Raw genomic sequence first — 81430 nt, 5'->3', positions numbered from 1 at the left:
CTATTACACTTACACAAACTCTAAATTAGGTGTATCTTCAATTGAACTTTTTTAATGCTTATCGCGTCCCGCACAGCGGGAAGGCCGCAGGTTCGAATCCTGCCACCCCGACAAAGGAGATTTCATATTTTGAAGTCTCCTTTTTTTATTACTTCAATATACTTACACTTACTCTTTAGTAAATAAATCAAAATCTAAATATTAAATTGAACTCTTTTAATGCTTATCGCGTCCCGCACAGCGGGAAGGCCGCTGGTTCGAATCCTGCCACCCCGACAAAGGAGATTTCATAATTTGAAGTCTCCTTTTTTATTTCCTTTATCACGCTTACACAAACTCTTAATTAGGTGTATCTAAATATAAATATTTCAATTGAACTCTTTTAATGCTTATCGCGTCCCGCACAGCGGGAAGGCCGCAGGTTCGAATCTTGCCACCCCGACAAAGGAGATTTCATAATTTGAAGACTCTTTTTTTTTTATTAAAACACTTCTAATTGATTAGTTAAATTTTAAATACAATAAGTTTTTTAAAATTTTGTTTAACTTTTTATGTAATATGTTAAACATTTTACTATCTTTGCTTTAGTAAAATATAAAATCACATGAAAGACCCTATAAATTTAAATGGTTTAACTACTTTATCAGTTGAAGAAATTGGTGACGAACATTTATTCACTTCAATAGAAACTCCTCTTAAAAAAGATGCTTTCGAATTATCAGATTCAGAAAAGAAAGTAAAAATAGCTTCTCTTTTTGAAGAAATTATGGATACTCTAGGCCTTGACTTATCAGACGATTCTTTAAAAGGTACGCCTGAAAGAGTTGCTAAAATGTATGTAGAAGAAATTTTTTCTGGATTAAATCCACAAAACAAACCAAAAATCGCATTATTCGATAACAAATACCAATACAATCAAATGTTGTTAGAAAAAAATATTACTTTTTATTCTAACTGTGAGCATCATTTTGTACCAATATTTGGAAAGGTTCATGTGGCTTATATTTCTTCTGGAAAAGTAATTGGATTATCCAAAATTAACAGAATTGTACAATATTATGCTAAGAGACCTCAGGTGCAAGAAAGGTTAACCATTCAAATTGCTAACGAATTAAAACAAGTTTTACAAACCGAAGACGTTGCAGTTATCATCGACGCTAAACATCTTTGTGTTTCCTCAAGAGGTATAAAAGACGAAAGCTCTGCAACTGTTACTACATATTATGATGGTGCTTTCAATAATCCTCAAAAAATAAATGAATTATTACAGCTTATTAATAATTAATTTTCTGGTTACAGATATTTATTAAAATTCTCACTTTTCCTCAAGGTGAGAATTTTTTTTACAGTATATATTTCTATCTTTGCCTAAATTAAACACACATTTATGCTTATCATTGGTATTGCTGGAGGAACAGGGAGTGGAAAAACTACTGTTGTACATCAAATTATGAACGAATTGCCTTCTACGGAAGTAGGAATTATTTCTCAAGATTCTTATTATAAAGAAACTACTAATTTGTCTTATGACGAACGCACCAAAATTAACTTCGATCATCCACGTGCCATCGATTTCGAATTACTAATTCAACATTTAAAAGATTTAAAAGCTGGAAAAGTAATTGACCAACCGATATATTCTTTTATCACACATAACAGAACCGACGATACTATTTCTACACATCCAAGAAAAGTTATGATTGTGGAAGGAATCTTAATCTTTACCAATCCTGAAATTCGCGATTTATTTGACATTAAAGTCTTTGTTCACGCCGATTCTGATGAACGATTAATTCGCCGTTTAAAACGTGATATTGCCGAACGTGGAAGGGATATGGAAGAAGTTTTAACCAGATATCAAACTACGCTTAAACCTATGCATGAGCAGTTTATCGAGCCAACAAAAGCCTACGCAGATATTATTATCCCAAACGACAAATACAACACGGTAGCTATTGATGTAGTTCGTGCGGTAATTAACCAACGTATTGAAAAATAATGTTTAAAAAGTTTCAAATAGTAGTACAAAAAATTCCTTTCCTGAGATTTTTAGGAAACAAGTACTATTTGATTCTTATTGCGTTTATCATTTGGATGTTATTTTTCGATATTTATTCGTATTTTGAGCATCGTTTTCTAAACAAGCAAATCGACGAATTAAACGACAACAAAAAATATTATCAATCGGAAATCTCCAAAGATAGCATCAAAATAAAACATTTAAAAAACGATAATATGATAGAAAAATATGCGCGTGAAAAATACTTTATGAAAAAAGATAGCGAGGATATTTACATCATAGAATTCGAAGAAGATAAAATAAAAGATAGTGTATTGGAAGCAGAACAATAGCTTTTCAATCCACCACAGTCCTGCTATCCGTTGCAATCTTTTTTTTACAACATTTGTCTTATTGAATGGCGCTTAATTACAAAAAAAAGGATTTCCACTACTATCAGGGCTACATAACAAAATTAGTTTTCAAATCAAATAACCAAAGCATGAAAACAAACTTATTCACAGATTTCGAAACCGTTTCCTCTAAACAATGGAAACAACAAATTCAATTTGAACTCAAAGGAGCTGATTATAACGAAACCTTGGTTTGGGAAAGTCCAGAAGGCATCAAAGTAAAGCCTTTTTACCATTCCGACGAAGAAATTACAACCTATACTTCCAATACTAAAGCAACAGAATTCACCATTTTGCAAAACATTTTCGTACACGATATTCAAATGTCGAACCGAAAAGCAAAAGACAGTTTAAGTCGTGGTGCAGAAAGTATACGTTTTACTATCGAATCAGATAAAATTGAAGTGGCCAAACTAATGGAAAATTTACCATTAGAAAACGTAACTTATTATTTCAATTTACCTTTTCTTTCTGTTGAATATGTAAAATTGTTAAACGATTTTGCTTCAACAAATAAGGCTACTTTCATCATTCAAATTGATCCAATCGGACAATTAGCAAAAGACGGAAACTGGTTCGAAAACCTGAATCCAGATTTCGAAAAACTAAACGAAATCGCAAAAAATACAACCAACGCCTTTTTAACCATTCAATCTGGAATTTATCAAAATGCCGGAGCAAATATGGTACAACAATTGGCGTATACATTAGCACATGTAAACGAATATTTCAACCGTATTCCATCTATCAAACAACCTATAACTATAGAAGTTGCTGTTGGTACGAATTACTTTTTTGAGATTGCTAAAATTCGTGCTTTACGCTTGTTATTCAAAACCTTAGCTATAGAATATAATCATACTTTCGATTGTCATATCGTGGCAACACCCACAAAACGTAACAAAACTTTATACGATTACAACGTAAATATGTTACGAACCACAACAGAATGTATGTCGGCCATTTTAGGAGGTGCCAATGCAGTTTCAAACTTAGCTTACGACGCCATTTATCATAAAGACAATGAGTTTGGCGACAGAATTTCGCGCAATCAATTGTTAATTTTAAAAGAAGAAAGTTATTTAGATAAAGTCAACAATCCAGCCGATGGCGCGTATTATATTGAAATGTTAACCGAACAATTAGCCGAAAAAGCGTTAGAATTGTTCAAAGAATTGGAAGTAAATGGTGGTTTCATCACGCAATTGATTGAAGGAACCATTCAAAGAAAAATTTCGGAAAGTGCTCAAAAAGAACAAGATTTATTCGATTCTGGTAAAGAAATTTTATTAGGAACAAACAAATATCCGAATCCAAACGACAAAATGAAACACGATTTAGAGTTGTTTCCTTTCGTAAAAACAAAAGATAGAAAAACGTTAATTGCACCAATTATCGAAAAAAGATTATCAGAAAAATTAGAACAAGAACGTTTAGCTCTAGAAGAATAAGCTATGAGAAAAAACATACAACATATAAAGTTAGAAGCTGGAAGCCAGATGCTGGAAGCAACAGCTATTAGCTCTTTTGAAACAGCCGAAAAAATTAACGTAAAACCAACGTACACTAAAGAAGATATTGCCGATTTAGAACATTTGGGTTTTGGAGCAGGTTTTGCACCCAACTTACGCGGACCTTATGCTACTATGTACGTGCGCCGACCTTGGACTGTTCGTCAATATGCCGGATTTTCTACTGCAGAGGAAAGTAATGCTTTCTATAGAAGAAATTTAGCAGCTGGACAAAAAGGGTTATCAGTTGCTTTCGATTTAGCAACACATCGTGGTTACGATTCTGACCATATTCGTGTACAAGGTGATGTTGGAAAAGCCGGAGTTGCCATTGATTCTGTGGAAGATATGAAAATTCTTTTCGATCAAATCCCACTAGATGAAATGTCAGTTTCTATGACGATGAACGGTGCGGTTTTACCCATTATGGCTTTCTACATCGTAGCTGCTGAAGAACAAGGCGTGGCTCCAGAGAAATTATCAGGAACGATACAAAACGATATTTTGAAGGAATTCATGGTGCGAAATACTTATATTTATCCACCAACACCTTCCATGAAAATTATTGCCGATATTTTCGAATATACTAGTAATAAAATGCCAAAATTCAACTCGATTTCCATTTCAGGCTATCACATGCAGGAAGCGGGTGCCACAGCAGATATCGAATTAGCCTACACACTTGCCGATGGTTTAGAGTATATTCGTACTGGTTTAGCAACAGGTATGAAAATTGATGAATTCGCTCCTCGCCTCTCTTTCTTTTGGGCAATTGGTATGAACCATTTCATGGAAATTGCCAAAATGCGTGCCGGTCGAATGCTTTGGGCGAAACTTTTAAAACAATTCAACCCAAAAGACGAAAAATCGTTAGCTCTAAGAACACATTGTCAAACTTCTGGTTGGAGTTTAACTGAACAAGATCCGTTTAATAACGTGGCTCGTACCGCAATTGAAGCGGCTGCGGCTGCCTTTGGAGGAACCCAATCTTTACATACAAATGCCTTAGATGAGGCGATTGCTTTACCAACAGATTTCTCAGCTCGAATTGCGCGTAATACACAAATCTTTTTACAAGAGGAAACTAAAATTTGCAAAACAGTAGATCCTTGGGCAGGAAGTTATTATGTAGAAAGTTTAACTGCTGAAATTACAGAAAAAGCTTGGGCTTTAATTGAAGAAGTAGAAGCGCTTGGTGGAATGACGAAAGCCATTGAAGCTGGAATTCCAAAATTACGAATTGAAGAAGCTGCTGCACGTAAGCAAGCACGTATTGACAGCACACAAGATATTATTGTAGGTGTCAACAAATACCGTTTAGAAAAAGAAGATCCGTTACACATTTTAGATGTAGATAACGATATGGTGCGCAAGCAACAAGTTGCACGTTTAGAAGAAATAAAAGCTAATCGTGATACTGAAAAAGCTAAGAAAAGCATAGAAGCACTTACAGAATGTGCGAAAACTGGAAACGGAAATTTATTAGCTTTAGCCGTAGAAGCTGCGAGAAATAGAGTAACTTTAGGAGAAATTAGTGATGCTTTAGAAGTAGTTTTCGGACGACATAAAGCACAAATTAAATCGATAAGTGGTGTGTATAGTCAAGCAATAAAAAACGACGAAAGTTTTGAAAAAGCCAAACAATTAGCCAACGACTTCGCCAAAAAAGAAGGTAGAAGACCAAGGATTATGATTGCTAAAATGGGTCAAGACGGACACGACCGTGGTGCAAAAGTTGTAGCCACAGGTTATGCCGATGTAGGTTTTGATGTGGATATTGGTCCGTTATTTCAAACGCCTGCCGAAGCGGCAAAACAAGCCGTGGAAAATGACGTACACATTTTAGGTGTTTCTTCCTTAGCGGCTGGACACAAAACCTTAGTGCCACAAGTCATTAAAGAACTAAAAAAATATGGCCGCGAAGACATAATGGTAATTGTAGGCGGAGTGATCCCAGCACAAGATTACCAATATTTATTCGATGCAGGTGCTGTAGCTGTTTTTGGTCCTGGAACTAAAATTAGTGAAGCCGCAATTAGTATTTTAGAAGTGCTTATTGAAGAGTAATACAGAATTATCATGCTGCCCTTAAGCTTAGGGATGTTTCAGTATCTCCTAAAAATTATAAAACACCAACATTATTTTATGTTGGTGTTTTATAATTGAACAATTTATTTTACTCTCTTACCTTTTATATAAACTTGTGTAGGTAAGGTGTATGGTACTTTTTCAATTGGCATAGTCATAATATCATCTGAAAAAATTGTAAAATCCGCCCACTTATCAACTTCTAAACTACCTTTTTCATTTTCTTCAAAATTAGCAAATGCAGCCCAAATTGTCATTCCTTTCAAAGTTTGTTCTCGACTTAATGCATTCTCGATTTGAAAACCATCATCAGGATAATTATTTAAATCCTTACGAGCTACTGCGGCATAAAATGTTAACATTGGATTTACTTCTTCAATAGGAAAATCAGTTCCTAAAGCTACTAACCCAGCTTTTTCAAGAATTTTTTTGTAAGCATATGAGTTTTTAATACGTTCTTTTCCAACCCTTTCTTCTGCCCAATACATATCTGAAGTGGCATGTGTCGGTTGAATGGAAGGTATAATTCCTTTAGTAAAATAATCGAAATCAATTTCTTTCATTATTTGTGCATGTTCAATTCTCCATCTTCGGTTGGGTTTATTTTTCAAGACTTCACTATAAATTTTCATCAATACAGTATTTGTAGAATCACCAATAGCATGAGCATTCATTTGATATTCAGAATTTGCTATTTGTTTTGCAATATCTTTAATTTCAAAAATTGGTTTTAATAAAGCACCGAATTGTTTGGGTTTATCAGAATAAGGAACGTGTAGACAGGCACCTCTTGACCCTAAAGCACCATCACCCATAAATTTAAAAGAACGAACATTCAATTTATCGGTTTTATAGATTCCTTTTTTTGTATAATATTCTAAATTTTCTTTTGTTGCTTTAACCATTGCATAAATATTTAAATTTAGAACATCTGATTTTTGCAAACTGTCGATTAACTCAATAACATCTCGTTCTAAACCTGCTTCATCTATTGTTGTAATTCCAAAATTAAACACTTCTCTTTCAGCATCTTTTAGAGCTTGAATTTTAGTTTGTCGGTTGGGTTCAGGGATAATTGAGCGAACTAAAGCCATGGCATTATCAATTAAAATGCCAGTCATTTTACCATCTATAACTTCAACTTCACCGCCTTCAATTATTGTTTCCTTCGTAATACCTGCTAGCTTAAGTGCTTTTCCATTTACTAACATGGCATGATTATCAATTCTGGTTAAAACTACTGGAATATTAGGAAACAATTCATCCAATTTTTCTCTTGTCGGAAACTCTTTGTAAATCCAATCATTCTGATCCCATCCTTTTCCTTGTAAAAAATCTTGTTTCTTTTCCTTTTGAAAAAAATTCAAACGCTCAATAATTTCTTCAAAACTTTTTGTGTTTTTTAAATCTACAATTTGTTTGTCAAGTCCAAATCGATATAAATGCGCATGAGCATCATAAAAACCTGGATAAACGAATTGATTTTTCGCATCTATTATTTCTTTTGCCTCAAATAGATTCTCAATTTCTTGATTTTTCCCTATATAAACAATTTTCCCTTTGTGAACTACCATCGTCTCGACAATTTCAAAAGTATCATTTACGGTATAAATCTTGGCATTCTTGACGATTAAATCTGCATTTTGTTTTTTAGTGGCACAAGATGATAAACTGAGTATAATCAATAAAAAAATTATTCTAAAAACATTCATTTTATTAAGTTTAAATTTCTTGTTTAAAGATAGTTACTTACCATCAAATAAAAAAACCACTTATTGAATAGTTTCACACTTATTGAATTCTGTATAGCTAACTTACTAATTTTTAATTTCTAACGGAATCAAAAATAATTAAAGCATATTATAAAAATTATACGATAGAACATAAAAAAAACCAGCAATTTAGCTGGTTTTATCACGTTTCTTTTAAGTGGAATAAATCCATTTATCTTCAAAAATAAAATTAAAACTTCTTCGTTAACTTTTCGTTTTTACAATAAAGTTCCATCTGTTTTGCAACTTCTGCTGGTCTGTCGCTAGAAATAATCATCACCCCTGTCTTTACTATATCGTAATAAATTGCATCTCCATTGGCTAGGGCACTTTTATCGATATTTCCCATTGTTCCAGATATACAACAAATTCCTTTAGACTTCATGTAGGTCATTGTTTCCTCTTTTGGGAAAGAAGTTCCGATAAAAGCAATCATGTTTTCAGCTTTTACACCTAAGGCTTCCATACGTTCCACATCTTCTTTTCCTCTTGCCGAAACTGAAAGTAATAAATCTGGTGCTAAAGTTGCTACTTCTGCAGCTTGATTCGCGTTATATGTAATTACAATTGAGTAATTTTCAGCTTTATTTCTTCGAATTACATCTATAACCATTTTAAAGGGAACACCTCTTTTCACATCTAAAGTATAAACTACTTTTCCTTTACCCCATTTTAAAACCTCATCTAAAGTTTCAATTTTATAAGGCGTAACATTCCCTTCATTATCTTTAAGAAATAAACTTTGCAATTCTTTGTATGTGTAGGAATTTATTGGACCAGTGCCCGTTGTCGTACGATCTAAATTATTATCGTGCATCATCACTAAAATAGAATCTTTCGTTAAGGCAATATCCGTTTCAATTACAGCTGGGTTCTTCTTTATTGTGTTTTCAAAAGTTGCTGTGCAATTCTCTGGAAAATTTGTAGTCGGTCCACCTCTGTGTGCACTTACTAGTGGATAAAAATTTTCATTTCCACTGAAAAATGACTTAAATTCTTTAGCATTCTTAAAATCAATGTTGTGTGTTTTGTTTTGACAAAATGCGGTCAATACAAATAAAAAGAAAACGATTGTTGAGGTTGTTTTTTTCAAAATAATAGATTTTTAATTTGTAGCAAAAGTATTAAATACACCCTTGTTCACATGAAATAAAATGTTAATTAATAAATAAATTTTATTTCCATTGTTTTATGAAAAATTTAAAATAATGATATAAATTACAAGTTTATTAGAAAAAAAATGATTTTAAACGATAATTATTACATTTTAACTATTAAAACGGTTTCGTATCGAGTTTATACAACCTTTATCGAATATAATTTAAACTTCAGAAAATAAAAAACATCTTTGTACCATTAAAACCCAAATTTACATCTTAAACTTTATTAGTTAAGTTTAAATAATTATTAGCAATGAAAAAAGCAAAATTATCCTTTTTATTCGTCCTTAGTTTCTTATTTAGTAGTGCTCAGGTAGGAATAAATACTACGAACCCAACTCAAGAACTAGATGTAAATGGAAATATAAGAATTAGAGGTTTAATGAATCCAAACAATATGACCACTCAGGTTTATGTTCGCCCAGATGGAACATTGGTTAATAGTTATTCTGATCCATCTGCACCTGGCACTAAATTTGTTGGTTTTTTAAATTCAGACATTTCATTAGATCAAGATTTTAACTTTAAAGAAATTGTATTATCAAATGAATTAATTGATGTAAACAGTGAATATAATGGTACAACAGGAAGGTATTCGCCATTATTTACTGGATATTATAAAATTTCTATGGATTTTGATATTGGAGATTATTCAAATGACGAGTATGATTTAGATATTTTAATAGGACTTTGGGATTTTACGACAAATAACTGGGTTTTAAGAAGAACGTTCAAACACAGAGATAATAATAATAGTACAATGACTCCTGGTAGAAATGAAAGTTTTGGTATTTCTAATTATTTACAACTAGAGAACGGACATTCTTACGGATTTAGAATTTTTAGTGATTACGATGCATCCATTGTAGCAGGACAAAGAAATGCTAAAGTTAAATATCAGAATAGTGGTTCCACTGGAACATCACTATCAACAAGTTTTTCTATTGAAAAAGTACTTTAAACTTATTTTCCTCTTGGATGATAACTTTGCATTACTTCTGCCAAGAATTTTCTATCTAAATGCATGTAAACTTCAGTAGTAGTTATAGATTCGTGACCCAACATCAATTGAATAGACCGTAAATCAGCACCATTTTCTAATAAATGTGTGGCAAAAGAATGTCGGAAAGTATGTGGTGAAATGTTCTTTTTTAAATCAATTTTCAAAGCTAAATCTTTGATAATTGTAAAAACCATAGCTCTAGTTAACTGTTTTCCTCTTCGATTTAGAAATAAGGTATCTTCATGCCCTTTTTGAATAGGCAAATGCGAACGAATGAAATTTTTATAATTAAGAATTAGTTTTTGAGTGGGTAAACCAATAGGAACAAAACGCTGTTTATTCCCTTTTCCTGTGACTTTAAGAAAACCTTCTTCGAAAAATAAATCGGAAATTTTTAAAGTAACTAACTCGGAAACCCTTAATCCGCAACTATATAATGTTTCTAATAAAGCTTTGTTGCGTTCGCCTTCAGCAGCAGTTAAATTAATAGCATTTATTAGCAAATCAATTTCTTGAGTTGAAAGTGTATCTGGTAATTTTCTACCTGTTTTGGGCACTTCAATTAACTCTAATGGAGTGTCTTTTCGATAATCTTCAAAAATTAAATAATTGAAAAAACTTTTTAATCCAGAAATTATTCTCGATTGGCTTCTCGCATTTACTTTATTGGAAATAGAATATATAAAATGTTGGACTTGCTCATCAGTAATTTTTATTGGCGAAACTTCAATATTATTTTCAGATAAAAAACCAACTAATTTTTCAATATCGAAACTATAATTTTCAATCGTATTAGAAGATAAACCTCGTTCTAATCTTAGATAATTTTGATACTCTTTAATATAAGTTGTCCAGTTTGGCATTCCCGTTTAATTTGTGCTAAGATAAAAATTTTAAACTATAAAGACTTAAGGAATTTTATAAGTTAGAGATACATTGCACAAAACAATTAAACATAAAAAAAGCCTTACATTTCTGTAAGGCTTTTAAGGGTGAAAGACGGGTCTCGAACCCGCGACCTTCGGAACCACAATCCGACGCTCTAACCAACTGAGCTACAATCACCATTTGATTTTTTACTAACTTCAACACAGATTATGTTTCATTTAGCGAGTGCAAATATAGTACTTTGTTACATACTGCAAAAATATTTTTTTACTTTTTTATATTAAATCACTTAAACTGTTGACAGTCAAATATCTTTCAACTGTAAATCCTTCCGCATACTCTACTCCTACTAGCCTTCCCAAGTCCATCGCACGATATTTTACACTGTCTAAAAAGTTTTTAGAAGTGATTGGTGTAGTAGGTTCCGTAGAATTTGGATCGTAAAATTGGGTTTTATACGCCATAACCGATTCCATTTTTTTATCCATAAACCCAGAAATATTTACTACAAAATCAGGTTCAATGTTTTGCCATTGGATGTAATGATACACTAACTTTGGGCGAAAGTGCATTTGTTTTTCTCCATTTAACGCTGTTTCTATTTTAACTAATCCTGATAAAAAACAAGCATCGCTAACCAACTTACTACCTTTTCCATGATCGATATGTCGATCAGTAACTGCATTACACAAAACTATATCAGGTTGGTATTTACGAATCATTTTAATGATTTCTAATTGATGAGCTTCATCATTTATGAAGAAACCATCTCTAAAATTCAAATTTTCACGTACATGAACGCCTAAAATTTTTGCAGCATCAGCAGCTTCCTCATCTCTAGTCTGTGCGGTTCCACGAGTTCCTAGTTCGCCTCGTGTTAAATCGATAATACCGACTTTTTTACCCAAATTAATTTCTTTGGCAATTGTTCCTGCGCAACCTAACTCTACATCATCTGGATGTGCACCGAATGCTAATATATCTAATTTCATTTTTTTGTTTTAAAAAGTATTTGTTTATGAATTTAAAAGTTTTTCGAATACTTTAAAATACTCAAAATTGTTTTAGCTTTATTTTCTGTTTCTATAAATTCTTTATGGGGTTGACTGTCTTTTGTAATTCCGCAACCCACATAAATATTGATGTTAAATTGATTTTTAAGATTGAAATTTTCATTACAGTTGACCAATTCACAACATCTCAAATTTACGAATAAATTGGTTTGTTCTTGCATTTGAAATTCACCTAAAAATCCAGCGTAATATTTTCTATTATAATTTTCACTTTCTAAAATAAAATTCCTAGCTTTTTTTAAAGGCATTCCACATACTGCAGATGTTGGATGTAGCGCGTTAATTATATCTAATTCTGTTGTATCTGACTTTAATTTACCTGAAATATCCGATTTTAAATGCGCTAAACTCCCTGCTTTTTGAGTATATGAAGCTGAAATTTCTAAAACCTCAACTAAATTTTCTGTGCTACTTTTGATGTAATCAGTAACCAATTGTTGTTCTATAATTTCTTTTTTATTCCAAATTATCGCTTCTGAAAACAGTTGTGTTCCTGCTAATGCAACGGTTTCAAAAGTAGTATTTCTAATTTTGGCTAATTGCTCAGGTGTAGCGCCCATCCACAAACCAACTTTTGGGTGAAACCATAAATATCGAAAAGCTGTTGGGTATTTTAATAGTAAACTTTGATACGATTTTAATACATCAATCGATTCAGAAACTTCTATTTTTCTGGATAAAACTACCTTTTCAAATGTTCCCTTTTCGATTTCAAAAACCGCGTTTTGAACTAAATTTTCAAATAATATTTGAGCATTTTCATCATTTCTATTTTCAAAATGAATGAAATTTTCATCAGGATTTAGATTAATTTCTTCTTGAAAAACTTCAGAACTAAATAAAGGAAAAACTATATTTAATTCGTTATAAAAACTTGCAAAAACGAATCCAGGTTGACTTTCAAATGCATTTAAAATCGCATCCTTTTGAAAAACAGCATTCAAAATTGTTTCATTTGGTTTGGCATACAGCACAAAAGGCAATTGATTTTGAAAAAATAAAGCAGCTTTATCAAACAAATTCATTATCTATCTCTTCTTGATAAAACCATATTCGACAATTTACACAAAGAAATTAATTTGTCATTTTCATCTACAATTCTAATTTCCCATAAGTGTACACTTGCCCCTTTATGAACAATTTTAGCTGTGCAAAAAACAGTTCCTTCTCTCTTACTTCGTAAATGATTGGCACTAATTTCTATACCACGAACTTCTTGTTTTTCAGGATTAATCAACATTAATGAAGCTGCGCTACCAACACTTTCTGCAAGGGCAACAGTTGCACCACCATGTAATAAACCCATTGGTTGATGTACTCTAGAATTCACCGGCATCTTCGCTTTTAAAAAATCTTCTCCAGCATCGATATATTCGATTTCAAGAGTTTCCATTAAGGTGTTTTTAGACCAATCGTTACAAAGTGCTAAAAACTTTTCTTTATTAAACATAAATACTTATTTTTACAAAGTTACAAATTTATATTTCAGATATAAATATACCAAAACGAAGATTTTTTCGTTTTTAAATAATTATAAGTAAACATAGCTAAGAATTCTCGAATTAAATGTCTGAAAAAACACGCTGTATCGACTATTTCGATCAGTCATTCGAATTAAATTTCTGTTTTAAGATTGTAAAAATCGGCAGTTCGTGGCAAATAAAAAACATAAATAAAAAATAAAAATGCGTCAATTTATACTAATACTTGGATTAATTATTACTTTTTGTTTCACATCTTGTAGAAACGAATTAGATTTTGAACAAAGTGTTGGGACTTTATCTTTTTCCAAAGAAACGGTTTATTTAGATACTGTTTTTACAAATATTGGCTCTAGTACTTATACACTAAAGGTTTACAACACAAGTAATAAAAACATTTCAATTCCTAGAGTTCGATTAGGAAAAGGTCAGACTTCAAACTATCAATTAATGGTAGATGGTGTACCTGGAAAAGAATTTGAAAATGTAGAACTTTTGGCTAAAGACAGTATGTTTGTTTTCATTTCTGTAAATTCTGATGTGGCAGATGCGAATCCAACCGATTTTTTATATACCGATGAAATACAGTTTGGAAACGGAGTCGATTTTCAGAAAGTTAATTTAGTGACTTTAATTCAAGATGCCGTTTTTATTTATCCAGAAAGATCTGGGAGTCCGAATAATTACACGTATGAGCAAATTAATTTAGGAACAACTTCCGATCCTGTTACGATTACAGGAACTAATTTGAGTCACACCGACCCTATTAATGGCGACGAATTACATTGGACCAACGCAAAACCCTACGTAATTTATGGTTATGCAAAAATACCAGAAAATGAAACTTTAGTTGTAGATGCTGGTGCAAGAGTGCATTTTCATGCTGATTCTGGATTAATTGTGGCCGATGATTCACATTTAGAAGTCAATGGAACACTATCTTCCACAGCTGCTTTAGAAAATGAAGTAATTTTTGAAGGCGACAGATTAGAACCTATTTATTCTGATGTTGTTGGACAATGGGGAACTATTTTCTTTTTAAAAGGAAGTAATGCAAATAGCCTAAACCATTTAACTATAAAAAATGCAACTGTTGGTATGTTAGTTTCTGGAAATGATGGTACTAGTACGCCAACTATAGCTATGAAAAACGTTCAAATTTATAACTGTTCCAATGTTGGAATTTTAGCCCGAACTGGAAACATAATTGGTGAAAATGTTGTAGTTAATAATTGTGGGCAAGCAAGTTTAGCTTGTACTTTTGGTGGAAGTTACGATTTTACGCATTGTACTTTTGCGAATTATTGGAATGCACCTAATCAAACTTCTTTAGTACTTGATGACTTTGATGGCGCTAGTTTATATGCTTTAACAAAAGCTGATTTTAAAAACTGCATTTTTTATGGTTCAAGTAATATTGGTATTTCTATAGAGAAAGCAGGAAGTATTTTTAATTATAAATTTGATAATTGTTTGATTAAGTTTATCGATTTTAATAATCAGTTTGGAAATAATCCACTTTACAATTTTAATGATGTTTCAAAATATAGTTCTTGTATTGTAGCCACAAATTCGAATAGTAATAAACCTGAATTCGAAAATACAAATAAAAACAACTTTAAGTTAAAAGAAAATTCTGTCTGTAGAAACAATGCTAATTTTGCTTTTAATGTATTTACAGATTTGGCAGGTACCGTAAGAACAAATCCTTCAGATATAGGTGCTTTTGAATTTTTACCTTAATTTTTTTTTGTAAACAACTCTGTTAATAATTTGGTTTTCAGTTGATTTATATTTCTTACAATTTTACTAATTTTGGGCAAATCTAAACAACTAACAATGAAAAAAATTACACTTTTAATGGGGTTATGCTGTTTTTTTACAGGCTTTTCCCAAGCTCCAGCAGGCTATTATTCCACAGCTACTGGAACAGGTTTTACTTTAAAAACGCAACTTTATAACAAAATTAAAGGACATACAGACAGAGGCTATGCCGGACTTTGGACTACATATTCTACATCCGACAGAGATCATCAAAATGAAAATGACAATACGATTTTCGATTTATATTCTGAAAATCAAACTGGAGCTGATCCTTATACTTTTATTTACAGTACCGAACAATGTGGAACTTATTCCGTTGAAGGGGATTGTTATAACAGAGAACATATGATTCCGCAATCGGTTTTTAACTCTGCTGCTCCAATGGTTTCCGATGCGCATTTTATTCCACCAACAGATGGAAAAGTAAATGGTTTACGTTCTGATTTCCCTCACGGAATGGTAGCCATTGCCTCAACAACCACACAAAATGGAGGTAAATTAGGTACTAGCGCTGTATCGGGTTACAGCGGAACAGTTTTTGAACCTGCAAACGCCTTTAAAGGTGATATAGCTAGAATGTATTTCTATTTCGCCACTAGATATGAAAATACTGTTGCAAGTTATACTTATGCTATGTTTAACAGAACAAGTAATCAGGTATTTACAACTTCCTTTTTAAATATGCTTTTAACATGGCATGCCAATGACCCAGTAAGTGCTAGAGAAATTGAAAGAAATAATGCCATTTATGCCAGACAAGGTAATAGAAATCCTTTTATTGATAATCCAAGTTATGTTACTGCAATTTGGGGTGCTGCACCTGGTGGCGGAAGTACGGACACCACTGCGCCAAGTATTCCATTAAATTTGACTTCCAATGCTAAAACTAGTACTTCCGTTTCATTAACATGGTCAGCTTCAACAGATAATGTTGCTGTAACTGGATACGAAGTATATAGAGGAACTACTTTAGTTACTACAACAACTTCTACAACATATAACGTAACAGGTTTAACGGCTTCTACAGCTTATACCTTTTCAATTAAAGCAAAAGATGCTGCTGGAAATAAATCAGCTAGTAGCGCAACACTTTCTGTTACAACAAATGCAGCTACTACTCCAACAAAAACTGAACTTTATTTATCTGAGTATGTAGAAGGATCTTCTAATAATAAGGCTCTAGAAATTAAAAACGAAACAAGCGCATCAATTTCTTTGGCCAATTACAGTATCAAAAAGCAAACCAATGGCGCTGGAGCTTGGAGTACAGGTTTAACATTAACGGGAACTTTAGCAGTAAATGGAAAATATGTAATTGTAAATAGTGGAACAGCTTCAACTTGTTACAGTACAACAACTGCTAATTTATCAACTGCAGCAGGCGAAATGACATTTAACGGTAATGATGCAATAGGCTTATTCAAAAACGGAGTTTTAATAGATGTTATTGGAACTTTTAATGGTGGAACAGCCAATTTTGGTGCCGATGTAACTTTAAGAAGAAAAGCAACAGCTACTACTCCAAAAGCAACTTATGCAGCTGCTGATTGGGATGTTTTAGGTTTAGATGCTTGTTCTGGATTAGGAAACAAAGTTAGCTTAGGAAACGAAAAAGAGACACTAAAAAACTTCACAGAAATAAGTGTTTTTCCCAATCCAAATAATGGAAATTTCACCATTCAATTTGATGTAAATTCAGAAAATAATACTGTTGAAATTTTCTCCATTTTAGGTCAGAAAGTATTTGAAAAATCTGGAATAAAAACCAATACAATTGAAATTTCAAATTTAGAAAAAGGTGTTTATTTCATTAAAGTCAATAACCAAAATACTACAAACAACAAAAAGGTGCTTGTAAACTAAAATTTAGAGCGGTTTTTACCGCTCTTTTTTTTTATACTTTAATAAGAAAGTTTAACTTTGCACGACAAACAACTAACAACACAACATAATGATTTTTTTCTTTGGAAACCAAAGCAATACTGTTTTTGCAGTTCAAGCACAATCTGAAATTTCTACCGAAAACATCCAAAAACTAAACTGGCTATTTGGAGAAACACAACAAATTGACAGAAAAACCCTTTCTCAAAATTTCGTAGGACCACGTGCGGCTATGGTTACACCTTGGAGTACCAATGCCGTTGAAATTACTCAAAATATGGGAATTTCTGGAATTATTAGAATTGAAGAATTCGAAAAAGTAACTTCTGATTTTACTGATTTTGATCCGATGTTATTTCAAAAATACACGGAATTACATCAAGATATTTTCACTATCAATATTGAACCAGAAGCTATTTTAAAAATTGAGGATATTGATGCCTATAACAAACAAGAAGGTTTAGCTTTAAGTATTGAAGAAGTAGAATATTTAAACAATTTAACTACTAAATTAGGAAGAAAATTAACAGATTCTGAAATTTTTGCTTTCTCACAAGCCAATTCAGAACACTGTCGCCATAAAATTTTCAATGGAACTTTTGTAGTGGATGGCGTAGAAAAAAACACTTCTTTATTCAAATTAATCAAAAAAACATCTCAAGAAAACCCTAACGATATCGTTTCGGCATATAAAGATAATGTGGCTTTTGTTAAAGGTCCGAAAGTCACTCAATTCGCACCAAAAAGCGCTGACAAACCTGATTTTTACGAAGAAAAAGAATTTGAATCGGTTCTTTCTTTAAAAGCAGAAACACACAATTTTCCAACAACTGTAGAGCCTTTCAATGGAGCTGCGACAGGTTCTGGTGGAGAAATTCGTGACCGTTTGGCTGGTGGACAAGGTTCCTTACCATTAGCTGGAACAGCAGTTTATATGACTTCTTATTCGAGATTGACTAACAATCGTAAGCACGAAGAAGCGATGGCGGAACGTCCTTGGTTGTATCAAACGCCAATGGATATTCTGATAAAAGCCTCAAATGGAGCTTCGGATTTTGGAAATAAATTCGGTCAACCGTTAATTACAGGTTCCGTTTTAACTTTCGAACATGAAGAAGATAATCGTAAAATTGGTTATGATAAAGTAATCATGCAAGCAGGTGGAATTGGGTACGGAAAATTAGATCAAGCCATAAAAAAGAAACCACAAGAAGGCGATAAAATTGTCATTCTTGGTGGAGAAAACTATAGAATTGGAATGGGTGGCGCTGCGGTTTCCTCAGCAGATACAGGAGCTTTTGGTTCAGGAATTGAATTAAACGCCATTCAACGTTCTAATCCAGAAATGCAAAAACGTGCTGCTAATGCCATTCGTGGCTTGGTAGAAAGCGATCACAATCCGATTGTATCTATACATGATCATGGTGCGGGTGGACATTTAAATTGTTTGTCTGAATTAGTTGAAGAAACTGGTGGATTAATCGATTTAGATAAATTACCGGTTGGCGATCCAACACTTTCTGCTAAAGAAATCATCGGAAACGAATCGCAAGAAAGAATGGGATTGGTAATTGGCGAGAAAGACATCGACACTTTACAACGAATTGCCGATAGAGAACGTTCACCAATGTATCAAGTAGGTGAGGTTACCAACGATCACAGATTTACATTTCAATCGAAAACTACTGGTTTAAAACCAATGGATTACGCTTTGGAAGACTTTTTCGGAAGTTCGCCAAAAACGATAATGACAGATAAAACTATTACTAGAAATTATAGTAATTCGGAATATAACCCAAACGAAATCCCAACTTATTTAGAACAAGTTTTACAACTTGAAGCTGTGGCTTGTAAAGATTGGTTAACGAACAAAGTTGACCGTTGTGTAGGTGGAAAAGTAGCCAAGCAACAATGTGTTGGACCGTTACAACTACCATTAAACAATGTAGGTGTCATGGCTTTAGATTTCAAAGGAAAAGAAGGAATTGCGACATCTATTGGCCACGCTCCTATTTCTGCGTTAATTGACCCAGTTGCTGGAAGTAGAAATGCTATCGCAGAATCGCTTTCTAACTTAGTTTGGGCGCCATTGAAAGATGGTTTAGCTTCTGTTTCTTTATCGGCCAACTGGATGTGGGCTTGTAAAAATGAAGGAGAAGATGCGCGTTTGTACGAAGCTGTTCAAGGTTGTTCTGATTTTGCTATCGAACTAGGCATCAACATTCCAACCGGAAAAGATTCGCTTTCAATGAAGCAAAAATATCCGAATGATGAGGTAATTGCACCAGGAACAGTCATTATTTCTGCAGCTGGAAATTGTTCAAATATCACAAAGGTTGTTGAACCTGTTTTACAAAAAAATGGTGGAAACATTTACTACTTAAACTTATCTCAAGATACTTTTAAATTAGGTGGTTCTTCATTCAATCAAACGCAAAATAAAGTGGGTAATGAAACACCTACAATTAAAAATGCAGCTTTCTTCAAAAAAGCATTTAATACGTTACAAGATTTAATTAAAGATAGAAAAATCAAAGCCGGACATGATATTGGAAGTGGTGGATTAATCACAACTCTATTAGAAATGTGTTTTGCGGATGTGAATTTAGGTGCGAATTTCGATTTAACTTCTATTAACGAAAAGGATTCTACCAAATTGTTATTCTCTGAAAATATTGCTGTAGTTTTCCAAGCTGATGCGGAAGTGGAAGCGATTTTTGAAGCTAACGGAATTGAAATTTTCAATATTGGAACCGTTACAAATTCAGATACTATTTCTATTGTAAATCATGAAGATACATTTGAATTTTCTTCAAAAAAATACAGAGAAATTTGGTTTGAAACGTCTTTCTTATTAGATCAGAAACAAACTAAAAACGGTAAGTCATTAGAGCGTTTTGAAAATTTCGCCAATCAACCTTTACAATTTACTTTCCCATCGCATTTTGATGGAAAATTACCAGTAGTTTCCCATACGAACAGACCAAAAGCAGCAATTATTCGCGAAAAAGGAAGTAATTCGGAACGTGAAATGGCAAATGCGATGTATTTGGCTGGTTTTGATGTAAAAGACGTTCACATGACCGATTTAATTTCGGGAAGAGAAACGTTAGAAGACATTCAGTTTATTGGAGCCGTTGGTGGATTCTCCAATTCAGATGTTTTAGGTTCGGCAAAAGGTTGGGCTGGAGCCTTTTTATATAACGAAAAAGCAAACACAGCATTGAAAAACTTCTTCAAAAGAGAAGACACGCTTTCTGTCGGAATTTGTAACGGTTGTCAGCTAATGATGGAATTAGAATTGATTACTCCGGAACATGAAGTGCATGGAAAAATGAAACATAACGATTCGCACAAGCATGAGAGTGGCTTTACTTCTGTGAAAATTCAAAAAAACAATTCGGTCATGCTTTCTAGTTTAGAAGGTGCAACTTTAGGGGTTTGGATTTCTCATGGTGAAGGAAAATTCAACTTACCAATGGCGGAAGAAAACTATAATATTGTAGCTAAATATGGGTATGAAGGTTATCCTGCCAATCCAAATGGTTCGGACTATAATACAGCTATGCTATGTGACACTACTGGAAGACATTTAGTGATGATGCCTCATATTGAGCGTTCTACTTTTCCATGGAACTGGGCAAACTATCCAGAAAGAGAACAAAAAGACGAAGTTTCTCCTTGGTTAGAAGCTTTTGTTAACGCCAGAAAATGGGTAGAAAACAAGAAATAAAATATAAAAATTAATAAAATCAGCTTTATACAAGCTGATTTTTTTTGTATTATTGTAAACAAAAAACTACATGAGTCATCCTACTACTTGTTTAAATTGTAATGAAAAACTTATCGGAAAATTTTGTTTCAATTGCGGACAAAAATCAGATACACATAGAATTACTTTAAAACATTTTTTATTTCACGATATTTTACACGGTGTTTGGCATATTGATAAAGGTATTCTTTTCACGATAAAGGAAGCATTAACTCGACCAGGACAAGCAGCTTTAGATTATATTGCAGGTAAAAGAATTAGATATTATAATGTATTTTACTTGATATTGATTTTGATAGGTTTGAATATCTTTTTATCTAATCAATATGATAAAATGGCCAGTGAATATTTGGGAACAGTTGTAGATTCTGCTAATGCAAAAGGAAAAGCAATTAATGATTTTTTAACTACTAATTCCAAGTTAATTATTTTCTTAATTGTTCCGCTATTTGCTCTAAATAGTTTCATTTTATTTAGAAGAAAAAAACTAAACATTAGTGAACATTTCATTCTAGCGGGAATGATTTATTTAGGCATTTTAATTCTTACTTTTATAGTTGAAATTTTGTCGTTTTTGGAGTTCATCAAATATGGAAATTACATTACAGACTATTTGCTTTTAGTGTACTTAATCTTAATTTTTACTTATGCAGTTAGAGGCTATTATAAAACTTTTGAGTCAAATTATACCAAAATCAATTTTACAATTAGAATCCTCTTCTTTTTAGTTCTATTGTTTTTAGAAATTTCCTTTTTAATTATATTGCTTTTAGGTTTTATTTCTAAATGGAAGTTTGGAAGTTTTCAATTTTAGTCAAAACAGTTACTTCAATTGTCTTTAATATATTTTTTTTGCAGATCTATTAATTTAAATGCTGAACTAAAAAATCGCACATCTTACATTTTGATATATTACCTACAATTTTATATATAACTGAAGCTATAAATGTTAGAATTAATGTTATGCGGTTAAATTCGTGATTTATTTTCTAATGATTCAAATCCGTGAATTTTGGCAAGTGAATTTGAATTAAAATTATACGTTATTAGAAGTTGTGAATTTTTTAATTATTTGAACTAATTCCGCATTTGTAAAGGGTTTATTCAAAACATCAGAAATTCCAGACAATTGTACTTTTTCTTGAATTTCTGATTGATCAAAAGCAGTAAAAGCAATAATTGGAATGTTTTTATTAAATTTTCTAATCTCTATAGTCGTGTCAAACCCATCAATTTCTGGCATATTAATGTCCATTAATACGAGATCAAATTCTTGCTGTCGAATCATTTCAATAGCTGTAAATCCGTTTTCTGCAATAGTGGGAATGCCGTTTAAATTTTCAATAGTTTTTGAACTTACAATTTGATTAATTTTGTTATCATCTACAATTAAAACCCTCAAATTATTGAATTTCTCATTTACAATATTTGTTTCAAGCTGTGCATTTTTAGTAGCTTTTTCTAATTTTAAAATAAAACTAAATTCGGTGCCTTTGCCAATTTCAGATTTCAATTCAATTTTCGAATCAAAAAGCATTAAAATATCATTTACAATTGTTAGTCCCAAACCACTTCCCTGAAAAAAATTATCTTCAGGTGTAATTTGATAAAATTTATCAAAAATCTTTTTCTGATTTTCTTCTGAAATACCAACTCCAGTATCTATAAAACTAAATTTAATGTCTTGTAAATTATCGATTTCACTTATTTTTTCAATTTTAAGGGTAACCATTCCATTTTTTGTGAATTTTAATGCATTTGAAGTTAAATTAAAACAAAGCTGAGTCAATTTAACCTCATCTGAGCAAAAATACTCACTCACATGATTGCCAATATCAATAACTAATTTATTATTATTTTGAATAGCAATTTGATCTAAATTTGATTTAACGGCATGAATTAAGCTTTTAAATTCAATTGTATTTTTTTCTAATTTAGAATTTTTATTTTCAAGTTTTGAAATTTGTAACACATCGTTTACTAAACTTAACAAATATTTTGCTGAATATTTTAAAGATTTCAAATGGCTTTGATTTTCCTCTTCGAGCACTGATTTTTCTAAAATTTCGGTTAAGCTAATCACTCCAAAAAGTGGCGTACGAAGTTCATGTGTAATTGTTGAAACAAATTTAGATTTCATTTCATTGGATACTTCTGCTGCAAGTTTCGCCTTTTCTAATTCGATATTTAAATTTTGAAGTTGTTCGTTAATTTTATTCTTGTTTTTATACAACCTAAAAATATAAATAGAAAAACAACTAATTATGGCAAGAAAAATTAAAGTGATGTAAGATATGTTTTTGTTAAGTTTTAAATTTTGTTCTTTACTCTTTAATTCGAAATCTGCTTTCATTTTATCGAGTTTAAAAGCTTCTATAATTAAAGCGGAAGAGGTTTCTTTAGCCTTTTTTAATATTTCCTTGTTATAAAAAATTTCATTAATACTATCGGCCTGTTTTAAGAAAAAAGCCGCTTTTTCAGGTTTATTTATTTTTGATAATAATCTTGAGTATCGGTATAAATATTCGCTTTTCTTTTCTTTAAAGATTAATTTTTTACTAAATGTGTCTAGCCCATCTTGATAGGTTTTTTCCGCTAATGGATAGTTACCAATTCCTTCAAAATAAGTAGCTTGCAACATGTAAACGATATTATTAAAAAATTTATTCCCATATTTAGGATGTAATTTCATAAAATTATCTAGGAAAGGTTTCGCGTTTGAATATTCTTTAAATTTTAAATAAGACCAAGCCAAATTCATTGTAATTAAACAAATATCTTCCTTCAAATGATTTTTTTCTGCAAGTTGCAATGCTTGTTTATAATAAGCTATCGCTTGTTTTTGATTGAATTTTTTTTCGCTAAATGCCGTAAAAAGGTTACCTAAATTATTTAAGACTAGAATTTGATGTTTTAAGTTGTCCGTTTTTTTTGCTAATACTAAAGATTTATTAAAGAAATAATTGGCAAACTCTAAATTCTTAATTTGTGCAAAGTTTCTTCCAATTCTGTTGTAAATATTTGAAACTAAAGTGTCATTTTTAATTTTCTCAGCCTCAATCAAGGCAAATCGTAATTCTTTTAATGAGTTATAATAATCAGATTTTTTATAATAATTGTTACCTAACTCAAACAAACTATCAACTTGCTTAGAAGTATACTTTTTATTTTGAGTAAATCCTAACTGAAAACTAAGTAATACGATTAGGATATATTTAAATGAACGCATTTATGTTTTATTTATGTATTTGATTATTAAATTTTGCAAATCTATAAATTCAAAAGGTTTAACCAACAAATCATTCATTTTATATTTGGATATATCGCCTTCAATTTCGTACTTATCTGATGCTGTTAATGCTATAATTGGAGTTTTTATGCCTAATTCGTGAATTTTTTCAGTCGTTTCAAAGCCATTAATTCCGGGCATGTGAATGTCCATTAAAATAATATCAAAAGTCTCCGATTTCAAAATTTCTAAAGCTTGGTAACCGTCAACCGCAATTTTACATTTTAAGTTGTTCTTTTCCAATAGTTTTTGAGTTACAATCTGATTGACTTTGTTATCTTCAACAACTAATATACTAATGTTATTACTAATATCTTTTGAGGAATGAATTGGTGCTGTTTCAATCGTTTCGCCTAAAATTAAAGGAATCGAAAATGTAATTGTCGTTCCTACATTAATTTCACTATTAATATGAATTTCTCCATTAAAAATATCTATAAATCGTTTTACGATAGCTAAGCCTAAACCTGTTCCTTGAAATTGTTCATCAGAATTTCTTTCAACTTGAATAAACTTATCGAAAATTTTATCAATGTACTTTTGTGGTATACCAATTCCGGTATCTTTAATTTCAAATTTTAAAGTTTTTTTTGATTCGTTAACAAAGATAAAAATAGAAACTGTTCCGTCTTTAGTAAACTTTAAAGCATTGCTTAACAAATTGATAATTATTTGAGACAAACGGGTTTTATCGGTCTTAATAAAAGTTGGAACATGTTCTGAAACATCAACCTTAACTTTATTATGATACTGATTTGCAATAACTTCCATAGAACTCACAATAGTTTCTATTTCTTTTCTAAAATCAATACTTTCGTAATTTAATTCAATTTTTTCGGACTCAATTTTAGAGAGACTTAGTACATCATTAATCAAAGACAACAAATATTTCGCAGAAAATTTAAGTGAATTTAAGTATTTGCTATCTTTTAATTCTGCATGTTCATTTTCAATAATTTCAGTCATTCCAATAACTCCATAAAGTGGCGTTCTCAGTTCGTGACTAACAGTAGACATAAATTGTGTTTTGAGTTTAGCAATTTCTTCTGTTTTTTGTTTGGCTTTATGGAGTTCAATATTTGCTCTTTTTAACTTTCTATTGATCTTCTTATTTTTAATAAAGTTTTTGTATAAAAAATACATTAAGGTTAAAAAAGTAAAGACTAGAACGGTTAAAAATATGATGAAGTATTTGTTATAGTTTAACTTTTTAATATAATCTTTATTTTCTTGTTCTACTTTTTCAATTCTAGAATTTACTAGGTCTAATCGAAAGTTTTTATCCTTACCGTTTAAGATATTTTTTTGTTCTTCATTATAAATTTCGGCATTTAAATCGATATATAAATTTAAATATTTTACTGATAGTGCTAATTTATTGTGTTTTTCATAAAACGCTGCAAAAGATTTATAAATGTCTAATAAGTTCATTTTTATAGCTGGCGTTTTGTCTTTTTTACCATAGTAAATGGCATCTAAAAAAGCTTTTTCAGCTAAACTAAAATCGTTTTTATAAACATCATAATAGGTAGCATAGGAAGCAAACATAGCAACTACGATATCTATCTCTTTAGAATTTAATACTTTATCTTTAATTTCATCTAAATATTTTTTCCCTTCTTCGTATTGTTTTAAATCGATTAAATTACCGCCAATATTTAAACCTGCAACTAAAAAATCGCCATTATTATCTATATTTTTAGTGTGCTGATAGGCTTTTTTAAAGTAAGAGGTACCAACGTTTAAATCGATATAATTGTATGAGTAAACTCCACCAATGTTATTATACAACCATCCTAAAACGGTATCATTTTTAACTTTTGTAGCACAAAAAATACCTTTTTTATATAATGTAATGGCTTTTTTATGATCTGTAAACTGTTCAAAATTTAGCCCTAATAAATTATAAGTTTTTGCGGCTAAATTATTATCATTATTTTCTAATGCAAAAGTTAAAATTTTCTCCGCTTGTTTGATAGATTCTTTATTATTAAGATTAAAGAAGTTATTACTGGCCAGTTCGAACAACTTATTCGCTTCCTGATTGTTTTTTAAAACATCTTGAGAAAAAAGGTTATTAATTAGTAATAAAAAAAATAATAAATACGAATATATTTTCATTTTGAGTGCTGAACTTTCGTTTTAATTCTGAATGTGTTTTTCAATTATTATTTGTAAATCTCTTATTTCGAATGGTTTAACTAACACATCATTAATACCATTAATAGCCATTTCATTAATTATTTCATTTTTATCTGATGCAGTTAAAGCAATTATTGGTGTAGTAATTCCTAATTCTCTAATTTTTTTTGAAGCTTCAAAACCATTTAAAACTGGCATATGAATGTCCATTAAAATTAGATCAAAATGATGTTTTTTTGTCATTTTAATTGCTTCTGCCCCGTTTTCTGCAATCTTACAAATATGGTCACTCTTAGCTAATAATTTTTTAGTAACCATTTGATTGATTTTATTGTCTTCTACAATTAATATTTTTAAATGAGTCGCATTACTTTTTGGTTCTGAAATATTAAATTGCTTTAAAATTACTTTTTTATCTGCTTTGATGTAAGGCAAAATAACCTTAAAAACAGTTCCTTTTTGAATTTCACTAGAAACCGAAATTTCTCCTTTGAATAAATCTACCAAACGTTTTACAATAGATAAGCCTAATCCTGTTCCTTTATATTGTTCGTTCAAGTTAACATCCACTTGAACAAATTTTTCAAATATTTTATCTAAATATTCACTTGGTATTCCAATCCCGTTATCAATAATTTCAATTTGGATAAACGGATGATGGTTTGCTTCAATAAGTTGTAATTTTATGGAAACTTCTCCATTTTTAGTAAATTTTAGTGAATTACTAATTAAATTAATTAATATTTGAGAAAATCTGGTGATATCTGTTTTTATAAATTGAGGTACCTCATCGGAAATATTAATGAATAATTTATTATTATTTGACTTCGCAATGATATCTAAAGATTCTCTAATAACTGTAATTTCTTTACGAATTTCTATATTATCATAAATCAATTCAAACTTAGTATCTTCAATTTTATACACATTTAAAACGTCATTTATTAATGATAATAAGTAGTTGGAGGAAAATTTTAATGCGTTGAAATATTTGTTCTTCTTTAATTCAACATATTCAGATTCAATGATATCGGCCATACCAATAACACCATATAAAGGCGTTCTTAATTCGTGACTCACATTCGATAAAAACTGTGATTTAAGTTTAGAAGCTTCTTCCGATTTAATATTGGCAATTTTTAACTGCGCATTAGAATCAAAAAGTTTTTTATTTAACTTTCTGTAATCCAAATACGTTTTGAACATGTAAATTAGAAAAATCAGTAAAATACCTGAGAAAAATAAAGTTGTTTTTAAGATTTTATTGGAAGCAAATGCCTTTTGTTCTTGTACTTTCTTTTCTGATTCACTTCGTTGAATTTTATTATTCATTTCAATTACATCGATAGATTGTCCAGAAAATTTAATTTCTTGATTCCTTTCTTTAAGATAAACTAAATCTTGTAAACTATCGTGCATTTCTAGAAATCGTAAGGCTTTAGGAATATCATTATATTTTTTATAAAACTTAAAAATATCGTCATATAAGTCTAATTCATTCGATTTATGAAATGAAGCATTTCCTTTTTTTAACTTTTCGATTACTATTGCATAGTTTTCTTCCGCGTGATCTTTATCATTTAGTTGACTATAATATTTGGCAAGTAAGGCATGATAAGTCACAATCATTTCGAAATCTTTACTCTCTTTTCTAACCTTGTAAATTTTATCTAAAAATTTTTTGGCTGTTGCATAATTTCCGAGCACTAAATTTGCGTCTGCTATATTCACTTCAGAATAGGCAATTTCTATAGGATCGCCAAATATCAAAGAATATTCATAACATTTTAAGTAATATTTTAATCCTTTTTTAGGATCATCTAATCTATAAAAATAAACGTTTCCTAAATTGTTATGTAAGTAATCTAATAATTCAATATCATTAACTTTGAAAGCTGCTTCAATACCTCTTTCGTAATAATAAATTGCTTTTTTTAAATCAGAAAATTCCTCGAAATTTAGTCCGATAATATTGTAGGCTTTGGCTACGAAACTATAATCTTCCGTTAAAAATCCGAATTGAAGTACAGCTTGAGAATTTTCTAACGATGATTTACAATTTAACTTACCTAAGTCGTATATAGCTTGTTTTAGCGTTTTTTTTGCCTCAGCTTTGTCGTGTACAACAATTTGAGCAAAAATACATTTTGGTGTAAGGAGAAAAAAAAGAAGAAATAAATATATTTTTGCTTTCATTTTATTTTTGACAGATTGTAAAAATAAAAAAATCCTGAAATAAATCAGGATTTTTACAATAATATATTTAATAAATTATCTTATTAACTTCTTGTATTTGATGCGAGTAGGTGTAACGTCTTTACCTAAACGCTTACGCTTATTTTCTTCGTACTCTGTAAAACTACCTTCAAAACTATAAACCTGAGAATCGCCTTCGAAAGCTAAGATATGAGTACAAACTCTATCTAAAAACCATCTGTCGTGAGAAATTATTACAGCACAACCAGCAAAATTCTCTAAACCTTCTTCCAAAGCACGCAATGTATTTACATCTAAATCGTTGGTTGGCTCATCTAATAGTAGTACGTTTCCTTCTTCTTTTAACGTCATGGCTAGGTGCAAACGATTCCGTTCGCCACCAGACAAAGTAGATACTTTTTTATTTTGTTCGCCACCACCAAAATTAAAACGAGATAAATACGCTCTTGAATTTACTTGTCGCCCGCCCATCATAATCAATTCCTGACCGTCACAAAAATTTTCCCAAAGTGTTTTATTTACATCAATATTAGAGTGCGATTGATCTACATAGGCGATTTTTACAGTTTCACCAACTTCAAAAGTACCTGAATCCGTTTGTTGTTCACCCATAATCATTTTGAAAATAGTAGATTTACCTGCACCATTCGGCCCTATGATTCCAACTATTCCTGCTTGAGGCAACACAAAATTTAAATCGTCATACAATAATTTATCACCAAATGCTTTTGACACATTTTTAGCCTCAATAACATTAGTTCCTAAACGTGGACCATTAGGAATATAAATTTCTAATTTTTCGTCTAGTTCTTTTTGATCTTCGTTTAATAATTTATCGTAATTCTGTAAACGTGCTTTTTGTTTGGTTTGACGACCTTTAGCACCTTGACGCACCCAATCTAACTCGCGCTCTAAATTTTTTCTACGTTTAGAAGCCACTTTTTCTTCCTGCGCCATTCTGTTAGATTTTTGTTCTAACCAAGAAGAATAATTTCCTTTCCATGGAATACCTTCTCCTCTATCTAACTCTAAAATCCAACCTGCCACGTTATCTAAGAAATATCTATCGTGTGTTACAGCAATTACAGTTCCGGAGTATTGTGCTAAATGTTGTTCTAACCAAAGTACCGATTCGGCATCTAAGTGGTTAGTAGGCTCATCTAATAATAACACATCGGGTTGTTGTAATAGCAAACGACATAAAGCTACACGACGTTTTTCTCCACCAGATAAAACAGAAATTGGGGTTTCTGGATCTGGCGTACGAAGTGCATCCATGGCAATTTCTAATTTATTATCAATTTCCCATGCGCCACAAGCATCAATTTTATCTTGTAATTCTGCCTGACGATCCATAAGTTTTTCCATTTTTTCTGGATTCTCATATACTTCAGGCAAACCAAAATCGTCATTAATTTTATTAAATTCTTCCAATAAAGCAAATGTTTCTGCAGCACCTTCACGAACGATATCAATTACCGTTTTAGTCTCGTCTAAATAAGGCTCTTGCTCTAAATAACCAACTGTATAACCTGGTTGAAAAACCACATCACCTTGGTAATTCTTATCAACGCCTGCAATAATTTTTAATAAAGAAGATTTTCCAGAACCGTTCAATCCAAGAATTCCAATTTTTGCTCCGTAAAAAAAACTTAGATAAATATTTTTTAAGACTGGCTTATCTGCTCCAGTATATGTTTTACTCAATTTCTGCATCGAGAAAATGACTTTCTTATCGTCTGACATGCTAATTATGTTTGTGTTATTGTTTTAAATTTTCGTAATTCGAACTTTGTAAATCTTACTTCGTACTTTAAATTACATTCTTCCTTTCAGCGCATTAAAAACCCATGCATTGGCAAAAAAACCAACACCAACGGCTGCAAAACCCCAGCCAGCAACATCATCATATCTGTAAATGGCTAAACCTATTATAATTAATCCCATAATCACCATGATACCTGTAGCCCAAGCTAATACTGTATTTTTGTTCATCTTTATAATTTTTATAAATTTAGGAATGCAAATATCGGAAATTTTATTTTTCTATACTATTTAAAAACAACATTCTTACAGTTAAAAACTTTACAACTGTTATAAAAATTAATGTCCCAAAAACATTTGCAACTATATCTTTAACAGATAAAGTATCTAAAATAAAAATAGGTTTTCCATTAAAATAATTTTGAAAAGATTCGTTTATTAAACCAATGAAATTAAAAACCAAACCGCTTAAAAGTAAGGGATATTTAAGTCTTTTTTTATAATAAAAAATGATGTAAAAATAAATTAGTAAACAAATTACTATAGCAAAAAATAAATGCTCAACAGTATTTAAATTGTAGTTTATTTCAGTAGAAAATCCTTTAAATGATCTTACAAACATTACATAACTAATAAATAATACAAATACTAATTGAGAAATTTTAAAAACTTTTGTTTCAGATTTACTTTTGTTTAATAGTAAAACTTCAATGCTTAAAATAAAAAATAAAATGTAAAAATATAGAATCGGTAAGTTGACAAAGTAAACCACCAAAAGACATAGCAGATAATAAAATCTTGAAAACCAATTTATGGCGGTAAAATTCATTAGTTAAAAATTTTGTATACCATTTCTTTCAACATATCTTCTTCTCTCATCGAACCTGCTCCTACGCCTTTCGATTTTACGTCGATGTCTCTGATCACTTCAATTATTTGACTTACTTTTCGCATGGGAAAATTTTGAGCAGCTTTTACATAATCATCCACAAAATATGGATTTATTCCCAATACTTTAGCCACATTAAATTTCGATTTGTCTTTTAAGCCATGATATTGCAACAATTGTGAAAAAAAGGAAAACATTTGGCCTGTAATGACAACAATCGGATTATCTTTAGGATTTAAAGCAAAATGGTGAATTATATTATAGGCCTTTTCCTGATTTCTGGCTCCAAGTGCATCTTTTAACTCAAATACATTATAATCTTTACTAAAACCAATGTTTTCTTCTATATTTTTGGGAGTAAAAACATGTCCAACTGGAAAAATAATTTTCAGTTTCTCTAACTCGTTGTTAATCTTAGCCAAATCAGTTCCTAAAAACTCCGCTAACATAGCAGCTGCTTTAGGTTCTATGCCATAATTCTGACCTTTTAAAACCTTAACAATCCAATCAGGAACTTGATTATCATACAACTTTTTACTTTCAAAATAAACATGTTTATCTTTCAAACTTTTAAAAATTCCTTTTCTTCCATCTGGTTTGGCTCGATAAGCAAAAACTAAAATAGTTGTGGGTTGCGGATTTAAAACATAAGATTTAAAATTTTCAAACGTTTTTACTAAATTCTGGGCTTCTTTCACTACAACTACCTGATAATCTGACATCATTGGAAAACGTTTTGCCGTTGAAACTACTTCTTCAACAGTGGTATCTCTTCCGTATAAAACGACTTGATTAAAAGATTTTTCATCTTCAGATAAAACCGAATTTTCTATTAAATCGGAAATTCTATCAATATAATAAGTTTCTTCACCACATAAGAAATAAATGGGTTTAAAATTTTTCGATTTAATGTCGTTAACTATTTTTATTACTTCGGTCATTTTTACAGCAATCAGTGTTCAGATTTTAGTTGGCTATGAAGGAGAAATTGTTAATTTTGCACTATGCAAAAACTGAATTTTCCATCTTATTCCTTTCGGTTCAAAAATAGTGAAAATAAAGTTGCTATTTTTGATGAAATTAGAAAAAAATTTGTGGTGTTAACTCCAGAAGAATGGGTAAGACAACATACTGTTTTCTATTTGATGGAAGCATGCAACTTTCCGAAATCGCTATTAAACGTTGAAAAACAAGTCAAAATTAATGGTATGAATAAACGGTATGACATTGTTGTTTTTAATTCTGACGGAAGTATTTTCTTGATTGTGGAATGCAAACAACCAAATGTGCCGATTTCTCAAAACACTTTTGACCAAATTGCACGGTATAATTTTATTTTAAAAGCCGAATATTTAATGGTTACTAACGGATTAAATCATTATTTTTGCCAAATGGATTTTGAAAAAGAACAATATACTTTTTTGAAAGAATTGCCAAAATATATGAAATAAATAGGAACACAGATTTGACAGATTTTACTATTAAATAAAATTTTTTAAATCCGTGTTGTTGTAATATAATCTAAGAAATCAGAATGAAAACAGCCGTAGTTATTTTAAATTGGAATGGTGCTAAATTGTTAAAGCAATTCCTACCATCAATAATTCAGTTTTCAGAAAATGCTACTGTTTATGTAGCGGACAATGCTTCTACAGATACTTCAATTGAAGTGTTGAAAAAAGAATTTCCATCCGTTAAAATAATCGAAAATACAGGTAATTTCGGATTTGCAAAAGGCTATAATGAAGCTTTAAAATTTGTAGAAGAACCTTATTATGCCTTGGTGAATTCTGATATTGAAGTCACTGAAAATTGGTTGCTTCCGATAGAAGCTATTTTTGATAAGGAGCCCAAAACAGCTATCATCCAACCCAAATTATTAGACTATAAAAAGAAAACTCATTTTGAATATGCTGGAGCTGCTGGCGGATTTATTGACAAATATGGTTACCCTTTCTGTAAAGGCAGAATTTTTAATACATTGGAAGAAGATTTAGGTCAGTATAACCAAGAAACAGAAGTCTTTTGGGCAACTGGCGCTTGTTTTTTTATTAGAAAAGAAGTTTTCAGCACATTAAACGGTTTTGATGCTGATTTTTTCGCACATCAGGAAGAAATCGATTTATGTTGGCGTGCTAATAACTTAGGGTTTAGTGCTAAATATTGTCCAACATCAGTAGTATATCACGTTGGAGGCGCCACTTTAAATGAAGGAAATCCAAAGAAAACATTTCTAAACTTTAGAAATTCGTTGTTAATGTTAATCAAAAATCTTCCGAAAGAAAAATTAATTCCTATACTTTTTATCCGTTTGTGTTTGGATGGAATTGCGGGAATTCAATTTATATCTCAAGGAAAATTCAAACATACTTTTGCTATTCTAAAAGCTCATTTTTATTTCTATCATTTACTATCTAGAAATTTAAAAAAGAGACAATCGTGTCAGAAAAAAGAGTATTTCCATACAAAATCAATTGTTTGGAGTTATTTTGTTCAGAAAAAGAAAACTTTTAACCGTTTAAAGTAACAAACAATTTTTTTTCTAAACCTACAAGCTTACAGATTTTTTATGAAAACAAGCATTTCGCTCTATACAAAAAAACATAGAGTTGTTTAACCGATGTTTTTTTCTTCAGATTTTTTCGGATTAATGTACTTTAAAAAGTAAAGCGAATTTGAGGTATCAGGGTTGCTTAGATTCCAAAACAAAAACTTCTGACTAGCAGTTTCGAGCTTCCCAATTCAAACTTTTTTAACTAAAATTTCACTTTTCTAAGCACTTTGGTACGATTTTTTCTGTATAACTTTGTAAAAAATCAAAATAAATATGAGAAAAGTAGTAGTTTTAGCCGCAATCCTCCCGTTTGTGTTTACCTCGTGTGTTTCTAAAAAGAAATTCGCAACCTTAGAAGCACAACAAAAAGAAACCCAAGATTTATTAAACTCAGCAACCGTAAAATTAAACAGTTGTTTATCTGAAAAAGACTTATTAAATGCCGAAAAAAGTAGCTTAATGAGTCAGTTAGATTATCTAAAGAAAACGAATTCAGATTTAATAAACAGTTCAAAAGAAATGACTGTTTTAACTACAAAAGGTGCTCAAAACCTAGAAAAATCATTAGAAAGTTTACGCGAAAAAGATTTAAAAATCACCCGTTTACAAGATGCACTAACTAAAAAAGATAGCGTAACACTAGCTTTAGTAACGAGCTTAAAACGTGAAGTAGGTATTGACGATCCAGATATTAACATCAATGTTGAAAAAGGAGTCGTGATGATTTCAATTGCAGATAATTTACTTTTCAAATCAGGAAGTTACGATGTAAATTTAAAAGCAAAATCTGTTTTAGCTAAAGTAGCCAAAGTTATTAATAGCAAACCCGATTTCGAATGTATGGTAGAAGGTCACACCGATAATGTGCCAATTAAAAACGCTATATTATTAGACAACTGGGATTTATCTGTAAAACGCTCTACATCAATTGTACGTGTGTTACAAAACGATTTAGGTGTAAATCCTAAACAATTAATTCCAGCCGGAAGAAGTTCGTTTATTCCATTAGTAGATAACGACACTGCTGAAAATAGAGCTAAAAACCGTAGAACACGCATTATTATTATGCCAAAAATAGACCAGTTTTACGACATGATAGAAAAAGAAATGAAAACACTTACAAAGTAATTTCAAAATACATAATTTTCAGAAAGCGGCTATCAATTAGTCGCTTTTTTTTATGTAAATTTTATATATTTGAAAGGTAAAACCGTTTCATGAAATCATTCTTTAAAAAACACTTCAGAAAAATTTTAATTACCACATCATTAGGTGTATTTATAATTTTCAGCATCAATTATTACATCGTAAAAACAACAGAAAATTACGTATTTACAGAAATTGAAAAACTTCCAAAAGTCGATGCCATAATCGTTTTAGGTGCAAAAGTCAACCAAGAAAAACTTTCCTATGTTTTAGAAGACCGACTAGTAGCTGGAATCAATATCATTTATGCGAATAAAGCAGAAGCCATTTTATTATCTGGCGATCACGGTCAGAAAGAATATGATGAAGTAAACAGCATGCGAAAATACATACTCAGACGAAATTTCAAAGTTAAAAAAGAACAGATTTTTATGGACCATGCCGGTTTCGACACCTATGACAGCATGTTCAGAGCTAAAGAAATTTTTGATATCAAAAGTGCTATTATAGTAACGCAAGATTTCCACATCAATCGTTCCGTTTACATTGCAAGAAACTTAGGCATCAACGCTTATGGATTCGCTGTAAATGAAGACATGTATAAAGAATCCGTTCGCTTCAATTGGAAAATCAGAGAAATTTTAACTCGAGTAAAAGCATTTAAAGACATCCTAATAAGCTCCAATCCAACCTATTTAGGTGAAAAAATCCCAATTACGGGCAACGGCATGAAAAGTTGGGATACCATTGAAAAAGCCAAATAGTTTTTTTAGGAGCACAAATTTTACCTTTCTAACAACCTCGCACCCGCTATCCGCAGTACACGGTACTTTGCTCCTATCGGGGCTATCATACACGTATATCTTTTCAATCAGAATTTTTGAAAATTAAAAATTTTAGTTTAGATTTGTGTAGTAACCGCCAAAGAAAAACATACATGCCATTTGAAGTAATATTAGGAAGCCATCGTGAAAAAAAAGTACTTTTTTTCAAAATTACAGATGATCCCGTTTTTATAGAGGAAATTAAAAATTGTGTAGGCCGAAAATGGAGTCAAACCCAAAAAATGTGGTACTTACCCGACAATTCAGAATACAGAAAACGCTTTAACATTTCAGAACCGCCAGCAATTGGAAAGCGTGTTTTAAGTAAAATTTCAGAAGAAAATAAAAATGAAATTCAAAAACTATTAAATGAATTACAACTTTGTGGTTATAGTTCTAATACCATTCGCACTTACATTCAAGATTTTGCTCAATATTTATACTTTTTACAAGAAAAACAGGCACAAGATTGTACACTTACAGAAGTTCAAAATTATTTACTGTATTGCATTAACACACTAAAATATGCTGAAAACACCTTACATAGTAGAATTAATGGCATTAAATTTTATTATGAAAAAGTATTACATCAACCGCAACTACTATTAGATTTACCTCGACCAAAAAAGCAATTAATTTTACCCAAAGCCTTACACCTATCTGAAGTAAAAAGTATTTTAGCTCAAACCGAAAACCTAAAACACAACACCATTTTAAAGTTAATTTATGGAATGGGCTTACGCGTTTCGGAGATTATCAATTTAAAAATTGAGCACATCGACAGCAAATACATGCGCGTTTACATTGCAAGAGCAAAAGGAAAAAAAGACCGCTATGCCAATTTACCCGAGAGTATTTTACCACAGTTACGAGAATATTATATGACCTACAAACCCAAAGAATATTTGTTTGAAGGGCAATATGGCGGCCAATATTCGATAAGAACCATACAACAAATATTTAAAGATGCTACAAAAAAAGCTAATATTACCAAAAAAGTTGGTGTACACAGTTTGCGACATAGTTTTGCCACACATTTATTAGAAAACGGCACCGATGTTCGTTTTATTCAAGATTTATTGGGTCATAGTAATATCAAAACCACATTAGTTTACACCCAAGTCACAGACAATAGTTTAAGAAAAATTACTAGTCCGTTAGATCTTTTATAAAATTTTATTATATTTGATGTTGAAGAAAGTAATGTAAAAATATATTTAAAAAACGCAATGCGCATTTTAAATTATTTTTTCATAACCCATAACAAACCAATAATTTAACAAAAAAGCACGTAATTTCGATTGCGTATATAAACAAGTTAGCAACAATTACCAAACTCGTCATGAGACAACTTATCTTTATTTTAATAGCTTATATTCTGTTTTCCTGCCAACACAAAGAACGGATTAAAAAATCTTTCGTGACGTTTGAATTCGAATCTTGGAATCTTGCTGAAAACTTTATTTTAAAATATAATGGTGGAGATACAATTTATTTGAAAAGTATTTTCCCAGAAAAAGAAAATTTATTTAGCGTTATCAATGAAAATGAAAAAGAAGATTTGCTTGAGAGTTTAAAAGAATCCGAATTTGATTATTCAAAAGAATATTGGAATAGTTCAATGGAAGATGGACAAACTTATAAGTTTAATATCATACATCTCAATAGAAAAAAAGATTCGATTTTAATTCACGAAGGAAAAGGACCGAAAAAATTATATGATTTAGCAGAAAAGTTTAAAAAATTAATCCGTGAAAAGAAATTTAAGAAAAAGTAACTGTTGCTAACAGGCGTTTGGCAAGATTGCGAATTTTGTAGTAAATTCACGTTTATTTCTCGCAAGAAATTTTATCATTGAAAGAAAATAATCAGTTCCGAAGTTCGCAACCTCGCCAAGCGCCGGAACGTTAGGCGATATTTTAACACAGACTCAAGAATCCAATGTTACTTTATAACAACAAATATTGTTTAATAGAATAACCAACTAAAAATAAAATATATGTTTGAATGGAATTATTTTTACGGTGTTTTAATGCTAGATATGGACTACGCAAAAAATGAGACACGAAATCATAAAGACGCAATTAAGTTTATTCAAAATGATTTAATAACAAAAAACTATTTTTATTTTCATCCTGCAATTTTTTCAATTGGAACAGAGGAAAAACCATATTGCTACGACAATGTTTTTATTACATTTGGACGAAGTGCAAAGTATTTCTTACGAGACACAATTGAATTAAATAATTTTATTTTTGAATTTGAGGACATTTTAAAAAATTTAGATTTTGAAACAGCACAAATTAAAATTGGTGGTATTTATGGTGATAATACATTATTTTGGTTAAATCGTAAAAAACTTTTGAATGAAAAAGGTTCTTCACTTGAAACAACTTTGAGTTATTTTTCTGAAAATAAAATTAGATATTATGAAAATGATTTGTTTTATTTTGGCTTTGGAGAAATCAATATTTCAACAGGATGGTGCGAAAAAAAATATGACGTAGAGGAATTAGAATTATTTGATAAAATTTATCCTGATTTTGAATATCCAATTAAGAAAAACATCGCCTAACAGGCGTTTGGCAAGATTGCGAATTTTGTGGTAAATTCACGTTTACATTTCGCAAGAAATTTTATCTTTAACAGAAAATAATCGGTTCCGAAACTCGCAACCTCGCCAAGCGCCGGAACGTTAGTGGTAACTTTATCGCAGAATCAAGAATCAAAGATGTTTTAAAAAATTCAATATGTCAGTAGAACTTTCCAAAACTATTCTAAAAAAATATAACATAAAAAATCATATTAATTATGATGACATAATTGTTTTTAGAAACTTCGAAAAAAAGAAAGGAGTTTTAAAAGTTGAAAATGATTTTTTTGGCTTCAAAAAATATTCAGTTATAATAGAGCCAATTTACATAGACATAAATTGCTGGAGAATTAATGATGAAAAAGTATTTAGCGTAAGAAGAGAAGATAATATGTGTGGTTTGTTAAGTATAGAAAATGACATAATATTGGATTTTGAATATATTAGCATTTATGCCATTACTAAAGACCAAAAGACACAAATAAGAAATACAAAAAACGAACTTTTTTCGTTTGACTTTAATTCTGGAAAAATCGAAAAATTGCCATTTGATCAAATATTATTTACACAAAGTAATACATATGGCGCACCAACTGGAAAAAATTGCCATTACCATAAATCTATTATAAATTCAATTGAAACCAAAATAGATTCTTATGACACCGATATAACAGAATATATTGGAAAATGGGGAATTATAGATTCTTCTTTCAATACAATTATTCCAAACAAATATGACTACATTGATTTTTTAAGAAATCAAAATCATTTTAAAATAGCGATAGGCAATCCTGAATTCGAAAATAATGGCGAGAATTTAGTTTTGAAAAATATGAAGTGGGGAATTATAGATGAAAATGAAAAAACTATTTTGCCAAGTAATTATGATTGGGTTGAAGAAATAAGCAATAATTTATATGCAGTAAATATTGGAGGCGAATTGTATTTTGACGATGAATATCAAGTTGATATGTGGACTATTAAAGGTGGAAAATGGGGTGTTTACAATTCTGATAATAAATTAATTGTCCCAATAGAATACGATAAAATATTTTTAAACTTTTATCAAGTCAAAGGCTACATATTTGTACAAAATGAAGGAAATGAATATGATGTATTTACTTTTCACGGAGACAAAATTGACCAAAACAAACCTAATCATATGGATTACTTATAAAAAAAGCTACCACTAACAGGCGTTTGGCAAGATTGCGAATTTTGTAGTAAATTCACGTTTATTTCTCGCAAGAAATTTTATCTTTGATAGAAAATAATCGGTTCCGAAGTTCGCAACCTCGCCAAGCGCCGGAACGTTAGTGGCAATTCGCTCGCGAAATCTAGAAAACACTGAATCAAAAACTTATGAAACTTAAATTTTTATTTGTCTATTTAATTTTCCCTTTATCAATATTTTCTCAAAAAATAAAAACAGAAAATATTATCAAAACTACTGATAGTATTTTAACTGCTACTATTGGAGAAAATCTTTTTAAATATTTCACGATTTCTGAAGGCTCATTTTATAAATACAAAACAAATAATAATTATAATACAACAGGGAAATTTTTATCAAAAAGAGTATTGCGAAAAAAAGTAACTGAAATTTGGGTTTTATATCATTTCCAAAGTGAAGAACTACAAATCGTTGAAACTGGATTTTGGATAAAACTTAATGAAAAACTTAACCTTATTGAGCCGATAAAAATTGATTTTATTCCTGATTTTCTTAAAAATAATTCACCTTCAAACTTTATAACAATTGAAAACGCAGAAAATATTGCAATAAAATCATTCAAAGAAAAAGGATTCGAAATTTCTAAACCTAAACTTAAATTTGATGAAAAAAAAGGAAAACACATCTATTATTCTATAAATAAAGTGACTAAAAGTAAAAATGCTTATGGTCAAGACTGTGGTGAAACTGAAATTATCGAAATTGACGCCATAAGTGGTGAGGTATTAAGTTTAATAAAAGGATATTACGGATTAATAATAAGATAAAAACTGCCACTAACAGGCGTTTGGCAAGATTGCGAATTTTGTAGTAAATTCACGTTTATTTCTCGCAAGAAATTTTATCTTTAACAGAAAATAATCAGTTCCGTAGCTCGCAACCTCGCCAAGCGCCGGAACGTTATAAGCAACCTATGAGAAAATCGTATTATAAACTACTTCTTTTATTATTTTTTCAATTAAATTTTGCTCAAAATTTAGATTTTGAAATTGAGAAAATCTCAAAACAAATTGAAATAAATAAGAAAATAGAAATCAATTATATAAAAATCTTAGATAGTGTTGTAAATCTAAGTAATATTACAAATCTCAAAAAGATTGATTCGACACTTTATAAAAATACATTAATTGATAAACTTGATAATAATTCGAATTCAATTTCATTAACTTCTTTCTATTTATTGTGTGAACTAAATATATCAGATGGAAAAAAAATATTACTGGATAACATAAATAATAAAACTCCAATAGAATTTAATTTTGATAATTTTTACAAATCTAATTTAGGCGATGAATATATTTCAGTATTAATAGAAAAATTAAGAAAAAGTAATTCGGAAAATTTAACCGAATATATTAAGTATATTGAAAACCTTATTTTACATGATGTTAATTCAAACTCTAATTATAAAAATAGTCTAATAAAAAATCTAGAAGAGAATAACGATAATTATCAATTAATTAGAAAAATAGCGACCGAAAAAAAATTTCCTGAATCATTAATAAAACTTGCCAAATATCAAAATAAAAATGATTTAAGTATAATCTTGAGTTATTTTGAAAATAAAAATACTGAAACTTATGGTTTGTTAGCGATTCAAAACTTTCCTGATAAGAGTTTATATAATTCAGTAACTAAAGTATTCAAAAAAGAATGGAAAGATAAATTTTATAATTATCCAAAATGGAGAATAATATTCAAAACTTTGACTTTTTTCCCTGACGAAAAGGAAACTTTTGATTTATTTGACAAAACAATTAAAGTGAAAAATAAGTTTAGAAAAGAAACACTTTCGAGGAATCTTTACATTGCAATAATAAAAAATCCAAACCCAAAATTTGATAGCTATGTTGAAAAAATAAAAATTGATAAAAATAGTTATCTATTTGAGGAAGAAATGAAACTAAATTAGTAGGCTGCTTATAACAGGCGTTTGGCAAGATTGCGAATTTTGTAGTAAATACACGTTTATTTCTCGCAAGAAATTTTATCTTTGATAGAAAATAATCTGTTCCGTAGCTCGCAACCTCGCCAAGCGCCGGAACGTTGTAGGCAATATTTGAACCCTGAATTTAAAAGACGAAATGTATAAATTAGGAGTATTTATAATTATTTTATGTACAATTGGAATTGGATTCGTACCAGGTTTAATTTATTACTATTTCATTCCTTTAATTTTACTTGGAATTGGTATTATTTTTATATGGTTTTCAAAAAATGTATTAAAGTTCAAAGTTTTATGGACTTTGTTTCCAATAATTTTCATTCCATTATTTATAAATATCTGTATAAAAATAGATACTTTACCTAAAGAAGTTTTTTTGATACCTGAAGAATACAGAGGAACTGTAAATATTGTTTATGGACAGAAATGTGGTATAGAATTGAAAGTGGAAAATGACACAATAACTTATAATATTCCGAAAGATGGAATTCTAATCATAGCAAATGAATACAAATCTGGTTATATCGATCACACTTACTACTATGTTGATAAACAAAAAAACAAAGAGTTAATCGATAAAATGGACGTTCGAGATTTTAATGAAGTATATACAATAGAAAAAAATTCACATGAGCCATCACGCAATAAAATAGGAATTTTTGGTTGGGGAACAAGCGGAACCATAGTGAACAACAAAAATGAATCTGTAAACTATCAAGAATTTGAAGTGAGCACTTACAAGGATTTGGAGGAAAAATATGGCTGGAAATATGTTGCCAAATTTGATTCAATAAGAGAGGTTAAACTCAAGAATTGCAAATAATACTGCCTACAACAGGCGTTTGGCAAGATTGCGAATTTTGTGGTAAATTCACGTTTATTTCTCGCAAGAAATTTTATCTTTGATAGAAAATAATCAGTTCCGAAGTTCGCAACCTCGCCAATCGCCGGAACGTTGTATGCAATATGAAAAAGACATTATACATAATAATTATTATTCAGATTTTAGCTTGTTCGGAAAAAACAAGAAATCATGATTCTTTAAATTTACCCAAAGAAAATCAAAAAGTTGAAAATCATAAAATAAATGCTGAAAAGAATATAGAAATTTCTTTAAAAGAAAAGCATTTTAATGCGTTATTAGAATCGATAAAAACATATAAAATTCAACCAGTTGATTCATTGGTTACTGAATATAAAATAAGTCAGTTAGAAAATTATAAAATTGGAAATAACAATATACAGATTTTTAAAAAGGATAGTTTAAATATTAATTGGATTAAAATAAATTCAAACAAAATTTTAGCAGAAAACCTTAAAATAATAAATAATCCTACTGACGGAGGTAACGATAAAATGTTCTGCAACAGTCTTCAGAAAGTGAAAATGTATAAATTCAATTCTAATAATGTGTTTTTTTTAGAATTCATTTCAAGACCAGGAACTGGACTTGGCAGTGGTGTAACAGATTACTTGATTTATGATCAAAATAAAAATCAATTAAATCTTTTTGAAAATTTTAGGGGAGCAGATTTGGATTTCTATAAATTCCCATTCAATAAAAAATTAAGCTATATTTCAACTAATTACAAAGGAGATTATCACGGAGCTACTCCAGTTCATATTATTAGTAAAATTTATTCATTGAATTCCAATGGAAAGTTTCAACTTCAAAAAGATTCTAAAGGCAAAGAATATTATTATGAAATAGTAACATTTTCAGAAGACCAAAAGAAAGACTTAGAATACAATTGGAATTGGTTTTGAAAATACATACTGCATACAACAGGCGTTTGGCAAGATTGCGAATTTTGTAGTAAATACACGTTTATATTTCGCAAGAAATTTTATCTTTAACAGAAAAAAATCGGTTCCGAAGTTCGCAACCTCGCCAAGCGCCGGAACGTTGTGCGTAATGTTGCTGAAAAAATCGTAAATAAATGAAATTTAGTGATTTAACATATAAAATAGTTGCTTTTTCAGAAATCGAAAATTTTAATTCTGACGATTGTATTGATTGGGCTTATGAAATGTTATTATTAGAACATTATTCTGAAAATTTATTGATTTTAGCTGGAATATCTAAACCAAGTCAATACTTTGAGGTCATAGAATATCTAAAAAAAGCTTTAAATGAATTAAACATAAAGGCTTTAGATGATGATGATGCAATTTTGAGTTATAGTACTTATTACATAAAGAAAATAACCGAATCCGAAAATATTGAGCAAAACCTAAAACTAATACATACTTTTTGCCAAGATAATGATGACTATGCTAATCTTTTTGATTTTTCATTGCTCTATTGGGCTTGGGATGATTTTAATTTTGGTGAAGAATATAGTCATTATTGGGAAAATGCAAATAGGCATAATATTAATCAGATTATAATAGAAGTCGCAAAAAATTGGTTGCTGAAAAATGAAAAAGAAATTGAACTTATAACTGATAAATAAAAACACTACGCACAACAAGCGTTTGGCAAGATTGCGAATTTTGTAGTAAATTCACGTTTATTTCTCGCAAGAAATTTTATCTTTGATAGAAAATAATCGGTTCCGAAGTTCGCAACCTCGCCAAGCGCCGGAACGTTGGGCGTCAGTTTCGCTGAACGTAAAAAGAGAGAAATCCTTAAAGAAGATTAAAGTTTAGCATAGAAAAATAACAATTCACGATTATTTTATTAATAACCAAAAAAAGAAATATAACGACCGCGGAAAGTATTATAGGAACCGCGAAAAGAAATACTCAATGCGCGAAAAGAAATATTCGATGCGCGAAAAGAAATATTCAATGCGCAAAAAGAAATACTCAATGCGCGAAAAGAAATATTCGATGCGCGAAAAGAAATATTCAATGCGCGAAAAGAAATATTTGATGCGCGAAAAGAAATACTCAATGCGCGAAAAGAAATATTCAATGCGCGAAAAGAAATATTCGATGCGCGAAAAGAAATATTCAATGCGCGAAAAGAAATATTGAATGCGCGAAAAAAATTATAGCAACAGTAGAAATAAATATTACTAACTAATTTAGATAAACAACAACTGAAAAAACCGAACGCCCAACAGCGGTTTGCTAAAATGGCGACTTTTTCTTTAAAATCACGTTCACTTTTCGCAAGAAACATTATATTTGAAAGAAAATAAGCGGTTACGAAGTCGCCACTTCAGCAAGCCGCGAAACGTTAGCGGCAATGCGACCGCAGAACTGCATAAAATTATATAAAATGAATAGAATTTACACATATATATTTCTTATTTTTTTTGGAGTTGGTTTTTCACAGAATCAAAAATATAAAAACGCAGCAGACGAAATTATATCGCAAATCGAACAGATTGAGAAAGGATATGGATACAATATTAAACTGCCAAATTCAATCGCATGCCTAACTGGTATTTATCCAAAAAAGTACGATGGAACTTATGTTGGAATAGTTTATTTTCCAACAAGTGAAGAACTTAAAATATGGAAGAATTTCGTAAATGAAAACCATTTAAAAATAAAATATAAAAACATATCTGAGGCGAATTTAGATTCGGATATATTTGAGCAAAGAGAAATTTTATACGAATACGAACAAGGCAAATTTAAATCAAACTTTTGCAAATAATCACGCACAGCCGCTAACAGGCGTTTGGCAAGATTGCGAATTTTGTAGTAAATACACGTTTACATTTCGCAAGAAATTTTATCTTTAACAGAAAATAATCAGTTCCGAAGTTCGCAACCTCGCCAAGCGCCGGAACGTTAACCGCAAGCAATTTTGAACGATTCGTGAATGATTGAATTTAATTATTTTTTTGAGTAAAAATATGAAATATTGATTTACGAAAACTTGAAAATCTTATGGAAAATATAGAACGATGAAAACTGAATCGTGAAAAGTATTGCGAAAATTTCAGAAAGTTAAAAACCGAATCGTGAAAAGTTTTGCAAGAAATACAGAACGTTGAAAACTGAATTGTGAAAAGTTTTACGAGAAATACAGAACGATGAAAACTGAATCGAGAAAAGTTTTACGTTAAATACAGAACGGTGAAATCTGAATCGTGAAAAGTTTTGCGAGAAATACAGAAAGAAAAACTGAATTGCGAAAGTTTTGCCAGCGGTTAACAGCGGTTTGCTAAAATGGCGACTTTTTCTTTAAAATCACGTTTACTTTCCGCAAGAAATATTATATTTGAAAGAAAATAAGCGGTTACGAAGTCGCCACTTCAGCAAGCCGCGGAACGTTAGGCGTCATTTTGTAGAACGACCGAAAACAAAAGAACAATTAAGAAAAATAAAAGATGAGAATTTATAAAAGTTTGTCAATATTATTGATTTTTCTGTTTATTTCTTGTAAACAAAATGAAGAAAAAAAATCTCTGCCAGAAAAAAAAGATAATTTCAAAATTTCAAAAACCGAAAATATTAATATTGAACCGAAAACTGATATAAATATTTTAATTGAAAATTTTAGAGATTTTAGAAATGCAGTATATCAAAAAAACAAAGTGAAAGTGAAAAGATTTATTGACTTTCCAATTTATAATGAAAATAACGAAATCTGGTATTTGGAAAATATTGCAAATGAAGAGTTTCTAAAAAAATTAACAGAAAAAATTACACCATTTCCAGAATCTGAATTTGATAAGCATTTTGACAAAATATTTACAAAATTATTTATAAGTGGAATATTGAAAATAAAAAGTGAAATTCTATTCAATGAAGGCGAATATGAAACTATCGAATTAACAGAAAAAAATACGAAATATAAAATTTACGCAAATTACTATAAAAAAAGCAACGAGATAGTCTTAAATTTGACAACAGTAAGTCCAATAAAAGTTAACGATGGAGAAAATGAGATTATAGAAAAATCAGAATATAATGTAATTTATTACTTCAAAATTGAAAATGGAGAAAACATTAAATTTAAACAAATTAGAATTGCTGGATAAAAAAACGAACGCCTAACAAGCGTTTGGCAAGATTGCGAATTTTGTGGTAAATTCACGTTTATTTATCGCAAGAAATTTTATCTTTGATAGAAAATAATCAGTTCCGAAGCTCGCAACCTCGCCAAGCGCCGGAACGTTACCAGCAATTTTTAAAAAACAAAATGAAAAAGACAATATTAATTCTATTACTATGCTTTATAAATTATGTTTCATTTTCTCAACAGAAAAGAAATTATAAAATTTATCAATTTGCTGAAAATGATAGTACAAATGGTCACATTAGTAAAATTGTAAAATTTAATGATAGAAATTTAATAATTTATGAAGAAACAATTGATTTTAAATTTTCGCGTTTAAGTGCTATAACAGATTATATTGAAAATAATTATTATAGAGATAGTCTATTAATAAAAACTGAAACAAGTCATAGAAATTCAGTTAAAAAGCAAATAATAGAGTTAGATTATAATAATAAAAACTACTTAGAAAAAACAATAGTTAAAAGCTTTGAAAAAAGATTAAAAAAACAAAAAAACCATGAAGATTGCTTATTAGATGATGAAGATTTTGAAAAAAATCCTTCTTGGGAAACAATATTAGAAGAAAAATTAATCTATAATTCAAAAGGTCAAAAAATAGAAAGTATTGTTGATGAAAAAGAATATAATCGTCAAAAAAGATATTTGTATTTTTATAATTATGATGGTTTACTAACCAAAATTAAATTATTCCAAAACGATGAATTAATCTGGGAAGAATTTAGAGAATGTTTTGAAAAAGGGAATTATGATTATATAAGACTATGGAAAAACGAATATACTTTTAGTGATATTTGTAGTAGTATTGGTAAAATAAGATTTGTTTATGATGAAAATAACCGTCTAATTGAAATGACGGAACCAGACGAAACTGGAATTAGAGGTGATGTAAAAACCAAAAACTACTATAATCAAAACAACGAATTAATAAAACAAGAAAGATATAATACAGAAAACGAACTTGAAATTACTCATCTATATTTATATGAATAAAACTGCTGGTAACAGCGGTTTGGCTCAATAGCTACTTTTAGCTTTAATAACACGTTCGATTTTCCGCTGGAAAATCTTATCTTAGCAAGAAAATAATCGTTCCACGCAGCCGCTACTGCGCCAAGCCGCAGAACGTTATGCAACATATTTCCGCTGAATAGAAAATGAGTGATTTTATCATATTTTCATTTTTTTCTTTTTTCTACTAAAAACTTGATTTGACATTGTTTTGTTGAATAATTTATGAAAATGAATTGAGGATTTTGATTCGTAAATAGTTTGCGAGAATATTGAAACTTTTAAGATTGCGGAAAATTGGATTCGCAAAAGTTTGAGTGAATCGTGAAACGAAAAAAAGTTGATTCGTGAAAAGTTTGTGTGAATATTGAAGCGTGTAACTTTGCAGAAAATTGGAATCGTTAAAGTTTGAACGAATATTGAAACGAAAAATGATTCGTGAAAGGTTTGCGAGAATATTGAAACGTGTAAGATTGCGTCAAAAAAGAATCGTGAAAACTTGGAGATTTATAAATTTAGATTCAATTTTAAATAAATAATACGTCGCATAACAGCGGTTTGCTAAAATGGCGACTTTTTCTTTAAAATTACATTCATTTTTCGCAAGAAATTGTATCTTAGCTACAAATAAACAATTTACGAAGTCGCCACTTCAGCAAGCCGCGGCCCGTTAAATACAAGTTTTGTTGAATCGAGAATGCTGAATAAAATCTGAATATTTTCACATCTATTTTGCTTGAATACTTCTCGTCTATTTTCTTTTTTTCGAAATCTTTATAAAATACTTGAATTGGAAAAAATGTGTTGATTTTGATTGCGAAAACAAGTTGAATCGGAAAAATTTACTTGAATTAGATTACGAAAAATGTTGAGCTGAAAAACGTAACTTGAATTGGATTGAGAAAAAGATTGCGCAAACTTGTTGAATCGGAAAAGGAAGCTTGAATTGGATTGCGAATAACTTGTAGAAACGAGTTTGATTACTTCAATTGGTTTGCAAAATGTATTGCGAAAATGTTGGAATCGATAAAACGAACGAAAACTGAAAACCTAAAATGAGAAATAAATAAAAAACCTGTATTTAACAGCGGTTTGCTAAAATGGCGACTTTTTCTTTAAAATCACGTTCATTTTTCGCAAGAAATATTATATTTGAAAGAAAATTAGCGGTTACGAAGTCGCCACTTCAGCAAGCCGCGGAACGTTATAAGCCATTTTAAACACAAATCCGCATATGAAGATATTATTTACAATCATATTATCTATATTTTTTATATCATGCAAAAATGAGAATGAACATGTATATGAACATGGACATGAAGCATGTGAGGAAGCTGATAAAGTTTCTATGGAGATGAGAAAATTTGATGACTATTTAGTAACTCTATACAAAGAATCTGAAAGCAATTCAGAAAAAGTAATTAAAAAAACTGATAGCTTATTGATTGCAAATAAAAAAGAAACTGAAAAATATAAATCTCAAATAAAGTCTAATATTGAAAGTAAATTGCACTATTTAAAAGCAGAACTATTTTATAAAATTGGCAAGTATAGAGAATCAATTGACGAACTAAATTTCGAAGACGACAAAACTGGCGAAGCTGCAATTGCTCATGCAGCAAACTACGTCAAATTAAAAGATTACAAAACTGCAAAATCCTTTATTGACAGCATTGGTAATCGGAATGGAAGCTATTATGCGCTCGGAAACTATTATGAAAGTATAGGAGACAAAATCTCTGCTCTTAAAACTTATAAATATAATCTCGAAGATGATAAATCGCGAAAACATTTTATTTATTATATATGGACTCAAAAAAGAGTTGAAGAGCTTGAAAAAAACAAACCTTTACTCAATGAAGTTTTTTTTCCTACTGGAAATCCAAGTTTTGAAATTTGTGAGATTTGTAATGTTGATAATGAAAAACGAGAAAAGATTACGCAATTATTGATAAAAATGCCTGAAAATCAAAATTGGTCTTCAACTACCATTTTAGAATCTCCATATGATACTGGAAAAAGTTATTATTGGATTAGAATAGAAGCCGGGAATAAAGAATTTAATTATCATGTAGGCCAAAAAACTTTTGAAATAAAATACTTCAATCCGAAAACTAAAACTTCAATAACATTAGAAGACTGGCGGAAGAGAAAATAAAAACGGCTTATAACAACGGTTTGGCACAATAGCTACTTTTATAGTTAAAATCACGTTCGATTTTCCGCTGGAAAATCTTATCTTAGCAAGAAATAATCGTTCCACGCAGCCGCTACTGCGCCAAGCCGCGGAACGTTAGTGGCTATTTTGTCCGAGCAGCAACGAAAAAAAACAGAAAATATGATTCCTACTGATTTCGAATTTATGGTACTTTACATTTGTTATGTTTTGTTACTTATTTATCTTGTTCAAGGATTTATAATTCATAAAAATATTTTTTTTAAAGTAAATCTTGTAATTTTCATAATATATTTAACTTTTATGACCTACATATTTTCAGATAAAGAAAATTTCAAATACGGAAATTCTTTAGTAATATTGTTTTATGGAGAATTATTTTTTTCAACTCACTTATTAATAATTGGAATTATAAAAACTGCCAAAATAATAATGCTAAAAAGAAAAGAAACATAAACATATTAGAAAAAACAAAAAATCTAATTTAAAACTGAAATGCATAAAACTTTTGAAATTATTACTGAAATTGTAGGTTGGATTCAAATTGTATTGTCGCCTACTCTACTTGGAATTGGTTTTGGTTTTGGAATTTATCATTATTTTCCAAACGAAAACGGAATGATATTCGGGTTAATTATTGCAATAGTTGGATTTTTAATTGGAATAATTTGGGCCACTAAAAAATTTAAAACAACTGGAACAATTCATTTCCTGTCAAGAGTAAGTTCAACTCCTGAATTGGATTACATCGAAAAGTCGAAAAAAAGAAAAGAGACTGAATAGAAAATAAAAACAGCCACTAACAGGCGTTTGGCAAGATTGCGAATTTTGTAGTAAATTCATGTTTATTTCTCGCAAGAAATTTTATCTTTGAAAGAAAATAATCGGTTCCGAAGTTCGCAACCTCGCCAAGCGCCGGAACGTTATAGGCAATTTAAAATACTTTATGGATAATACTAGAATTATTAATGCTACGGTAAGATTTAAAGACAAACTACGCATTGAGATTGAAAAAGATTTATCTCATTCGAATGAAATGAAAGGTTGGTTATGGAAAACTCTTATTATGTCAGAAATTGCGCATAGAAGTTTTGATTTAGAAATTCAAATCGAATCATTTGAAAAAGTATATTTTAATAATTATGTCGCAATTGCAAGACACTTTAGAGATTGGAATATGGATTGGATTGCGGATAATTATTTTGAAATCACAAATTATATTGGAAAATATTATTGGCCGGATGATATGAAAGAAGATTTTGATTGTAATTACGAACCTTTTAAATTATTTAGTTTAGAATAATAACTGCCTATAACAGGCGTTTGGCAAGATTGCGAATTTTGTGGTAAATTCACGTTTATTTCTCGCAAGAAATTTTATCTTTGATAGAAAATAATTAGTTCCGAAGTTCGCAACCTCGCCAAGCGCCGGAACGTTAGCAGTAACTTTAAAAAACTTTCGTAATGAAACTTATAAATAAATCTATCAAAATTATTTATTACTCAATTTTCACTATTATATTAGTTTTCGTAATAGTTTCTGTGGCTTCATATTTAAATGTTTATTTGCGATATGGAGAAGTTCCTTCTTCAATTGATTTTACTCAAGAATTTGTAGATTCTGGAAAGCAATTCAATATTTTTCCTGAAAAAGCTGGAACAATTATTATGTTAGCATATTTACTTACAATTGCTATTTCCCTAGGATTTGTGCCATTACTTTTCATTTTAAATTTTTTCAACAATAATATTAATCCATATAAAAAATTAGCTTTAATACTAATAACTATAAATATATTCGTTTATATCCAATTCTGTTGTTTTAGCTATATGAATTGGTATTTTGGATATGTGCTTGATTAACAATAAAAGCTACTGATAACAGCGTGAATATAAAACTAAAGATGATAACCACAGAAGAATTAATTGACACTTTAGACAATGATGCGACAGAAGCTGACTTAAAATCTGCTGCAGAAAGTTTATTAGAAGCTATAAGCGATTGGCCTACTAGTATAAGTGAGCCAAGTGAACTTGTAACAGAATTGAAACTCCATATAAATACAAAGCTTACATTTAAAAACATTGAGAGGTTTCTGAAAACTCAAAGAGTGGAAAAAGATGCGTGGAAAATGGAATCGTTGAGTTCAATATTGAATATCTTTAAAATCGAGCGCTATGAAATTGTTGATAGAGAACTTGAATTGGAAGAATTGCTTGAGAGAATTACTAAACGTTTAAAAATCTAAAAAAAAGCTACTGCTAACAAGCGTTTGGCAAGATTGCGAATTTTGTAGTAAATTCACGTTTATTTCTCGCAAGAAATTTTATCTTTGGTAGAAAATATTCAGTTCCGAAGTTCGCAACCTCGCCAAGCGCCGGAACGTTATAGGCAATTTAAAATACTTTATGGATAATACTAGAATTATTAATGCTACGGTAAGATTTAAAGACAAACTACGCATTGAGATTGAAAAAGATTTATCTCATTCGAATGAAATGAAAGGTTGGTTATGGAAAACTCTTATTATGTCAGAAATTGCGCATAGAAGTTTTGATTTAGAAATTCAAATCGAATCATTTGAAAAAGTATATTTTAATAATTATGTCGCAATTGCAAGACACTTTAGAGATTGGAATATGGATTGGATTGCGGATAATTATTTTGAAATCACAAATTATATTGGAAAATATTATTGGCCGGATGATATGAAAGAAGATTTTGATTGTAATTACGAACCTTTTAAATTATTTAGTTTAGAATAATAACTGCCTATAACAGGCGTTTGGCAAGATTGCGAATTTTGTGGTAAATTCACGTTTATTTCTCGCAAGAAATTTTATCTTTGATAGAAAATAATTAGTTCCGAAGTTCGCAACCTCGCCAAGCGCCGGAACGTTAACAGTAATTATAAAAAAACTACTTTGATAGAAAAATTTGATAGTAATAGAAATAAATTTATAGTTGTATTTGGAATTTCAACTCTAATATTATTCTTTAATTTAAAAATAAGCCAATTTTCTTTTTTTGACAATTTGAAAATTTCAAAGAATTTAGAATTATATGTAATTTTGTTTTCAAATAGTTATTTCTTTTATGAAATTATTACTAGCTATTTGGTTATAGAGAAAAAAGAAAAAACATTTAATAAAATATATTCAATTCATTTTTCAATTTGTTCTATATTTTACTCAATTATAATCTTAACAATTCTCTATCATTTTAGTTATTTAGAAAAAATATTTAATATTACTATCTTTTCGTTTTTCGCATTACTTTTTGGGATTTTTTTTTGGAATAATTTTTTATTGTACAAGAGATTTTCAATTTCTTATAAAGTTTTAAGACCAAAAATAGAATTTGAAGAATATGAAAAAAATAACATTGAGGAAATAATTAATACTTCAAAAAACGAGAAAGAGAAACACGAAAGACTTGATTCATATTTTAGTTTTCTTGGGGCAAAAACAGGATTAGAATTAAATTCAAGTGGTGAAAGATGGAAAATTGTGAAATTTAATTTATCCTTATTTTCAATAAATCTTTTTTTATGTTTTGCAATATTAATAATGATTATTTATGGCCTAAAGCCAACGTCTTTTTATTATAGTTTTTTACTATGCTATGTTATAATTTTAGCATTTTTTTTCAAAAAATATATTTATACTAAAAAGTATTTTATAACTTATGAAGAGCAAATTTTAACTTTAAATAATATAATAGTTTATTCACCTTTATTGGCAAATAACTTAAAAGATAAATCTACAAAAGAAATTCAAACTGAAATTAAAAATCGTGCAAAGGAAAAATCTTTAGTAAATAGTTATTCAGAAATTGAAGATAAAATTGTAAATGTAATAAATTCAGGTAATTTAAATTTATTGAAAAAAATATTTGAAGAAAATAACGATTTAGATATAAACTTCCAAAGAAATAATGGCTGGACATATCTGCATTATTCTGTAGCTCAAGGTGAAAATAAAATAACTGATTTTTTATTAGAAAATGGAGCAAATCCAGACATAAAAAATCACATTAATAATTATCCATTAAACTATGCTGTAAAATACGAAAATATTGAAATTGTCAAATTACTTCTAGAATATCATGCAGATGTTAATATAGTTGATTGTCATGGCTTTTCCCCAATATTTAAAACAATAGAAAAAAACAACTTAGAAATTTTTAAATTGTTACTAAAAATGGGTGCTGATATTAAAATAAAGTGCAATGGTTTTTCAGTATTAGACTTTGCCAAAGAACATAAAAGAGGGAAAATTATTAAATATATTAAAGATATTTCAAAAAAATAACTACTGTTAACAGGCGTTTGGCAAGATTGCGAATTTTGTAGTAAATTCATGTATATTTTTCGCAAGAAATTTTATCTTTGATAGAAAATAATCGGTTCCGAAGCTCGCAACCTCGCCAAGCGCCGGAACGTTGTATGCTATTATATTTGAAAACCGCAGAAAAAAGAACGAAATGATAATATTGCCTTATAAAGAGAAATTTATTAGAGAAAATTTCATCGAATTTTCATTCGATAGCGATGACGAAAATTATTTACCTGACTTCAAACTTTTTGAAAAGCTAAACACAACTGACCAATATTATCTTGCTGAAAATTATAATTGGGATGATGGAGTTGAAATACTGAAATGGATAATTGAAAGCAAAAAATGTGATAAAGGAACTGCGTCACTTATTTTTTGGACATCCGAACCAGATTATTATTTTGAGAAATCGGAAAGTGAAATTTCAGATTACGAAAAAGATACTTTTTTATTGCTTAAAAGAATTGTAGAAAAGTTTAACAACAATGAATTTAAAAAGTCAAACTTAAAATATAATCCAACTGACAGAGAAAAAAGAATAGATTGGAATAAAAAAAATACAGAATGGAATATTTCTGAGGAGCTCAAAAAACCTACAAAAGGATTTTCAATAATTAGTCTTGGAATTATTCAGCATAAAATTTGGGAATGGCAACGAAAACGAAAAGAAGCAGAACGAGCTGAAAAAAGATTGAAACGAAAAAAATAACAGCATACAACAGGCGTTTGGCAAGATTGCGAATTTTGTAATAAATTCACGTTTATTTCTCGCAAGAAATTTTATCTTTAACAGAAAATAATCGGTTCCGAACTTCGCAACCTCGCCAAGCGCCGGAACGTTAGCGGTTATGTTAAAAAAACGAGACGAATAGAATGGAAAAATGGAAATCAAATGTTTGGTTAATTATAATTATTTGTGCAATAATAATTGGTTATCCATTTTTTGCAATAAAATATTTTGAAACTTCAACAGCATTAAAAATTACTGCAAAATTTTTACTGTTACCAATTGTTCTTTTTTTGCTAATATTTGGACCAAAATTTTATTATAAAAGTGTAAAACCTTTAGATAAGGATATTCCGAAAAATAAATTTAAAGAAAAAGCGAGAGATATATTTTCAATTTTTATGATGATTATTTTTTCGACAGGAATTTTGTTTGGAATTGCATTCTCACTAATAATTACAACAAATAAATTATTCGGAAAATCTGAAAGTGTAAAAATTAATGAAAGTGTTGAAAAATACGAGCCTTATATAACAAAAAATGGAAGATTAAGACATTACATTGATTTTAGAAATCCGAAAACACAAGAAATAATTCATTTAGAAGTTTATCGAGAATATTATGTTGGAGAAATTTTCGAGAAAGAAATGAATTATGGAGCGTGGGGAATTTTATACTCAACCGAATAAAAACACAACCGCTAACAGGCGTTTGGCAAGATTGCGAATTTTGTGGTAAATTCACGTTTATTTCTCGCAAGAAGTTTTATCTTTGATAGAAAATAATCGGTTCCGAAGTTCGCAACCTCGCCAAGCGCCGGAACGTTAGCAGATATTTTTTGACGACTCGAAATAAAAACAACAATAATTAAAAAATGAAAGCACCAGAATTATCTACATCACCAGAAAAAATTGATAAAATTATTAATCGTATTAACTCGGGCGATATCAGAATTCCTGCGTTTCAACGAGCTTATGTTTGGAAGCAAAATCAAATTATTGATTTACTTGATAGTGTAATCAAAAATTATCCAATTGGTAGCGTTTTGTTATGGAGTACGAAAGAAGTCTTACGACATACTCGTAATATTGCTGGCTATAAAATTCCAGAAAACGACATTGATTATCCTGTAAATTATATTCTTGATGGTCAACAAAGAATATCATCGATTTATGCAACTTTTAGTGATAAAACTATTCAAGAAAGTGAATCTGCGAGATATAATCCAAATCTTGATATTTTTGAAATCTATTATAATTTTTCAACAAAAAAATTTCAACCTAAAAGTGAAATTAATTTATTTTCAAACGATGTTGTGTATTTAAGAAACTTTCTAAACACATCAAAAGTATTTGAATTACTTAAAACATTAGATTCAAAATACCATCAAGAAGCGCAAGAATTACATTCAAAACTAATAAATTATGAATTGCCAGTTGTCACAATTAAAAATAGAGAAAAAAGTGAAGTCGGTATAATCTTCGAAAGAATAAACAACACAGGAACAAAGCTAACAACATTAGATTTGATGACAGCGTGGACTTGGACAGAAGATTTTCATTTAATGGAGGCAATTAATGACTTACAAGAAGAATTAGACGAAAAGAATTTTGGTGATATTTCTCAAAACATATTATTACAAGCAATTTCTGGAGTTATTCAAAACAATACTACAACAAAAGCAGTTGTTGACTTATCTGGAGAGCAAGTGAGAGATAATTGGACAAACTTTTGTGAATCTTTAAAGAAGAGTATTGATTTTATTTCATCCGAATTAAATTGTGCTCATTTAGACTTTTTACCTTATCAACAACAATTAATTGCATTCTGCAAATTTTATAGTATCGCTGGAATGCCAACTGCTAATCAGCTGTCAGAACTGAAAAAATGGTTTTGGAAAACTTCTTTCTCAAATAGATATTCAACTGGTATGACTACAGAAAAAATGAATACAGACATTGAAAGAATAATTGAGATACGAAATAATAACTTTGAAAACTCTTCTAAAATAACTTATACAGTTTCTAAAAATGAGTTAATTGAAACTAAATTTTCTAAAGCTAATTCATTAACAAGAGCATTTTTATTATTAATGGCACAAAAAAGACCATTAGACTTAATAAAAAATTCTAAGATTGACATAGTCAATTCTTTATCAAAATATAATAGAAAACAATTTCATCACATATTTCCTAATGCTTTCTTAAAAAATCAAGGCGTTCCCATTTATAAAATTTTCAGTATTACAAACTTCTGTTTTTTACCGGCAGACAGTAATAAAAAAATATCAATGAAAAGTCCATCTGAATATTTCTTCAACCTAATTCCGAGTGAACATTTTGTAACAATACTTGAATCAAACATAATTCCTATAAAAAGAGATTTATATGAAAACAATAATTTTAATGACTTTTTAGATAAAAGAGCAGAACATATAATTGATGAAATAGACAAACTAATTAGTTAAAACATCTGCTAACACACGTTTGGCGCAATTGCGAATTTTGTGGTAAATTCACGTTTACGTTTCGCAAGAAATATTATCTTTAACAGAAAATAATCAGTTCCGAAGTTCGCAACTGACGCCAAGCGTGGGAACGTTAACTGCAACCGCAGAATGACCAATCTTTAAAACATGAAAATACTTTTTATAATATTTACTTCATTCTTTGTGACAAGCTTTACTTTGGAAAATAATATTGGAAAATATGAATACCGAAGAAATAATTTTATCGAAAGTATTGAGCTTTTAAAAAATCAAAAGTTCAATTATGAGCGTTCAGAAGGATTTTCAAATTACAAAATCACAGGTAGTTATTTTGTTAGTGGTGATAGTTTGATTTTAAACAGTAGTCCGCAAAAAGATAAAATTATAGTTAGGGAAAAGAATACTGGAAAATTTGAAAATAAAACTTTTAAAGTAAGTGACAAAAAAGGGAATCTTATAGTTTTTCATCTCTATTTAACGCTTATTGACAATTCTAAAATTGTAATTAAAGATTCTTTTGAAAAAGTAAAATTCAAAAGTGCACCTATTAAAAGTTTTCACATTGTCAATACAATGGGTTTAAAATCTCCTGAATACATATTGGAAGGAAAACACACAAACTTTTTTGAAGTACAGTTTGAAAACATGCGAGTTTTTGACAATGAAAACTGGTATTTGATTGAAAATAAAATTCAGCCGAAAGGTTTGGACGGAGAAAATCAAAAATACTATCTAACAAAAAAATAGCGGCAGCAGTTAACAGGCGTTTGGCAAGATTGCGAATTTTGTAGTAAATTCACGTTTATTTCTCGCAAGAAATTTTATCTTTGATAGAAAATAATCGGTTCCGAACTTCGCAACCTCGCCAAGCGCCGGAACGTTGTGTTCAAGTTGTTTCGAAACGATAACGAGTAAATAATTTCTTTAATTTCTACATCTTTTTTCTAAGCAGAATTTTATTTGATTTTCTCAAAAAATCGTGAAAGATTTTTAAATTTCAGAATATTAATTTGATATAAAATTGTAAAACTGGAAATACAGAATTGAATTGGATTGTGAAAAAGATTGTGAAAAAGTATTGAATCGTAAAAACGAACTTCAATTAGATTGTAAAAAGATTTTGAAAACAAGTTGAATCGGAAAAACAAACTTGAATTGGATTGCGAAAGGATTTTGAAAACGAGTTGAATCGGAAAACGAAATTGAATTGGATTGCGAAAAGATTGTGAAAACGAGTTGAATCGGAAAAACTGAATTGAATTATAAATTGATTATAGATAGTAAAACAACCTAAACACAACAGCGGTTTGCTAAAATGGCGACTTTTTCTTTAAAATCACGCTCACTTTTCGCAAGAAACATTATATTTGAAAGAAAATTTGCGGTTACGAAGTCGCCACTTCAGCAAGCCGCGGAACGTTGTAAACAAGTTGTGTTGAATTGAGAATACTCGATTAAATCCAAATATTTTTACATCTATTAATTGAATAACTTCACTCCTATTTTTAAATCTTTATAAAAAACTTGAATTGTAAAAAATGTGTTGATTTTGATTCAGAAAACAAGTTGAATCGCAAAAAAAGAGTTGAATTGGATCGTGAAGAATTTTGCGAAAACTTATTGATTCTTAAAAAAAGAGTTGAATTGAATTGCGAAGAATTTAGCAAAAAACTTATTGATTCGTAAAAAACGAATTGAATTGGATTGCGAAGAATTTTGCGAAAACTTATTGATTTGTAAAAAATGAGTTGAATTGGATTGCGAGGAATTTTTTGAAAACTTATTGATTCGTATAAAACGAGTTGAATTGGATTGTGAAAAAACAACCTGTTTACAACAGCGGTTTGCTAAAATGGCGACTTTTTCTTTAAATTCACGTTTACATTTCGCAAGAAACATTATATTTGAAAGAAAATTAGCGGTTACGAAGTCGCCACTTCAGCAAGCCGCGGAACGTTAACCGCAAGCAATTTTGAACGATTCGTGAATGATTGAATTTAATTATTTTTTTGAATAAAAAACATGAAATATTGATTTACGAAAACTTGAAAATCTTATGGAAAATACAGAACGATGAAAACTGTATCGTGAAAAGTATTGCGAAAATTACAGAAAGTTAAAAACCGAATCGTGAAAAGTTTTGCGAGAAATACATAACGTTGAAAACTGAATCGAGAAAAGTTTTGCGAGAAATACAGAACGTTGAAATCTGAATTGTGATAAGTTTTACGAGAAATACAGAACGATGAAAACTGAATCGAGAAAAGTTTTACGATAAATACAGAACGGTGAAATCTGAATCGTGAAAAGTTTTGCGAGAAATACAAAAAGAAAAACTGAATTGCGAAAAGTTTTGCCAGCGGTTAACAGCGGTTTGCTAAAATGGCGACTTTTTCTTTAAAATCATGTTTACTTTTCGCAAGAAATATTATATTTGAAAGAAAATAAGCGGTTACGAAGTCGCCACTTCAGCAAGCCGCGGAACGTTATAAGCTATTTTAGACCAATATTACGATGAAAAAACTAAAAACAATACTGACAATTCTTTTTTTGACAATCGGACAGATAATTTTAGCCTGCGATTGTGACTCACAAGGTAAGTTTTTAAAAGTTGCTCCAAATACTGAACTTGTCGCATTAGTGAAAGTAACAAAATATTTAACTTTTAAAGAAATTTACGATGTGAAAACACCAATGTCAATGGAAGTTGAAATAATTGAAATCTATAAAGGTAAAGAAACTAGAAAAACTGCGATTGTTTGGGGTGATGATGGCAACTTATGCCGACCTTACCTATCTAAATTTAAAGAAGGACAATACTATGTTATTGCTTTTAACGGAGGTTCTGACGGATCAAAAGGATTTGCTCACAAAAACGAAAAAACAACTGACTACTCTATTTCAATTTGTGGTGACTATTGGTTGAACGTTGATATAAAAAAACAAATAGCAATTGGTTCTGTTGCCGAAAAACAAAAAGAAATGACGTTGGAAAAATTAAAAATCACACTGAAGAAAAAATAAAAACAGCTTATAACAGGCGTTTGGCAAGATTGCGAATTTTGTAGTAAATTCACGTTTATTTCTCGCAAGAAATTTTATCTTTGATAGAAAATAATCGGTTCCGAAGTTCGCAACCTCGCCAAGCGCCGGAACGTTGTAAACAAGTTGTGTTGAATTGAGAATACTCGATTAAATCCAAATATTTTTACATCTATTAATTGAATCGCTTCACTCCTATTTTAAATCTTTATAAAAAACTTGAATTGTAAAAAATGTGTTGATTTTGATTGAGAAAACAAATTGAATCGCAAAAAAAGAGTTGAATTGGATCGTAAAGAATTTTGCGAAAACTTATTGATTCGTAAAAAACGAGTTGAATTGGATTGCGAAGAATTTTGCGAAGACTTATTGATTCGTAAAAAACGAGTTGAATTGGATTGTGGAAATGTTAAGAAAACTAGTTGAAACGAAAATGAATTGTGAAAAATCAACCTGTTTACAACAGCGGTTTGCTAAAATGGCGACTTTTTCTTTAAAATCACGTTCACTTTTCGCAAGAAACATTATATTTGAAAGAAAATAAGCGGTTACGAAGTCGCCACTTCAGCAAGCCGCGAAACGTTACCGGCAAGCTCAAAACACCGCGCTAAAAATTATGAGAATATTTATTACAATAATAATATCGTCTTTATTAATTTCGAGTTGTAGCTCAAATAGAAATTTGAAAGGTCAAGTTTATGAACTAACAGATAGTGAACAGAAAATACAACTGAATTTTTTAACAGATAATGATTGCCGAATTGAACAAAGCTATTTGTGTGAAAAATTACCTGATACTTTTAGCAATTTGACAATGGAAGCAAAGTATCGTGTTAAAAAACTAAAAATAAAACATTCAGGAAATAAACATTTGAATGTTAATTGTTTAATTATTGAAAATTCAGATCTGAATGCAAAAAAACTGCCAAGATTTACATACATAGCGGAATATGAAAATCTATGTCTTCCTAAAGTAATTGTTAACTCTAATGAGTATAAACTGAGAAGAAAAATGACTCCTGGTATAATTCTAAACTTAGTCAGGGATTCGTTAGTATTGAGAAAAGACACTATAGTTTTTGGTTACAAGAAAATACCCAGAAAATTGTAATGGAAGAAAAGCCAGCCGGTAACAGCCGTTTGGCGCAATGGCTGGTTTAGTTTTTCTTAGGCGGAAATTGCTAAGTTGAAATTTTGCTTATCTTTAAAACAAATTATTAAAAAATCGCCACTGACGCCAAGCGGCGGAACGTTGTAAACAAGTTGTGTTGAATTGAGAATACTCGATTAAATCCAAATATTTTTACATCTATTAATTGAATAACTTCACTCCTATTTTTTAAATCTTTATAAAAAACTTGAATTGTAAAAAATGTGTTGATTTTGATTGAGAAAACAAGTTGAATCGCAAAAAAAGAGTTGAATTGGATCGTGAAGAATTTTGCGAAAACTTATTGATTCGTAAAAAACGTTTTGAATTGCGAAGAATTTTGTGAAAACTTATTGATTCGGAAAAACGAATAGAATTGGATTGCGAAGAATTTTGTGAAAACTTATTGTTTCGTAAAAAACGAGTTGAATTGGAATGCGTAAAATCAGTGAATAGAAAATGAATTATGAAAAATCAACCTGTTTACAACAGCGGTTTGCTAAAATGGCGACTTTTTCTTTAAAATCACGTTTACTTTTCGCAAGAAATATTATATTTGAAAGAAAATAAGCGGTTACGAAGTCGCCACTTCAGCAAGCCGCGGAACGTTAAATACAAGTTTTGTTGAATCGAGAATGCTGAATAAAATCTGAATATTTTCACATCTATTTTGCTTGAATACTTCTCGTCTATTTTCTTTTTTTCGAAATCTTTATAAAATACTTGAATTGCAAAAAATGTGTTGATTTTGATTGCGAAAACAACTTGAATCGGAAAAATTTACTTGAATTAGATTACGAAAAATGTTGAGCTGAAAAACGTAACTTGAATTGGATTGAGAAAAAGATTGCGCAAACTTGTTGAATCGGAAAAGGAAGCTTGAATTGGATTGCGAATAACTTGTAGAAACGAGTTTGATTACTTCAATTGGTTTGCGAAATGTATTGCGAAAATGTTGGAATAGATAAAACGAACGAAAACTGAAAACCTAAAATGAGAAATAAATAAAAAACCTGTATTTAACAGCGGTTTGCTAAAATGGCGACTTTTTCTTTAAAATCACGTTCATTTTTCGCAAGAAATATTATATTTGAAAGAAAATTAGCGGTTACGAAGTCGCCACTTCAGCAAGCCGCGGAACGTTAACCGCAAGCAATTTTGAACGATTCGTGAATGATTGAATTTAATTATTTTTTTGAATAAAAAACATGAAATCTTGATTTACGAAAACTTGAAAATCTTATGGAAAATACAGAACGATGAAAACTGAATCGTGAAAAGTATTGCGAAAATTACAGAAAGTTAAAAACCGAATCGTGAAAAGTTTTGCGAGAAATACAGAACGTTGAAAACTGAATCGAGAAAAGTTTTGCGAGAAATACAGAACGTTTAAATCTGAATTGTGAAAAGTTTTACGAGAAATACAGAACGATGAAAACTGAATCGAAAAAAGTTTTACGATAAATACAGAACGGTGAAATCTGAATCGTGAAAAGTTTAGCGAGAAATACAGAACGATGAAAACTGAATCGAAAAAAGTTTTACGATAAATACAGAACGGTGAAATCTGAATCGTGAAAAGTTTAGCGAGAAATACAGAAAGAAAAACTGAATTGCGAAAAGTTTTGCCAGCGGTTAACAGCGGTTTGCTAAAATGGCGACTTTTTCTTTAAAATCACGTTTACTTTTCGCAAGAAATGTTATATTTGAAAGAAAATAAGCGGTTACGAAGTCGCCACTTCAGCAAGCCGCGGAACGTTGTAAACAAGTTGTGTTGAATTGAGAATACTCGATTAAATCCAAATATTTTTACATCTATTAATTGAATCGCTTCACACCTATTTTTTAAATTTTTATAAAAAACTTGAATTGTAAAAAATGTGTTGATTTTGATTGAGAAAACAGGTTGAATCGCAAAAAAAGAGTTGAATTGGATCGTGAAGAATTTTGCGAAAACTTATTGATTCGTAAAAAACGAGTTGAATTGGATTGCGAGGAATTTTGCGAAAACTAATTGATTCGTAAAAAACGAATTGAATTGGATTGCGAAGAATTTTGCGAAAACTTGTTGATTCGTAAAAAACGAGTTGAATTGGATTGCGTAAAATCAGTGAATAGAAAATGAATTGTGAAAAATCAACCTGTTTACAACAGCGGTTTGCTAAAATGGCGACTTTTTCTTTAAAATCACGTTCACTTTTCGCAAGAAATATTATATTTGAAAGAAAATAAGCGGTTACGAAGTCGCCACTTCAGCAAGCCGCGGAACGTTAAATACAAGTTTTGTTGAATCGAGAATGCTGAATTAAATCTGAATATTTTCTCATCTATTTTGCTTGAATACTTCTCGCCTATTTTCTTTTTTTCGAAATCTTTATAAAATACTTGAATTGGAAAAAATGTGTTGATTTTGATTGCGAAAACAAGTTGAATCGGAAAAATTTACTTGGATTAGATTGCGAAAAATGTTGAGCTGAAAAACGTAACTTGAATTGGATTGAGAAAAGGATTGCGCAAACTTGTTGAATCTGAAAAGGAAGCTTGAATTGGATTGCGAATAACTTGTAGAAACGAGTTTGATTACTTCAATTGGTTTGCAAAATGTATTGCGAAAATGTTGGAATCGATAAAACGAACGAAAACTGAAAACCTAAAATGAGAAAAAAAATAAAAACCTGTATTTAACAGCGGTTTGCTAAAATGGCGACTTTTTCTTTAAAATCACGTTCATTTTTCGCAAGAAACATTATATTTGAAAGAAAATTAGCGGTTACGAAGTCGCCACTTCAGCAAGCCGCGGAACGTTGTGTTCAAGTTGTTTCGAAACGATAACGAAAGAACAATTTCCTTAATTTCAACATCTTTTTTCTATGCAAAATTTGATTTGATTTTCTCAAAAAATCGTGAAAGATTTTTAAATTTCAGAATATTAATTTGATATTAAATTGTAGAACTGGAAATACAAAATTTAATTGGATTGTGAAAAAGATTGTGAAAACGTGTTGAATCGGAAAAACAAACTTGAATTGGATTGCGAAAGGATTTAGAAAAAGAGTTGAATCGCAAAACGAAATTGAATTGGATTGTAAAAAGATTTTGAAAACGAGTTGAATCGCAAAACGAAATTGAATTGGATTGCGAAAGGATTTTGAAAACGAGTTGAATCGAAAACGAAATTGAATTGGATTGTAAAATCATTGTGAAAACGAGTTGAATCGGAAATACTGAATTGAATTACGAAAATTGATTATAAAAAGTAAAACAACCAAAACACAACAGCGGTTTGCTAAAATGGCGACTTTTTCTTTAAAATCACGTTTACTTTTCGCAAGAAACATTATATTTGAAAGAAAATTAGCGGTTACGAAGTCGCCACTTCAGCAAGCCGCGACCCGTTGTAGGTAATTTTGAACCCGCAGAAACTATGAAACTGAATTATAAAAATTACGAAATAGAGGTTTTTGATGAGCCGAATTACACGCTAAATTCAGTTGATAATTTAAGAACTTACAATAAAGTATATTTTACAGGAAAAGATTACGAAGATAGATTTCAGCCGACAAGCAAACATGGAATTATTATTAAAGAATTAAGTACAGAAATTTCAAGTGCAATAATTTGTGAAATTGGTGGTGGAACTGGCATATTTGAAAATTCCTTTATAATCGAGGATGACAAAATATGGATTCGAGTTTGCAATAAAATCTACTGTTTAGAATTACCAAATTTAGAGTTACGATGGAGCAAAGAATTAGATTACGCAACTGTATTTGAGTTTCATAAAATTGAAAATGATTTTATTACTCGCGGCGAAATGGAAATTACAAGATTCACAAAAAACGGAGAAATCGTATGGAGTTTTGGAGGAAGAGATATTTGGGTAAACACAAAAGGCAAAACCGAATTGAGTATAGAAAATGATAAAATAAGATTATTTGATTTTGAGTCAAATGAATATATTCTAAGTTTCAATGGAGAATTACTTGAAGAAAATCTGAATATTATTCGAAAAGAAACTAAAAAATGGTGGAAAATATTTGAATAAAAACTACCTACAACAGGCGTTTGGCAAGATTGCGAATTTTGTAGTAAATTCACGTCTATTTCTCGCAAGAAATTTTATCTTTGATAGAAAATAATCGGTTCCGAAGTTCGCAACCTCGCCAAGCGCCGGAACGTTAGCGGTAAGTTTTACGCAGAATCAAGAATCTAATGCAATTTTTTAAGATAATTTCTTTAAAATTGTAACATGAAAAAAGCTTTCAAACACCTTAATCAAATTGACAGATTTAGTATCGAAAAATTTATTGCTTTAGGCAAAAAAAATATTCAAATTGCCAATGAATTATCTGTTCATCCAAGTACTATTTCTCGTGAAAGAAAAAGACTCAAAAATGAACCATATAATGCATTAAAAGCCTTGTCTGATTCTGTAAACAAGTCTATGGGAAAACGTTTCAATAAACGTAAAATTGATAACAATCCTAAACTGAAAAATTTTGTATATTCACACTTAAAATTACGTTGGTCGCCACAACAAATTTCAAACGCATTAAAACAATTTTATCCATTCGATTTAACCATGCAAATATCTCACGAAAGCATCTATTATCACGTTTATATTCAGCCAAAAGGTGAAGTAGAAAAACTCCTTATTTCACAATTACGACAGAAAAGGAAAAACAGAGGTAATGTGCGTCGTGGAGCTGATAAAAGAACAACCATTAAAGATCCAATTCGTATTGATGAAAGACCTGCCGAAGTAACATCTCGTGAAATACCAGGACACTGGGAAGGCGACCTAATCATAGGGAAAAACCATGAAAGTGCGATTGGAACTCTGGTTGAAAGAACAACGCGTTTTCTTATTATTGTATATCTAAAAAAGAAAGATGCAACAACGGTCAGAAAAGCGTTTGAAAAGGCATTTAAAAACATTCCTAAACACTTAAAATTATCATTAACTTACGACAACGGAACTGAAATGGCACAGCACAAATTATTTACTAAAAACAGCAAAGTTAAAGTCTATTTTGCCCATCCCTTTTCGCCTTGGGAAAGACCAACTAATGAAAACACAAACGGCCTAATTAGAGATTATTTCCCTAAAGGAACTGACTTCAGTTTGGTATCAAAAAAACAACTTGTTGATGTGCAAAATCAACTAAACGAGAGACACAGAAAAACTTTAGAATATGACTCCCCTCTTAACACAATCAGTAGATTGTATATAAACCAAAATTTTATTTAAAAAATGACAAATATTCTAAAAAATAACGTAGTTTTATTCTCGAATTAAAAAGGCAAAAAATCAAAATTTTGCCAAAAAAATTCGGGAAATAAAACGGTAATGCAAAATATAAAAATTGCAATTAAAACTTGAAACCGCCTAGCAGACGACACACAGACAATAAAAAGACTGACAACAATATTGAGTTTGATTTTACTAATTTCTTGCGGACAACAAGAAAATAAAACAAAACAAGAAACAACTGAAAAAGTTGAAAACTTTACGACTGACACAAACCAAACTAAAATCACTTTTTACAAAGTCAACGGAAAAGGAATTTTACTTGGTGACGACATAAAACTATTAGACGAAAATTTTAAAGTAATCAAGGACATTTCATACTTAAACGAACATTTTGTAGATGTAACAGAAGTAAGTGATAAATACCATAAAATCAAACCAACAGACGACTATTGCCAAGAATTCAAATATGTCAAAATAAAGACGAAAGATTTTGAAGGCTATGTTGACGGAAGAAAAATTTATGAGACAATTAAACACACTCAAAACAAAATTGTAAACCTTGACAATAATGAAGTTTCGTTCATTGCGACAACCTATTTTGGTATTGGCGTTTCAGACGATGATGGTTTGACTGGTTGTTCAATTAACACGCCTGTAGTCTTCTCTGACAAAAACGCAAAATATGAAGGACTTGTAAAAATAGTTAAGAATAAAAATTATGAAAGTGACTATCCTTACTTTGAACTTAAAGATGACGATGGAGCGAATGACGAGATTTTAAGCATTGACAAGCAAGGCGAAAAATATTTGCTCAAAATAAAGCGGACATATCAAGAAGGTGGAGCGAACCTTTTAGTTGAAATTTACAAAGACAAAATTGGAACATTTGTAGCAGAAATTATAGAGAATGAACGAACAGATGAATAGAATAACTGGTGCTAACACGGGTTTTGCGTCAGGCGGGCTGACGTGTAAACTTGAAGTTGTGTGCTTCTAATAAACTTTAGTAATAAACTGAAACTTTGTGCTCCGAAACCCGCCCGAACGCAAAGCCCGAAACCGTTGTGTGTAATTTTAAAAAAAAATGAGAAAGAAAATATTTTTACTATTGACTTTTATAAATTTTATAAATGTTCATTCCCAAAAGTTAACTGGAACTTGGATTTTAGAAAAAACAATTTATGAAAATGGAAATCCTTTGGAAATAAATCATATTTCATATTCAACTTTTACCAAATATGATTTTTTAACAAACTCCATTAAAATAAATGACCAAAAATTCAATGCTAAATATGCAAATAATTCAATAAAACTAGATTTCAGAGAATTGCTTTTTTCATTCGAAAACAACAATTTATTAATTCAGGAAAAAGGTGATGACAAGATTCAAATTCTATCAAAAAAAGAAGATTTTTTAAGTAAAAACATTGAATTCAAATCAGATATTGAAATAAGAAATCAAGATACTCTTTACATTTCAAATGAAATTTATAAACCACAATTTAATAACGAATTAACTTTTGAAGACTTTTTAAGAAAAAACATCTCGAAATACACATCTGAATCTACAAAAAATAATTTATTTAAATCAGAATTTGTTTTGTCTAAAGATGGAAAAATTAAAGACATTAAAATTTTAAGCGGTATTTCAAAATCATTTGATAACGAGTTTATTGTTGCATTAAATAAAGCTGAAGCGTATTTTAAAAATGAAACTGGTAAAGACTTTTTAATAAAACATAACTTTAATTTCTTTCAAATGTTTAAAGGGTTAACTGAAAAAATAGAGAAAGAGTTTTATGCGATTCACAAAAAAGGGAATTTACACTTTGAAAATAACGAATTTGATAAAGCAATAATCGAATATGAAAAACTTAATCTTATGGATTTAAATTCTATAAGAGAAAGATTGGGTTTTTTATACAGTGAAACATTTATTAATTTAGGGATTTCATATTTAGCTGTGAATAAAAATGAAGAAGCTTATAATTCATTTTTAAAAGTTGGCGACATAAAAAATTTTAAAGTCCGAAATTACATTATTAACTTTTGTAAATAAAAAAACTACAGCTAACAGGCGTTTGGCAAGATTGCGAATTTTGTAGTAAATACACGTCTATTTCTCGCAAGAAATTTTATCTTTGATAGAAAATAATCGGTTCCGAAGTTCGCAACCTCGCCAAGCGCAGGAACTTTACTGGCAAGCTTTCAACTCGAACACGTTAAAAAGATGAAGACTCAAATAATTTTATTATTACTATTGTTCATTTCCTGCTTTCAAAGAGAAAACCTTGATTATCCAACAGAAATTAGTAGAATTAAAGAAGTTGTTTTAGAAAGGCCTGACCAGAAATCTCACGGAAAATTTGCCGAAGTAAGAAAACTTAATAGTGATGAAATTGCTCAGCTTTTAGACATTTTGAAAAATGCAAAACCTTTAGGTTTAAAAAAGTTCAAAATAGATTATTACATAGTTTTTTCAACAGAAAATGGAACGCGAAGAATTATGGTTACTAATAATCAAATAAAAGGTTATGATAATGATTATACATATCAAATTAAAAAAGTTAAGTTCTTAAGTGACTTTGAAAGTAAAGCCAGCCAGTAACAGTGGTTTCGCGCAATAGCTCGTTTTGTCTTTCTTGGGAAATACTCTGAACATCAGCATTTCTTATTACATTTTTCTTTAACTTGCCGCTACTAACACGAAGCCGCGAAACGTTAACTGTAATTTTTTGTCCGAGAAAAAAACAACTTTTTCTTTGATTATTACCAAATTTTGGTAACTTTGTTAAAAATGAAAAAATTATGGGACGAAATACATCAGTATCGCTTGGAAACTATTTTGAAAACTTTGTCGATAGTAGAGTTTCAGAAGGTAGATTTAAAAACGCGAGCGAAGTTATTCGAGCTGGATTGAGATTGCTAGAAGAAGAGGAAAGCAAAATTGTTGCTCTTAAAAAAGCCATCAATGAAGGAATTGAAAGCGGAATCGCAAATGACTTTGATCCAAAAAAACATCTTGAATCGTTAAAAGCCAAAAAAAGAAATGGCTAAATACAAATTAACAAATAAAGCAATAGAAGATCTATCGAAGATTTGGGATTATACATACGAAGTTTGGTCTGAAAATCAAGCTGACAAATACTATTTTGAACTTATTGGAGATTGCCAAGTATTGGCTGAAAATCAAAACTTAGCGAAAAATTATATAGAAATTAGCGATGATATTTATGGATATAAATCTGGACAACATATTATTTTCTTTAGAATAATAAAAGAAAACGAAATTGAGATTACTAGATTTCTACATTCTAGAATGGATTTGAAAAACAGAATTCAAGAATAAAACTACAGTTAACAGCGGTTTGCTAAAATGGCGACTTTTTCTTTAAAATTACGTTCACTTTACGCAAGAAACATTATATTTTAAAGAAAATTTGCGGTTCCGTAGTTCGCAACCTCGACAAGCGCCGGAACGTTAGCAACAATTTTCACCACACAACTACAAAACTCTTCTATGAAAAAATTACTATTCTTATTCTTTGCTATTCTTCCATATTATTTAATTGCACAAGACAGTAAAGTAGAAAAAGTTATCTTAGAATTTAGATATTTCAAATATCCTACTACTGAATATAGGATTGATTACAAAAAGAACGAATTAACTTGTATTAAGAAATATAAAACTTATGATTATAATGATACTATTGTATTCAACAAAACTTATAAGTTTACCAATAAAGATTTTGAAATTATCAAACACGAATTAAATCAAAATATACCTGATTCGGTCTTACTAAAATCGGAACCTACATTGGATGGTGGTGGTTTTGTTATCAATTATTTCAGAAAAAACAGAAAAAAATCAGAATTAATTATCAATAATCCGTCCCGAAAATCAGAAAAATACATTCATGAATTCAAAATAATTGATAACTTTTTCGATTTTGCTTATTCTATTGTTAAAGACTCCACTGGAATTAAGACCTTAGATGAAACTTATGATCCATATTTTACTGGATTACCAATTAGAAAAATTTCTGAAAATCCATTAGAGTATAAAATATGGGGTAACATTAGTGGAAATGCTTCTTGGAAAAATGATTTAATACCTTTTCTAGAAAGTTTACCAAAAGACAAGTGTGTAATTATTGATTGTGATAATCAGTTAAGCTATTCATGGCAAGAAGATATTTTAAGATTGTATATTATAAAAAACTCAAACTTGCGTTTTGCAAACATGGATTGGCTAAAATATACTCGCGAAAAAATTATTGAATTCAAAGAAAAAATCAAATCCATTGGAAATAATGAAACAGAATTAAATAAATTGAAAAAGACAACAACTTACAATTTATACATGAATAATATAGTTGAAATTGACAAATGGTTGGAGTTGCCTGAAAAATTAATATTTACTACTGTTGAAGAATACAAAAAAAACTGTCTCTAACAGCGGTTTCTCGCAATTGCAAATTTTGTAGTAAATTAATGTTTAATTCTCGCAAGAAATTTTATCTTTGATAGAAAATAATTGGTTCCGAAGTCGCCAACTCAGCAAGCCGCAGAACGATAGCAATAAGCTTAAAAAAACAAAAAATTATGAATCGAATTTTTGCCCTTTTCTACATATCCACCTTTATAAGTTGTAATACTAAAAACGAAAACGAACAAAGCCAAAAAGATACTTTTGCAAAAAAAAACAAATCAGAAATTGTTTCTCAAAAAGAAGATGATAGAAATGAATTTGATACTCTAACAAATTTAACTTCTTCTTTAAAAAATGAATTCAAAAGTTTTGAAATCAAAAACACAAAAGATACAATAAAAGCAGATCTAAACGGTGATAAAATTTCAGATTTAGCTTTTTTCACAAACAACAATGATAAAAGCCTGATATTTATTTTAGATGGTAAATCCAAAAGAAAAATTAAATTTGAAAAGTATACATCATCTGGGGAAATGGAGGATGATTTTAGCTGGGTTGATTATTGGGGAACTACTGAAGACAAGAAAACATTTGAAATTTTAATAATTGATTCAGAAATTGCTGGAGATACCATAACAAAACTAGACAATAAATCTATTTTTTTAAGAAAAGATGAAGTTGGTGGTGGTGTGATTACTTACAAGAATAATAGATATATTTGGATTCATCAATCTGATTAAAAAAAGCCTACAGCTAACAGGCGTTTGGTAAGATTGCGAATTTTGTAGTAAACTCACGTTCACTTTTCACAAGAAATATTATATTTGAAAGAAAATTGGCGGTTACGAAGTCGCCACTTCAGCAAGCCGGGGAACGTTATGTGACGCCCTATGAAAACAAAACCTATAAAATGAAGCAACTTATTTTCATAATTTTGACTTTGACATTTTTGTCTTGTGAAAACAAAACTCAAAATACAATTTCAACAACTTCAAAACTTAACGACACGCTAAAAGTCGAAGAAAATGAAAACATCCAAAATTCAAATTCAATTAATAAAGTTGCAATTGACTATAAAATAAATAAAGACTTACTTGACATTATTTTACTCTTGCCTGATAGTGCTTTTCCAAGTTGGGAATGGAAATTAAATGACAGAATTAAATGGTATAAGGAAATTAAAGAGAATAATTTTTATATTGACGACAATCCTGATTATTTTAATCAAAAATATTTTGAACCCAACAAAGCAGGGTTTACAATTGTCGATGGATTTTGGTCAATAAACATTTATAAAACAGCTGAAAATTCATACATAGTTATTACAGATGATGTTGTAGGAGACGGAAATTCTTTAAACTTTTTCGAAGTTAAATCCAATAAGATAAAAAAATATTTAGATGAGAAAACAATGTTTTCAGATTTCATAGAGCAATTAAAGAAAAAAGAAAATACTGAAAATTGCGTTGAAAAATTTGAAGAAATGAATGACCCGATATTCGAGTTTGACTTCAGTAATAAGAAAAAAATTGAAATTGAGAGTTCTTGGTATTTAACAAAGGAAAATTATGAAAGTTGTTTAATTGGAAACGCAATAATTTACAATTTCGACCCAGAAACTAAGAAATTTGAAATAGAAAAAATATATTGGAAAGATAAGAAAAACGAATAAAGGCGTCACATAACAGCCATTAGGGAAGATTGCGAATTTTGTAGTAAATTCACGTTTATTTCTCGCAAGAAATTTTATCTTTGATAGAAAATAATCGGTTCCAAAGTTCACAACATAACTAAGTGCGTAAACATTCCCAGCAATATTCAAAAACATGAAACTTAAGAGTATAATTAAACTTTTTAATCTTATAATTTGTTTGGTGTTTATTAGTTGCGGAAAGAAAAGTTATGAAGGAACTTATGTGAATCAATTTGGACATACCTTGATCATCAAGGATTCAACATTCGAATATATTTCCTATGATGGAATGCAAGGAGTGTATTATAACTTTGGAAAAGTTTCTGAAAATAAATATTCAATGGTATTAATAAATGATAGCATTAAAAATGCTTCTTTTTTCAATTCAGTAAAGTTGGATACAATAACACTGAAAAAAAAGAAATCTAAATTAAGAAATTCTGATTACACTTTTCGAAAAAAACTAATGGTAAAAGGCGTTTGACAAAATTGCCAATTTTTAATTAATACACCATAACATTTCGCAAGGAGTGAATTGCCAAAAAAAGCTTTTCAATTCATAACTACTTACGAAATGTTTTGAATAAGGATTTTTTTCTACTAATTACAGTTCCTCTATTATTTCTTCTATCTGTAATCTTGACTTACTTTTAATACTTGGCTGATTGGAATCATTTGGATCTCTATAACCTATCGCAACAGCAAATAAGGCCGAATAATTTTTAAGACTAAGAATCGAATTGTATTCCTCAGATTTTATGCCTTCCATTGGTGTAGAATCAATCGACATACTAGCACATGCACTCAAAAAACAACCTAAAGAAAGATACACTTGATGCTTAAACCAAGCTTTAATTTCCGATTCAGGCAACGGTTTTATAAATTGATTGTAATAACCAACCGCACCTTCTGAAAGATTCTTGTTAATTTGATGTTCAAAACTTGGTATGTCATCAAAAGCACAAAATACAACTAAGTGACTTGCTTCTTTAATTTTTTGCTCATTAAAATAAGAAACTTGTGCTAACTTATTTTTAATTTCTTCATCTGAAACAAAAATAAATTTCCATGGCTGACTATTAATCGAAGAAGGACTTAAACGTAAGATTTCCTTCAACTGCTCTATTTCCTCTTGAGCAATAACCTGCAGCGGGTCGTATTTTTTGGTAGTATACCTGTTTTTTGATAAATTTATAAAATCCATATTTTTATTTTTTTATTACTATAAAATTTATAGTTGCAAAAGTAAGTATAGTATTTTATCTTTGCAATAACGGATAAAATAGATAGTACAAAATGTATTGTATAGATAACAAAGAATTTCCTTGCAGCACTAGTCTTACCATGAAATATATTGGTGGAAAATGGAAAGCTGTGATTTTAATTCATTTAACCGAAAAAAAAAGGTATAGCGAACTTAGAAAAGAACTCGCAATGGTTACAGAACGTACCATAAGTTTACAACTGAAAGAACTAGAAGCAGACGGATTAATTAAACGCACTGTATTTACGACAAAACCTCCATTAAAAGTAGAATATGAACTTACCGATTTCGGAAAAACAGCAATACCATTACTCAATGAAATGGCAAAATGGGGAAAAGTAACAGCAGAAAACAATAAAAAGATTATGAAAACTAAGATTTCTAAATAGTTTGATGCTTTTTATTAATATACAAATCTGAAAAACTTATTTGCTCAATTTAGAGAAAAATAAAATCCCGTTTCAATTTAAATCGGAACGGGATGTTACTTTTTAGTTTTCAATATAAATAATGCACTGCCTTAATTCAGGTTTTTCCTCTGTAAAACTGAGCAGCCATTCTCTAAGTTCGTCTAATTCAAAAGGTAACAAAACCCTTGTTGCTTTTTCAAGCTCTTTACAAAATAATACTACATCAAAACTCACACGTTCTAAAATAGATTTGGTATATACTAAAATTTGTCTTCCCATTGTTATTGTTTTTAAGTTGAACTAATGTTAACTCTTATTGTAAATTTACTAATTAAAACAACACAAAAAATATTTTAATAATTAATTTTAAGTTAAAGTTTTTACCAATTTTTTAAAGCTCTTAACATTTCTCTTTTCCCCGGCGCACCTGGTAATTTTAAAGTTTGAAAACCAGCAAATTGCATCGCTTTTTTTATAGAAGTCCTACAAGCATAAGTGGTTAAAATCCCTTTGCTTTTGAGTGCCTTATACATAATTTCGAAAATCGCTTCATTCCATAATTCAGGTTGAACAGTAAATCCGAATGCATCGAAATAAATTAAATCGAAAGTATTTTCATCTGAAATATCTGTAAAATATTGTTTTCTTTTCGTAATTCTAAAATTCGAGTTAATGACAATTTCTTCTTCCCAATTGGTTTGATGCATTTTTTCGAAATCGTCTTTTTTTTCAGGCGAATTTAATTGTGTTACATAATTCAATTGTGAAATTTCTTCAAAAGCAATTGGGTACGCTTCTACTCCAACATAATTGATTTTTAAATTACGTTTTTCTGCTTCTAACATCGTAATTAAAGCATTCAATCCTGTTCCAAAACCAATTTCTAATATAGAAATTTCAGAACCATCTTCAAATAAATCCAATCCATTTTTAATAAAAACGTGTTTTGCTTCCTGAATCGCACCAAATTTAGAATGATACGTTTCATCTAATTCTGGAACATATATTGATGTTGAACCGTCTTGTGTAATGATAATTTCGTGTTTCATATGCAAAATTAAGAGTCAAAGAAAAAGTTTAAAGGCAAAAATGAATGACAAAGGTAAAAGGAAAATGGCAAAAAACTTCTAACTTCTGACTCCTAACTTCCAACTTAATGTTATCTTTGCATAAATTTTTACACTAATGGTTACATTCGAACAACTTAATCTTCCAATTTCGCTACAAAAAGCTATAGACGATTTAGGTTTTACTACTCCAACTCCAATTCAAGCAAAAGCTTTTCCAATCGTTATGTCTGGTAGAGATGTCATGGGAATTGCACAAACAGGTACGGGTAAAACGTTCGCCTATTTGTTACCGATTTTAAAACAATGGAAGTTTGTAAAAACAGATATTCCAAGAGTGCTAATTTTAGTTCCAACTCGTGAATTAGTAGTTCAGGTACACGAAGAAATAGAAAAATTGACCAAATACATGAGTGTTCGTTCACTTGCGGTATATGGTGGTGTAAATATCAATACACAAAAAAAAGACATTTATTCAGGAATTGATATTGTGGTGGGAACACCAGGTAGAATCATGGATTTGGCTTTAGATAATGTATTACGTTTCGATGATTTACAGAAATTAGTGATCGATGAATTTGATGAGATTTTAAATCTTGGATTTAGAGTGCAATTGACTTCCATCTTATCTATGATGCGTTCGAAAAGACAAAATATTTTATTTTCTGCGACCATGACAGAAGAAGTGGACGATTTATTAGATGAATTTTTCGAATTTCCTGAAGAAGTTTCTTTAGCACCAAGTGGAACGCCGTTGGAGCAAATTGAACAACGTGCTTACATCGTACCAAACTTTTTAACGAAAGTCAATTTACTGAAACATTTATTAGCAGACGCATCGTATAGTCGAATTTTATTGTTTGTGAACAGTAAAAGAATGGCCGATTTTTTACTGGAACATTTAGAAGAAGATTTCCCTGGTCAGTTTGGAACAGTGCACTCGAACAAAACGCAGAATTACCGTTTGAACATGATGGAAAGTTTCCAAAATGGTGAAATTAGAGGTTTAGTAACTACCGATATTATGGCCCGTGGATTGGATATTACCGATGTTACACACGTAATTAACATGCAGTTTCCTGAAATTCCAGAACAATACATGCACCGAATTGGTCGTACCGGTCGTGCTGATAAAGACGGTATTGCAATCAGTTTTATTGGTCCGAAAGAAGACGAGTTTCAATTGGAAGTAGAAATGCTGATGCAAACTGAAATTACACTTCACGACATTCCAGCTGGCGTAAAAATTGAACAACAACGTTTAGAATTCGAAAAAGATCAGAAGAAAGTAAAAACACTTTTGAAACGTGTTAAAAAAACAGGTGGCGATGCTTTTGAGAAAAAATCAGAGAAAAACAGCAAAGTAAATCTAGGTGGTCCAGGAAAAAGAAAACCAAGGAAAACGGCTTCTAGAAATAGAGGAATTGAAAGAAAACGTGACGAAAAGAAAAAGAAGAAATAATAGATTAACCGCAGATTCACAGATTTATACACTTTAATAAAAATCTGTGAATTTGTGGTAAAAAATATTAAAGCAAAAACTAATTGCACCAAGTTGATATTTTTAGTATTTTTGACAAACTTCTAACAAAATGCAATTTAAAAACCCAGAAATTCTATACTTTTTATTTCTATTGATTCTACCAATATTGGTACACCTTTTTCAATTGAGACGCTTTAAAAAACAAGAATTTACCAATGTTAAATTGCTAAAAGAACTCGAAATTCAAACCCGAAAAAGCTCTACAATTAAGAAATGGCTATTATTAGCAACTCGTTTATTGTTATTAACAGCCTTAATTTTAGCTTTCGCACAACCTTTTTTCAAAGCCAAAGATTTCGATAAAAAAAACAACGAATTGATTTTAGTGGTTGATAATTCCTTTTCCATGCAAGCCAAAGGAAATAGCGGCGAATTATTAAAAAGAAGCATTCAAGATTTACTAGAAAACACTCCTGAAAATCAACAATTATCGGTTCTTACCAACGACGAAAATTTTTACGATACGAATATCAGAAACATTCAAAAAGAGTTACAAAATTTAAAATATTCTTCTACTCCATTCAATCCAGCGGCAATTATTACTCGAATTGAAGCCAAAAAACCTGGAGTACCAAAAGATATTTTATTTATTTCAGATGCCGTTGGTTTAAAAGAAGAATTGAAAACGAATTTAAGCGAAACGTCTTCTTTATATTATCAAACTGTTGAAGCCAACGAAACCAACAATATTGCGATTGAAAACGTACAAATTAGTCAGGTTTTAGATCAGTTTTACGAATTGAAAATCAGTATTAAATCGTACGGAGATTTTGAAAACGATGTGCCAATTTCTATGTATAATGGTAAAAAATTAGTGGGTAAAGCCTTAATTTCTAAAGAAAAACCTAAAAAAGAAATAGTATTCACCATTCCGAAAACCGATTTTCACGGTTATGTTGAAATACAGGATAATAGTTTGAGTTACGACAATACGTTTTATTTCAGTATTTCAAAACCACAAAAATCGAATGTAATTGCAGTTGGAAATGCAGATAAAAACAAATTTTTATCTCGAATTTATAATGCAGAAGAATTCAATTACACTTCTACCGAATTGAATACTTTAAATTACAATTCTATTGAAAATGCCGATGCGATAATTTTAAATGAATTGCCAAACATTCCAAATGCCTTGTCGGTAACTTTGAAAAATTATTACAACAAAGGCGGAAACATTATTTTTATTCCAGATGTAAATAGTTCGGTGGAAAGTTATAATTCATTTTTGAGAAATTTCAGCAACAATTCTTTATCTGAAAAAGCTATAAAAGAGAAACAAATCACGCAAATTAGTTTCAATCATCCGATATATACTAACGTTTTTGAGAAGAAAGTCAGCAATTTTCAATATCCAAAAACCAATGCAACTTTCACCATAAATGGAAGTAATTTACCGGTTTTACAATATGAAGACAAAAGTATTTTCTTAGGAAATATCACCAATAAATTAGGAAATTTATTCTTCTTTTCGACATCAATTAATAAAGACAATTCCAACTTTCAAAACTCACCTTTAATTGTTCCAACGTTTTACAATATGGGACAAAACAACAACAAAACAGGTTTGAATGCCTTTACAATTGGCAATAATAATTACACAATTATCAATGAAACGATTGCAAAAGATAATGTGTTGAGTGTGACAAATGCCGAAAACAGTTTCATTCCGATGCAACAAATTTTGAATAATAAAATCAAGTTGACTTTCGGAAATTATCCAGAAAAATCAGGAAATTACGAAGTTTTAAAAGATAAAGAATCACTAAAAAACATCAGTTTTAATTATCCAAGAAACGAAAGTGATTTATCGCAAATTAATAACGATTATTTTGATTCTTGTACCCAAGTCAATTCGGTTTCCACCTTTTATTCCGATATTCATTCTTCAAGAACAAGCAATGAAATTTGGAAATATTTTATCATAGCAACACTACTATTCTTACTTCTTGAACTACTAATCCAAAAATTTGTAAAATGAACCTTTTACTAAAAAACGCAACGATACTAGAAAATCAAAACCCTTTTCATAACCAACAAGTTGACATTGAAATTACGAGTGGAATTATTTCTAAAATTGGAAAAAATCTTACCGTAAAAGAAGGTTTTGAAGTTATTGAAAAAGAGAATTTACACGTTTCTCAAGGTTGGTTAGATACTTCAGTCGTTTTTGGAGAACCAGGATTTGAAACTACAGAAACTATAGCAAACGGACTAAAAGTTGCTGGAAAAAGTGGATTTACTTCTGTTTTCTTACATTCTAACACAAATCCAGCCATTGACAATCAGGCCGTAATTCAGTTTGTAAAAAGTAAAGCACAAAATAGCGTTTCCAACTTACATGTTGTGGGATGCTTGACTAAGAATAGTGAAGGAACAGATTTAGCGGAACTTTTCGACATGAAAAATGCAGGTGTGGTAGCTTTTGGAGATTATAAAAACTCGATGACAAATGCCAATTTGCTGAAAATTGCTTTTCAATATGTAGCTAATTTCGATGGAATTTTGTTCGTACAACCAATGAATAAAGAGATTAGAGGAAAAGGATTTGTTAATGAAGGAGAAGTTTCAACTAAACTAGGCTTGAAGGGAATCCCAGCTATGGCCGAAGAAATTGAAATTGAGAGAAATATCGCTTTATTAGAATACACCAAAGGGAAATTACACATTCCGACAATTACCACAAAAAAATCAGTTGATTTAATACAAAAAGCACAAGCAAAAGGTTTAGAAATAACTTGTGGTGTTTCGGTAAATAATTTGGTTTTAACAGATGAAGAATTAGTAGATTTCAATTCAAATACGAAAATTTATCCACCACTTCGTACTGAAACAGACAGAAAAGCCTTAATTGAGGGTGTTTTAAACAATGTAATTACTGTCATTACTTCTGATCATTGCCCAGTAAACATAGAACAAAAACAATTAGAATATGATTTAGCTGATTTTGGTTCGATTGGTTTAGAAAGTGCCTTTGGAGCTTTACAAACGGTATTGCCAACTGAAGTAATTGTCGAGAAATTCACAAAAATGAAGGCCTATTTCAATCTAGAAAGTGCGACAATTTCAGAAGGAAATAAAGCAGATTTAACACTATTTAATCCAAATGGAGAATGGATATTTGAGAAAGAAAACATACTTTCGTTTTCAAAAAATTCAATTATGTTAGGTAAAAACATGAAAGGAAAAGTATACGGAATTTTATGTAACAACAAAATAATAGTAAATGAATAAAATTAAATTTGGCGCTATAATTTCCTATTTTGGAGTTATCGGAATTATATTTAGTAAAGCTATAAATAGTGAGGAACAAAATGAATTTATTAATTTTCATTTTCGTCAAGCCTTATTGATAACAATCATTATTTTATGTTTAAACTTTTTTAATTATGGTTTAGACAATGGTTTTTTTAGAACTATTATTTGGACTATCTCTATTACTTTAAAATGTATCGGGATTTTTTATGCGTACAATAATCAACAAAAAAACATTCCTGTAATTGGAGAATATGCACAGAAATGGTTTAAAAATTTATAAATATTATGAGCTTAGAATATATAGTAAAAGCACCCACAACAATAAAAGATAAAAATGGCGCTTTAATTTTGCTTCATGGTTATGGAAGTAATGAAGAAGATTTATTTTCTTTTGCACCACAATTACCAGAAGATGTTTATGTGATCTCGGTTAGAGCACCTTACAATTTGCAACCTTATGGATTTGCATGGTACGAAATTACCTTTGATGCCGATGAAAATAAATTTTCAAACAACGAACAAGCTAAAGAGTCTTTACAAGTAATTGCGAATTTTATTGATGAAATTTCAGAAAAATTACCTTTAGACAAATCGAATATTTCATTGATTGGGTTTAGTCAAGGTGCGATTTTAAGTTACGGAATGGCCTTTACATTTCCTGAAAAAATTAACAAAGTTGTAGCCTTAAGTGGCTATTTAAATGAACAAATTTTACCAGAAAGTTTTGATGTAAACTCTATCAAACATATTGATTTTTTCGCTTCTCATGGTTCACAAGATCAAGTAATTCCAGTGGAATGGGCAAGAAAAACTCAACCTTATTTAGAAAAGTTAGGTTTACATGTCGTTTATAAAGAATATCCTGTAGGTCATGGAGTAGCGCCTCAGAACTTTTGGGACTTTAAAAATTGGTTAGAAAAAGTATAATTTTTATTTGATTATAAAAAAAAGGCTCCAAAATTTGGAGCCTTTTTTTTATATAAAATTTCACTTAACGTTTTAATGAGAAATGTGCTTTAAATTGTTTTTGTTGGTCGTTTTCTGTGTAGTCTACACTAAACCAATAATCCGTAGATGGAATGTCTTGTCCGTTGTATTTTCCGTCCCAACCTTCTCCTAATGGATCTATTTGTT

Annotated in this window: 72 protein-coding genes and 1 tRNA gene; 56 read left to right on the top strand and 17 right to left on the bottom strand. The window is 30.0% G+C overall.

The features are described from left to right. Positions 1 to 604 precede the first annotated feature (604 nt). From folE to scpA, 5 genes are all read left to right on the top strand, one after another. Positions 605 to 1285 carry a GTP cyclohydrolase I FolE gene (gene folE / locus G4D72_RS12260; RefSeq protein WP_166078015.1) on the top strand — a complete coding sequence of 227 codons (681 nt, stop codon included), beginning with the start codon at positions 605 to 607 and terminating at the stop codon, positions 1283 to 1285. Positions 1286 to 1387: 102 nt separating this feature from the next. After that, positions 1388 to 1999, top strand: a complete 612-nt coding sequence (udk, locus tag G4D72_RS12255) for a uridine kinase (RefSeq protein WP_166078014.1) — start codon at positions 1388 to 1390, stop codon at positions 1997 to 1999. Next, the gene (locus tag G4D72_RS12250) at positions 1999 to 2352 is read left to right on the top strand and encodes an FtsB family cell division protein (RefSeq protein WP_166078013.1); all 354 of its coding nucleotides are present in this window, start codon (positions 1999 to 2001) and stop codon (positions 2350 to 2352) included. Before udk ends, G4D72_RS12250 begins: the two co-directional genes overlap by 1 nt. A 149-nt stretch (positions 2353 to 2501) precedes the next feature. Beyond that, positions 2502 to 3863 (top strand): methylmalonyl-CoA mutase subunit beta, encoded by a 1362-nt coding sequence (locus G4D72_RS12245; protein WP_166078012.1) that lies wholly within the window; start codon positions 2502 to 2504, stop codon positions 3861 to 3863. A gap of 3 nt (positions 3864 to 3866) precedes the next feature. Further along, positions 3867 to 5990 (top strand): methylmalonyl-CoA mutase, encoded by a 2124-nt coding sequence (scpA, locus tag G4D72_RS12240; protein WP_166078011.1) that lies wholly within the window; start codon positions 3867 to 3869, stop codon positions 5988 to 5990. A 104-nt stretch (positions 5991 to 6094) separates the two neighbouring features. Here scpA and G4D72_RS12235 read toward each other — a convergent pair whose 3' ends face one another. Then, positions 6095 to 7723 (bottom strand): amidohydrolase, encoded by a 1629-nt coding sequence (locus G4D72_RS12235; protein ID WP_166078010.1) that lies wholly within the window; start codon positions 7721 to 7723, stop codon positions 6095 to 6097. Between the two features lie 250 nt (positions 7724 to 7973). Beyond that, positions 7974 to 8876, bottom strand: coding sequence for a glycerophosphodiester phosphodiesterase family protein (locus G4D72_RS12230; RefSeq protein WP_166078009.1), 903 nt, complete (start codon positions 8874 to 8876; stop codon positions 7974 to 7976). Between the two features lie 320 nt (positions 8877 to 9196). Here G4D72_RS12230 and G4D72_RS12225 point away from each other — a divergent pair, with 320 nt between their 5' ends. Further along, positions 9197 to 9904: a hypothetical protein gene (locus G4D72_RS12225; RefSeq protein ID WP_166078008.1), complete on the top strand. Its 708-nt coding sequence runs from the start codon at positions 9197 to 9199 to the stop codon at positions 9902 to 9904. 2 nt (positions 9905 to 9906) lie between these two features. Here the strand turns inward: G4D72_RS12225 and xerA are convergent, their stop codons facing one another. The 5 genes from xerA to G4D72_RS12200 form a co-directional block, all read right to left on the bottom strand. After that, positions 9907 to 10809 (bottom strand): site-specific tyrosine recombinase/integron integrase, encoded by a 903-nt coding sequence (xerA, locus tag G4D72_RS12220; RefSeq protein ID WP_166078007.1) that lies wholly within the window; start codon positions 10807 to 10809, stop codon positions 9907 to 9909. Between the two features lie 127 nt (positions 10810 to 10936). Further along, positions 10937 to 11012 (bottom strand) — tRNA-His (locus G4D72_RS12215). A 97-nt stretch (positions 11013 to 11109) separates the two neighbouring features. Beyond that, positions 11110 to 11826, bottom strand: coding sequence for a bacillithiol biosynthesis deacetylase BshB1 (gene bshB1 / locus G4D72_RS12210; RefSeq protein ID WP_166078006.1), 717 nt, complete (start codon positions 11824 to 11826; stop codon positions 11110 to 11112). Positions 11827 to 11858: 32 nt separating this feature from the next. Beyond that, a complete protein-coding gene (locus G4D72_RS12205; protein ID WP_166078005.1) occupies positions 11859 to 12932 on the bottom strand; it encodes an isochorismate synthase in 1074 nt (357 codons plus the stop codon). Continuing rightward, a complete protein-coding gene (locus G4D72_RS12200; RefSeq protein ID WP_166078004.1) occupies positions 12932 to 13357 on the bottom strand; it encodes a hotdog fold thioesterase in 426 nt (141 codons plus the stop codon). The genes G4D72_RS12205 and G4D72_RS12200 overlap by 1 nt, the downstream gene beginning before the upstream one ends. A gap of 235 nt (positions 13358 to 13592) precedes the next feature. On the opposite strand from G4D72_RS12200, the gene G4D72_RS12195 reads away from it, so the two are divergent. The 4 genes from G4D72_RS12195 (at position 13593) to G4D72_RS12180 (ending at position 21679) form a co-directional block, all read left to right on the top strand. Beyond that, the gene (locus G4D72_RS12195; RefSeq protein ID WP_166078003.1) at positions 13593 to 15131 is read left to right on the top strand and encodes a hypothetical protein; all 1539 of its coding nucleotides are present in this window, start codon (positions 13593 to 13595) and stop codon (positions 15129 to 15131) included. Positions 15132 to 15227: 96 nt separating this feature from the next. Then, on the top strand, positions 15228 to 17075 hold the full coding sequence (locus G4D72_RS12190) for an endonuclease (RefSeq protein WP_166078002.1): 1848 nt from the start codon (positions 15228 to 15230) through the stop codon (positions 17073 to 17075). Between the two features lie 88 nt (positions 17076 to 17163). After that, positions 17164 to 20826, top strand: a complete 3663-nt coding sequence (gene purL, locus G4D72_RS12185) for a phosphoribosylformylglycinamidine synthase (protein WP_166078001.1) — start codon at positions 17164 to 17166, stop codon at positions 20824 to 20826. Between the two features lie 70 nt (positions 20827 to 20896). Then, the gene (locus tag G4D72_RS12180; protein WP_166078000.1) at positions 20897 to 21679 is read left to right on the top strand and encodes a DUF3667 domain-containing protein; all 783 of its coding nucleotides are present in this window, start codon (positions 20897 to 20899) and stop codon (positions 21677 to 21679) included. Between the two features lie 222 nt (positions 21680 to 21901). On the opposite strand, the gene G4D72_RS12175 is transcribed toward G4D72_RS12180, so the two are convergent. The 6 genes from G4D72_RS12175 to holA all read right to left on the bottom strand — a co-directional run bounded on the left by G4D72_RS12175 (position 21902) and on the right by holA (position 32107). After that, positions 21902 to 24094 carry a response regulator gene (locus G4D72_RS12175; protein ID WP_166077999.1) on the bottom strand — a complete coding sequence of 731 codons (2193 nt, stop codon included), beginning with the start codon at positions 24092 to 24094 and terminating at the stop codon, positions 21902 to 21904. Further along, entirely contained in the window at positions 24095 to 26275 is a 2181-nt protein-coding gene (locus G4D72_RS12170) for an ATP-binding protein (protein ID WP_166077997.1), read from the bottom strand. It abuts the gene before it with no gap. Positions 26276 to 26296: 21 nt separating this feature from the next. Next, positions 26297 to 28492 (bottom strand): ATP-binding protein, encoded by a 2196-nt coding sequence (locus tag G4D72_RS12165; protein WP_166077996.1) that lies wholly within the window; start codon positions 28490 to 28492, stop codon positions 26297 to 26299. Between the two features lie 75 nt (positions 28493 to 28567). Beyond that, positions 28568 to 30259, bottom strand: coding sequence for an energy-dependent translational throttle protein EttA (gene ettA, locus G4D72_RS12160; RefSeq protein WP_166077995.1), 1692 nt, complete (start codon positions 30257 to 30259; stop codon positions 28568 to 28570). Between the two features lie 72 nt (positions 30260 to 30331). Next, the gene (locus G4D72_RS12155; protein WP_166077994.1) at positions 30332 to 30508 is read right to left on the bottom strand and encodes a CAL67264 family membrane protein; all 177 of its coding nucleotides are present in this window, start codon (positions 30506 to 30508) and stop codon (positions 30332 to 30334) included. Between the two features lie 597 nt (positions 30509 to 31105). Then, positions 31106 to 32107, bottom strand: coding sequence for a DNA polymerase III subunit delta (holA, locus tag G4D72_RS12150; RefSeq protein WP_166077993.1), 1002 nt, complete (start codon positions 32105 to 32107; stop codon positions 31106 to 31108). A 63-nt stretch (positions 32108 to 32170) separates the two neighbouring features. Here holA and G4D72_RS12145 point away from each other — a divergent pair, with 63 nt between their 5' ends. The 40 genes from G4D72_RS12145 (at position 32171) to G4D72_RS11950 (ending at position 73241) form a co-directional block, all read left to right on the top strand. After that, the gene (locus tag G4D72_RS12145) at positions 32171 to 32617 is read left to right on the top strand and encodes a type I restriction enzyme HsdR N-terminal domain-containing protein (RefSeq protein ID WP_166077991.1); all 447 of its coding nucleotides are present in this window, start codon (positions 32171 to 32173) and stop codon (positions 32615 to 32617) included. A gap of 83 nt (positions 32618 to 32700) precedes the next feature. Beyond that, complete coding sequence (locus tag G4D72_RS12140; RefSeq protein ID WP_166077990.1) at positions 32701 to 33693, top strand: glycosyltransferase family 2 protein; 993 nt, start codon at positions 32701 to 32703, stop codon at positions 33691 to 33693. Positions 33694 to 33993: 300 nt separating this feature from the next. After that, positions 33994 to 34848, top strand: coding sequence for an OmpA/MotB family protein (locus tag G4D72_RS12135; protein ID WP_166077989.1), 855 nt, complete (start codon positions 33994 to 33996; stop codon positions 34846 to 34848). 89 nt (positions 34849 to 34937) lie between these two features. Continuing rightward, complete coding sequence (locus tag G4D72_RS12130) at positions 34938 to 35630, top strand: SanA/YdcF family protein (protein ID WP_166077988.1); 693 nt, start codon at positions 34938 to 34940, stop codon at positions 35628 to 35630. Between the two features lie 173 nt (positions 35631 to 35803). Next, positions 35804 to 36862 carry a tyrosine-type recombinase/integrase gene (locus G4D72_RS12125; RefSeq protein ID WP_166077987.1) on the top strand — a complete coding sequence of 353 codons (1059 nt, stop codon included), beginning with the start codon at positions 35804 to 35806 and terminating at the stop codon, positions 36860 to 36862. Positions 36863 to 37032: 170 nt separating this feature from the next. Continuing rightward, positions 37033 to 37467: a hypothetical protein gene (locus tag G4D72_RS12120; protein ID WP_166077986.1), complete on the top strand. Its 435-nt coding sequence runs from the start codon at positions 37033 to 37035 to the stop codon at positions 37465 to 37467. Positions 37468 to 37689: 222 nt separating this feature from the next. Then, the gene (locus G4D72_RS12115; RefSeq protein ID WP_166077985.1) at positions 37690 to 38265 is read left to right on the top strand and encodes a hypothetical protein; all 576 of its coding nucleotides are present in this window, start codon (positions 37690 to 37692) and stop codon (positions 38263 to 38265) included. A 175-nt stretch (positions 38266 to 38440) separates the two neighbouring features. After that, positions 38441 to 39460 (top strand): WG repeat-containing protein, encoded by a 1020-nt coding sequence (locus G4D72_RS12110; protein WP_166077984.1) that lies wholly within the window; start codon positions 38441 to 38443, stop codon positions 39458 to 39460. Between the two features lie 185 nt (positions 39461 to 39645). Next, positions 39646 to 40284 (top strand): hypothetical protein, encoded by a 639-nt coding sequence (locus G4D72_RS12105; RefSeq protein ID WP_166077983.1) that lies wholly within the window; start codon positions 39646 to 39648, stop codon positions 40282 to 40284. 146 nt (positions 40285 to 40430) lie between these two features. Then, on the top strand, positions 40431 to 41429 hold the full coding sequence (locus tag G4D72_RS12100; protein ID WP_166077982.1) for a hypothetical protein: 999 nt from the start codon (positions 40431 to 40433) through the stop codon (positions 41427 to 41429). Positions 41430 to 41601: 172 nt separating this feature from the next. Next, a complete protein-coding gene (locus G4D72_RS12095) occupies positions 41602 to 42285 on the top strand; it encodes a DUF6843 domain-containing protein (RefSeq protein WP_166077981.1) in 684 nt (227 codons plus the stop codon). 143 nt (positions 42286 to 42428) lie between these two features. Beyond that, positions 42429 to 43229: a hypothetical protein gene (locus tag G4D72_RS12090; RefSeq protein WP_166077980.1), complete on the top strand. Its 801-nt coding sequence runs from the start codon at positions 42429 to 42431 to the stop codon at positions 43227 to 43229. Between the two features lie 173 nt (positions 43230 to 43402). Then, positions 43403 to 43918: a hypothetical protein gene (locus tag G4D72_RS12085; RefSeq protein ID WP_166077978.1), complete on the top strand. Its 516-nt coding sequence runs from the start codon at positions 43403 to 43405 to the stop codon at positions 43916 to 43918. 773 nt (positions 43919 to 44691) lie between these two features. Further along, entirely contained in the window at positions 44692 to 45075 is a 384-nt protein-coding gene (locus tag G4D72_RS12080; protein WP_166077977.1) for a hypothetical protein, read from the top strand. Positions 45076 to 45754: 679 nt separating this feature from the next. Beyond that, positions 45755 to 46408, top strand: a complete 654-nt coding sequence (locus tag G4D72_RS12075) for a hypothetical protein (protein ID WP_166077976.1) — start codon at positions 45755 to 45757, stop codon at positions 46406 to 46408. An 83-nt stretch (positions 46409 to 46491) separates the two neighbouring features. Beyond that, positions 46492 to 47439: a hypothetical protein gene (locus tag G4D72_RS12070; RefSeq protein ID WP_166077975.1), complete on the top strand. Its 948-nt coding sequence runs from the start codon at positions 46492 to 46494 to the stop codon at positions 47437 to 47439. A 1252-nt stretch (positions 47440 to 48691) separates the two neighbouring features. Continuing rightward, complete coding sequence (locus G4D72_RS12065) at positions 48692 to 49615, top strand: tetratricopeptide repeat protein (RefSeq protein WP_166077974.1); 924 nt, start codon at positions 48692 to 48694, stop codon at positions 49613 to 49615. A gap of 513 nt (positions 49616 to 50128) precedes the next feature. Continuing rightward, positions 50129 to 50416, top strand: coding sequence for a hypothetical protein (locus G4D72_RS12060; RefSeq protein ID WP_166077973.1), 288 nt, complete (start codon positions 50129 to 50131; stop codon positions 50414 to 50416). Positions 50417 to 50579: 163 nt separating this feature from the next. After that, complete coding sequence (locus tag G4D72_RS12055; RefSeq protein ID WP_166077970.1) at positions 50580 to 50936, top strand: hypothetical protein; 357 nt, start codon at positions 50580 to 50582, stop codon at positions 50934 to 50936. A gap of 161 nt (positions 50937 to 51097) precedes the next feature. Then, on the top strand, positions 51098 to 51496 hold the full coding sequence (locus tag G4D72_RS12050) for a hypothetical protein (protein ID WP_166077972.1): 399 nt from the start codon (positions 51098 to 51100) through the stop codon (positions 51494 to 51496). A gap of 41 nt (positions 51497 to 51537) precedes the next feature. Continuing rightward, positions 51538 to 51882 (top strand): hypothetical protein, encoded by a 345-nt coding sequence (locus tag G4D72_RS12045; protein ID WP_166077971.1) that lies wholly within the window; start codon positions 51538 to 51540, stop codon positions 51880 to 51882. Positions 51883 to 52042: 160 nt separating this feature from the next. Next, on the top strand, positions 52043 to 52399 hold the full coding sequence (locus G4D72_RS12040) for a hypothetical protein (RefSeq protein ID WP_166077970.1): 357 nt from the start codon (positions 52043 to 52045) through the stop codon (positions 52397 to 52399). A gap of 159 nt (positions 52400 to 52558) precedes the next feature. Beyond that, the gene (locus tag G4D72_RS12035) at positions 52559 to 53947 is read left to right on the top strand and encodes an ankyrin repeat domain-containing protein (protein WP_166077969.1); all 1389 of its coding nucleotides are present in this window, start codon (positions 52559 to 52561) and stop codon (positions 53945 to 53947) included. A gap of 172 nt (positions 53948 to 54119) precedes the next feature. Continuing rightward, a complete protein-coding gene (locus tag G4D72_RS12030) occupies positions 54120 to 54680 on the top strand; it encodes a DUF4274 domain-containing protein (protein ID WP_166077968.1) in 561 nt (186 codons plus the stop codon). Between the two features lie 164 nt (positions 54681 to 54844). Beyond that, positions 54845 to 55387: a hypothetical protein gene (locus G4D72_RS12025; protein ID WP_076452924.1), complete on the top strand. Its 543-nt coding sequence runs from the start codon at positions 54845 to 54847 to the stop codon at positions 55385 to 55387. A 185-nt stretch (positions 55388 to 55572) separates the two neighbouring features. Next, positions 55573 to 57165: a GmrSD restriction endonuclease domain-containing protein gene (locus G4D72_RS12020; protein ID WP_166077967.1), complete on the top strand. Its 1593-nt coding sequence runs from the start codon at positions 55573 to 55575 to the stop codon at positions 57163 to 57165. A gap of 168 nt (positions 57166 to 57333) precedes the next feature. Then, the gene (locus G4D72_RS12015) at positions 57334 to 57933 is read left to right on the top strand and encodes a hypothetical protein (protein WP_166077966.1); all 600 of its coding nucleotides are present in this window, start codon (positions 57334 to 57336) and stop codon (positions 57931 to 57933) included. 1767 nt (positions 57934 to 59700) lie between these two features. Beyond that, on the top strand, positions 59701 to 60210 hold the full coding sequence (locus G4D72_RS12010) for a hypothetical protein (protein ID WP_166077965.1): 510 nt from the start codon (positions 59701 to 59703) through the stop codon (positions 60208 to 60210). A gap of 700 nt (positions 60211 to 60910) precedes the next feature. After that, positions 60911 to 61339 (top strand): hypothetical protein, encoded by a 429-nt coding sequence (locus G4D72_RS12005; protein ID WP_166077964.1) that lies wholly within the window; start codon positions 60911 to 60913, stop codon positions 61337 to 61339. Between the two features lie 3463 nt (positions 61340 to 64802). Then, the gene (locus G4D72_RS12000) at positions 64803 to 65423 is read left to right on the top strand and encodes a hypothetical protein (protein ID WP_166077963.1); all 621 of its coding nucleotides are present in this window, start codon (positions 64803 to 64805) and stop codon (positions 65421 to 65423) included. Positions 65424 to 65627: 204 nt separating this feature from the next. After that, entirely contained in the window at positions 65628 to 66629 is a 1002-nt protein-coding gene (locus G4D72_RS11995) for an IS30 family transposase (protein ID WP_166077961.1), read from the top strand. A 186-nt stretch (positions 66630 to 66815) separates the two neighbouring features. Then, the gene (locus G4D72_RS11990; protein ID WP_166077960.1) at positions 66816 to 67559 is read left to right on the top strand and encodes a hypothetical protein; all 744 of its coding nucleotides are present in this window, start codon (positions 66816 to 66818) and stop codon (positions 67557 to 67559) included. A 157-nt stretch (positions 67560 to 67716) separates the two neighbouring features. Continuing rightward, positions 67717 to 68691, top strand: a complete 975-nt coding sequence (locus G4D72_RS11985) for a hypothetical protein (RefSeq protein WP_166077959.1) — start codon at positions 67717 to 67719, stop codon at positions 68689 to 68691. A 171-nt stretch (positions 68692 to 68862) separates the two neighbouring features. Then, positions 68863 to 69240, top strand: a complete 378-nt coding sequence (locus G4D72_RS11980; RefSeq protein WP_166077958.1) for a hypothetical protein — start codon at positions 68863 to 68865, stop codon at positions 69238 to 69240. Positions 69241 to 69440: 200 nt separating this feature from the next. After that, positions 69441 to 69689, top strand: a complete 249-nt coding sequence (locus G4D72_RS11975; protein ID WP_166077957.1) for a type II toxin-antitoxin system ParD family antitoxin — start codon at positions 69441 to 69443, stop codon at positions 69687 to 69689. Then, a complete protein-coding gene (locus G4D72_RS11970) occupies positions 69682 to 69981 on the top strand; it encodes a type II toxin-antitoxin system RelE/ParE family toxin (protein WP_166077956.1) in 300 nt (99 codons plus the stop codon). The genes G4D72_RS11975 and G4D72_RS11970 overlap by 8 nt, the downstream gene beginning before the upstream one ends. Positions 69982 to 70152: 171 nt before the next feature. Further along, the gene (locus G4D72_RS11965; RefSeq protein WP_166077955.1) at positions 70153 to 71088 is read left to right on the top strand and encodes a hypothetical protein; all 936 of its coding nucleotides are present in this window, start codon (positions 70153 to 70155) and stop codon (positions 71086 to 71088) included. A gap of 149 nt (positions 71089 to 71237) precedes the next feature. After that, positions 71238 to 71804, top strand: coding sequence for a hypothetical protein (locus tag G4D72_RS11960; protein ID WP_166077954.1), 567 nt, complete (start codon positions 71238 to 71240; stop codon positions 71802 to 71804). Between the two features lie 170 nt (positions 71805 to 71974). After that, positions 71975 to 72736, top strand: a complete 762-nt coding sequence (locus tag G4D72_RS11955; protein WP_166077953.1) for a hypothetical protein — start codon at positions 71975 to 71977, stop codon at positions 72734 to 72736. A 154-nt stretch (positions 72737 to 72890) separates the two neighbouring features. After that, positions 72891 to 73241 carry a hypothetical protein gene (locus G4D72_RS11950; RefSeq protein WP_166077952.1) on the top strand — a complete coding sequence of 117 codons (351 nt, stop codon included), beginning with the start codon at positions 72891 to 72893 and terminating at the stop codon, positions 73239 to 73241. Positions 73242 to 73361: 120 nt separating this feature from the next. On the opposite strand, the gene G4D72_RS11945 is transcribed toward G4D72_RS11950, so the two are convergent. Further along, a complete protein-coding gene (locus G4D72_RS11945; RefSeq protein ID WP_166077951.1) occupies positions 73362 to 73961 on the bottom strand; it encodes a nitroreductase family protein in 600 nt (199 codons plus the stop codon). A gap of 92 nt (positions 73962 to 74053) precedes the next feature. On the opposite strand from G4D72_RS11945, the gene G4D72_RS11940 reads away from it, so the two are divergent. Beyond that, positions 74054 to 74410: a winged helix-turn-helix transcriptional regulator gene (locus G4D72_RS11940; RefSeq protein WP_166077950.1), complete on the top strand. Its 357-nt coding sequence runs from the start codon at positions 74054 to 74056 to the stop codon at positions 74408 to 74410. 102 nt (positions 74411 to 74512) lie between these two features. Here the strand turns inward: G4D72_RS11940 and G4D72_RS11935 are convergent, their stop codons facing one another. Together G4D72_RS11935 and mnmD are read right to left on the bottom strand one after the other, a co-directional pair. After that, positions 74513 to 74710 (bottom strand): hypothetical protein, encoded by a 198-nt coding sequence (locus tag G4D72_RS11935; RefSeq protein ID WP_166077949.1) that lies wholly within the window; start codon positions 74708 to 74710, stop codon positions 74513 to 74515. Between the two features lie 101 nt (positions 74711 to 74811). Beyond that, the gene (gene mnmD, locus G4D72_RS11930) at positions 74812 to 75480 is read right to left on the bottom strand and encodes a tRNA (5-methylaminomethyl-2-thiouridine)(34)-methyltransferase MnmD (protein ID WP_166077948.1); all 669 of its coding nucleotides are present in this window, start codon (positions 75478 to 75480) and stop codon (positions 74812 to 74814) included. Positions 75481 to 75616: 136 nt separating this feature from the next. Between mnmD and G4D72_RS11925 the strand changes: the two genes are divergently transcribed. From G4D72_RS11925 to G4D72_RS11905, 5 genes are all read left to right on the top strand, one after another. Then, entirely contained in the window at positions 75617 to 76960 is a 1344-nt protein-coding gene (locus tag G4D72_RS11925) for a DEAD/DEAH box helicase (protein WP_166077947.1), read from the top strand. A 130-nt stretch (positions 76961 to 77090) separates the two neighbouring features. Next, positions 77091 to 79019, top strand: a complete 1929-nt coding sequence (locus G4D72_RS11920) for a BatA domain-containing protein (protein ID WP_166077946.1) — start codon at positions 77091 to 77093, stop codon at positions 79017 to 79019. Beyond that, positions 79016 to 80272, top strand: coding sequence for a dihydroorotase (locus G4D72_RS11915; RefSeq protein ID WP_166077945.1), 1257 nt, complete (start codon positions 79016 to 79018; stop codon positions 80270 to 80272). The genes G4D72_RS11920 and G4D72_RS11915 overlap by 4 nt, the downstream gene beginning before the upstream one ends. Next, positions 80265 to 80576: a hypothetical protein gene (locus G4D72_RS11910; protein WP_166077944.1), complete on the top strand. Its 312-nt coding sequence runs from the start codon at positions 80265 to 80267 to the stop codon at positions 80574 to 80576. Before G4D72_RS11915 ends, G4D72_RS11910 begins: the two co-directional genes overlap by 8 nt. Positions 80577 to 80581: 5 nt before the next feature. Then, positions 80582 to 81223: an alpha/beta hydrolase gene (locus G4D72_RS11905; RefSeq protein ID WP_166077943.1), complete on the top strand. Its 642-nt coding sequence runs from the start codon at positions 80582 to 80584 to the stop codon at positions 81221 to 81223. A gap of 64 nt (positions 81224 to 81287) precedes the next feature. Here G4D72_RS11905 and G4D72_RS11900 read toward each other — a convergent pair whose 3' ends face one another. Further along, complete coding sequence (locus tag G4D72_RS11900) at positions 81288 to 81425, bottom strand: T9SS type B sorting domain-containing protein (protein WP_317165247.1); 138 nt, start codon at positions 81423 to 81425, stop codon at positions 81288 to 81290. Positions 81426 to 81430: the final 5 nt, after the last annotated feature.

It is taken from the genome of Flavobacterium difficile (assembly GCF_011392115.1).
Lineage (GTDB): Bacteria > Bacteroidota > Bacteroidia > Flavobacteriales > Flavobacteriaceae > Flavobacterium > Flavobacterium difficile.
Note: the sequence above shows the minus strand (reverse complement) of the source record. Positions and strands in the feature narration are given on the sequence as shown.

Bases quoted from the DNA above. Each gene is read 5' to 3' on its own strand.
- G4D72_RS12200 (WP_166078004.1), bottom strand. From the start codon at position 13,357: ATGTTTAATAAAGAAAAGTTTTTAGCACTTTGTAACGATTGGTCTAAA.
- G4D72_RS11975 (WP_166077957.1), top strand. From the start codon at position 69,441: ATGGGACGAAATACATCAGTATCGCTTGGAAACTATTTTGAAAACTTT.
- G4D72_RS12045 (WP_166077971.1), top strand. From the start codon at position 51,538: ATGATAACCACAGAAGAATTAATTGACACTTTAGACAATGATGCGACA.
- G4D72_RS12050 (WP_166077972.1), top strand. From the start codon at position 51,098: ATGAAACTTATAAATAAATCTATCAAAATTATTTATTACTCAATTTTC.
- G4D72_RS12250 (WP_166078013.1), top strand. From the start codon at position 1,999: ATGTTTAAAAAGTTTCAAATAGTAGTACAAAAAATTCCTTTCCTGAGA.
- G4D72_RS11940 (WP_166077950.1), top strand. From the start codon at position 74,054: ATGTATTGTATAGATAACAAAGAATTTCCTTGCAGCACTAGTCTTACC.
- G4D72_RS12115 (WP_166077985.1), top strand. From the start codon at position 37,690: ATGTTTGAATGGAATTATTTTTACGGTGTTTTAATGCTAGATATGGAC.
- G4D72_RS12080 (WP_166077977.1), top strand. From the start codon at position 44,692: ATGAATAGAATTTACACATATATATTTCTTATTTTTTTTGGAGTTGGT.
- G4D72_RS12085 (WP_166077978.1), top strand. From the start codon at position 43,403: ATGAAATTTAGTGATTTAACATATAAAATAGTTGCTTTTTCAGAAATC.
- G4D72_RS12010 (WP_166077965.1), top strand. From the start codon at position 59,701: ATGAAAAAACTAAAAACAATACTGACAATTCTTTTTTTGACAATCGGA.
- G4D72_RS12105 (WP_166077983.1), top strand. From the start codon at position 39,646: ATGAAACTTAAATTTTTATTTGTCTATTTAATTTTCCCTTTATCAATA.
- G4D72_RS11995 (WP_166077961.1), top strand. From the start codon at position 65,628: ATGAAAAAAGCTTTCAAACACCTTAATCAAATTGACAGATTTAGTATC.
- G4D72_RS12075 (WP_166077976.1), top strand. From the start codon at position 45,755: ATGAGAATTTATAAAAGTTTGTCAATATTATTGATTTTTCTGTTTATT.
- G4D72_RS12020 (WP_166077967.1), top strand. From the start codon at position 55,573: ATGAAAGCACCAGAATTATCTACATCACCAGAAAAAATTGATAAAATT.
- G4D72_RS12130 (WP_166077988.1), top strand. From the start codon at position 34,938: ATGAAATCATTCTTTAAAAAACACTTCAGAAAAATTTTAATTACCACA.
- G4D72_RS11960 (WP_166077954.1), top strand. From the start codon at position 71,238: ATGAATCGAATTTTTGCCCTTTTCTACATATCCACCTTTATAAGTTGT.
- G4D72_RS11985 (WP_166077959.1), top strand. From the start codon at position 67,717: ATGAGAAAGAAAATATTTTTACTATTGACTTTTATAAATTTTATAAAT.
- G4D72_RS12055 (WP_166077970.1), top strand. From the start codon at position 50,580: ATGGATAATACTAGAATTATTAATGCTACGGTAAGATTTAAAGACAAA.
- G4D72_RS11965 (WP_166077955.1), top strand. From the start codon at position 70,153: ATGAAAAAATTACTATTCTTATTCTTTGCTATTCTTCCATATTATTTA.
- G4D72_RS12125 (WP_166077987.1), top strand. From the start codon at position 35,804: ATGCCATTTGAAGTAATATTAGGAAGCCATCGTGAAAAAAAAGTACTT.
- G4D72_RS11935 (WP_166077949.1), bottom strand. From the start codon at position 74,710: ATGGGAAGACAAATTTTAGTATATACCAAATCTATTTTAGAACGTGTG.
- G4D72_RS12170 (WP_166077997.1), bottom strand. From the start codon at position 26,275: ATGAAAATATATTCGTATTTATTATTTTTTTTATTACTAATTAATAAC.
- folE (WP_166078015.1), top strand. From the start codon at position 605: ATGAAAGACCCTATAAATTTAAATGGTTTAACTACTTTATCAGTTGAA.
- holA (WP_166077993.1), bottom strand. From the start codon at position 32,107: ATGACCGAAGTAATAAAAATAGTTAACGACATTAAATCGAAAAATTTT.
- G4D72_RS12235 (WP_166078010.1), bottom strand. From the start codon at position 7,723: ATGAATGTTTTTAGAATAATTTTTTTATTGATTATACTCAGTTTATCA.
- G4D72_RS11905 (WP_166077943.1), top strand. From the start codon at position 80,582: ATGAGCTTAGAATATATAGTAAAAGCACCCACAACAATAAAAGATAAA.
- G4D72_RS12180 (WP_166078000.1), top strand. From the start codon at position 20,897: ATGAGTCATCCTACTACTTGTTTAAATTGTAATGAAAAACTTATCGGA.
- G4D72_RS12090 (WP_166077980.1), top strand. From the start codon at position 42,429: ATGAAAAAGACATTATACATAATAATTATTATTCAGATTTTAGCTTGT.
- udk (WP_166078014.1), top strand. From the start codon at position 1,388: ATGCTTATCATTGGTATTGCTGGAGGAACAGGGAGTGGAAAAACTACT.
- mnmD (WP_166077948.1), bottom strand. From the start codon at position 75,480: ATGAAACACGAAATTATCATTACACAAGACGGTTCAACATCAATATAT.
- purL (WP_166078001.1), top strand. From the start codon at position 17,164: ATGATTTTTTTCTTTGGAAACCAAAGCAATACTGTTTTTGCAGTTCAA.
- G4D72_RS12025 (WP_076452924.1), top strand. From the start codon at position 54,845: ATGGAAAAATGGAAATCAAATGTTTGGTTAATTATAATTATTTGTGCA.
- G4D72_RS12195 (WP_166078003.1), top strand. From the start codon at position 13,593: ATGCGTCAATTTATACTAATACTTGGATTAATTATTACTTTTTGTTTC.
- G4D72_RS12030 (WP_166077968.1), top strand. From the start codon at position 54,120: ATGATAATATTGCCTTATAAAGAGAAATTTATTAGAGAAAATTTCATC.
- G4D72_RS12145 (WP_166077991.1), top strand. From the start codon at position 32,171: ATGCAAAAACTGAATTTTCCATCTTATTCCTTTCGGTTCAAAAATAGT.
- G4D72_RS11955 (WP_166077953.1), top strand. From the start codon at position 71,975: ATGAAGCAACTTATTTTCATAATTTTGACTTTGACATTTTTGTCTTGT.
- G4D72_RS12000 (WP_166077963.1), top strand. From the start codon at position 64,803: ATGAAACTGAATTATAAAAATTACGAAATAGAGGTTTTTGATGAGCCG.
- xerA (WP_166078007.1), bottom strand. From the start codon at position 10,809: ATGCCAAACTGGACAACTTATATTAAAGAGTATCAAAATTATCTAAGA.
- G4D72_RS12165 (WP_166077996.1), bottom strand. From the start codon at position 28,492: ATGAAAGCAAAAATATATTTATTTCTTCTTTTTTTTCTCCTTACACCA.
- G4D72_RS11980 (WP_166077958.1), top strand. From the start codon at position 68,863: ATGAAGACTCAAATAATTTTATTATTACTATTGTTCATTTCCTGCTTT.
- G4D72_RS11920 (WP_166077946.1), top strand. From the start codon at position 77,091: ATGCAATTTAAAAACCCAGAAATTCTATACTTTTTATTTCTATTGATT.
- G4D72_RS12120 (WP_166077986.1), top strand. From the start codon at position 37,033: ATGAGACAACTTATCTTTATTTTAATAGCTTATATTCTGTTTTCCTGC.
- G4D72_RS11950 (WP_166077952.1), top strand. From the start codon at position 72,891: ATGAAACTTAAGAGTATAATTAAACTTTTTAATCTTATAATTTGTTTG.
- G4D72_RS12155 (WP_166077994.1), bottom strand. From the start codon at position 30,508: ATGAACAAAAATACAGTATTAGCTTGGGCTACAGGTATCATGGTGATT.
- G4D72_RS12060 (WP_166077973.1), top strand. From the start codon at position 50,129: ATGCATAAAACTTTTGAAATTATTACTGAAATTGTAGGTTGGATTCAA.
- G4D72_RS11915 (WP_166077945.1), top strand. From the start codon at position 79,016: ATGAACCTTTTACTAAAAAACGCAACGATACTAGAAAATCAAAACCCT.
- G4D72_RS12190 (WP_166078002.1), top strand. From the start codon at position 15,228: ATGAAAAAAATTACACTTTTAATGGGGTTATGCTGTTTTTTTACAGGC.
- G4D72_RS12065 (WP_166077974.1), top strand. From the start codon at position 48,692: ATGAAGATATTATTTACAATCATATTATCTATATTTTTTATATCATGC.
- bshB1 (WP_166078006.1), bottom strand. From the start codon at position 11,826: ATGAAATTAGATATATTAGCATTCGGTGCACATCCAGATGATGTAGAG.
- G4D72_RS12015 (WP_166077966.1), top strand. From the start codon at position 57,334: ATGAAAATACTTTTTATAATATTTACTTCATTCTTTGTGACAAGCTTT.
- G4D72_RS11945 (WP_166077951.1), bottom strand. From the start codon at position 73,961: ATGGATTTTATAAATTTATCAAAAAACAGGTATACTACCAAAAAATAC.
- ettA (WP_166077995.1), bottom strand. From the start codon at position 30,259: ATGTCAGACGATAAGAAAGTCATTTTCTCGATGCAGAAATTGAGTAAA.
- G4D72_RS12110 (WP_166077984.1), top strand. From the start codon at position 38,441: ATGTCAGTAGAACTTTCCAAAACTATTCTAAAAAAATATAACATAAAA.
- G4D72_RS12140 (WP_166077990.1), top strand. From the start codon at position 32,701: ATGAAAACAGCCGTAGTTATTTTAAATTGGAATGGTGCTAAATTGTTA.
- G4D72_RS12175 (WP_166077999.1), bottom strand. From the start codon at position 24,094: ATGCGTTCATTTAAATATATCCTAATCGTATTACTTAGTTTTCAGTTA.
- G4D72_RS12205 (WP_166078005.1), bottom strand. From the start codon at position 12,932: ATGAATTTGTTTGATAAAGCTGCTTTATTTTTTCAAAATCAATTGCCT.
- G4D72_RS12095 (WP_166077981.1), top strand. From the start codon at position 41,602: ATGTATAAATTAGGAGTATTTATAATTATTTTATGTACAATTGGAATT.
- G4D72_RS12135 (WP_166077989.1), top strand. From the start codon at position 33,994: ATGAGAAAAGTAGTAGTTTTAGCCGCAATCCTCCCGTTTGTGTTTACC.
- G4D72_RS12245 (WP_166078012.1), top strand. From the start codon at position 2,502: ATGAAAACAAACTTATTCACAGATTTCGAAACCGTTTCCTCTAAACAA.
- G4D72_RS11910 (WP_166077944.1), top strand. From the start codon at position 80,265: ATGAATAAAATTAAATTTGGCGCTATAATTTCCTATTTTGGAGTTATC.
- G4D72_RS12225 (WP_166078008.1), top strand. From the start codon at position 9,197: ATGAAAAAAGCAAAATTATCCTTTTTATTCGTCCTTAGTTTCTTATTT.
- G4D72_RS11970 (WP_166077956.1), top strand. From the start codon at position 69,682: ATGGCTAAATACAAATTAACAAATAAAGCAATAGAAGATCTATCGAAG.
- G4D72_RS12100 (WP_166077982.1), top strand. From the start codon at position 40,431: ATGAGAAAATCGTATTATAAACTACTTCTTTTATTATTTTTTCAATTA.
- scpA (WP_166078011.1), top strand. From the start codon at position 3,867: ATGAGAAAAAACATACAACATATAAAGTTAGAAGCTGGAAGCCAGATG.
- G4D72_RS11925 (WP_166077947.1), top strand. From the start codon at position 75,617: ATGGTTACATTCGAACAACTTAATCTTCCAATTTCGCTACAAAAAGCT.
- G4D72_RS12040 (WP_166077970.1), top strand. From the start codon at position 52,043: ATGGATAATACTAGAATTATTAATGCTACGGTAAGATTTAAAGACAAA.